Origin of the sequence: Psychrobacter sp. 1Y10 (genome assembly GCF_052259005.1) — a bacterium.
Taxonomy (GTDB): domain Bacteria; phylum Pseudomonadota; class Gammaproteobacteria; order Pseudomonadales; family Moraxellaceae; genus Psychrobacter; species Psychrobacter saeujeotis.
On the sequence record NZ_JBQQES010000005.1, the window covers coordinates 1 to 115,343 of the forward strand.

Consider the following 115,343-nt stretch of genomic DNA (forward strand, 5'->3'; position numbering starts at 1 on the left):
ATTATGATAATTTAATCCTGTCAGGCATTGCTGCCTGACTAAAGTAAATCAGCCTCCGATAAAGTCGGGGCGGTTCAGTACAAGGAAAGGCAGTCATACCTTCCAAGTGTCACCGACTGCAACCAAGAGATTTCGATAAAGAGGTTTACAAAGCATGGCATTTTATCGAGAACTTCTTTGCCAAAATTAAGTAATACCGTGCGATTGCCACTCGTTATGATAAGTTAGCCAGTCATTTCCTCAGTGCGGTTCATCTGGTTTCTTGCGTTGTTTGGCTTAATTGATGACATGCCCTAGTAGGTTATAAAGTTCTAACGTAACTATTTATTAAAAACCAACTATAAAAAAAGGTAGTCGTTTAAAGGCTACCTTTTATCACTTGACCTATATTATTTTTGCTATGAATTAATTTATTTGGGACAGAAGGGACGAACGGGACAGCTCTTGTTACTAAAGGCTTTGAGCTATTCCAGTCTGTTTTTTAATTTCGAGACGAACGGGACAGGACTAACAAATTACTGTTTTCTGCACCGTTTGTCCCAGTCGTTTTAGTAGGGTTCACATGAAAGTATGTTAGCTTTGATCGCATAGACAGATGGGCGTTGCTTGCCATTAAATAAAGTATCAGGCATTTTGTAGATTTTACGGTCACTTTGGTTAAGTAGTAATAAGTCAGCTTCCTCTAATACTTGTAAGACTTTCTTTTTGCTAAAAGGTTCACATACCTTGTCAAAAGTCTCTTTAGAAAAATAATAGTCCCCCGTGTCCATATTGCGATAGCCTACACGGTTGGGAATTCTCTCCTCAAAGTTTGAGCGCATGTTTTTATAGCAAGGTTGAAAGCGACTTGATCCATGTTGTTCAATAAACGCCTTGATATGCTCTATAATTTGGCGTTGTTCGTGCTCACCATCGCGCCCATAGTTATCAAGCCAATTATCTAAGCATGTCATCACGGCTTTAGTTGCTTGTCCTGCTTGCCAGCCTGTAATGCCTGCACCTGTCGCTATCTCACCAGCTGCGGCAACAATAGCGAACCTTCTGGCCACTCTATGCGCCTGAGGTGCAAGGTAGCTATACTGGTTCATAAATTTACTTACAAGATGCTTAGCCTTGGCTGTGGTCGCTGCTTTGTCGGCGGTGATATATTCCAGCCATGCTATGCCAGCTACACCATAGTAAGTATGTGATAACTCCTTGATCTTATCAGCTTGTGCTGCGCCTGTGTCTGCCAATACTAAACTATCAAAAATTTTTAGACCTTTACCAGCATCAGCATCTATATGCGCTACTCGAACCTCAATACCTGCATTAGTTTTTTGCCCTGCTTGCGCCATAAGGTTTTGTATTGACTCTTCACCATTAGATAAAAAGATAATGCGCCATGTTTTGGCTATGCGATTGTGTCCCGTGGTGGTGCTGCGCCCTTTACCTTGACCATTAGCCAGCATGTAACTACTTTTACTAAGGATGTTGGGATCACATTCGCTGATTTCATCTAGGGGCAAAAAGCTGTCGTTATGCTCACTTGCTGTGCCTTCTAAGGCATTATCAGTGCTGCGCCATGTTTTAGTGTATTTGTCAGGTTTGCCCCATACGCTAGACGCTGCTTTAAGTGATAATGACTTACCCATACTTGATGAGCCTAAAAAGTGAAAGCCACCGCCGCCATCATCCAATATTTCAAGTAACTGACCAGAAAAAGCACATGAGATAGAGAAAGCAATACGGCTTTGTTCTGCCATTGGCTTGCATAATTTTTCATTCCATTGGTTTAATGTTCCTTGCTGGGCTAGGGTGCTATTGATTCTATGGGCATATTCATAGACGACTAACTGCTTGCCATCGCCGCCTATTGCGCCATCAGGTAGTATGTATTGGTCGCCATGCCAGCCCAGTTTATCCACGCATGATGCCCGTTTCTGAATAGGATAGTCTTGAATATAAGCGTCTAGGTAGCTGCGCTGTTTTATGTTTGTGGTAATGTTTAAGCCTTGGCTAGCTAGCTCTCTACGATATTCATGTGAATCACCTTGTAATAAAGATAACTGCATCGACCACTGATGCAAGACGTCATCATCATCCCGCCATTGTAGTAAGCGCCCCCATTTTGTATTATTAGTATCGCTAGTCTTAGCGATGATCTCAATTGGAGAACATACAAACAGGCTTATCTTGTGTATTATATTTGCTGGGTCGACAAGATTGTATTTCACAAAATAAAGCCCATCATGATATAGCTCAAAACGTCCATCATCATAAATCATAGGTTCATTAAGCTGTGGATCATCACGCCATTTAGGATAGCAAGCACTATCTTTCAGATTAATGATCTGGCTTTCATTAGCTGCCAATATTGCTTCATAGCTATTATTAGCAAGTAGCATCGTGACAATATCAGCCACAGTAACCAATGCCCTAGCATTTACGCCTGCAAATAGATTTATTAAGACTTTATTATCAAGTGTCATTGGTACGGTTACCTGTGATCCGCTGCCCCAATGCTGCACCATTTTTTTGAAGTTTTGCTTTGTTCTTTGAGGGCTAACAACAATAGTTTTATCACTATCCATCAGGCATGTATAAGCATCTATACCGTTCTCTAGGTCATCAAACGCTAGCACCTCATTAGCATTATTTATGTCACCAATGATGATAGCGCCATAACCTGTAGGGTCAATTACAATGGGTTTAATTGTGCTGTTTGGTTTGTAGAATACCGCGCCTACATTCTTGCCTTGCGCGTCAGTGAGGGAAATGGCAATTGTACCGGCGGTGAGTTTTGTTTTGCCAATCTCTTTGCCATGATATATAGTAGTATTACCTGTAACGGATAGTAGCCGTTTAGGTTCTAGTAGGTCATATATCTTTTTTAGAAAAACATCGCCTGCCAGCTCTTTTAATTTTGCTGGCTTGCAATTTAGTAATAGAGTATCAGCGCCCATGTTGTCTACATGGGCTTCTTTGTTTTTAGATTTCATTTTCACTCTCCACATCTTCATTATGAGAGAGCGAGCTTTTATAATTTTCCAGCCAATTGATTACATCTATGTTGCGCCACGCAACCATATTTGATGATAATTTGATGCTTGCAGGAAACTTGCCATTATTACTCCACTCATGGAGTGTCGTTCTGGAAAATGGCAGAAAATGAAGAATGTCTTTTGCTCTAGACATTCCCTGAGGCGGAAGGATATTACTAACTTCACTTACTTTAGATTCAACATTGTTTGTTAAGTCTTTCACTCTAGCGTCTCCGTATAATACGTTGATTATCCACCGCGGTGAACAATTACGGTGTAGCTAGAATGATAAAACATATGATGAAAGAGTTACCCTAACTAGAATTTCGGAAGTCCTAGTTAGGATTTAATTAATACTATTTGATCTGTTCATAAGCAATTTTCAGCCAGCTTGCTACTGCCTCTTCGCTTAAATTATTTCCCTGAAGCTCAATAGCTTTTCTTATAGCTCCGTTACTTTTTTCTGAGTATGGTTTAGTAATATTCAGTTCTAAAAGCTCGCTCGCTAAAGCGGAAATTATTTTTCCAGCATTATTAGCTGATCTTATATGTAATTCTTTAGTAGGTTTCTCAGAACTTAGTTTGTTATTCAGATTTTCTATTTGTGCAAGTTGTTGACTTATAAGTCTATTAGCTTTTTTTAATTTTTTAGCTAATTTTGGAGCTAAATCAATATTTTCAATCCTACGAAGGATGAAGCTCACATCTTGACTTGAAAATATTAATTTGCATTGTTTTTCAGGTTTTATCGCTTTATGATAATCGCTATCAGGCATGTGTAATACCCAGCCAAAAACCTCATCCTCTCTTAATAAAGCCGCGTAATCGTCTTCACCCATATTGCCAAAAGGATTTTTTGAGATAAATTTTATGTGGTGAGAAATAGGCTCATAATCACCAATAATAACTTTTAAACCTAAATTAGTATGCATTACATTGTTAGAAGAGATACTAAATATACCTTCAACATAAGGAGCGAAACCATCGTTACCCATAGCATACTCATCTTTAAAAGTAGTAAGCAGCTTTTTGGTCTGATATATTATTGCGTCTATGTCTAAAGAAGCATCATATCTCTGTGGATCTACTAGTTCCTTTAACTCCAAAATATTAATATCTTCATTTATAGTTGCAGATAGCTCTTTTATAATATCTTCACGACTCTTCGAATAGACAGATCTAACACTATTAATAAGACCTTTGTAATGAACATAAGGTGTCAGTAGATGGGTGTCTATAAAACGTTTTATTGTTAGATCACTACTAAGCTGAGGATCAGTTGATGCAGCTAATTTATTTTTGACTTCTTCAAGAGTATAAAAGTTCTTTAAATGGTCAGACATCGTTATTATCCTTAAGATGAAGTTTACTTAAGTAGTCAGCCCACTTATTCATCATATCCTTACGATAATCTAAGTGCTGAGCACCGTTATAAGCTCTACTGATTTTGCTCTCTTGTTCATGTGCTAGTTGTAACTCAATAGCTTCATGCATAAACCCTTGCTCATGCAGAGTAGTACTCGCTAGTCCCCGAAAGCCATGCCCTGTCATCTTGTATTTATAACCCATTTGATAAAGTGCGTTAATAAAAGCGTTCTGACTGTACGGCCTACGAGTTGAAGGGTTATAGAATACATACTGCTCTGAAAAATTTAGTTCTTTGATTTGCTCTAATATCTTTATAACCTGTGGTGCAAGAGGTACAATATGAGGTCTATCCATTTTCATTTTATTTGCAGGTATGCGCCAAGTTTTATCATTCCAGTCAATTTCTGACCACTCCATAAATCGAATTTCATTAGTTCTTACAAAGGTATAGCATAAGAACCATAGACCTAGTTTGACAGTTATATGTCCAGTGTATGCATCGATATCTTGTAAAAGCTTAGGTAGTTCTTTTGAAGTAATACGACTGTGATTTTTTGTTCTGTGCGGTTTGATCGCTGCTGATAAGTCTGCTGCAGGATTTGACGTCGCTACGCCTATGCGAATAGCGTGCTTAAATATCTGTCCTACTTCTGCCATTATGCGTCGTGCCATTTCATTAGCACCACGTGCCTCGATACTTTTACCAATCGCTAAAATATCAGGTGATGTAATGTCGTCGATTAGCTTATGCCCTATAACTGGTTTAACGTCACGCATATAGGCTGAGTAGTTACGACTAAACGTACTTGAGGCTAAAAAGGTTTTACGATCTGTATACCAAGCCTGTGCAATAGTATCAAAAAGTCTTGAGCCATCTTGCTCAGCGAGTTTTTCTTTTTTCTTACCTTTTGGGTTAATACCTTCGTTAATCTGTTGCTTTATTTCTAGGTTACGCTGGCGTGCCTGCTGCAGTGTAATTACTGGGTACTTGCCCAAGGTCAGTGATTGCTGTTTACCTTGCCAGCGGTAAGCACTGATCCAGACTTTGTTTCCGGTGTGTCTTACCCACAGTTGAAGGCCGTCGCCATCACTATGCTTGTCAGGGCGGCTAGGGGTGCATTTGTCACTTGGGGTTAGTTTGTTGATAATCGTATGAGTTAATGGCATGTTGGTATATCCCCGTGTTGATATAATCTATACCAACAAATATACCAATATTCTATATAGTTCGCCATATACCAAGGTATTCGGAAATTACGTAAAATCCCATAAAAAAAGGCTTGCCGCATCGCTGCGAACAAGCCTGATTTGATATATGGTGGGCCCAGTAGGACTTGAACCTACGACCAAAGGATTATGAGTCCTCTGCTCTAACCAACTGAGCTATGGGCCCTAACGTTAGACGCACAATGATACCTGATTTTTTTAAATTTTCAAGTAAAAGATAGCAACTAAACGATATTATTCAGCTCTTTTTGCTTACTTACTAAATATTACCACCAGCTAAGGTCAAACCACGACCGCCATCGACATTAATAACCTCTCCTGTGACATAGCTTGCCTTTGCTAAATATAATACGCTTTGTGCAATATCATCTGGTGTACCGATTCGCTGCATAGGAATAGAGTCGATGATATTTTGTTGCTGTATGTCCTCGAGTGCTTGGTCGCTATCGGCATCAGGCAATACGTTTACCCCAGGTGCAACGCCATTAACGCGAACATAAGGCGCCATATCTAACGCGAGAGACTGTACCATCATCCGGTGCGCTGCCTTTGCCATATTATAGATAGTGTAGTGCTTAAACGGTTTATTATGAGCGTGAATATCAAGTAGGCTAATGATGCATCCATACTGCGTTTGTAAGTAAGGCAAAAAAGCTTGGCTAAGTAATAATGGTGCTTTGGCATTGCTCAAAAACAGATCATCCCATTGGTCATTATCTATACTATTGAGCGGAGTCGGGTAAAATCGTGATGCGTTATGTACTAGCACATCAAGCTGTCCAAATCTATCTATAACGGATTGAACAAACTGAGTTAATAAATGGCTATCGGTGACAACTGCTAAATCCGCAACGACAACTGCCGCACTATTATCACGGATTTCGTTAAGCTGGTTTGCTAGCGCTATTGCTTGTTGCTCGCTACGATGACAATGGATAATGACACGGTAGCCTTGATGATGCGCTGCTCGAATGATGGCTGCGCCAATACGCTTAGCGCTACCAGTGACGAGTATGACGGGACTATCACTGTATGAGTGGTCATTGTTCACGTCAATAGATGGGTTTGTGTCGCTCTTCACTGTGGATTCGATTGGCATAAAAATACAGTTTCCATCGTCTAATCGTATTTTGTTTAATAAAAAAGGTTGTTAGCTTTGCTTACAGATAAAATATATGACACTGTTAGTCAGTACTGGCTATAGATTGTTCCATAGAGAACAGATGCGCAGCACGCGCCTCATTTAATGCTTTACCGATGGCAGCGCCCTTAATGTCTGCATCTATACTTTTTATACCAATAGCATGAAAGCTATTTAATGCAAGCATCATTTGACGATGTTGTTTTGCCAGCTGTAATACATGACTGGTTACCAATAGCTGCGACAACTTATTAGGCTCTTTATGAGCGCTACAGGCTTGGATAAGATCAATCTTTTGAGTAGCGTTTAGTTCATTGACTGCGCTTAATTTCCCAGCTTGGGTAACGAATAAGCTTGCAAACTGAATGGGTACTTTAGGTACTTTGGCGCTATTGCTTATAGAGGTGATGGCTTTTAGAGCGGCTTTTTTCTCCTCAGCCGCAACACTTGTATGTGAACCGCTTGATAGTATGTCAGGGTTAGGTTGCGAGACGAATATGGATTGATCAAGACTAGCCATCAATAACGCCCAACGCTGAGACAAATTTAAGTGCATTTGACCAGCAAAGTATAGTGCTGTCTGTACCGTTTCCCGTACACGAGTATCACTCCAAGCGTGATGCAATGGCGCAAAGTACTCAGTTAAAGCGCCGATCGCATACAACTGCTCCCAATAAACCTGAGGAGAGTCTTGCATCATTGCGCGGCTTGATTCTTGCCAAATACGCTCAGCACTCAAATGGGTAAGCTCACCTGAATCGACCAGTTGGCACATGAGCGTGATGGTTTCCTCAGCGATGTGAAAACCTAAGTCATAATAACGTCCATAAAAGCGTGCGACTCGCAGTACCCGTAGCGGATCTTCGCTAAAAGCCTCCGATATATGACGTAAGGTCTTGCTCTGAATATCATCGAGTCCACCATAATAATCAATTACTTCACCCGTAAGAGGCGTGTCATCAGTGAGGCCAGTTACTTCAATCGCCATCGCATTGATGGTTAAGTCACGGCGCTGTAAGTCATCTTGCAACGTTACATCAGGGCTAGCATGTACGCTAAAGCCTTGATAACCACGACCAAGTTTGCGCTCAGTACGTGCGAGTGCATATTCTTCTTGAGTAGTCGGGTGCAAAAATACGGGAAAGTCTGCACCGACTTGAATAAAGCCTGCTGCTAGCATCTCATCGACGGTTGCACCTACCACCACAAAGTCTTTATCTGTAATAGGGCGATCTAACAGCTGATCACGAACTGCACCACCAACGAGATAAACTTGCATGGAAACCTCTTTTATTCGTCAAACAAATTTTAATCAGATGAATATTATTATCATTTTATTGAAGCAAAAAAAACCAGTCTATACCATTTATGACGATGATATAGACTGGTCTTAGTATAGCAAACTACTACTATTAATCATGAACAGTAGCAGCTCATCGATAAATATAATGCGGCAATTACTTCTCGTTTTCTAAGTCTTGCGCTTCAGTGACAGCAAGCGCCGTCATATTGACCACGCGACGAGCTGTCGCTGATGGCGTCAAGATATGAACAGGCTTATTGGCTCCCAGTAAGATTGGACCAATAGAGGCGCTGTTTGTTGCTGTTTTAAGCAAATTAAAGGCAATGTTTGCAGCATCAAGCGTTGGCAAAATAAGCAAATTGGCCGCACCTTTTAGGTGACTTGATGGCATATCTTCTAAACGAATATACTCATTAAGCGCAGCATCACCTTGCATCTCACCATCAAAATCGAAATCCACATTCATCTCATTTAGTAGCTTATAGACTTTGCGCATTTTGACAGCACTAACGCGATCAGAGGTACCAAAGTTTGAATGTGATACCAAAGCGACGCGCGGCGTGATGCCGAAGCGGTGCAATTGATCCGCAGCCAATACGGTCATTTCAGCCAATTGTTCAGCAGTAGGGTCTTCATGAATATAGGTATCAGCAATAAAGATATTGCGATCTTGCATGAGTACCGCATTCATCGCATAAAAGTCACTTACACCGTCTTTTTTACCAATGACTTTTTGGACATAATCAAGATGTAATTGATAATGGCTAAACGTACCGCAGATCATGCCCTCAGCGTCACCATTTTCGACCAGAAGCGCACCAATAAGGCTGGTCTTGCGACGGACATCACGACGAGCAAGCTCAATACTGACACCGCGGCGTTTATTTTTTTCGTAATAACCTTGCCAGTAATCTTTATAACGAGGATCATCATCTTGGTTGATAATGGTAATGTTCTCACCGTCTTTTAGACGTAAGCCAAGCTTCTCAATATTGTTTTCAATGACTGATGGACGTCCAACCAAGATAGGTTTTGCCAGCTTTTCATCAACGACGACTTGTACGGCAAGAAGGACATTGTTATCTTCACCTTCACAGTAAACGATACGCTTTGGATCTGACTTCGCACGAGAGAAGATAGGCTTCATCACAAACGCTGAGTTATACACAAACTCTGATAAGCGCTGACGATAAGTATCTAAGTTATCAATCGGTAAGGTTGCAACACCTGAGTCCATCGCCGCTTTTGCAACTGCAGAGGCAATCTCGATGATTAAGTTTGGCTCTAGCGGTCCTGGAATCAGATAATCAGGGCCAAAGCTTCTCATTTTGTCGATATTTCTGACGTTCGTGGTCGGCGTCGCTTCAACGTGCGCCATCGCTGCAATCGCACGTACGCAAGCAATTTTCATCTCTTCGTTAACAGTCGTTGCACCTACATCTAATGCCCCACGGAAGATATAAGGAAAGCATAATGCGTTGTTAACTTGGTTTGGATAATCTGAGCGTCCGGTCGCCATAATGACGTCTGGACGTACTGAATGCGCCAATTCTGGCATGATTTCAGGCGTTGGATTGGCGAGAGCAAAGATGATAGGGTTTTTTGCCATACGGCGTACCATATCGGGGCTTAAAATGCCAGGCATTGATAGGCCGATAAACATGTCCACATCGTCCATCACATCATCAATGGTACTAGCATCGGTGTCGCGAGCATAACGTTGTTTTGACTCGTCTAGATTCTCACGACTGGTGGTAATAATACCGCGTGAATCAGAAACAAAAATATTGTTCTGATCAACACCAAGAGCACAGATGATGTCTAGGCAAGAAATGGCGGCAGCACCAGCACCTGAACAGACGATTTTGATCTCTTCAATCTTTTTGCTAGTCAGAATGAGGGCGTTTAGCATGGCGGCAGCAACGATAATAGAGGTACCATGCTGATCGTCATGAAAAACTGGAATGTTCATACGTTTACGCAGCTCGCGCTCGATTTTAAAACATTCGGGTGCTTTGATGTCTTCTAAGTTAATACCACCAAACGTTGGCTCCAGTGATGCAACCGCTTCAATAAATTTGTCAGGATCATTTTGTTGAATTTCAATATCAAAAACATCGATACCAGCGAATTTTTTGAATAATACCCCTTTACCTTCCATCACTGGTTTTGACGCCAGCGGACCGATATCACCCAAACCCAATACGGCAGTACCGTTAGTAATAACACCAACCAAATTACTACGTGCTGTATATTTAGCGGCTGTCGTTGGGTCTTTTTGAATCTCAAGACAAGGTACTGCGACACCTGGCGAATAGGCTAAAGCCAAATCACGCTGGTTAGCCAGTTGTTTAATAGGTGTTACCGAGATTTTACCTGGTCTTGGAAACTCATGATAATGTAGAGCAGCCTGTTCGAACTGTTCTTTATCTGTATTAGGATTATCCATATTCAAATTGGTATCGTCATTCATAATAATGGCCATTGTTGGAATAAATTGAAATAAAACAAAGTGTGATAAACAAAATAAAGTAACGCTCGACCCCAAAAAATCGTCGAATATAAGCTCCAGCAAATAACAGATTAAGGAGCTACTAAGCGACTATTAAAAGGCGATGCACAGTCAAAAAAGCGTTAGGCTATGATCAGATGATAACGTAAAGCGAAAAGCTAATAAACTTAGCTATTTTAGTCTAGCATTATTGATAATTAGCTGCCGAGTCAATCATAACGAAGTGCATAACTTATATAATAAATTGATAACGAACATTTAGCCAGTTGATAGTAACAAATAAAGTGAAATTTACAATATATATTCAATATTGTGACTATTGTTTTAAATTTAGTCTAAATTTTACTGTCAGTTATTAGGTTAGTGGTTTCATCTCAAGATTTTTTAGAAGTGACATAATGATTAACAACTAAACAGAGAATAATAAAAAACGTTTATTAACCTCTGTTAGGGTTTAATAGTAGTAATCAAAAAGAGATTCTGTAGTATTTATGAAGAACAACTGATCGGCATCTGCGGTGCATTAGGAGCTGGAGGGGTACTATCAAGCGCTGTTGCGATATCTTGTACCGTATATGGGCTGGCAAGCAATTCATATAAGCGTGACACCTCTTCAAACTGCCCTTGTTCAGCAGCAGTGATAGCGCGCTGAGCCATGCTATTACGGAGTACATAGACAGGATTAGTCGTTTGCATGTCGGTGACGACTTGTTCAATAGATAGCGCTTGCACATGCGCTAAATAACGCGCTGACCAATCTTGCCATACTTGTAATGCCTCACCTTGCAATTCATGAGTCAAGGTGGCTAATAATTGCTTCTCATAAGGGTAATTCTCTGGAGATACTAAACCTAAGAGGGCACGAAAGCTATTGGTATAATCAAGCAAGTTGTCTTCTAGTAAGGTCAGCCACTCAAAAGCTAAGCTTAAGCTCTCTTTTTGATGCGGCAATCCTAACTTACGACACAGTCCTTGTTGATAATGTTGCATAAAGGTTGGTTCATAAGGGGCTAAGCAATCTGATAACGCTTCACGCGTCACGCCCTCTAAGCGCATAAAGTGTGGCAACCAGATATTGAGATTCCAGTGTCCAATAGCAGGCTGGTTTTGATAGGTGTAGCGTCCAGTATGGTCAGAGTGATTGTTGATCCAAGCAGGATTAAAACGTTCCATAAAGCCAAATGGCCCAAAGTCTAAAGTACTACCAGTGATAGATAAGTTATCGGTATTCATCACTCCGTGTGCAAAACCAATCAGTTGCCAGTCAGCTATCATACGTGCAGTACGCTCAACGACTGCTTGCAAAAATGCTAGCACTGGCGTTTCGCTATCACGACATTCTGGATAGTAGGTGTCAATCATATAATTAGTAAATTCACCAAGCAAATCAGGAGCAAAGCTTGCAATCCACTCTATGTGACCTAAGCGAATATGACTATCTGCTACGCGCATCAAAGCAGCACCTGCTTCCATACGTTCGCGGCGTACAGGCGTATCTGATACGACAAAGCCAAGCGCATTAGAGGAGGGGATACTGAGCTGATTGAGAGCATGCCCACATAGATACTCACGAATAGTACTGCGTAATACCGCCCGCCCATCACCCATCCGCGAGTACGGTGTCAGACCAGAGCCTTTAAGGTGCAAATCTTGCAATTGGTTGTCATTGTCTAGTACTTGCGCCACGAGCAAGCCACGTCCATCACCCAATTGTCCTGCCCATTGTCCGAACTGGTGACCTGCATAGGCCATCGCCAAAGGCTCAAATTGAGTAGGCACATAATGACCACCGAGAATCTCAACCCAGCGTGCCATTAAGTCTTCATCATCTGCCCAACCTAGCTGCTCTGCTACTTGAGTATTAAAATGCCCAGCACGCGGATTTTTTAGCGCGGTTGGTGGCTGCTTGTGATATAAACGTGGGTCTAAATTGACATAGGTATTTTGATAGCGCATACGTGCTTTTCCTATTGATACTCACTAAATATGAATAATAACGATGATATAAAAAACAATAAATATACTATAACATAGCCCTAGTGCTACACCTGTGCACTCTGTCCATGTCTTGTAATTTATCTTAAATTAATCACTGTTATAAGATGATAAATTTACGATGGCAAACTAATTTGATGAGTGTTAGTTGTCGCTTTACTCAACAGACCCTAAGTAATGGTAAACATTCCATAAAAAAATCTCCCTATCTACTATAGATAGGGAGATTTTGTATTATAAACAATGAACTCGTTTAACTAGTCAGGATGCTTTAAGCAGCTTTTTTATTGTAGCCAATCGAGCGAAATGCGATCTTCAAGTTGTCGTTATGCTCATGAATCTTTTGTTCGATCTTAGCATACTCAAGCTTGAGCTTGTCATCGACTTCATGCAAGCGATCTGCAAATTCATTCTTTTTCATCTCAACAGCTTTGGCTTTTAGTGCTTGCCATTCTTCTACTGTCTGCGTAAAAGCTTCGTACTCAAACTTGATGCGATCTTGGAAGCTTTGCATAACATGCGGAATATCGATGCCACTTGCACTTACCGTATCGATCTGCTGTTGAGCTTGTTTGAACTGCATTTGGACTTCAGCGTGCTTAATAGTTGTATCATCAACTGTACGAAGCTCACTCGTTAGACCAATTTTAGACAAACCAGCAATCAACCATTTAGTAGGATCGTACTGCCACCATTTTACACCGTTACGATAATCGTATTGGAAGAAGTGATGGTAGTTATGATAACCCTCACCCCATGTGAAGATAGCTAACATGAAGTTGTCACGTGCAGTGTTGGTATCAGTATAAGGACGCGAACCAAACATATGGCATAGCGAGTTGATAAAGAAAGTAAAATGGTGAGTCAATACCAAACGTAGCAAACCTGCTAGTACTAAGGTACCCCAAACATCACCAAGTAACCAACCAACAGCTGCTACTAAACCGACGTTCGTTGCTAATACCCAAAGACCATAATACTTATGCTGGATTTGGAGGACTTTATCTTTCGTCAAGTCTGGAATGTTTTTGTAGTCAAACTTACCACTTGGATAATTGCGCAGCATCCAACCGACATGACTAAACCAAAAACCACGCTTAGCTGAGTACGGATCTTCTATACGATCATCAACATGACGATGATGAGTACGGTGACCTGAGACCCAATCAAACGCAGAACCCTGTACTGCTAACGTTGAACCCAGTAATAAAAAGTTTCTCACTGCTGGATGCGCTTTATAGGCACGATGCGATAGCAAACGGTGATAGCCTGCGGTGATACTGATACCCGTCCATACCATAAAAGCACCAAATACGCCCCAAACAGGTGCGCTCACTTGGTGGGTAAATAAGTACCATGGAGTAATGATAGCAGCAGCAATAGGCGTCGCTACCAAAATAGTAGCAGGTATCCAATTGATTGGCGCTTTTTTAAATTCAAGCTCTTGTAAATCAAGAGTATGGTTACTTGTAGTGACGTCATTTTGCTTAGCAGTTTTTGTATAGTTACGTTTTGCGGTAGGCTGCTCATCAAGCGCAGCTTTCGCTTTGTTATTATCAAACCACGTTTTAAAACGTCCAACCTGAGTGGTTGCGTTATCCAAAATGCTGTCACCAGATTTGATAGCGAAACGTAAGCCTTTAAGCGGTAAGCCCATTGCTTTTTTTGCAATCATATAATTTTCCTAGCGGTATTAGTTTCAGGCTCTATATTACCCTAAAAGAAGCAGAAAGTGAACGTTTATACACTAGAAAAATATTAATAAATAACAATAACTTGTATGAGTTATTCGATATTTTATTGTAAATACCCTGTTAGCTATCAGGTATTGTGTGAAAGTGTAAGTTCTACTAAAGCTATGTTAAGAAACCATTGATTAATAAATAGCTAAAGCCGTCTTATCATAAGCGCTAAAAAGTATCATAAGCGCTAAAAACCTTAGCAAATCAAGCTAAATATATGACGCAAATAGTAATATAAGCCACTAGCTTACGACAATTGTCAAAAAAAATTTATAATAATTGACTTGGAATGTCAGTAATAATGACGTCTACTTGCCACTCGACAAGTTTTTTTGCAATTTCTATATCGTTTACTGTCCACGCACTGACTGGTAAACCGTAACGATGCGCGTTTTGAATAATAGACTGGGTAATGAGGGGATAATGTATGCCAAGCTGGGTACAGCCCAGTTGTAAGGCGGTATTAGGTGCTGAGATTATCGAGTGCGGTGTTCGTACCAGTAAGCCACGCGGAATATTTGCAAGCAGTTTATTGCATTGCAATTGGGCCAAAAGTTGCACATCAAAAGTAGTAAGAACGATAGGCAAGCTGGCAAGGGGCGTACCTACCAGATAGCGTATTAACGCTTGTATCAGTTTAGAGTAATTTGTTCGGTTATGAGTCTTAATCTCCAGCTCAATATGAGTGAACTGAGTCAAAGCAGGTAGCGTGATTTTGTGGTTTTGAGTCTTAGCTATTTTAGTTGTTTCAGTTACTTGAGTGACTAGGTCTTTAGGGACCTGTGATTGAGAAAAAATAGTAGAAGAGTAGGTCATAGACTGCGCCAACATGTCCAAGGTCATTATTTTATGACCTAATTGTAGTTGGCGCTGAATTTCAATCAAGCTTAGCTGATCCACTCGTGACTGTAAGCCGCAAAGTCGTTGTAGCGTCTCGTCATGAAATATTACCAGATGACCATCGGCAGTAAGTTGTACGTCAAACTCTACGCCTGACAAGCCCTGTGCCTGTAGCTTATAAGCATGTTCAAAACCAAATAGCGTGTTTTCCAATGCTTCACTACGCGCACCTCGATGACCTAGGAGCAAAGTATTATCAAGTTTTATCATAACTACCTATCATCAATTATTCGTCGAGCAATTATCTGTTGATCAATAATATGATGCCTCATAAATTTTTGCGTAAAAGAGCAGAGAAGTATAGTAGAGTTTGGTTTTGTACAGCTAAAACAAAGCAATAACAACGATCAACCAACTTAAACAAGCAACCAGACTGTTTTATATATAGACAGCTTAATAAGTGTTTGTTGCGTTTTTGCAACTGAAAAGGGTTTTTATAGTCTTTGATGGGTTTTATTTGTATATCAATGGTCTACATTACTGACCATCTGCGACAAACCTCGTATAATGAGCTGATTTTAATATTGGTCGTATAAAGCTGTTACAGCGTTATGGCAACATAGATAGCTATACTGTCTACCGTTGACGGTGCAAATGAGTAAATCGGGAGCAAAACAAATATGAGCGTAGCAAATAAAAAGTGGTCAAAATGGCAGCAAATTGCTGGTATTAGTGTGGTATGTGGTTTAGCGATTGCTGGTTGTGAACGTTCGGATAAAGATGATACTACTGAGACAGCTGAGGTTACTACTGAGCAACCAGCAGCCAATGATGGTACGGTTGTTCCTGCTATAAGCTGTGATAATCCAATGGTACAAGATCGTTTGAAATCTGCTTTAAGAAACACACTTAATCAGCAAGCACAGTCAACGGCTGCCAACTATGCGAACATTGCAGAAGTCAGCGTAGACAACAGTGTCTTAATTGATAAAGTAGATGGGGTAATGATTGATGTGCAAAATGCTGCCATCTTACAAGAAGCCAATGCAAATGGTATGACAACTTGTCAGGCAAGCGTTAGTATGACACTGCCAAGCGAAGATTTGTACCAAGCCAGTCAGATGAGTGCAGCGAACAATCAGCCAAGTCTGCAAACGCGACTCGCTCAAAACAACATCCGTATCAACAATAATATGTTAGTCGATGATGCATTCACTTATGTTGCTGGTGCGCAAAGTGGGCAAATACAAGCCCGTATTGCAGGTCAGCCAGCTCTTATCGCTATTGTGTCTGATGTGATGGCAAGCTCTGTGACACAGTCAGTTGTAGAAGAACAACGAGCGGAGCGTCAAAAGCAAGAAGCAGCACGTCGCCGTGAAGCAGCTCGCAAGAATAGTGAGAATCAGATAAAGCGTCAACCAAAGCCTGTCACGCCAGTCGAGCCTGCACGCCCAGCTGAGCCTGCTACGCCGCCTACTATCAATAAAAGTAATAATGACAATAGTGCCGAAGAAACAGCTGCACTACCTAGTGTCGATGCCAAGCCACCAGTGACGCCTGAAGCACCAAAAGTTGTCCCAAAGGATGACAGCATCGATATGATTATTGTGGAAGATGAAAGCGCAACCTATTGATTACTAGGTTCTGTGCTCTAAATCTAAATAGCGCCTGCAACTAGCATAAGTTGCAGGCGTTTTGCATATAGCATGCGCTCATTGACTGTCAGGTTAACTGTTGTTTTTATTATCGTTAATGGCAACGTTCTCTAAGACTTGACTGTCCCACAGTATCTCAGATGTCTGCTTTGGGTCCGTGCAAAAACGTGCAGCGACAAACAACCAATCAGACAAACGATTGATAAAGCTAAGCGCAGTACTGCGAATGGCTTGTGGATGCTCTTGCTGTAATAGCACAGCTTGGCGCTCAGCACGGCGACACACACTACGTGCTACATGCAATTGACTGACCAATAATGAACCTGTAGGCAGGATAAAGTCCTTTAGCGGCGGCAGGCTAGTATTCATCGCATCAATTTGTTGTTCTAACCAGTCTATATGAGCAGGATTAACACCTTCATATTCTGGCATAGCAAGCTCGCCACCGATGTTGAATAATAGATGCTGAAGCACCACTAGCGCTTGAGTGACATCTGACGCTTTTTGTTGCAAGCGTTCAGGTAACTGTTGCGCGCTTGGGTTTTTACTATCAGTTATAGCTTGTGTCAGATGCGCTCGTACCAAACCGATGTGTGAATTGAGCTCGTCGATATCACCCATAACGCTAAATAGATTATCCGCTTTACTCACGCGGCTACCATCTGCCATACCAGTACTACCATCATCACCGGTACGTGTATATATTTTGCTCAAACGATTGCCCATCTCTTATCCTTAATAGTTTTTAAATGTGTGCAAGTTTTAGTTATCTGGCTATTGTAGTATTTTCCTGCCGTTTTCGCTAAGATAATAGGTTACGTTTTATTTTCTTTATTTTTATCAAAAGGCTTTTTTATTATGACCACACCACTTGCCGATGCGATGTCTCAGCTTGTCATTTATGATTCACTCACTGGCGGCAAACGTCAGTTTGAACCGCTTAAAGCAGGGCAGGTAGGCATGTATGTATGCGGTATGACTGTCTATGACTATTGTCACATTGGTCATGCTCGCGTTATGGTTGGGTTTGATATGGTAGTGCGCTGGCTGGCACGACTAGGCTATGATGTTGATTATGTGCGCAATATTACCGATATCGACGACAAAATAATTGCTCGTGCTAATGAGAACGGCGAAGATATTAGTGCGTTGACGCAGCGTTTTATCGAAGCGATGCACGAAGATGCGGCCGCACTCGGCTGCGAGATGCCAGATGCTGAGCCTCGGGCGACTGAACATATTGATGAGATGCAACAAATGATTGAGACGCTGGTTACGGGTGACTATGCGTATGCTGGTGACAATGGTGATGTCTATTATGCAGTAGACAGCTTCTCTGACTATGGCAAATTATCTAAGCGTAACCTTGATGATATGCAAGCAGGGTCACGTGTCGATGTCGAAAACGACAAGCGTAACCCGTTTGACTTTGTACTCTGGAAAGCGACAAAGCCTGATGAGCCGCAATGGGCGTCACCTTGGGGCCAAGGGCGTCCAGGTTGGCATATTGAATGCTCAGCGATGTCAACTAAGTGCCTTGGTAATACCTTTGATATACATGGCGGTGGTCATGATCTGCAGTTTCCGCATCACGAAAATGAGATAGCGCAGTCTGAAGCAGCGACAGGTTGCGAATACGCGCGCAACTGGATGCACATCGGTTTTATTAATGTCGATGGCGAAAAAATGTCTAAGTCATTAGGTAACTTTTTTACCATACGTGATGTAACCGCCAAATATTTGCCTGAGACGGTACGTTTTTTCTTATTATCAAGCCATTATCGTAGCCAAGTAAACTTCTCTGATAGTGCTTTAGATGAAGCACATAATAGCCTAAGCAGACTATATAACGTCTTAAAACTGGCTGAACAGCAAAAAGGACAATCGCTAACAGTCACTGACGAATTGATAAACAACGCTTATAATAGCGCGGCTGGACAAGATTTTATCAAAGCCATGAATGATGACTTTAATAGCTCGACAGCGATTAGTGTATTATTTGGGCTGGCACGTGATGTCAACAAAGCCATCAAAGCTGAAGATTTAGACACAGCATGGCGCTTGGCGCAGCATCTAAAAGCGTTGGCACAAGTACTCAATATTTTGCAGCAGCCAGTCCAACAGTTTCTGCAAGCAGTGATTGGTGATCAAGCAGATGATGGGTTAACCGATGCTGACATTGATGGATTAATCATTGAGCGTGCAAAGGCCAAAACCGATAAAAAATTTGCGCGTGCTGATGAAATACGCGAGCAACTAAAAGAGGCAGGTATTGAGCTTGAAGACAGCCGTACTGGTACAACATGGCGCCGTGCTTAAGCCGATTGCTGGTGACATTAAATACGTATATTAACAAATTAAGTCAGCTCTACGCTGGCTTTTTTTTGCGCGCTGTTTTAGTTTGATTTTATTTTTAAGATATCTTTTTATATGACATTCACAGATGTATAGGCGCTAATTTTATGACTAGCTTTACCAAAAATGATTTTGAAATGAAATCTTCTAAAGCTTATCTCATGATTGGTTTGCTAATTATCATAGCTGGCATCATTTATATGCCAGCTAAAGCTGCCTCAAGTGATACTGAGATACTCACTAACAAAGACAATGCACCTGCTACTAGAGCAGAGCAGTCAATAAACAGTCCAAATGGTTTTATAGAATATGCTGAACAAAAAGTTGAAACCCTTGAACAAGGTGGTTTTGAGCTGTCCGATACTATCAATGAGGCTTTATATAATGACGAGCGAGCAGCGATGCAGCAAACGGATAAGCTGCAAGGATATACCGGACTTACAGGTGGGCAAGACGCAAACTACTTTGTTTTAACGCGGCTAAATAACGGTCTATCACCGTTGTCACCACCGCCAAACCTATCCACACCGTTTGCGACGTTGGAGTTTTTTCAAACAGCTGCAGTCACAAAACGTTTTGACTTGGCAGCTTATGCGCTTAATTTAAATTTGCTTGATCCAAGCGTGCAACCAAGCCGTAGTATGGAGTTGTCTAAACGTCTTGATTTTTTGCTACATAGAAAGGATCTTTATGTTTTTAATAAATTGCCAGATCGTCCTGATGGTTTGATTGAATCCTCTATTGGTAGCAGTGATCCCCTGCATGGTGTTTCGCGCCGTGCCATTCAACTTGGTCATATTGATTATCGTGAGCATCGAATACCTATATTTGTCGAACGAGTAAAAGTCGAAGATAACGCTCCTGTTTGGGTGTTTTCTGCCCAAACCGTCAGTCATATTGACAAGCTTTATGACCAGTACAAACCTGCAAAGTTCGAAAGCTATTTGCCATCAATGCTTAAGCTGCGAGTCCTTGGCATTGCTGTTTGGGAGTTTTTGGCTTTATTTATTTTCTTTATCATGACGCTAGGACTGGGTTGGGTGGTTAGTAAATTTACTGGCCGTTTGATAGACCATTATACCAGTGATGAAAATGGCTCTTACATCGGTCGCAAAAAAAGTATCACAGACTTGGTCAATAAATTTACCGTGCCGCTGACCTTTACTATTAGTTTGTCTTTAGTATTTACCTTGGTTTCAGGTGGCTTTCCTTTTATAGACGCTATTGCAACAGCGACGCGTCCTATAGTATGGATAGCTTTAGTACTGAGCGCTATTTGGCTTGGTATTCGCGTCATTAACTTCTTTGCCAATCGTTACGAGGACATTCAAATCGACAGCTTAGGGGACGAAGAGTATGACGAGTACCGTAAGCGTACGACGTATCTGTCAGTATTTCGACGTGTTTTTATCTTTGTTATGGTCATTGGTAGTGTTTGGATTGGGATGAGCGAATTTGTCAATCTTGAGGGCCTTGGCAAAACCTTATTGACCTCTGCTGGTATTTTAAGTGTAGTGATCGGTATTGCTGCGCAGCCAACGCTTGGCAACATTGTTGCGGGCTTACAAATAGCCATGACTCAGCCCATACGTATCGGCGACACAATTATGTATGATGGCAATTGGAGTACTATTGAGGATTTGGGTTACACCTACGCTACCATCAAGACCTGGGATGAGCGCCGCTTGTTTGTACCGATGCGCTACTTTGTGACAGAGACCGTTGAGAATTGGTCACATCCTGATCCGCATCAAACGTTTACAGTATCTGTACTGGTGGACTATGGTATCAATGTCGATGACGTTCGTGATAAGTACGCTGAAGTAGTGCAAGCTAGCGAGTACTGGGATGGCGAGACTGAACCCATGCTGTACGTATTGTCCGTAGATAGAGACACCATAGAGCTGTATGGCACTTTGGCGGCTGACAATCCTGATGATGGCTGGATGCTGCAATGTGAGATTCGTGAACAGCTGCTGGACTATCTTTACGATGAGCAAAAACCCTATCTACCTGCCGAGCGTATTACTTTTAAAAACAGCTAATATAATTTTTAAAAAGGCTAACGTGATTGTGCGGACAATAAATACGTATACTAACAAATTAAGTCAGCTTTACGCTGGCTTTTTTTTGCTGACTACATTAGCTTATCATCATACTACAGCCAAGATTTTTTATATGAAAACGCCTTGTCATTCAAAAATGCATAAAAATATGAATACTTTAAGAAGTGTTATTGGTAAAGACAATAAGCAAGTCAGCCATTCTATACAAGATAGTCACGCGATGCATTATGAGAGGCGCTATAAAGCGCTGCAAATACTATTAAGCTTTTTTATCATTGCACTGAGCGCTCTTTGTATTCCTACTTATGCCGCAACTAGTAATAATGAACTCAGCACTAGTGAACAAAGTGTCAGTGAGTCAAATCCTAACGCTCAAGATGATCCAAAAACTCAGGTAGCTGCTAAAGCAGAAAATTTGATCGACTATACGGCTCAAAAAATTAACACAATCAAAAAAGAAGGCGTGAGTGTCTCTGGAGTGACAGAAGAGATATTCGATCCTACAGAACTCAATGCTGTACAGCAGTCTGGAAATTTACAAGGTGATGCAGGATTAAAAGGGGAGTATAACGAAGGCTATTATATTTTAGATAAGCTCAATACAGGTTTGCCGCCCTTATCTGAGCTGCCAAACCTGTCAACGCCACTGGCCACTTTGGAGTTCTTTCAATCAGCGGTGATGAAGCAGCAGTTTGATTTGGCTGCTTATGCGCTCAATATGAACCTGATTGACAGTGAAGTTCAGCGCAGTCGCGCCCTTGAATTAGCCAAGCGACTTGATTTTTTGTTATCTGAAAAAGAGCTTTATGTATTCGATGACCTACCAGACCGTCCTGATGGTTTAATCAAGCCGCCACTTGGTAATGCCAGTAGCGTCATGGGCATTCCTAGACGCTCTATTCAACTGGGTTACATTGATTACCGCGAACGCCGAGTGCCCATTTATATAGAACGTGTACAAGTTAACGACGATGCACCGATTTGGGTTTTTTCAGCGCAGACCGTTGGCAATATTGATAATCTTTATGAGCAGTATCATCCCGCCGAGTTCGAACGTCATTTACCCATGTGGATGAAGCTACAGTTTTTTAGCATCGCATTATGGGAGTTTTTGGCTTTATTTTCATTTTTCTTATTTACCATGGCGATGGGTTGGCTACTAAGTAAAGGCACTGAAAAAATCATTAGCCACTATATTGATGACGATCAAAGGTATAGCACCTATGTAGGCAGTACTAATGGTGTGGCGGATTTGGTAAGTAAGCTGACGGTACCATTAACTTTTAGCATCAGCTTTTCGTTAGTTTTTACTTTAGTATCAGGCGGTTTTCCATATCTAGACGCGGTAGCGTCATCGACCCGTCCAGTTATTTGGATTGGGTTGGTATTTAGTACGATGTGGCTTGGTATACGCGTTATTAACTTTTTTGCCAATCGCTATCAAGACATGCAGATTGAAAACCTATCTGAAGAACACCTGGATAAGGAGCGACGTCGTCGTACCTATGTGTCGATATTTCGTCGTGTCTTTATTTTTGCCATGATTCTCGGCAGTATTTGGATCGGTCTTAGTGAATTTACTAATATGGAAGGCCTCGGTACGACCTTATTGACCTCGGCTGGTATCGCTGGTGTGGTCATTGGTATAGCCGCACAGCCCATATTGGGTAACATCATTGCTGGTGTACAGGTAGCGGTAACCCAGCCGGTCCGTATCGGCGACACCGTGATGATGGAGGGCGATTGGACTACTATTGAAGATCTGCGTTATACCTACGCGGTGCTAAAGACATGGGATGAGCGCCGCTTAATCGTACCAATGCGTCATCTCATTACTGAAGTGGTAGAAAACTGGTCACATACTGAAGCGCATCAGACTTGTGTGGTCTATCTATACGTTGATTATGGAGCAGATATCGATGCTGTTCGAAACAAGTTTAGTGAGCTGGTTAAAGAGAACGAATTTTGGGATGGTGAGACAGATCCTCAAATGCTAACAGTGTCACTAAGTGAAAACACGATTAAATTACGCGGTAGTCTGGCGTCTGATAGTCCTATGAATGCTTTTTATTTAGAATGTGAAGTGCGTGAGCAGATGCTCAGCTATCTATATCAGGAACAAAAAGAGTATCTACCAGCCGAGCGTTTAATATTTAAAGATAGGGACGAATAACGAATGATTGGTTGATACTTTCTATTAGCAAAATAAGCGAGTAAATATAACATGCGATTTACGCGCTTATTTGTTATAATATGGCGTTATTTTTAAGGGATAATTAAGACAGCAAAAGTAAGGCGACGCTATATTTGCGCTAACCAACAAATGGTAAATGAATGGCAATCTTCTAGTGTTTTATTTAACTGGTACATTGTTTACTGTTCAAAGCCTTATAAACCAAAGTATTGTGAGATAAAGTCTTTAGCTAAAGATTAGATATCATAAAGTTGCATTGGTACTCTTGATAGACCGTCTTAATACGAGTATCCCGCCCATCAAAATAACCACCACTAGAGGTCTGTATGTTGCGAATTGTCGATGAAGCCTTAACCTTTGATGACGTTTTATTGTTACCAGCCTATTCTGAAGTCCTGCCAAAAACTGCCAACTTGTCTACGCGTTTGACCAAAAACATCACCCTTAATTTACCGCTAGTATCTGCTGCTATGGACACGGTAACTGAGTCTGAGATGGCAATCACTATGGCACAGTTAGGCGGGATGGGTATCTTGCATAAAAGTATGGATATCGTCAAACAAGCCACGCAAGTACGCCGTGTCAAAAAGTTTGAAGCAGGTACAGTGGTTGACCCTATTACGGTACATCCTGAGATGACCATCGGTGACTTATTAAAGTTGACCCAAGATAACAACATCTCTGGTGTGCCTGTGGTAGAGAAGGGCACAGATAAAGTCGTTGGTATCGTGACTCATCGTGATTGGCGCTTTGAAACTAATTTGTCGTTGCCTGTTAGCCATATCATGACGCCAAAAGAGCAATTGGTCACCGTTCATGAAGGCGAAAGTAATGAAAATATCAAAAAACTACTTCATGAGCATCGTATCGAAAAAGTCATCGTTATTGATGATGAATTTCGCTTGCGTGGTCTAATCACGGTCAATGACTTTGCCAAAGCCGAAAATAATCCCAATGCTTGTAAAGATGATCAAGGTCGCTTACGTGTTGGTGCCGCTGTCGGTACAGGCGCAGATACGCAAGCGCGCGTTGAGGCATTAATCGACGCTGACGTAGATGTTATCGTGGTAGATACAGCTCATGGTCACTCAAAAGGAGTGGTGGATAAGGTTTCTTGGATCAAGAAAAACTATCCGAATGTGCAGGTTATCGGTGGTAATATCGCAACGGGTGATGCGGCCAAAGCATTGCGTGATGCAGGTGCTGATGCAGTTAAAGTAGGTATTGGTCCTGGCTCTATCTGTACGACGCGTATTATCGCTGGTATCGGTGTGCCACAAATCTCAGCGATTGACAACGTTGCTAGTGCCTTACAAGATAGTATTCCATTGATTGCTGATGGGGGTATTCGCTACTCAGGCGATATGGCAAAAGCCATCGCTGCTGGTGCGTCTTGTATTATGGTAGGCTCGCTTATGGCTGGTACTGAAGAAGCGCCGGGCGAAGTGGAGCTATTTCAAGGCCGTTATTATAAAGCGTACCGCGGCATGGGCAGTCTTGGCGCGATGTCAGGATCAAACGGTTCGTCAGATCGTTATTTCCAAGATGCCAAAGATGGTGTAGAGAAGCTTGTGCCAGAAGGTATCGAGGGCCGTGTTCCTTATAAAGGTCCAGTCGCTGGTATTGTCAATCAATTGGTCGGTGGTCTGCGCTCATCAATGGGTTATACAGGCTCAGCAACCATCGAAGATATGCGTACCAAACCGCAATTTATCAAAGTCACTTCAGCGGGTATGAAAGAGTCGCACGTCCATGATGTACAGATTACTAAAGAAGCACCAAACTATCGTGTGGACTAAACTGACGTATTAACCAAATTAGCGCTTTAAATATTCATTCTTTGATATATAATGTCTTAGAATACAACAGTCAACAATGCTCGTGTATTGTTGGCTTTTTTTATAAAATAAATTTAGTGGACAGACTATCATGCCTAAAGGCGTTTGGATTCTGTTATCTCTAACAGCTATCACAAGGATATAATCATAATGAGCTATTTTGGCACCGATGGTATACGTGGAAAATTTGGACAACTACCTATTACACCAGATTTTATTTTAAAATTGGGCTATGTAACAGGACGGGTGCTTATAGAGAATAATGATAATCCTAATCGTAAACCTAGTGTGGTCATCGGTAAAGACACCCGTCTTTCAGGTTATGTGATTGAGGGAGCACTGCAAGCAGGCTTTAACGCAGCAGGCGTCGATGTACATATGCTAGGTCCGCTACCCACACCAGCTATTGCGCATATTACTCGTAGCTTTCATGCTGATGCTGGTGTTGTTATTTCAGCCTCGCATAACCCTTACTATGATAACGGTATCAAGCTGTTTTCAGGCGATGGCAAAAAGCTAACTGATGAGATGCAAGATGCTATCAACGATAAATTGCAAGCGATGATGAATCCTACTAACGACGACTTACTGATGCCTATCATAGATCCATCGCAGTTGGGTAAGCATACTCGTATCAATGATGCTACAGGTCGCTACATCGAATTTTGTAAAGGAACTTTTCCTTATCAATATGATTTGAGTCATTTGACTGTTGTCGTAGATTGCGCCAATGGTGCAGGCTATAGCGTCGCCCCAAGAGTCATGCGTGAGCTTGGCGCTACTGTAATACCTATTAATAATAAGCCTGATGGTATCAATATTAATGCCGACTGTGGCTCAACACATCCTGAAGGTCTGCAAAAAGCGGTATTAGAATATGATGCAGACGTTGGCATTGCACTAGATGGAGATGGAGACCGTATCGTCATGGTAGACGAAACGGGTAAGCTGGTTGATGGTGATGGCATCCTATATGTGCTTGCTACTCAAGGACAGTCACGTGTTAAAGGCGTTGTTGGAACCTTGATGAGTAATATGGGCCTAGAGCTTGCACTACAAAATGCAGGAATTGAGTTTACTCGTGCGAAAGTCGGTGATCGCTATGTTATGCAAGAGCTTGCCGCCAATGATTGGTTATTAGGCGGCGAGCCATCAGGGCATATATTATGTTTGGATAAAAGCCGTACCGGTGACGCCATTATTGCAAGCCTGCAAGTACTTGCCGTTATGCAATCAGAGGGCAAAGCATTAAGTGAGCTAACAGAAGGGTTTGAAATCTTACCGCAAAAGCTTGTCAATGTCCGCTTGAATCAAATGCAAGATCCTTATGAGCAAGAAGAGTTGGTGCAAGCTTTTGATAAAGCACAAGCTACTTTGGAAGGTCGAGGTCGTCTGCTTATTCGTCAATCAGGTACAGAGCCTATGATTCGAGTGATGGTTGAGTCAGATGATGAGATTGAATGTGATGTCATGGCTAACGACTTAGCAGATAAAATCAAAGCAGTACTAGGTTAACCGTTTAATATAATGATCTTAAGATAAGGGAATAGAGTGAGCATGGACTTTACTGACCAGCGTTTGTCATACGAAAAAGGCAGTCTTGATCAGCAATCAATACCAGCATCACCGTTTGAGCTGCTAAAAACTTGGATGGATGAGGCGATAGCGCAGCAAGTACAAGAGCCATACGCTATGAGCCTAGCAACTTGCGGTACAGACCAAAAACCGAGCGTTCGTATCGTCCTTATGCGCGAGATTACCGATACTGGTATTGTGTTTTATACCAATTACGAAAGCGCTAAAGGTCAAGATATCAGCGAGAACCCTAATGCTGAGGTACTGTTCTTTTGGCATGAGCTTGAGCGTCAAATTCGCATTAGTGGTAGTGTTGCTAAAATAGATACCGATAAATCTGCCGCTTATTTTCAAAAGCGTCCGCATGATAGCCAAGTAGGCGCGTGGGTCAGCCAACCACAAAGCGGTGAAGTGGCTAATCGTGAAGTGATGGAACAAACGTTTGAGACGCTGCAAAACGACTATCCAGAAAACAGCCAAGTACCAACGCCAGAATTTTGGGGTGGTTACGAGATTACTATTCATGAGATAGAGTTTTGGCAGGGACGTGCCAGCCGCATGCATGATCGCATTGTCTATACTCGTGATAGTAATAGCAATAATATGAATAAAAACGATGCTAGCTGGTCTACCAAGCGATTATTACCATAATCTGATACTCTGATATATCGTTAATAATAAAAATGTAGCCATAAAAGGCCATGCTATAGCTTGTGTTAACACAAGCTATAGCATGGCCTTTTATGGCTACATCGTACACTGTATAGCGCTATTCTTTGGTATCAACACTTGCTGACACTGACATGCCAGGACGTAACTGTGCCAGCGCTGCTTGGTCTTGATCTAAGTCAATACGTACCGGAATGCGCTGAGCAATCTTAATGTAGTTACCAGTAGCAGGATTAGATGCACCCGCGCTAAATTCGCTTCCTGTTGCTGGCGAGATGTTACTGACATGACCGTAAAATTCGGTACCGCCTAAAGCATCGACATGAACAGTAGCAGGCTCACCGACAGTCATATTTGCAACTTGAGTTTCTTTAAAATTGGCAATAACCCAGACGCCTTTTGGAACAATATACATCAGCTGTGTACCAGCACTAACGTATTGTCCAGTCTTGACGCTAACTTGGCTCAGTTGACCTGATTCAGGCGCGGTAATAATCGTATTTTCTAGATTGATCTGCGCTTGCTTGGCACCAGCTGCCGCGTTTTTGATATTGGCATCAAGTGAGGAGCGACTATTACTGGTTTTTTTACTGGCCTCAATTGCTACTTGTAAATTGGCCTCAGCTTGCTGTACGCTCGCCTGTGCTTGAGCCAGCTGAGCTTTTGTATGGGCAACATCCGCCTTAGACACAGCGCCAATCGCATCAAGTCCTTCATAGCGTTTGACATCTTCACGTGCGCTATTAACACTGACTTTAGCACTATATAAGTCAGCCTCGCGTGCTTCGATTTGCGCCTGACTTGACTGCGTATCTTGCACGTTGCTTAAGCGATCGGTGTCTGCTATTTCGATGTTCGCCTGCGCTTGTTCCAGCTGCTGCTGAAAGGCACGATCATCGATCTTGACGAGCAGATCGCCTGCTTGCACATTTTCAAAATCTTGTACGGCAACTTCTGTCACGTAGCCTGAGACTTGTGGGCTAATAATAGTGGTTTGGCCCTTAACAAAGGCGTTGTCGGTCTGCTGCAGCGTTGGTGTGAAAGGTGGCAGTTTCCACGCATATAGGATCAACGCTATACCAATAACAATCAACCCAACAAGCAAAACCAAATTAAATAGTGATTTCTTTTTTGGTGACCAGCCTGTAGGTGCAGGAATAGGTTCAGTGGGCGGCATCGGTGTGTCATTTCCCGTTTCAACGGTTACGCCATCTGTATTTATCTTATCATTGGAGTCTTCAGGTTTATTTAAGACAGCGGTTGTTTGGTGCTCAGATGTCTCAAGCTTGGTAGTTGCAGGCTCAGGTATGTTGCGGGTCTCGGCTGACGAGTCCACAGGCGTAGCGATTTGTTGTTCAGACGCTTTGTTAGGCATGTGTGCATCATTAGAGCCATAAGAAGGTTTTTTGTCATTCATGATGCACTCCCAAGGAATTTATTAAACATAGTAAGTAACTTTAAAAAATAATCGTAAGGTAATAGTAGAGGTAGAACACCCAATAAAATTCACACTATCCGCTATTTCTTGCCCATCATCTCTGCTAATGCGGCCAGCTCCTTGCCAAGCGGATTGCGCTTATGATAACGATAATAAAAATAAACTATCAATAAGTATAGGGTCGCGATAGTGGCGCTCACTGCCATCAAAAAGAACAAATCATCATAGGCGGCGACCGCTGCTTGACGCTGAATGCCTTGTAGTATTTGTGGCAGCGCAGCAGTATTAACTTCATTCATTGAGCTGACCATATCAGCATAGTGCATTTGGGTGCGAATGGTCGTAAAGGCTTGAATGCCTGCCGCGCCTGCTAAGCCTCCCACGGTTTGGGAAATTCCAAAGATGACTGAAAAGCTGATAATGTAAGCTGGACCGTTGGCAATCGCACGAAACATACCTTCAAATACCATAGGCCCCATAAAATATACCGCAGCAAAAGCGATCATAAACTGACTAAGATAAAACATATATGGCGCAGAGTTTAGAGATACGCCTGTATCTAGCCAAGCACCAACAGCAATCAGGCCAACAGAAAAAATAACTGGACGACGTAAATCCATTGCATTGGTCTTAAAAATACTCAGCACTAATGCTAGTGCGCTAGCGACCAATATCACTGCATAAAAAACAACCAGCTGATCATTGCCATAACCTAAATTGGCCAGTAGTCCTGCTGCACCAACGTTTTGTTCTGATAGCAAAATACGCATCACAGCGCCTGTTATCATAAATGCGATGATAGTACGGCTACGCATCCAGCGCACTTGTAGCATAGGACTCTTGCGATGCGTTTCAATCCATAAAGCAATAGCTATCGTGGCTACTGAAATGATTAGTGGATAACTTAACCAAGGTGTCGTCCACCATAAAATCCGTCCTTGCACCAAGAACACAGATAATGCGGCAAGACCTGTGGCAAAAAAGGCAAAGCTCAGGATATCAAGCTTTTCAAATACCTTTTCGGTATTACCAGGTGGCAGCTCAAGAATATTAATAAGCCCAAAACATATCAGTGCAAGGCCAAACTCAAACAAAAACAAATTTTCAAGTTGACCATCAATCGCTAAATAAGGTGAGATAATACGTGATAGCGGAATACCAAACTGCACCAGACCAAATCCTAAAATCAGTCCACTAATGCGCCGCGCAGTAGGCATGCCTTGTAGACAATAAAAAATAGACAATACTGTCATCGCACTAGCTACCACCCCACTAAAGCCACGCGCGATAAGTTCTAAATAGTAAGGCTCAATACTAATGCCAGTCGCACCAGATAATAGGTTGCTACTAACCAACCACTGCATACTAGTCGCTGATAACAAAAAGAATAAGGTAATTTTGCTAAACAACGACATACCAAACTGCTGACGTATTTTATAAAGCAAGACAGTAATGCAAACATTGGTCATGTTATAAGCGACAGATATCCAGCCGCCTTCAACAGGGGTTAAGCCCATGTCACCTTGAATTTGAGTAAGGTTAGCGACCAATAAGCCGTTTTGAAAACTGGCGGTTAGACCGATAAAGATACCGATGAGTAAGTAGAGTACCTTGCGACGTGTAGGATGATCAGGGGTAGCAGGAGAGCCCAACATAAACGGCTGTTCATGGGGCTTAAATTGGTATTCAGCACTCATATTCAGTACTCAAGGATAGAGGTAATAGGCATGGATGAATAAATAAAGTCTTATCAGAGCTTGTAAGCCGTTTATAAACTACGGCCTTGCAAGTATTGACTGACGATGATCAATAATAGGACAAAAAAATAGCTCAAGATACACTTGAGCTATTTTATCATATTCGGCATATGGTATTTAAGGCGCTGTCGAGATGATTAAGTAGTAATCTATATAGAATCATCAGAATAACTGTCAGTTTCAAGAATTACTTAAATGATTCTATACTGAGCTTGATTGGTCATGCTCGGCTTCAAGACGCATTGCGCTTTGATAGCTATCAATATTAGCAAGCTGTAATGCATATTGCTTGATATGAGGATAATCCTCTAGCTGTTTACGCTTAGCCAGCATAATCAAATCAAACGATAGCATGAAGTCCGCACCACTTAACTTGTTGCCAACGATAAAGGATTTATCCTTTACTTCATCATTTAGATAGTTAAGCAGCTTGTGTTTTTCTGCACCGATATAGCCATTCAAAAACTCATTATTGTTGATGCCGGCTTTATTAATAAACAATTCAAGCAATAAAGGCACCATGAGCGAGCTTTCAGCAAAATCTATCCATTGTAGATAATGTCCATAGTCGCTGCTATCTGTAGCAGGACGCAAACTCTCAGGTGCAAAGCGCTCAATTAATATTTGGGTGATCGCTCCTGATTCTGCATACATCACCCCATCTATTTCGATAACGGGCGATTTACCAAGTGGGTGTACTGCTTTAAGACTGTCCGGTGCCAAGTTGGTGTTGGCATCACGTTGATAACTGACAATCTCATAGGGTTCGCCAAGCTCTTCTAAGAGCCAAAGCGTACGTAGCGAGCGCGATTGATTAAGATGATGTAAACGAATCATAATATTGGCCTTTTTTGCTTAGTATGTGGTATTAATCATCGAATGCTATTAGCCTTTAAGCTTAGCAATCAAACGTTTGGCGGCTTCTTCTGATGAGGCTGGATTCTGACCTGTGATGAGCAGACCATCTTCGACCACAAACGATTCCCAATCAGCGGTTTTTTCATAGTTGCCACCATTGGCTATCAGTGCATCTTCTACTAGGAATGGCACCACATCGGTAAGGCCAACCGCTTCTTCTTCAGTGTTGGTAAAGCCAGTAACTGTCTTGCCTTTTACCAAGTACTCACCGTCAACCTTGACGTTTTTGAGTGCGGCAGGAGAGTGACAAACAAAGGCAACAGGCTTATCTTGCTTCACAAAAGTCTCAATCAAATTGATAGAGTCTTTGTCGACTGCCAAATCCCATAATGGGCCATGACCACCAGGATAGAATACTGAGTCGAAGTCTTCTGCTTTCATGTCAGCAAGTTTTTTGGTGTTGGCAAGATGTTTTTGCGCATCGGTGTCTTCTTTAAAACGCTTGGTATCTTTCGTTTGCGCATCTTCAGTATCGCTACTAGGATCAAGTGGTGGCTGACCACCAGCAGGAGAGGCAAGGGTTACATTGACCCCAGCATCAAGAAAAGCATAGTAAGGGGCTGCAAATTCTTCTAGCCAAAAGCCAGTTTTTTTACCGGTATCACCCAATTCATCGTGTGAAGTTAGTACCATTAAAATATTCATAGTTGTCCTTTTCTATTAAAGTGATTTTTAAATTATTGATGGTTAGCAGTCACGTTAAATAATTATACTTAATCAGTAGTTGTATTAACGGTGACTGCTAGCCGTATCCATGTAACAGTATTCATGGTAAAGATGTCATTTTCAGTAGTTGTCTTAACAAGTTGTGTTGTTAAGTCGTTATTTACCACTGACTTAAATTTCGTTAACAAATCTTGATTATTTAACGTCAGCTACTTTGACTACTGTTTTACCGAAGTTATCGCCATTTAGCATACGAACAAAGGCATTTGGTGCATCGTCTAAGCCTTCAGCGATGGATTCTTTGGTTTTAACATCACCTGACTCTACCCATTTGCTCATGGTTTTGAGGAACTCTGGGAAGTGATCGCCATACTCTTCAAAGATGATAAAGCCTTTAATAGTGAGACGACGGCTCAACACATTGCCCATTAATACACTCAAACGATCCTTGCCATCAGGTAGTTCAGTCGCGTTGTATTGTGAGACCAGACCACATACTGGGATACGTGCATGAGCGTTTAGTAATGGCATGACCGCGTCAAATACTTTACCGCCGACATTTTCGTAATAGATATCGATACCATTTGGGCAAGCAGCTTTTAATTGCTCAGCGAAGTCGTCCGCTTTATGGTCAATACAGACATCAAAGCCTAGCTCATTGACAGCGAAGTCGCATTTTTCTTTACCGCCTGCGATACCAACGGTGCGTGTGCCATATTGATTACCAACTTGACCAACCGTTGCGCCAACGGGACCTGTTGCGGCAGCGACGACCAGCGTCTCACCTTTTTGTGGTTTACCGATATCCGTCAAACCCATATAACCAGTAAAGCCGGGCATACCCAATACGCCTAAACCATAAGAAGGGTTTGGCATATCTTTATCTAATTTCAGCACGCCTTCGCCATTACTGACGCTATAGTCTTGCCAGCCTGAATTTGATACAACCAAATCACCGACGGCAAATTTATCAAGGTTAGATTCAACGACTTGAGCAACCGTTGCGCCCATCATCACATCACCCACTTCTAGAGGATCTGCATAGCTTTTAGCATCGCTCATACGTCCACGCATATACGGGTCTAATGACAAATAGACAGTACGTAGCAGCATCTCACTGTCATTTGGGGTTGGGATATCGCTGGTTGTCATGTCAAAGTTTTCAGCTTTTGGCGCGCCATGAGGGCGACTCGCCAATTTAATTTGGCGGTTTATTTTTTGATTTTGTTGTTTATCAAAGCTCATTTTAATAATCCTTTTTATTTATTGGTTTGAGGTTTTAAAGTATAGTTTTGGTTTTAGAGTATAGATTTTAAAGTTAGCGGCCACTCAAAAGTGAATGGCTACTAATAATGAAAACAATATGCAAAGCTGCTGTTTTATATAAAGTTGTTGTTGTTATTTGCTTATATTCTCAGCTTACAGCGTCTAAAAGACTTTACGACTATTAAGCGGCGCTGGTTAATGAACGCTCTAAGATACGACGTGATACTTCTAAGTCATTGTTACCATGTTCGCCCAGTTTTACCATGTTGTGCGCTTCAAGCTGCTTGATAATCGGGTCAATCGCTGACTCATCTAATTCAGCATCTGCTAAGCTAACTGGTAGGCCGAGGCTACGGAAGAAGTTCTCAGTCTTAACGATAGCAGTCTCGATGATGCTGTCGTCGTCTTGTTTTGTATCAGTATTGCTATCAATAGCCCAAACGTTACGGGCATATTGAAGTAACTTGTCTTTTTTGCTTTCTTTCAGCTCACGCAGGACTGATGGCAATAGAATGGTAAGGGTGCGGGCATGGTCAATGCTATGTAATGACGTTAATTCGTGACCAATCATGTGTGTCGTCCAATCTTGTGGTACACCCGTACCAATGAGGCCGTTAAGCGCCATGGTTGCCGTCCACATAATATTCTTACGTGTTTCTAGGTTTTCTGAATCTGCTTTAACTGCTGCACCTTCCTCAATTAGGATCTTAAGTAAGCTCTCAGCGAAGGCATCTTGCACTTTCGCATTGACTGGATACGTAAGATATTGTTCCATTACATGGACAAAGGCATCAGCAACCCCATTCATTACCTGACGTTCAGGCAAGGTTAGCGTCTTAGTAGGATCTAAAATTGAGAACTTAGGGAAGACTAGTGGACTACGGAAAGGTAGTTTTGCTTGACGTTTACTATGGTTGACAACGCCGCCATTATTCATCTCAGAACCAGTCGCTGGAATAGTCAATACGGCACCCAAATCGATAGCAGTATCAATATTTGAACAACCACTGAGCAGTGCATCCCATGCTTTTTCACGTGAGACAGTGCTGTCGTCCTCGGTAAGTGAGGACACGAGCGCGACAAATTTACTGCCATCAATGACTGAACCACCGCCAACCGCTAATAAGAAATCAATGTTATGCTCATTAACCATATCAGCAGCTTTAAGCAAAGTATTGAACTCTGGGTTTGGCTCAATACCGCCAAACTCAAATACTTCGCGGCTACCACTTGCTGCTAGTGCAGTTCTGACTTCATCTAAAGTACCTGTACGTTCAGCTGAGCCGCCACCATAAGTAATAAGTACTTTTGCATCATTAGGTACTAAATCTGATAGCTGTGCGATTTGACCTTCACCGAAGACGATACGTACTGGGTTGTAATATTGAAAGTTTTTCATAAAATTCCTAAAATCTATTGAATGCTGACTGAGTATATGAGTTGTAAAACGGACTGGAAAATTATCCAGTTCGTTTTTGTGTATGTGGGCATTGTACAGTAATTAGACCGGTCGTCTAGTGCTCTTTACAAAACTCTCGTATATTTATAATTTATGAGAAACTGATTATAAAAATTGGAAGGCGAAAATATTCGCGCAGAACTTAGGGTGCGAACCTAGTAGTACATATGCTGTTAAGCGCTACTTAGATTATTTTGAGAGTGGCTTAGTTAGAACTAGAGTTAGGTGACCGGAGACAAACAAATGAGTATATCTAAAAGATAGTAAATCTTAAAAATACTTTTGCAAAATCGAGGTTAAGTATAGAAAAGAGCTAGGTATAGAGAAAAGAGCCGCTATTAGCGACCCATCTCAGTAGTCGTCATCTGCCATACTTCTGCAAGTGGCGTATTGGTTTGACTAATCTTAGCAATCAAACTGGCACCAAGCCATGCAAAGTACCAACGTTTCGCCATGCTCTCAGCTGCGATATTATCAGGTTGCGGTACTGAGTTACCCGACCAGCCAGCTTTGATTTGTTCCGCAAGCCACGTAATGGTTTGTTGATAACCAGCATTTAAAGCGATACGCATCGGCTCTGACATGTCAGCAACTTCAGCACTGAGCTTGACGACTAAGCACTTCTCATGATCACAGCCATTTTGCTGAGTGTCATACCAGCCTTGGAAGTAGTCATACAGCTTTTGCTGAGAACTGACATCTTGTGCGCCAATACTCTCTAGTCGCATTTTATAATTTTCAAAATAATGCGTGATAATGGCTTCCCCAAAGGCTTCTTTTGACGCAAAGTAGTGATAAAAAGAGCCTTTCGGAATACCTGCTGTGTCTAAAATTTGTTTGATGCCAACAGCGGTAAAGCCCTTTTTAGCAATAAGCTGATAGCCTACTTCTAAAAGATGGGTCTTGGTATCAGGTGGAATCGTGGTTGCATTAGCAGACATAATAGTAATGCCCTCCTAGTGTGCTATTGTTTATTAAAATAGGTGATGTATGGTTATGACGTTACGTTTTATCAACAATGTTTAGAGCGGAAGCAGTCTTGTTTTATCTATCTTCTATGTTAACATTAGACCAGTCGTCTAGCAAGCTTAGCTTCTGATCTAATAGCTTTATCGCCTATATAAGGTATATAGATCTACAATCTTGCTAGCGCTTTTTTATGATTTTCGCAGAATGTTTTATAAAGAATAATTTCAATTAACATTACACTAATAATTATCACAACCAATCAAGGATAGTAGTTATGACAACCAATAATACTGATAGCAATAACAACGCCTATAGCGACTTTCATTTGCAGTATATTGCAGGTGAGTGGCAGAGCGGACAAGATGACAGCATCAATACTAATGTCAATCCATATAATGGCGACACGCTGGTCGAGATCAAACAGGCTACGAAAGATCAGCTTGATGAAGCCTATCAAGCGGCAACTACTGCACAAAAAGAATGGGCGCAAAAGACGCCAGCTGAGCGTGCCAGTTTAATGTACAACGTCGTCAATGTCTTAGATCAGCGTCAAGACGAAATTGTCGATTGGCTTATCAAAGAGTCGGGCAGTACGCGTATCAAAGCAATGGTGGAGTTCGGTAGTGCGCGTGCGATTACACTTGAAGCCGCAAGCTTTCCTAACCGCGTCCATGGTGAGATTCGTGCATCAAATACGCCTGGTAAAGAAAACTTCGTCTACCGTGAGCCAATCGGTGTCGTAGCCGTCATTAGCCCATGGAACTTTCCGCTACATCTTACGCAGCGTTCTATCGCACCTGCACTAGCCCTTGGTAACGCGGTCGTACTTAAGCCTGCAAGCGACACACCTATTACCGGCGGTTTATTGTTAGCAAAAGTATTTGAAGAAGCGGGTCTGCCAAAAGGATTACTCAACGTCGTCGTCGGTGCGGGCAGTGAGATAGGGGATGCCATCGTCACTCATGACATTCCAAGCTTTGTATCATTTACTGGTTCAACCTCAGTCGGCAAACATATTGGTGAGCTGGCCAATGGGGGCGAATACATCAAGCAAGTCGCGCTTGAGCTAGGTGGTAACAGTCCATTTGTGGTATTAAAAGATGCCGATATTGAGCAAGCAGTCAAAGCCGCAGCCTTTGGTAAGTTCCTCCATCAAGGTCAAATCTGTATCGCTATCAATCGTATTATCGTTGAAGACGAGATTTATGATGACTTCGTAGAGCGCTTCTTGGCGCATGTTAAAACCTTAAACGTCGGTGATCCGAATAAGCAAGATACGGCAGTCGGCCCAATCATTAATGAAAAACAAGTCAAATCACTGAAAGAAAAAATCGTTAAAGCACAGAAAGAAGGTGCCAAAATGATTTTGAGTGGTGAGATTAAAGGTCAAGTAGTACCGCCGCATATCTTTACCGAAGTGTCTCGCGAGATGGACTTATCGTGTAATGAGGTATTTGGACCAGTGGTCGGTATCATCCGTGCTAAAGATGAAGACGATGCATTGTCGATCGCCAACGCTTCTATGTATGGGTTGTCTAGTGCTGTATTTACATCGGACATGCAAAAAGGTCTGTGTTTTGCACGTGGTATCAGAGCTGGCATGACCCATATTAATGATATCTCAGTCAACGATGAGAGCAATGTACCGTTTGGCGGTGAGAAAAACTCAGGTATTGGTCGCTTTAATGGTGAGTGGATACTTGAAGAGTTTACCAGAACGCATTGGATATCAATGCAAAACGAACCGCGTCAATATCCGTTTTAATTTAGCCATTTTAATTCAGCCGTTTTAATAGTGCTTTCTAGTTGAATTAGAGTGAAACTATTAATAATAAAAAAGACCGCTTTTATAGCGGTCTTTTTTTATGAGCGTCACGTGTCATTGTGAATTGCTTTATCTAAAAATATGCTATCGAGAATGAAAACCTAGCAAAGCTTCAATTTCTTCAATAGTCATATTTCTAACGAGCGCTTGCTCTTCTACCGACAAACGATTGGTATGTTCTTTTATCATCGTATGGATGCTACGAGAGATCTCAGAGGTCGTTGCATAATACATTTGCGGCTGTTCTTTAGTAAGCGTCATCAAAAACTTATTGACGATTTTGCGCTTTTCTTCCGGTGCATTTTCTTCAGTCATAGTATTCTCCTAGAAGTGAACCATTTAAGCAGCGAAGGTCATAACAGTCAATGAGACGTGTGTAATGTCAGTGATAAGATAGCATTAATATTTATAGTCATTCGTTGTATAATTTATAAGATTCATATAAAATGAATTTTATAAATATCTCCTTATATGATTGAGAAAGCAGTCATGCAATCCATCAATTTACCTAGCAAGCCACCAAGCTCTCCGCATCCTATTCTTAATTTAAGCTTTCGCATTTTTTTTAGTGCTGCGGCAGTATTTGCGATAGTGATGATGGTGCTGTGGTCATTTGTATTTACTGGACATACTGATATTGATGCGCAGGTTTTAAATCCGTTGTACTGGCACGGCCATGAGATGATTTATGGTTATGCTTTGGCGGTGGTCGCAGGGTTTTTGCTGACAGCGGTAAAGACTTGGACAGGGGTGATGATGCCGCATGGTTACAAGTTGCTAAGCATTTTTAGCTGCTGGTTGCTGGCACGTCTTAGCTGGTTGGCTTTTGGGCTGGGTATAACGATTGCGGGTAGCAGTATATCGTTGTTATATGCTGCCGCAGTGTTTGATTTACTGTTTATCGGTTCGATGGCTTTTGTGATAATTCGAGCAGTATTGCAAGTAAAGCAATATAAGCAGATGGGTATTTTAGCCAAGCTAGCACTATTAACGTTGGGCAATGGCTTGTGTTACTGGGGTATTGTCAACGCAGACATGAGTACGACCAGAGTAGGTATCTACTTGGGTTTTTACTTAATTATCGGTTTGGTATTGACGATTGGTAGGCGGGTTGTACCATTCTTTATTGAACGTGGTCTTAGTCTGCCTAATGCGGCAGGTGTCAAAGAAACCGTCAGTCTACGCAATAGTAAAGTGCAAGATATTGCCAGCCTATTGTTCTTTTTGGCGTTTTTTATTGTTGATGTGTTTTATCCTAATCCGTACTTGCTTAGTGTTACCGCGTTTGGGGTAGCAGTGGTCAACATCGTACGCCTAGTTGGTTGGTATCACCGCGGTATTTGGCAAAAGCCCTTGTTATGGTCGTTATATATCGCATTTATGGGTATGTGCTTAAGTTTTTTGCTCTATGCACTGCAGCCATGGTTAGGTTACGCTCACAGTATTGCTATGCATGGGTTAGCGATTGCAGGTGTTGGCATGATGACAGTTACAATGATGACGCGAGTATCGCTTGGACATACAGGACGCAGTATTCATCAGCCACCTAAGACTGTAAATATCATGTATATCTTGATGGTACTGGTATTTATGAGCCGTGTGCTACTACCGCTCGCTGATATGAGTCATTATCTGTTATGGATTATGATCGCTCAAGGCGCATGGATTGCCTGCTTTGTGCTATTTTGCATCAGCTATCTGCCGATGCTTGCACGTCCTAGACCCGACGGTTTATTTGGATAATAAAGGTCGAGTGATAAGATATGGCAATTAGGTTTGAATGGATAAATTTTTAAGCAATTTTAATTAAATAGGAGCGCAAATACATGCGACTGACCAACTATAGTGATTATGCACTGCGCTCGTTAATTTACTTAGCAGTGAGACCAGAACCTGAGACGCTAGCAAATATTAGCGATATTGCCAGCAGCTATCATATTTCTAAAAGCCATTTGACCAAGATCATTCATCAATTGGGTCAGCTAGGTTATATAGAAAGTGTGCGCGGCAAAAATGGTGGTATTCGGTTGGCTTATGCGCCAAAAGACATCAATTTGGGTGTATTGATCAAACAAATAGAGCCTGACTTTGATTTGGTTGAGTGCTTTGCTACAACCGGAGATAGTGATAAACAAAAGCCTCGTGCAGAAGGATTACCGATTACTTTTATCAGCGAAGAAGGCAGCAAACCCATCGGTTGTGTGATTACGCCAGCGTGTCAGCTTAAAGGCGTGTTTTTTGAGGCACTAACGGCATTTATTACCGTTCTCGAAAAATACACCTTGGCAGATGTTATTGATAATAAGGATGAGTTGAAGCAATTTTTATTTTCATAAAATCAATAAAAAAGCTCAAAACCAGCGATTTAGTGTTACTGATTTTGAGCCTAAATCTTAAACATTCGAACGTATCACTGTTCCAAACAGTAAATGATTTAATTTGCAATTAGTGATTAAAATTAATGAGTGAGCTGCTCTATCTTACGCGAGCCTTGTGGCTGAATAGGGCGGTTATTACCTTCGTATAGATCAGACATAATCGCAAACTGATCACTAGCAAGGGTTAAAGGCTTTTTACTAACATACCATTGTACTTCTTCTGAACATGGCGGCGTCGTCAGTGAACCACTATAATGATAGAAGGTAGGCATGACAGGTGCTAAAGCAGATAAGTCTACGCCGTTAGCCGTGTATTCATCGTCGTTTTGAGTTGTCAGCTCAGTGCCGTTTAGTAACACCCGTAGCGCGTCATTGGCCTCACCAATTTGCAACATGATACCCACTACAGCAAGATTGCCTTCGCTATTGGCATGCACAAAATGGATCTCGCCTGGGTAGTTCTGACTACCAAATTGATGCTCGCTTGGGGTATGGTAATGAAACTGCTTGAGAACATAGCGTTCATTGTCTAATACAATAGCATTGTCTTCAGTCGTTGGCGTATAGACGACTGTATGTCCATTGTCATGAATGCGAATGTTGGTCGATTGAGCATAGTTAATGACAGGCGCAGCTGAGCTACTGGCGGTAACGTTTGTAATGTTGATGGGCGATTGCTGTTTCCCAATCTTGCAGGCATCAGCGCCTTTAACATCACCCCAATACTCGGGACCTGTATTACCTTCGTATGACCACTTATGATGATGGACACCACCATTGCCTTGCGGTGTAACTACGGTCACATTGGCATCAGTCGGCTGATCTGTCAAAGCCTGCTGATTAGAGGTACAAGCAGAAAAACCTAAAGCGCTTACTGCCAGCACAGCAGTCGCTAAATAATGACGATTCATATTACAGTCCTTTTTATAGTCAAAATGTCCATGTTACCGTTAATTCAAAAGTGAATGAACGATAAGGTATGTCTGTTAAAGCTTAAAAAATTAAGACTTCTCAAGCTTAGGGCGTGCTTTTTCAATCGCTTTTAATAATGCCTTTTCAAACCCACCAACTTCAAATGTGATCAAGCTTGAGTGGGCAGCACAGAAATTATGAGCATCGCGCCATTGATGAGCAAGCTCGGTCGCCCAGTCGCAATATTGTTTGCCAGCGTCTGGCTCATCTTTAAGCGCTTGCTTGGTTGTAGGATGTAAGAGGAGCTCAGGTAATACCGCCTCAAGCACCTTTGCTGGTGGGCTCATAAAAGTATCATCTACATGCAAACTTCTGCTGGCAGGATGGTAAGCCAATAACGAGCCTGCATGGATTTTTTCGTTAGGGGAGATATAGTAGATACCTTGAGATAAAGAAAATTTGAGCTCCGGATAACGTTCGGCTACTGCATCACTCTCTACTAAATCGTCAGCCCATGGTATTTGGGGTACTTGTTTGTGGTGGCGACGACTACCATAAAATTCGGCTTGCGGAAAATCTTTTGCCATCTGCTCACAATGTACGGTATGAAAAGGATGAAGATTCAACACAGCTTCGACATCTTGGCCATCGTTGGTCAAGGCCATGACTTGATCTCGCACATCACCAGTCAGCTCGTAGCTGTCCAAAAAGACAAACTTGCCTGACTCCAACTTTACGAGCGAGCACTGGGTACCTATGTCAAGCACACCGCCTAAACGAAAAGATCCGCGTATGTTCCAAAATCCTGCACCTAGATTATAAATTTTATCTGCCATCTTTATTGCCTCTTATTGTTTAAAGATTGATGTAATGGTTTATCAAAACAGCTGCTAGCTTAACTGTCGCTACATTATTTTTAGAGATTATGAACTCAAGGGTTGCTAAAGTCTGTTATAGAAGGGATGTGGAATGTATAGATAGTTTAAATTAAAGCCAGTTAAGCAACTAAAGTAGAACAAGGTATAGTTATAACAATGAGCGAATGGTTTTAGAGCATTTAAAAAGTATGTATCGAAACATTTGGTTAGCAGTGCTTGACAGTATGTACCAGCAATTGGTATAAAGCATCTACCTAAACGAATATAGACAGACAAATGCCTACATCATCAGACTCGACCCTTAAAAAGATATATGTTAAAGATTATCGCTCCCCGCAAGCGGCGATAGACCACGCTAAGTCTATCGGCGGTGCTCGGATTATATTCCCCAATGGCGACTATCCTTGTAGTTTGGTAATTGATAGTCCGAATATTGAGCTATTTAGTGAGGGTAATACCATTTTACGGGCAAAAACACCTTCTACTGTCGTTGACGTACAGGCAGGCGGAGTAAACTTCGTCCTAGATGGATTTGATATACGTGGTCAAACCTTACGAGATGAGCTTACCTCTAACAGAAATGGCACGCACAAAAACACCAAAGCTCTGCACTGTATTCGCATTCAAGAGCGCGGCGCTCGTCTCAGAAACTTTAAGACAAGTGGCGCACGTTATGATGGTATCTACCTTAAATATAATGGACAGATTGACTTTGAGGCTCAGGACTTCTTAATTGGATCAACTGCACGAAATCCCGTAACTATCGTTGCAGGACAAGGGAGTAGGTTTACACGTGGTAAAGTTAGTATTGATAATAGGTTTACATCGAAACAAGGCAAATTGATAAGCGGTCTTTATTTATTTGACTGTGAACCCAATAATATTAATGATAAATATCGCGACATTAAGTTTACAGACGTGGTCTTTGAAAATGCTGGCACGCGTTACGGTAACAATCAAGTTATCTTTCAAGACACTAATATAGGCAATTCAAATGATTTGGGTGTGTACTTTGAAGACTGTGATTTTATTAAGTCTGGTACAGCTACTGGATCTGCTTATGTACGCCTCAAAGCTAATGGAAAATTAAAGGAATTTAGTAATATTCATTTTAAAAATACGCGCCATCAGTTTAGAGCCATGGCAATTGCTAGCGGTCGCGAGCTATTACTTAGAAATTCGTCTTTCAACGATGTTGTTATTGATGATCGAAACCTAACGTTTGCTATTAAATTATCATCTGGCACGGTTGTTAATAATGTGCGCACAACAGCTGATAAATCATCGGCTAAATCTAAAGCCCCAGCTGTCCGGACATCGTTAAATAAGCCTGTCAACTTGCTCTTAGATAAAAAAAGCAATGTCAAGGTTACAGATGTTCCAGGGTACTAAAGTCAAAGTGCTGAGCAATGTAAGTCGCCTTGAGCGGCTTTTTTTGTGTTTTAAGAGTGGATAGAATCATTCGTAGTGTATTAAATGGTTCATCAATGCGATAGATAGTGAATAGTGGTATATTTAGAATACAAGATTGCTCCTGTTTAAGGACCAAAATTACATAACATTTTGCATCTTAAGCTTAACTGCCAGTGTGATACCATGATGCGCTTGTCATAATGACTATAAGTTTAGGCTTTTGTATATTTATAGCCTGTTCCTACCACCCACGCCGATATCATGCGCGTATAACATAGTCAGTAACTTTGTGAATCACATACCAGATAACGCCTCAACGAATAACACGTCACATGACAGCGCAAATCAAACTGTCTCAGCGCCCTCATCAGTCATGCCACCTACTTCGCAGCCCAGTCCGCCGTCTTGGGTGTTGAAGCTAACTGTTGGTTTGATTGGGATGTTTGCTTTTTTGCAAGTATATTCTATTCAAGCAGTCTTACCTGTACTGATGGTGGACCTCGCTGCCACCGAAGTACAAGCAGGTATGGTCGTTGGCGCGACAGTGATGGCGATTGCTATTATGTCGCCATTTTTGGGAATGCTGTCTGATGCTGTAGGGCGCAAGTCTTTTATCGTCGGAGCTTTGTTGTTTTTGGCGATACCGACAGCGCTTATAGCCCAAAGCCCAGATATTGGCTGGATGGGTCTGTGGCGGTTTATTCAAGGCTTGTCAGTACCTGGTATTACGGTAGTGACGATTGCCTATATTGGTGAGGAGTTTGAAGGACGAGCAGTCACCGAGCTGATGTCATTTTATGTCTCAGGTTCAGTGCTTGGCGGTTTTTTGGGACGGTTCTTGCTTGGGCATTTGCATGAGCTTATAGGCTGGCGTCATGGCTATTATGTGATGGCCGCGATGACATTGGTCGGTGCATTATGGGTAGGTAAAATGTTGCCTTCATCACGCCAGTTTGAGGCCAATCCAAACTTCCGCTCAGCCATGCAAACATTAGGTGAGCATCTGACCAATCGCTACGTAGTGACAGCTTGCTTACTTGGCGCGTGTGTGTTGTTCTCTTTGGTAGGCTGCTTTACCTTTATCAATTTGCATTTGGCCAAGACTCCATATGAGCTAAGTACTGGACAGCTTGCCAATATCTTTGCTGTGTACCTAATAGGCGTGGTCATTACCCCATTATCGACTACTTTATTACGCCGGTTTGGCGCAGCACGAACGGTGCGAGTTGCTGTGATAGTGTCTATGATAGGGGTGCTATTGACCTTAGTATCACCGCTGTGGGGTATTGTTATTGGACTTGCTGTTATGTCGTCCGGAGTCTTTATCACCCAAGCTGCGACCATCAGTTACATCGCAGTCAATGTCAAAAAAGGGCGCAGCTTGGCTTCTGGTCTATATTATATGAGCTATTATGCAGGTGGTACGATAGGAGCTTGGCTATGCGGTATTGTTTATGCGCGTGGTGAATGGCCAATGACAGTATGGCTGTTATTGGCCTTGCAGATTCTTGCATTACTCATAGCAAGCTTTGGTATGGTTAAAACCAAGTTTCGTACTGCATGAGCCTCGTACTGTTTAAAACAAGTCTTGGCTAACATATTGTGGTAGGCAGTGGAATTACTATTCTCGAATGCTGAGTATCGTCATGCTTACGTGTGCACGCTTTACATAGTATGGGTTTTTTCTTACTATCAATAAGTAATCGGCTAAAAAGCAGATTTTTAAAAAGTAGATACCTCAAATAAAGTAAGCTTTTATCCAGATAGTAGTCTGCTTCTAAAAAGTATAAACACGACCGCACTCAATTATTTATAGTAATAAAACGTTCACGATAACGACAAACAAGGAAGTCTCATCTATGTCAAATATCTATGATAGCGCACCATCAGCCTATGAATTTCCGTTACTTATTAAACAACTACTAAACCGTGCCAAGACCGTCTCATTGGATCAAGAGATTATATATGCGGACAAAAAGCGCTTAACTTATAAGGATTTATTTACCCGCATTAACCGTTTAGCCAATGTCTTAGCAGATTTAAATCTCGATGCAGGTGATGTGGTAGCGGTTATGGACTGGGATAGTCATCGCTATCTTGAGTCTTATTTTGCAGTACCTATGTCGCAATATATTTTGCAGACGGTCAATATCCGTCTGTCCCCAGAAAAAATTCTTTATACCATTAATCATGCCAAGCCTAAAGTATTGATGCTCAATTCTGAATTTGCGCCTTTGGTTAAAGATTATCAGTTTGAAAACTCAAGTATTGAGCATATTATTTGGTTAGATGACAATGGTGTGTCGCATGAAGGTGTCTTTGGTGGTAATCAAAGTCGCGTGACAGGTGAGTATGAAGCGTTATTAGCAGCGGCTGACACTACCTTTGACTTTCCGGATTTTGATGAAAATACTATTGCCACAACCTTCTATACTTCAGGAACGACAGGTGATCCAAAAGGCGTGTTCTTTAGTCATCGCCAATTGGTATTACATAGCCTAGCGGAAGCTGCGTCACTTGGTATGCTGCCCAATAAGCAAGGCGTCAGCTACGGTGATGTCTATATGCCGATGACACCGATGTTCCATGTCCATGCCTGGGGCTTTCCGTTTACGGCCACGATGATTGGTTTAAAGCAAGTTTATCCAGGACGTTATGCGCCCGATACTTTGTTAGATCTAATCATTAATGAAGAGGTCAGTATTACCCACTGCGTACCAACGATATTACAAATGGTACTCAAAGAGGCGCAAGATCGAGATGTTAGCTTTAATGGGCTAAAAATGATCATTGGTGGTTCAAGGTTAACAGAAGGCTTGGCTAAGTCGGCATTGGCACAAGATATTGAAGTATATACAGGTTACGGAATGTCAGAGACCGCACCACTTATTAGCTTAACTGACTTTAGCCTCAATGAACCTGATATGACTGAGGAAGAAGACATTAATCGCCGCTGCATGACGGGTAAGCCAGTATTGATGGTCGATGCACAAGTCTGGAGCACAGATAATAAGCCAGTAGGTGTCGGTACAGAAAATACTGGTGAGCTGGTATTACGGGCACCTTGGTTGACTCAAAGCTATCTTAAAAACAATGACGCAGGCAAGGAGCTGTGGGAAAATGGCTACATGCATACCCAAGACATCGCTTACGTCAAACCTGATGGTTATATCAAAATAACTGATCGTCTCAAAGATGTCATCAAATCTGGTGGGGAGTGGATCTCATCATTGGAGATTGAAACCATTTTATCATTGCATCCAGCAGTAGCCGACGTGTCAGTCATCGGTGTCCGTGATAAGCAGTGGGGAGAGCGCCCATTGGCGTTAGTAGTCTTAAAACCTAATAAGCAAGACACTAGTGCTGATGATATTATTGCAGTTGCAGAACAAGCGGTCAGTAAAGGTATTATTCCTAAATATGGTGTACCAAGCGAGTTTAAGTTCGTTGATGAGCTGCCTAAAACCTCTGTTGGTAAGCATGATAAAAAAGTGATGCGAGAGATGTATGCCAATCAGACACAAGTTTAATTGATATTAACTGTAATCACATCGCAGTTTATGCGCTAAACAGTTGACCTTTATTACTAGCTCTGCTACATTTTAAACCGATACTTATCAAACCGATACACTATGTATTGTTTTTATAGGTATCGGTTTTTTGTTTCTGGCAGGGAAAGCCAGGGCAACCATACTTAAGCAGTCATATAAATTTGCTATATTATACTTATAATATATACAGCGACTCTTCCAACTTCATCAGCTATTTCATATAGCATATATAGTCGTGTTGCATCACATTTCGTTTACGCTAAGGATAGCCATTATGAGCGAGCAAGCTACCAATATAGATTCTAACCAAGCCTCTAATAATACCGATATCTCTGTGCAAGATTCTACTTTTGCTGATATTTATAGTGACTCGATCAATGATCGAGAGCAGTTTTGGGCAGAGCAAGCAAAGCGTATCTACTGGCATAAAGAGCCTGAGCAAATTCTTGATGACAGTAATCTACCGTTTGCTAAGTGGTATGTCGGCGGCGAGACCAATCTTTGCTATAACTGCGTAGATCGTCATATCCCCGAACGAGCCGAGCAAGATGCTTTCATTTGGCTCTCATCCGAGATCAATCAAGAATTGATAGAGACTTATCCAGCAGTCGTTGATGCCTTTAAGGACTTAGGAAATAACGTTGAGTTTTATACGGACTATACCAAGCGTCGCTTAACCTATAACGATCTTTATAAAGAAGTCAATTACTTCGCGGACGTGCTACAGCGTCATGGTATCGAGAAGGGCGACCGCGTCGTTATTTATATGCCGATGATTTTGGAGGCAGCCTATGCCATGCTTGCTTGTGCTCGTATCGGTGCGGTGCATTCGGTGGTGTTTGGTGGCTTTGCGGCGCATAACCTCGCCATTCGTATGGATGATGCTGAGGCCAAAATGGTCATCACTGTCGATGCTGGCCTACGCGGTGGTAAAGTAGTCAATTATAAAAATCTTGTCAATCAGGGGGTTGAACAAGCAAGCATAAAACCTGAGCATGTACTGGTAGTCAACCGCGGAGTGTTGCCGTTTAAACCACAAGACATCGATGTAGATTATGCAACCGAGCGCCGCATCAGCTGTGAAGCCGGTGCTGTGGTGGAGCCGGTGTGGCTTGAGTCAAATACGCCCTCTTATCTGCTTTATACCTCTGGGACGACCGGTACGCCAAAAGGCGTGCAACGTGATACGGGCGGTCATGCAGTTGCCCTGACTACCTCAATGGACTATATCTACGATGGTAAGGCGGGCGAGACCTTTTGGGCGATCTCGGACATTGGCTGGGCAGTTGGGCATTCTTATACTATCTATGCGCCATTGCTGGCTGGCATGACCAGTGTGATGTATGAAGGCTTACCGCATCGTCCAAACCCCGGTATCTGGTGGCGAATTGTAGAGGCCAATAAAGTCAATATCTTATTTACCGCACCGACGGGTGTGCGTATGCTCAAAAAGCAGGACGAGACTTGGATGACCCGCTATGATGTCTCAAGCGTTAAGTCTTTCTTTTTAGCAGGTGAGCCCCTTGACGAATCAACGGCCAATTGGCTGACCAAGCATTTAGGTGTGCCAATTTTAGATCATTATTGGCAAACAGAGTCTGGCTGGCCAATTTTGAGCAATACGCCCAAGTTTGATCACAAACCACATAAACAAGGCTCACCTGGCTATCCCATGTATGGCTATGATGCCCGCGTCCTCAACGAAGAGACAGGCGAGCCGTGCGGTGCAGGTGAGAAAGGATTGCTAGCGATTAGCGCGCCATTGCCACCGGGTTGTCTCACCACTGTATGGCGCAATGATGAGCGCTTTATGAGTAGCTACTTTGGTCTATTCGATGGCAAGCAGTACTCAACCTCAGACTATGCGGTAACTGACGAAGATGGCTATTTTTATATCTTAGGACGCACCGATGATGTCATCAATGTCGCCGGTCACCGTATCGGTACCCAAGAGATTGAAGAGGCGATCAGCACCCATCCAGAGATGGCTGAGTGTGCGGTCGTGGGCATACAAGATGAGCTAAAAGGGGAGTTGCCAATTGCCTTTTGTGTGCTAAAAGATCATGAGCAAGTCGCAACGACCGAAAACCGTTTCCGCATTGAGCAGCAGGTCATCGGTGCAGTAGTAAAATCCCTTGGTGGCATCGCAAGGCCTGCCGCGATTTATTTCCCGCAAGCCCTACCAAAGACTCGTTCTGGCAAAATCCTACGCCGCGCTATTCGTGCACTGGCAGAGAATAAGCCTACTGGCGATATGTCAACGCTTGACAATCCAACCGCGATCGATGCCATTAAACAGTCTATGAAAGGCTATTGATTGAAATGAAAGGATAATTTGTATTCGCTAGTTATAAATAACTATTTTAAAATCATATAAAAGCTCATGAGTCGTCATGGGCTTTTTTTATTGACTCAACTAATTTATCAACGAAAAGAGTTAACGTTACCAAAATTTCAACAAAGCACTTGACCCCAAAATTGATTTGTTGTTATAGTCAATAACGATACAAAATAAATCATTTTAAAATAAAACGACGTTAATAGTAAACTATTGCGCCTAATACTTTTAAGCTTAGTACTTTTAATAATCCCAGACGCGTCTAGCAGCAGTCTTAAAAACAAGATAAGGATATCTTATGCATCATGTTCAGCAACTCATTAATGGACAATTTCTCAAATCAACAACCAATGAATGGCTTGATATTACTGATCCAGCCACACAAGAAGTCATTGCCAAAGTCCCACAAACCACTGACGATGAGATTAATCAAGCAGTTGCAGCCGCCCAGACGGCTTTTCAAACATGGCGCAAAACGCCAATTACCACGCGTGCGCGTATTTTTCTAAAGTATCAACAGCTGATACGTGAGCATATGGATGAGCTGGCAGAAACCTTAACTGCTGAACAAGGCAAAACCATTGCTGATGCCCGCGGAGATGTGTTTCGTGGTTTAGAAGTGGTCGAGCATGCAGCAGGCATTGCTAACTTGCAGATTGGTGATTTTGTTGAAAACGTTGCCTCAGGCGTTGACACTTATAGTGTTTGGCAGCCACTAGGCGTTTGCGCTGGTATTACACCGTTTAACTTTCCAGCGATGATTCCGCTATGGATGTTCCCAATGGCGATTGCTACGGGTAATACTTTTATCTTAAAGCCGTCCGAGCAAGACCCGATGGTGACCATGCGTTTGGTAGAGCTGGCTGTCGAAGCTGGCGTACCTGAAGGGGTACTAAATGTGGTACACGGCGGCAAAGCGACGGTTGATGCCATTTGTGATCATCCAGATATCAAAGCGGTTTCATTTGTCGGCTCGACCGCCGTTGGTAAGCATGTCTACGAGCGCGCCAGCAAATCTGGTAAACGTGCCCAGTGTATGATGGGTGCCAAAAACCATGGCGTTATCCTACCTGACGCCAATAAAGAACAAACCCTCAATCAGCTAGCGGGTGCTGCATTTGGTGCGGCTGGTCAACGCTGTATGGCACTGTCTGTTGTGGTATTGGTTGGTGCAGCTGGTGAGTGGATTGACGATATTAAAGCCAAGGCTGAGGGTCTTGTAGTATCAGCAGGTAAGCATGATAAAGACTTGGGTCCACTGATTTCTCCAGCTGCAAAAGCCCGCGTCGAGCATTTGATTGATACAGGGGTAGAAGAAGGCGCGAGCTTATTACTTGATGGCCGCGGTATTACTGTCGAGGGCTATGAGAAAGGCAACTTTGTAGGGCCTACTATCTTTGATAACGTCACAAGTGATATGCAAATCTACAAAGAAGAAATCTTTGGTCCTGTACTTTGTATCATGCGTGCAGCGAGCCTTGATGAGGCTATAGAGATGCTTAATGCCAATCCGCATGGTAACGGTACGGCTATCTTTACCCAATCAGGCGCAGCGGCGCATAAATTCCAGCAAGATATTCAGGTCGGGCAAATTGGTATTAACTTACCGATTCCTGTGCCACTACCGATGTTCTCATTCTCAGGCTCACGTGCCAGTAAGCTTGGCGATCTTGGTCCTTATGGTAAGCAAGCGGTACAGTTCTATACTCAAACCAAAACCGTTACGGCGCGCTGGTTTGACGATGAAGCAAGCCGCGGGGTGAATACTACTATTTCAATTTAATCGTTTATTCCTTGTATTTGCGGTGTCGTGTTAATCTTGTTTGGTATGTTTCTTACTATTTAAGCATAGTTTAAGCACAGTTTTACGATTGTCACGATGTCGCTGTTATACTGTATGAATGACAACGATATAAAACCTAATTCACCATATTTGCAATGCATGCACAAGGATGACCCTATGGACTTTTCATTAACGGATGATCAAATCGCCTTTCGCCAAACCGCTCGGCAGTTTGCGCAAAAAGAGCTCAAGTCGAATGCCGCTGAATGGGACCGTACCTCGCATTTCCCAGTTGATGTGATTAAAAAGTCAGGAGAGCTTGGTTTTTTAGGACTCTATACCAATCCAGATTATGATGGCTTAGGGCTACCGCGCTTAGACTCTGCGATGGTATTTGAAGAGTTGGCATGGGGCGATACTTCAGTGGCTGCCTATATGAGTATTCATAATATGGCAGGTTGGATGATCGGCGAGTATGGCAGCGATGTACTATGTAAAAAGTATTTGCCAAAAATGGTCAGCGGTGAGTGGCTTGGCAGCTACTGCTTAACAGAACCCAATGCTGGTTCTGATGCAGCGTCATTACGTACCAAAGCCGATAAGCAAGGCGACTATTATGTGCTGAATGGCGAAAAAACTTTTATCTCAGGTGCAGGCTCGACCGATGTATTAGTAGTTATGGCGCGTACAGGTGATGCTGGGCCAAAAGGGGTTTCAGCTTTTGTTGTAGACGCGGACAGTGCTGGTATTGAATACGGCAAAAACGAGCATAAAATGGGCTGGAAAGCGCAGCCGACTCGTGCTATTAGCTTTAAAGACGTCAAAGTGCCAGCAGAGAATTTAATCGGCGAGGAAGGCCAAGGCTTTCGTATTGCGATGAAAGGCTTAGATGGCGGCCGTATCAATATCGGTATTTGTGCCGTTGGTACCGCGCAATCAGCGCTAGAGACCGCGACCAATTACGTACAAGAGCGTAGTCAGTTTGGTAGCCCAATCGCCAGCTTACAGTCAGTACAGTTTAAACTTGCTGACATGCTCACCCAAACGATTACTGCGCGGCAAATGCTTTATCTAGCGGCTAACAAAGTCGATAACAATGATGGTCAAGCTTCTACCTACTGTGCGATGGCAAAACGCCTCTCCACTGATCTTTGTTTTGAAGTTGCCAATCAAGCCTTACAGCTACATGGTGGCTATGGCTATTTGAATGAGTACCCGCTTGAGCGCCATGTACGGGACTTGCGTGTCCATCAGATTTTGGAAGGCACCAATGAGATCATGCGGGTGATTGTCTCGCGTCAGCTTATGCAAGATGATGCATTGAGTCAGTTGCGTTAATCGTAGTACGCAACTTTTTTATGGCAATATTTTTATCACGGTATTTTAAGTTCGCTATGGTTTTCTATATCTATTTTACCTAGCGCTTAACCAATAAATCGTACCAAATTCAGATAAAATAAAGGATTATTTATGACGGATTATACCAATCTCAAGTTATCAATTGACGGTCACATTGCTACCGTAACACTGAATAACCCGCCAGCCCATACGTGGACGATGGACAGTCTGCCAGCGTTCAAACAGCTGGTCACTGACCTCAATGCCAATGATGATGTTTATGCCTTAATTATCCATGGCGATGGTGAGAAATTCTTTTCAGCAGGTGCGGACTTAAATAATTTCTCAGACGGTGATAAAGGTCGTGCGATTAGCATGGCCATCGCTTTTGGTGAAGCGTTTGAAGCGCTATCAGCGTATCGTGGTGTGAGTATCGCAGTTATCAACGGCTATGCAATGGGCGGTGGACTTGAGTGCGCGCTGGCCTGTGATATCCGTATCGCAGAATCGCATGCACAAATGGCCTTACCAGAGACCGGCGTGGGACTTTTGCCATGCGCGGGCGGTACGCAGAATCTGCCTTTACTGGTTGGTGAAGGCTGGGCGAAGCGTATGATATTGTGCGGTGAGCGTATCGATGCCGATACTGCATTACGCATTGGCTTAGTCGAAGAAGTCACGGCAAAAGGTGGAGGTTTATTAGCGGCACAAGCATTAGCGCAAAAAGTCGCTAAGCAATCACCCGTTGCCGTCACTTATTCTAAACAGCTTATCCAAGCCGCAAGAAATACCCCGCCTGCACAAAACCTTATCCATGAGCGCGAAGCTTTTGTTAAGTTGTTCGATACCAAAGATCAGCGCGAAGGCGTGCAAGCGTTCTTAGAAAAGCGCAAGCCTACTTGGCAGAATAAATAAACACAATAAATCCATTTTTATTCTAATATTCTTGTTTTCAAACTTGATAGGTCGATTTTATGACAGCGACGGATAATATTAACAATCAAAAAGCCGTAGAGACAAGTACTCAAGACGCGCCCGTATTATTTGAGACCGAGTCGACAGACTGTGGTCATCTGATTGGCATCATGACACTCAACGCACCCAAATCTCTTAATGCGCTTAGCGTTGAGATGTGTCAGTTACTAGCCCACCAGCTGGAGCAGTGGGAAAGTGACGATCAGGTAGTGGCACTCATCTTAAAAGGAGCGGGCGATAAGGCGTTCTGCGCTGGCGGTGATATTCGTAAGCTGTATGACAGTATGTCTACCAGCGCGCCCTTACCCAATCCTTATGCAACTGAGTTTTTTAGCCATGAATATCGCTTATATCGGCAGATGCATTTTTATTCTAAGCCATTAATACTCTGGGGTGACGGTATTATTATGGGCGGTGGTATGGGGCTGATGGCTGGTTGTAGTCATCGAATGGTGACTGAGCGCACCCGATTTGCAATGCCAGAAGTCACCATTGGACTGTTCCCTGATGCTTCTGGCAGTTGGTTTTTGCAACGTATGCCAGCGAAGACAGGGTTGTTCTTAGGATTGACAGGTGCGATGTGTAATGGCAACGACGCACTATTAGCCAATCTTGCAGAGTATGCCGTTGCCAGTAGTGATTATGACGCCATCATACAAAGTTTAAAACAGAGTGATTGGCAAGCAGCAGCTGATAACACTGATAAATGTCATCAGCACAGCGCTCATAGTATTGCTAACCGTGCATTAGCTGCGCAATCAGGTGCTAAATTACCTGCTAGTAAACTGGCGACGTACTGGCAACCTATCCAGCAGTTGATGAACAGTGGCGGACTGGGGGATATCGATGCGCTCCTACAAAGCGATGAAGCACTCGCAAAATTAGATGAAGACTTTGCTAGTGACAGCTGGACGCAGCGCGCAGTGACTACTTATCGTCAAGGCTGTCCTGTGACCGTCGCTTTGACTTATGCGCTTTATCATAAAGTTACGGACTTATCGATAGAACAAGTTTTGTATTTAGAGACCAATGTGGCAGTACACTGTGCGGCCAATCCTGACTTTAAAGAGGGCGTACGCGCATTATTGATTGATAAAGACCGCACGCCTCACTGGTCGCGCTCATTAGCAGACTGTCTCAGCACAGAAGGACAAGAATACATACATCAGCATTTTGTAAATCCTTATGCTAAAGGTGAGCATCCTTTGGGCGATTGGTTGGGTGATAAGGCCTTGGCTAGCCAGCTTGTGCGATGAGAGCTTGTAGACTCATTATAAGAATCAGGTATAAATTGAAAAACGCAAAACTATGTATAGCACTGTCTGCATATATATGTAAATAATAAGCAATCATCAAGGAGCGATGAGATGGGTACAAAGGATACAGAGTTGAATAATAAAGAATCAAACAAGGCTACTACGTCTGACAATAACACTGATAAGCCAAATATTGCCTTTATTGGACTTGGAAATATGGGCGCCCCAATGGCAGAAAACTTGTTAAAAGCTGGTTATACGCTATCAGTCTATGATTTGTCAGCAGACGCCACTCAGCGTCTAGAGCAAGCAGGTGCTAGCATCGCAGATAGCCCTAAGAGCGCTGCGAGCAATGCACAAGTTGTCATCAGCATGCTACCCGCTGGTAAGCACGTGCATTCTGTCTATCTAGGCGAAGATGGAACCAACGGTTTGCTTGCAGAGTTACCCAAAGGTACGTTGGTCATCGATAGCAGTACCATCGCTGCGGCTGACGCAAGATTGGTGGCAGAGGCAGCAAGTAAGCTTGGGGTAGACTTTTTGGATGCCCCGGTCTCTGGCGGTACGGGCGGCGCCATCGCTGGTAGTTTGACTTTTATCGTTGGCGGCAGCGTTGAAGGATTTGCTAAAGCTGAGCCGATACTTGCCGTCATGGGCAAAAATATTTTTCATGCAGGCGAGCATGGCGCTGGACAAGTTGCCAAAATTTGCAACAATATGCTACTAGGGATACTAATGGCAGGGACGGCAGAAGCGATCAATTTAGGGGTCAAAAATGGCTTAGATCCCAAAGTATTATCAGATATCATGCTGCAAAGCTCAGGGCGCAACTGGACGCTCGAAGTCTATAACCCTTATCCAAAAGTGCTAGAAAATGTTCCTTCTAGCAATGGCTATAAAGGAGGATTTATGAGCAAGCTTATGCAAAAAGATCTTAATCTTGCCATGCAAACTGCAAAGGATACTGAGGTTGAGACGCCGATGGGCGCTAAGGCCACAGAGCTTTACGAAGCGCATGCACGCGATAATGGCGATAGAGACTTTTCTAGTATTATGGCCTATCATGATCATTCAGTATTGTCTTAAGTCTATCTAGGCGTTTTAAGACAATATATCGCTTATCGATATATTAGCGCACAAAAAAGGTCTTCATTATCATTATAGTGAAGACCTTTTTTATGCAAGACATAAAAGCTAACTTTGTAATTCATAAACCAAGGCTTGTATATCCTGCGCTGCTGTCTGTAAGCGCGGTACATGTTCGAGTAGCTCATCGAGAGACACTCGTACAGTAGGCGCATGCACATACAAGGAGGCCAAATACCGCGATTTTTTGTCTAGGATGGGTACTGAGACTGCCACCATCTCTGAGATAAATTCTTCGTTATCTACGCCGACTCCCATTTTAGCGATACGATCAAGCTCAGTGTTTAAAGCATCGATATCTATGATGGTGTTCTTAGTGAATTTATTTAACGTCAGATTACTCAGCATTTTACGACGGCTTGAAGCCGACAGCTGGCTTAAATAAAGTTTGCCAGTAGCCGTACACCACATAGGAGACTTGGCGCCAACGGGCAAGTATATTTGTAGGGGCAGTGTGGTTGTCACGCGATTGGTGTAGACCATGTTCATATGATAAGGGATACCGATACCGCAAGTTTCTTGAATATCCTCGACCAGTTTTTGCAAAATAACTTCACGCTCATTGAAGAACTGACGCTGTTGCCATAATGCCACGCTTAAGTTGCGCACTCGCTTACCAGGAATGATACCGCCGCCAATATCAACAGCCACAAACCCTTCATCAACCAAATTTTGAATCAAACGATGAATCGTCGGTTTCGGTATATCAAGCTCTTGAGAAAGCTCAAGCGGAGAGATAGGTTTGGGTGCATAGGATATCTTTTCTATGATCTCTAATACACGCGTAATTGAAGACACTTTAGGCATATAGGTAGCTTAATAATAAGTGGTAAATAACATGATGTATCGCACGATTAGACACACTAACGACTTATGGCGAATATCATAGAACAAACGCTATGATTTATATTATAAAAGAAAATAGGCTATAAATGTCACAGGTATCACAAACTTTTTTTGAGAGCAACTATTGATACATCATCTGACAAATCACAACAAACAGAAGTAATAAACTATATAACCATTATTGTATTAATTAATCGAGTAAGACATTATGTTTACATACTTTGCAGCACTGTTGCACAAGCTTTTAGTATTTAGAGAGTATGTATACATACTTATAATTACTTTGAGCGTATCTTGTAACGGTAAAGCGATTTTTTACAGGTTAGTGTAGCAATTATTACAATTTCTATGCAATCTTTACATAATGGCAAATAAAATGCCTCTATTCAGGGGTGACTTTTAAAGCCAAAATTGTTTTAATCTGCTCAACAAAAACGGTTGTTTAAAATACAAAAGAAATAATCGTTTTTTTGGGGCTAGTTATTTCATATCTTTAGGAGAACAAACATGAAACTTATTAAACTAACTGCAATTTCTGCCGCTGTTCTAGCGTCATCTGCTGCTTTAGCCGCTGAGCCTGTAATCGTTGTAGATGATACTCAAGCTGCAACTGCAGATGCTGTAGTATATGAAGCTGAGCCAGTAGCTGTTGCTTATGAAGCTGAGCCAGTTGCTTATGAAGCTGAACCAGCTCCTGCCGCTTATAACAACGACGCGGGTATCATCCGTAACACTACTGGTGCTATCTTCGGTGGTACTAAGACTCTATTTAACACAGCTATCAACCCAGCTGCAGTTAGCGCAGAAGTTGGTACTTTAGGTTATGGTGCTAACGTAGCATGGAGCATCAACGACAAGACTGAACTACAAGCTGGTTGGGCAGGTGGCGATGTTGCTGACCTTTTTGGCGGTGATTTCGATGCTGATGATGTCAACTATGATGTGGATGCTGACTTTAGCAACCCATACCTAGGCGTACAACTACGTCCTGCTGGTAACTGGTTCACGATGGGTGCTGGTGTTATTGTCCCTGATAACGATATTGATGTAACTGCTAATGCTGAAGGTGATTTCTTCGAACTTGATGGCATTCAGTATAATGCTGCTCAAACTGGTAACTTAGAAGGTAGTTTAGAGCATCGTAACAAATTAGCGCCATATGGTACTATTGGTTTCCGTCCAAATATCGGTAATAACTGGGGTGTATTTGGTGAAGTTGGTGCAGCATATATGGGTAAAACGGACGCTACTGTTCGTTCAACTAACCCAGATGCCGATGTTAATTACACAGACGCACAAGGCGAAACTCAGTCTATTAAAGGTAGTGAAGTTGCTAGCATCGCTGAACGTGAGCTAGAAGATAAAGATTGGTTAGAATGGTTCCCAATCGTTAAAGTTGGTGCAACTTACCGCTTCTAATCTGATGACAGTCTCAGTACTGTTGTGAGAAGAAAAGTAAGTGTATAAAAAACGACCCTAAAAAGGGTCGTTTTTTTGTCTGTAATAAAGTAATTGGATTAATATAATGTGAAAATCTTAATAGCTTATCAATGTTTAGAACCTTAAAATATTATTACCGTTTGATAAGAAAACAAGATAATGATCTGATAGGGAAGTGGCTGATTGTCGGTCAAGGTAACAAGCGTCTTATTTTGTTCAAGGTTAGTGACGATGTCAGAGATGAGATGTTGGTAGTTCATTCCAAGCCCTTGTGCAAGGGTATGATGGTTGATCTTGATAAAGCTCTCTTTTACTTGCCAAAGTAATTTGACCACGGTATCACGCTGATCTAATGGTAACGCTTGTAGTAGGGTGATTTCGTTAGGATGATAAAAACGCTGGGCTACGTGCCAAGCAACTTGATTGGTCTCTATGTCAATACCGACCATACGTTGATGGCTAATGACCACTGCAACGCTAGCATTTGGATTGTCATTACTATTATTGGCACTGCCAGTACTTGAATGGCTAAAGCACACATAGTAATTACTACTATTAAGACGATAAGGAAACTGGGCTTCGTTTAACGTATCATCGATTTCTAATTTGGCGAGAAGCTCTTGCAGTAATCGTCGTACGCCCATGCGTTGCTGTCGACGTTGTCTTTGGGCGTTTTTTTGTACGGATGAACCATGAGTAGGTAGACGGTATTGCCATTCAAGAGTGGAGAAGTTGATAGAAGAGGCATGTAAAGTATCGGCTATTGACAACCAAGGTAGCTCATTCCACAAGCGTAGACTGATAGGGGCGCTCACATAAGCGGTTGCGCACCACGTCGTGGGACTGAGCTGCGTATATTGAGTGTCATAAAGATGCGGAATGTGCATAATTTATAGATCAGGTATTTAAGAAACAAAGCGTTTGGCAAAATTAATATAAAAGCCCAACAATGTCACTCTTGTTGAGCTTTTGATATTAGAATATTTTTAGTAAAAATATAATAATTGTGTCTACTAAATCTTAGTAAGAAAGCTCAGCACGGCGGTTCTGTGCATAGGCTTGTTCGGTAGTACCAGCAGCAGCAGGACGCTCTTCGCCATAGCTAATGACGCGAATGTTGTTAACGCTAATGCCTTGAGCTGCAAGGTAGTTACGAGCTGCTTGCGCGCGGCGCTCACCGAGTGCCATATTGTACTCACGGCTACCACGCTCATCAGTATGACCTGCAATCACAACACCAGCGGCAGGATTTGAGCTAAGCAAACTTGCATGTTGGTTTAGTACACTGGCAGCTTGTGGAGTGATCTCGCTGCTATCAAAATCGAAATATACCACCGCTTGTAAGTTTTCTGCGCCAGTTACGATAGCACTTGAATTGTCTACGACCACAGCGCCAGTATAACCAGCTTGACCACCTGGGATACCTAAAGGAGCCACAACGACTTCTGAAGTAGCGCGCTTGGTTGCACAGCCAGTTGTTAGGGCAACAGCGCCTGACAATAGAGCAAGGGTAGCGATTTTTGCAAAACGGCTGCTGGATACTGAGCTAAAATAAACTGACATAATAAACTCCTAAAATTTTGATAGAATTGTTTTTTTTGGAATACTTACCATAAAGCTTAGGCATAAATGCCCATAGGAAAGTCAATGTTACGTTATGTAAATAACATTACCGTAAATCATGTCAAAATTTGTCAACTATTACAATACGCTTTTGGCAACTTTTGGTGAGAATCAGTAATTTGACAATTTATGCTACTACAACGCTATTACCAGCGATGCTTACCCCAGTTATCAGGGTTGGCCCAATAGTCTGCATTCAACCAATTTGGCAGCTTTTTATAATCATACAAATTAAATTGCCATAGCGTTAACGATGCTGGTAAGTTTGAAGATGAGTTAGGCAAGCGAGTGTCACCTAAAAGGTTAAGGGGCGTAAATCCGTAAGCTCGTAGATCTAAAGTACTATCAAGGACGATAAGTAGGTGAGCAGCGTAGAGGTCGCGGTAGCGCATGAGCAAAGGAATAGAGGCTTGCAATATGTCTGATGATAGATTGGGTAGCCAAAAGCAGGCCAGCTGATAGCGCTGTGATAGCTGCTTCGTATTTAGTGCTGGCAATGTAGTTAAATGAACTAAAGTGTCGGTCTCATCGTCGTTCAGACTCAACTGCGTCCTCAACTCAGCTATCATTTTTTGATCTTCAGCTATCCATAACAACTGAGACGTCTTTTGTCTGTCTTCATCTGTTTTTTTATCACTCGAATCTGCAAGAGTGGGTAACAGTACCTCGATATATTCGCGCAATATTGTAAGAGCCGTCATATCAAGTTCAGGTGTGTTTGCCGAGAGGTCAGTCATAGAGTAGTGCCAGCTGATAGATAGATGAGTTTTATTATAAGGGATAAACGTAAAGTTTGGCGACTGATCTTAAAACCGTTTTACGCTTGAAATTTCGTAGATTAAGCCAATCTAGCAGTATAATTAACCACTATACAATGTTTATGCAATTACAATACTTTGTAAATATAGGATGCAATTTATCCTATAGTTTTATTCGATAGCCATACTCACTATACTGACAACCATTACCTAAAATGTAACCATCTTAAATAATAGGAATCTTTATGTCTGTCTCTGAAACCGATGCGCAAATCATCAATCCTGATATGCCTGATGTACCACCACATGCCCCTAGAAAAATCCACCTGACAGACTATCAATTGCCAAGTTTTGATGTGGATACTGTAGATTTAGATATAAAGATATTTGACGATCATGCAACGGTCGATAGTAGGCTGGTCATGAACCGTCAAGCGGCAGGTGATTTAGTGCTGTACGGTGAAGACGTTGAGCTTGTTACTATTGTGGTTGACGGTGAGCCGCTAAGCTCTGAGCAGTATAGCCAAGCAGATGGCAAACTTACGATTAGCGATGCGCCTGATAACTTAACATTAGAGTTGCAGGTTCGTATTCATCCGCAAACCAATACGGCACTCGAAGGTTTGTATATGGCAGGCACTGGCAGTGATACCATGTTTGTCACTCAGTGTGAGCCAGAAGGCTTTCGCAAGATTACTTTTTATCCAGATCGTCCCGATGTGTTGGCGATATTTACCACGCGCGTTGAAGCGGATAAACGCTATCCGACACTGCTTGCCAATGGTAATTTGGTTGAGCAAGGGGACGTTGTAGAGGCGCCAGACCGTCACTATGCTATTTGGCATGATCCGACCAATAAGCCAAGTTATCTGTTTGCCTGTGTTGCCGCCGATTTAGATGTGCTTACCGATCATTATACGACCAGTGAAGGCCGTGAAGTCCTGCTTGAAGTGTACGCTAAGTCTACCGATATTGATAAATGTCATGTCGGTATGCAAGCATTAAAAGACGCCATGGCATGGGATGAGGTCAATTATGGCCGTGCCTATGATTTGGATCGTTATATGATAGTCGCGGTCAGTCAGTTTAATATGGGTGCAATGGAGAATAAGGGTCTGAACATCTTTAATACCGCTTGTGTATTATCTAGCCCTGAGACCACGACCGACGCGCGTAGCTTCAATGTCAAAGCCGTCATCGCTCATGAATACTTTCACAATTGGACAGGCAACCGTATTACCTGCCGTGACTGGTTTCAATTGTGCCTAAAAGAAGGCTTTACCGTCTACCGTGATCAATCGTTTTCGGCAGATCAGCAGTCAAGTGCAGTACAGCGTATCGATGACGTAGCGACATTGCGGGCGCATCAGTTCACGGAAGATGCAGGACCATTGGCGCATCCCGTACGTCCTGAAAGCTTCGTTGAGATCAATAACTTTTATACCACGACTGTCTATGAAAAAGGCGCTGAAATTGTACGCATGCTGGCTAATACATTGGGGTCAGACAATTTTCGTAAAGGCACTGACGAATATTTCCGTCGTTACGATGGTCAGGCCGTCACAGTTGAGGACTTTTTATCAGCCTTAAGTATCACTGACGATAAAATTGAGAACTTTATTGATTGGTACCGTCAACCAGGTACACCAATGCTGTCTGGTCATCAAGCCTATGATCGCGAAACGCAAACGCTGACCATTATTTTAAGTCAGAACACGCGCCACGTGAACGGATTTGAAGCGCCTAAGCCTTTACCAATTCCAGTCGCGACAGCGTTATTCGATAAAGCGTCTGGTGACATAGTTGGCGAGCGTATGTTGCTATTAGATCAGGCTGAGCAAACTTTTAGCTTCGATAATATTACTAGCGAGCCTGTGGTGTCATTGCTCCGTGATTTTAGTGCCCCAGTACAGCTCAATTATGATTATCAAGATGAGGACTTGGCATTTTTGCTCAAGCATGAGACCAACGGTTTCAACCGCTGGCAAGTGACGCAAATGCTCGTCAATCGTATTTTACTGCAAGGTCAGGGCACTAAAAGCAGTCCTGAGATATATCTGCAGGCATTGGCACAGACATTGCCAACGTTGGCGACCGATGATGCCATGTTGGCTGCGCGCTTGCTTGATATTCCATCCGCGCAAGAGCTGGCCTCTGCTATCCACAAAGACTATGATCCAGTATTGATTAAAGAGCAGCGTGAAGGCTTGTATCGCCAAGTAGCAGAGTCGCTATCGCAGCAGTGGACAGCGCTATATGAACAACTACCATTACAGTCTTATGAAGATAGCTCTGAGGCTCGTGGAAAGCGTGCATTGCGTAACGTAGTATTGGATATGGCATTGACTGCCAAAGTTGCAGGCGCAGCTGAGTGGGCACAGCAGCAGTATGATAATGCCAGCTGCATGACCGAACGCTTTGGCGCTTTAAAGGCGATGGTCAACCATCAGGTCGCAAAGGCTGATGAGTATTTGGCAGATTTTTATAATCGTTTTCAAGCAGACGATTTAGTTATTGACTTGTGGTTCAGTGTGCAAGCCGCTGCTGACAATGTAAGTACGGATAAGATTAACGATCTGCTGAATCATGCAGATTTTGATTGGAATACGCCTAATCGTGTGCGCTCAGTCATTAGTGCTTTTGCTTCTCAGCCGACCGTACTTTGGACATCAGAGGGCCTCAGGATTTATACTAATGTTATTCAAAGACTGGATGAGTCTAATCCTGTCTTGGCCTCGCGCTTATTGCAAGTGCTCGCACGTTGGTATACATTGGTTGAACCGCGTCGTCAAATGGCGCATGAGCAGCTTATCAGCTTGCAGAAAAAGGTATCTTCTAAGCATGTACTTGAGAGCTTAGATAGCGTGCTTGGTGCGACTAAGTGTTAGGTTGTTTAATAGTCTTTATTATCTAAACATAGAAATCTTATCTATTAAGCTAGACCCCATTAGTTGGATGCAACTTATGGGGTTTTTTTTCGTTACGATATATATTTTAGGTATAAACCCTCATAAGCTAACAGCTTTGAGAGATGGTTGCATAAATAGTAATCAATTAGTCTGTAATGTATTTGCATTCTTTGTTAGGCTAAATTAATAAATAAGGATTTAAAAAACAAGCGTTTAAGTCGTGTTAAGGGTTGATTTATAAGAAAAAATCAGGTCTGTATTAATAAGATTATTTGGATATCTTACGTTATTCTCGGAATAATAAGTTCCACTGTAAGACCGCAATGAATGTAGCGGAAATACGTTAGAGCCAGTTATCCTAAATCAGGAAGAGGGCATATGAGAATAAAGGGACAACAAATTGACAGCTCAGCGATCGTAGCGCGGCTGCTACTATTCTCAATAATCTGGTGGGCTCTCTCCGATGGTTCAGCTGCTTCATGGTTAATTGGCGCGCCAGCGGTGCTCTGCGCGTTGGTAGTCAGCATTACATTGTTACCTCCGGTAAGGCTGGTATGGTGGCGGCTGGCAGCTTTTATACCCTTTTTCTTTTGGCAGTCACTAAAGGGCGGTGTGAAGGTGGCACAGCTAGCATTTCAACCGAGTATGCCTTTATCTCCAAAGCTTGTTGAATACCACCTGCACCTGTCCTCAGGCCTAGCACGAGTAGCTATGATTAATATAATAAGCCTCTTGCCTGGTACTTTAAGCACCAAAATAAACGGAGATACATTAACCATACATGTGCTGGACAGCCAAGGGGATTTTCTAGTCGCTCTACAAGATTTAGAACGGGGTTTGGCGCAAATATTTCCAAACTCTGTTGAACCTGCTTTGATGGAGGATGAATGATTATGCAAAGCCTATACCTTGCACTAGCGTTGTTCTTGCTGCTCAATCTGAGTGCTGGTATATGGCGTGTACTGCGCGGACCCACGGCTGCTGACCGTATGTTAGCGGTGCAGCTATTTGGTACTACCGCTGTCGCTGTTTTATTGCTGCTGGCCGAAGCATCAAGTAGTGCAGCCCTGCGTGATGTGGCGCTGGTGTTTGCGTTGTTGGCTGCGGTGACTGCAGTAGCCTTTGTACGCCGTGCTTGGGACTTTGTGGAGGATAACGATGACCGCAAGTGATTATTTCTCTGCCTTAATGTTGTTCACTGGTAGCGTGTTCTTTCTGGCAGGTACGCTAGGTTTGCTACGCTTCCCAGATGTTTTTACTCGGCTACACGCGCTTACCAAAGCCGATAACTTGGGACTGGGTTTTATAGTGGTTGGCCTAGCGGTACAAGCGGAATCTTGGGCTGTGGTGGTTAAATTAATATTTATATGGCTGCTGGTGTTGCTTGCTAGCGCGAACGTGTCTTATCTGGTCGCACGCGGAGCACTGCAACGGGGGATTCGGCCATGGAGACGCTGATTGGTTCTGTTATTGATTTAGTCATTGTACTGCTGGCGTTAGGGTTGGCTTGGGGTGCACTTGCTAGTGCTAAGCTGTTTAGAGCTATTGTGCGATTTATTGCCTTTGGCTTAGTGATGGCGCTGGCTTGGGTGCGCCTGAATGCACCAGATGTTGCACTGGCAGAAGCCGCTATTGGAGCAGGTTTGACCGGTGCGTTATTCCTGGCAGCCTACGCCAAGCTGCGAGGAAGTACATCGATTATCGATATAGAGCTTGCCAGCCGCTTTAGCGGTATTCGTGTGGTCACGGGTCTGGTGCTTATGCTGTTTGTAGCGGCAGCACTGGGATATGCTGTATGGATGTTACCACCAGAGGCTGCTGGACTCAGCGCTATTGTCGCCGCCGATCTTGATAACAGCGGTGTCAGTAACCCAGTGACGGCGGTACTACTGAATTTCCGTGGTTATGACACCTTGCTTGAGTTATTTGTACTGTTGCTCGCGCTACTGAGCGTATGTTCGCTGGGTTTGCCAACACCACAACGAGAGGCAGCGCCGGGATTGGTTCTGGATACTCTGTCGGGGCTGCTTGCGCCCTTACTGATTCTGGTAGCGGCGTATTTACTATGGGTGGGCGCTTATGCGCCTGGCGGTGCTTTTCAAGCTGGCACTGTACTGGCAGCTGCAGGAGTACTAATGCTCTTGTCGGGTGCGCAGTTACCGGCTGCGCTGGCCAGTTGGCCTCTGCGTTTTGTGCTGGTGCTCGGGCCGACGATATTTTTGCTGCTTGGCATTATCATGGGACTTTTAGAAGGCAAACTTTTACAGTTTCCACCGGAGTGGGCTGGAGCACTTATCCTGGTTATTGAAACCACCGCTACTATCTCAATCGGGACTACACTTATTGCGCTATTTTTGGGCATACGCCGACAGGAGAAGCTGTAATGAGTACAGTGCTTATATATGGGCTAGCGGGTATAGGGCTTTTTGCAATTGGCTTGCATGGTTTGCTGAGCTATCGCCATCTACTACGCAAGATTTTGGCGTTAAACATAATGGGTAGTGGCGTATTTCTGGTGCTTGCAGCGTTGGCGACGCGCACTATTACAACCATACCAGACCCAGTGCCTCATGCCATGATCATCACTGGTATTGTGGTGGCAGTGGCCGCTACTGCGCTGGCACTAGTACTCATGCTCAAGTTGACAGCAGTGACCGGTCAGCCGGTACTACCAGACAAGCACAAGGAAACAAACACCTAATGGTTGATGTTTTGTTGAATGTTCCATGGGCGGTTACCCTGATTGTTTTACCGTTTATGACTGCGATGATAGTTTTTATGTGGCCCCGCGCTGCGCGATCACTGGTGCTGCTGTGTAGCTGTTTGATGGTGGTGGCCGTGTCGGGTTTGGCCTTGCAGGTCTGGAATCAAGGCGTGTTTCAGCACTCGATTGGGGGGTGGGGAGCGCCGCTGGGCATCGAATGGTACGCCGATGGCTTTAGTCTTGTGCTACTGGCTGCGACGGCTCTAGTAGGAGCTGGATGCAGTTTTTATGCCTCGGTGTATTTCAGTGCAGAACAGGCGCAACGGTTTTGGCCTATATGGCTGCTTTTGCTAGCCGCTTTAAATGCGTTATTTTTATCAGCCGATTTGTTTAATCTGTACGTTACGCTAGAGTTGATGGGACTTGCCGCTGTGGCCTTAACAGCGTTGTCTGGCAGTCGTGACGCTCTTAGTGGTGCTATGCGTTATCTGTTAGCGACGATGGCAGGGTCTATCACTTATCTGCTGGGCGTGGTGCTACTGTATCACACCTTTGGCAGCGTCGATATTTTCATCTTGGCAGAGCGTATAACCCCAGAGCCCGCAGCTTGGGCGGCATTGGTTTTGATGATCGTTGGGCTTGTGCTTAAAACCGCACTGTTTCCGCTGCATTTTTGGTTGCCACCTGCTCACGCCAGTGCTCCATCTCCGGTCAGTGCTGTGCTCTCATCGTTGCTGGTAAAGGCTTCGTTCTATATTTTAGTGCGTTTATGGGTGTCAATTTTTGACCCTATGTCCGGCGATGTTGTGGCAGAGCTTCTTGGCATGATGGGGGCAGTAGCCATTCTATGGGGGTCTGTTCAGGCCTTGCGCCAAACTCATTTAAAACTGCTGGTCGCTTATTCTACAGTGGCACAGATCGGCTATCTGTTTTTGGTATTTCCACTAGCAGCGTCGCCACGCGCTTGGAGTGCGGTGGCGATACTAATACTATCCCATGCGTTGGCGAAGTCGGCGATGTTTTTGGCAGCGGGTAACCTGTTCCGCTTTGGCGGTCACGATCGCATCTTAGATCTTGATCGTGTTGTGCAGCGCTTGCCTATCAGTGTCTTTGCCTTTGCTTTAGCTGGAGTTGCTATTATGGGTTTGCCGCCAAGTGGTGGGTTTATTAGTAAGTGGTTATTGTTAGAGGTAGCATTGGTACAAGGACGTTGGGATTTGGCGTTAGTGATACTGCTTGGCGGGCTGATTGCCGCACTTTATGTTTTTAAAGTGCTAGGACGCTGCTTTACACAAGCTAAGGTCACCCACGAGCCCAGGGCAGTTCCTGCACGTATGGAATGGGCAGCATTCTTATTGGCATGCGGCGCCATTATTCTGGGCTTTGCGGCAGTACCTTTCATCTCTTTATTGCAGATTGGTACACCTTTTAGCGGGAGCGGATTATGAATTCCAGTGCTCTATTGCCTTGTTTGGTTGTGCTAGGCTCGCTACTACCAGCACTTATCATATTCAAACTATCTGAGAAAAGTGTGACAGTTCGTACTGTGCTCAATTTGGCTGGTGCTATCTTCAAGCTGGGGCTTGTAGGATGGATGCTATGGGGCGTTACTCAGGGTTATAGCTATGAGGTGCAGTTCGTCTTGCTACCAGGTATTGAGCTGGAATTGAAAGCTGATCCACTGGCCTTATTTTTTATGAGCTTATCGGCATTTTTGTGGCTACTCACCACAATCTACGCAGTGGGTTATTTAGAAACTGAGCCCCACCGAAGTCGCTTTTTTGGTTTCTTCAGCCTATGTGTTACCGCAACCACTGGTGTGGCTTTGGCTGGTAATCTGCTAACCTTCCTGATTTTTTATGAACTACTAACGCTCACAACATATCCGCTGGTAGTGCATCGCGGTAGTGAAGCGGCGCGTAAAGCTGGGCAAACTTATCTGCTGTATACTCTTGGCGGTGGCAGCCTGATGCTGCTGGGGACGGTGTGGCTTTATACTCTGACTGGCAATCTGGAATTTATCGAGGGTGGTTTTCTTAGTAGTTTGAGCGCGCAGCATCATACTTCGTTGGTGGTTGTTTTTATTTTGTTGATGATTGGACTGGGTGTAAAAGCCGCGTTAGTACCGTTACATGGTTGGCTGCCAAAAGCTATGATAGCGCCTGCGCCCGTCAGTGCTTTGTTACATGCTGTTGCAGTGGTGAAAGCCGGCGCTTTCGGTATCGTGCGTGTGGTCTATGAAGTGTTTGGTATAGAGTTTGCGCAGCAGCTTAATCTTTTGAGGCCACTGGCTATTGCAGCGGCTGTGACCATTATATGGGGCAGCCTGCGTGCACTGTTTCAAAACGATCTAAAAAAACGGCTGGCCTATTCTACCGTCAGTCAAGTCTCCTATATTGTTCTAGGCGTTGCCTTATTTGGCCCTATGGGCACTATTGGGGGGCTTGTACATTTAGTGCATCAGGGCATTATGAAGGTTACCCTGTTTTTTTGTGCAGGCAACTACGCTGAGACTCTAGGTGTTCACAAGATTAGCGAGATGAATGGAATTGGACGACGTATGCCGCTCACCACAGTGTCATTTAGCATTGCCGCTCTAGGCATGATGGGCGCGCCCTTAACGGCAGGGGCTGTTAGCAAAGCTTGGCTCATGGAAGGTGCTGCAGCCGCACAAATGCATTGGGTGGTCTGGCTATTATGGACATCAAGCTTGCTGAACGCGACATATTTTCTCCCTATCTTATGGCGCGCATGGTTTCGCCCAGCACCTTCTGCATGGCCGAATAAATCCTTGGCCGCGCAGCCTTGGCCAACCACTTCTTGGCTACTGCTGCTACCACCAGCGATAACCGCCGCGACAGTGATTGCCGCTAGCATATTGGCAATGTATGATATTGGACCAATCGCTTGGGCACAGCTTATTGCTGATCGTGAGTATTTTAACACTAAGCTATGACAATAAGACTGCTTCGTAACGGTGTGGCTATTTGCTGACTGCTCCAAATAGTAATACAAGCTTCGGACATAAAAGACCCTATGATCCAAAGCAAAGCATATCGACAAATGGCTCATAATAAACTGACAGTCTGGCAGTGGCATGCTTCATTGAATTTAGAAAAAGACATATATACAGTCAAAGTCAAATCAATATTATACTGTCATTAAATGAGCTGTAACTATTATAATTGTCAAAAAACCTAGGCTGCAATCGATGATACTTAGAGAGTATAATAGCAGTACCTTGCACCGTTTTAATAACCGCAATGACAGAGGCATCAGCATCATAAGCTTTATTGGCAAGCCAAGTTTGGCTCATACTACATCCAAAGCTTAATGCTTGATAAGCAAAAAAACGCTGATGCTATTGCTGTTCGCCAAACCAAAGAACAAGGGGTTATAAATCATGAAAGCTAAAAAAATAATAAAAATGGTAGACGAATATATGGAGGTTGAAAACGTAAAGAGAAGATAAAATACTTAAAGCAAGCCCTCAAAAAGCTGAGCAAGCCTGAAAAAAAGCTGGAACTAAAATTTGTAGAAGAAGATGGCAGTAAAGAGAAAATATCTAATGAGCTTGCCTTGATTCATGCCCATAGAAAAAAGGACTACGCCTATTAAAACAACTTGAAGAGGAGCGTAGAGAAGCAAAAAAGGCGAAAGAAGCCAAAAAACAAGCGAAACCAAAAGGATAAAGAAACATAACCACGAACTAATACAAACCAATATGAAATATGACAACCAAAAAGCCCATCTAGCACTTTATTGATAGCACAAGATGGGCCTGATGTTTTTTATAAACGGTTATTAATTAGCGATTGGGCAAAATGTCTTTAACCATATCGCGTAGATTATGTATAGCAGTGACGGTACTATCCCAATCGAGACAACCATCGGTGATAGATTTACCATACTCAAGCTGACTTAAGTCCGCTGTCAGTTTTTGGTTGCCGCCTTTGAGATGGCTTTCAATCATCATGCCAATGATAGACTTGTTGCCTTTTTGAATTTGCTCTGCGACATTTTGAATGACCATAGGCTGTAAATATGGGTCTTTGCCTGAATTTGCATGACTTGAGTCAATCATAATTTTGCTGTTGGTTTTACCTTTTGCTAGCTCGTTTTCAGCTTGAGCAACTGCCGTCTCATCGTAGTTGGGCTTGCCATTACCGCCACGCAGTACGACGTGTGCATAAGAGTTGCCTTTAGACTTAATGATAGAGACCTGTCCATCTGATGATAAGCCTAGGAAGCTATGACCTTCTTTTACTGCTTGCATAGCATTCACAGCGACTGTCATGCCGCCATCAGTACCGTTTTTGAAGCCTACTGGGCATGATAAGCCTGAGCTCATCTCGCGATGTGTTTGACTCTCTGTCGTACGTGCGCCAATCGCTGACCAGCTGATCAAATCTTGCATGTACTGCGGCGTATTTGGATCCAAAGCTTCAGTGGCACAAGGTAAGCCCTTCTCATTTAAATCAAGCAAGAGTTTACGAGCAGTACGCAGGCCTTTTTCGATATCGAAACTGTCGTTCATATCAGGATCATTAATCATGCCTTTCCAGCCGACAGTGGTACGCGGCTTTTCAAAATAGACACGCATCACGACAAAGATAGTATCTTCGACTTCTTTTGCTAATACGGCTAGACGATCAGCGTATTCGTGTGCCGCTTTAATATCGTGAATAGAGCAAGGTCCGATAACCACAAATAAGCGCTTATCTTTGCCATCTAAGATGTCTTGAATAGTATGACGACCCTTTGAAACAGTTTCATAAGCTTCGTTTGAAAGAGGTAGCTCAGCTTTTAACTCAGCGGGAGTAATCAAGGGGATGAGTTGTTCAATATTCACGTCATCAATATCTGCGTTGTGGGTAGCTGTTGTTGTCATAATTCTACTTCATATAGCTAATATATAGGGATATTCATTATGCGGTCAAAATAGCGGGTTGGCAAGGGCAGTCGGCGAGTTAATTGACTGATAACTGGAATGTTAAAACCAAAATTTTGTTATACTTGCCTATTATTATAGGATGTAGGGCATATTTTTGATCTGTATAGCGCAGTTATAGGCTATGTTTTTATGCACTCTATATATAAACGTGCTTAGTAGGTCGATTAACATACATCATGTCTGTCGGATTTTAAGCGTATGATTATTATATGTTTAGCCTAAGCGTCGATATATTTTAAATGGTTCGTCATTTGTCTTTGCGTTGTTAATATTGAGAGTTTGTCATGATTGATTCTGCCTCACCTTTTCAAGGTACCCAAGCGTCTGCCGACCCGTTTGGTATGGTAAAGGATGAACAACATTTACCCCATAAACCGTTGGTGATTGGTATTGTAGCAGGTGAAGTATCTGGCGATAGTTTGGGCGCAGACTTTATGCAGCAAATGAATAATCTGCGTGATGATATCGTATGGGTCGGGGTTGGCGGTGCAAAAATGCAAGCGCAAGGGCTACATAGTATTTTTCCATTAGCGCGTCTAGCAGTGATGGGATTGGTAGAGGTTTTGTCGCAATTATCTGACTTGCTTAAAGCCCGCCGTGAGTTGCTATCTGCCTTTCAAACTGCGCATATAGACTGGTTTGTCGGTATTGATGCGCCTGATTTTAATCTAAGGGTTGCAAAGAAGCTCAAACCAAAAGGGGTGTTCTGCGTGCAGTATGTCAGCCCATCAATTTGGGCATGGCGTGAGTCGCGTATACATGGCATCAAGGCGGCGACCGACTTGGTACTGTGCTTGTTTCCATTTGAGCTGACAGTGTATGAGCGCCACAATCATCCTGCCGTATGCGTCGGTCATCCGCTACTACGAACCTTAAACCAAGACTTGGTAAATACTCCAACCAATCAGCTGCGTAGTGAGCTGGTTTGGCAAAATGATGGTTTACAGCAGTTCTTCGTTGAACGTTTTGATGAGGTAAGTCAGCTGATTTGTGTGATGCCAGGGTCGAGACGCGGCGAGATAACAGCGATTTTGCCACTGATGTTAGAGGGTATTCAAAAGTTATTATTGGTCGATCCTAAGTTGTGTTTTATCATACCGACTGTTGATCAAAACCATCAATATATCGTGCAAGATGTGATTGATCAACGCTCAGAGCAGTTGCGTGCAGCCATCGTCGTAGTCTATGACCAAAGTCAGCCAACCTTTAGTCAACAAGCCATGGCGGCCTCTGATATTATTATGCTAGCGTCAGGTACAGCGACACTTGAAGCCATGCTCCTTGAGCGTCCTATGGTCGTTATCTACCAATTAAACCAGCTGACTTATCAAATTGCCAAACGTTTGGTAAAAGTGCCTTATGTCGCATTGCCCAATATATTGGCAGCAAAAGCCATCGTGCCTGAGCTGATACAAGAGCAAGCAAACGGAGAAAACATTTGCCGAACAGTCACAAAACTATTGCAGCCTCGCGCCTATGCCGAGCAGCTACAGGCTTTGGTCGATACCAAGCGAACATTACAGCAGCAAAGCAACCATGAACCGGCCAATAGTGTCATTATGCAATGGTTTGCTCAAGATAGTCAAAAGCAGCAAAGAGATAGCTATTAATAGCAATCAATAAAAATATATACAAGAAGTAGGCTGTTTATGAGTCACAAAACCAGTTTAGATAATCATATTATCCATATCAAAAGCGATATTGTGCTTATAGATATCAAAGGACAATTTATAGACTTAGTCGCTCCAGTTCGTTTGCATGGTCACGTAAAGCTTACTGACGATTTATGTCAGATGTTTGCAACTACAGGTCATGAAACAGAAATAATGCCGCTACAGATTGGTGTTGATGAAGCAGGGCGGGGGCCTTTGCTTGGTAGTGTGAATGTTGCTGGCGCAATTTTGCCGCGCATATGGTCAGATCTGATAGAAAATCAGCCATTGCTAAATACCCCTCTATCGATATTGACGGACTCCAAAAAGTTAAGCGAAAAAAAGCGCGATAAGCTCTATCCTTTGGTGCAGCAACATGCTTTGGGTTATGTTATCGCTGAGATCCCAGCTGCGGTCATTGATCAGCTCAATATACTGCGAGCGACTATGCTTGGTATGCGTTTGTGTACAGAAGCCTTACTGATGGCAGTGGCAGCGCATCATGCAGATACTGTCGATAGCACATCTTGTAAGCTGCAAGCCCGAGTATTATTCGATGGAAACCGCTGTCCAGATCTGGATTATCTGACACTTGCAACGCTTGGTATATCTGAGTCCAGTATTGATTGCCAAGCTTGGGTAAAGGGAGATGCACGGCACACTAGTATTGCAGCTGCCAGTATCTTAGCAAAGGTGAGCCGCGATCAAGCTATGTATCAGCTAGATTCATTGTATCCACAATACGGTATTGCCAAACATAAAGGTTATCCTACTCGCGCTCATATGGAAGCTGTGGACCTTTATGGCCCATTGCCAGAGCATCGTCGTAGCTTTGCGCCGATAAGAAAAGCATTAAATAACGAAAGATAGAGTAACCATAAAAGGGCTATTTACTTCATTGATTCCTGTGAGTCTTAATTAAGCTAGGCAGAAGAAAATAGCCTAAGCAAAGAATTATACTATTCCTAAAATGTCCCTTAAAACCATCCTTCAAGTTGTGTCTTTAAGCACTTACAAAATTCACGTTTTATCAAACCGTCTACTACAGACGGTTTTTTTATGGTCATAAACGGTTCTATTTATCTTCAATTGGCATACTTATTGCTCATTCTGATTATGGTCACCCAATATGCTCATTTTACGATATAGGATAAACGATGAATTTTATTACCTCAAAGAAAAGCCTTGTCATGGCTCTCTCCTCAGCGCTTCTTTTAACGGCTTGTGGCGGTGGTGGCGGTAGTGACGGTGGCAGTGACAAGAGCGCTGATACAGGTTCGAGTAGTAGTCCAGACACTTCTAACTCGTCTGAAACTGTAAGCCCAACAGTACCTAACGACACTTATACACCCTCAAAGCCTACCATCTCTCCTGAAACATCAGAACCTACTACTCCAACGCCATCAGATACTAATACGACAAATACAAAGCCTGTATTGAAGACTGAAGTTGATATGAGAGGCGTTGAAAGCAAGAGCCATAAAGGGGCTGCGCAAGTAGGATCAAATCTACTAAGCTCACAAAGACAGGCGTGTGCGCTTGGCGGAATGGCAGATAACGATGAGCTAACCAAAATAGCCACGCAGCATGCACAGTATATCCAGCATGTGTTTTCAAATAGCAGTCCGACGATTTTTAATGCTCATGGCGAAGAAGAGATTTCAGACATAAGGAATTGGTCAGGAAAAAATAATCCGTTCTTTACAGGTACTAGCTTTAAAGATCGTCTGCTTAAAGCGAGGTATTCAAATTTGGCTTATGGCGTCGTGGAAAATATCTCGAGAGTTACCTACTACAGCTCAGCTGGTAAAGTTGCCTCACCAGATTATGCAGCACACTCAATGACAAAATCTTTATTGGCGGCCCCTTATCATATGCGTCTACTGGTAACGCCTAACCTTAGCCAAACAGGCTCAGGTATGATAGCTTACAAACCTTATGGCAAAGCTGCTGACAAAAGCCAAGGTTATGTCCTTGTCAACGCATCATCAGCCGATAAAAAAACAGAAAATCGTACGGTTAGTGGACTGTTTACTTATCCTTGTACTGACGTAGTAGATACTAATACAGCGCTTTACAATGAATTTCCAAGCCCAGTCGCAGGGACAGGCCGTAACCTAGGTACTGACCCTATTGGCCAGCCTATCTATATCAATATGCCATCAGCAAAGAGCATTAAAGTGAGCAACATTAAGTTTCGCGACGTCAAACGTAATATAGATGTGCCAGTTGATTTATTGGACTATAGTAACGACCCTCATAAGAGAACCGCTTATGAGTTACCGAAAAATGAAGCCTTTATTTTACCCCTTACCGATAGTTTACAAAGTTGTGAAAAAGGGCGGAGGAAAGGTAAGAACTGCGGGCTTTATGGTGATAGTGAATATCAAGTTAGTTTTGATGTCTTAGTGGACAACAAGACCCAAGAGACTAAGAAAATCACCTTTACTACAGGTGAGGTTAACTACTAGCTAAATAGTTCATATAAGTATTATATATACCTCACAAAAGAAGGGCTGAATCGCATTACTGATTCAGCCCTTCTTTTATAAGGCGAAAAGCTTTAAAACGACGAGTTCGGCTGTTTTAAAAACTCTTCTTCAGCATCAGTGGACTCTCGATCTAATACCCCGTTACGATGGGGAAAACGACCAAACTGGTCGATAATGTCTTTATGACGATGCTCAAAATCCAATGTTTCAGAGTCGTCTAATTGCTCAAACAGTGGCAGATAGCGTTCATGAATCATTGCCGATTCAGAATGCATAAACGGCATGATGATAAATTTGCGCCATGACGTTGGTAGTGTGTCAAAATGTGGTTGTTTAATAGCTTCTTGAGCCAACACCAGCGCCATTCCATCTTGTGCAAAAGCGTCTGCTTGCTTGCGACACAGATTGCGCGAAAACTGATCTAACACGATAATCTCTGCCAATCGTCCTGCCAAAGCAGTGATTGAGCTATTACTGTCTGCTGGCGCGTCTGCAATACGCCATGTTACGCATTCGCCTTGCTGGGCTGCTTGCCAAATATCACCAAACTTCTCTTTTATTTGATTATCAAAGTTATTGTTTTGTTCGAACCAATACTGCTCGTTATCTTTATCGAACCAAAAATTTAAGACCGCACGTGCATCAGCGTCAAGATATTCTAAATTAATATGTTCTAGATCAAGTTGCGATAAATTAGCTGAGCTGGTAGAGGTGGAATAATCAGTTGATAGTGACATAAGATATTCTAATTGTGATGGATTTAGTCTACTATAACGCAAATCTTTATATCTGTCATGATGCCGACAGCCGCTATTAGGTAACCTCTTATGCATTCTAACAATCCCATAAAAACCAGCCATTCGTTAACACCGTCAACGCCTTATTATTTGCTCGATGAAGCGGCAATCGTTACCAATATGCAGATTATTGCACGGCTATGTGAGTTATCAGGGGCAAAGGCATTGCTTGCGCTAAAGTGTTTTGCCACGTGGGGCGTGTTCGATGTGATGACTCCCTTTTTGCATGGCACAACCTCGTCTTCGCTCAATGAAGTACGGTTAGGCTATGAGACTTTTGGTGATAACGCGCCTGATAGTGAGAATAAAAAAGAAACCCATGCCTATAGCGTTGCCTATAGTGCGGATGAAATCGATGAGGTATTAAACTACGCCGATAAGATTATTTTTAATTCCATCTCCCAGCTAAACGCTTTTAAGGGTCAAGCAGTGGCAAAAAATGTCCCAGTTGGGCTACGATTAAACCCCAAGACCAGCAATTCGTCGTTTATTATTGCAGATCCGGCACGCCCTTTTAGCCGTTTAGGCGAGCATGATAAGGATAAAATCAAAGCTGTGCTCGCTGATATTACAGGCGTCATGATTCATAACAACTGCGAAAACGACAGCTTTGACGCTTTTAGTGAGAGTTTGGCTGATATTGAAGCCAGGTTTGGTGATATTTTAGCGCAGCTTGAGTGGGTAAGCCTCGGCGGCGGTATTCATTTTATCGCCCCCGACTATCCACTAGAAAAACTGGCGGCGCGTCTAAAAGGCTTTAGTGAAAAATATGGCGTACAGATTTATCTTGAGCCAGGTGAGGCCAGTATTCATGGCGCAGGTACGCTTGTCACAACTGTCTTGGATACCATGCACAATGAAAAAAACCTCGCTGTCGTCGATGCCTCTATTGAAGCGCACATGCTAGATTTGCTGATTTATCGTGAGTCTGCGCCTATTACAGCGCTCAATGCAGAGTCAGTAGAGGTGATGCCTATCAGACAAGAACAACAAGACGCTGCGGACAATACTATTATCTATGGACGCTCTTGCTTGGCAGGAGATATTTTTGGTGAATATCAATTGGCAAAACCGTTAAAAATTGGCGATACCATAAGCTTTGGTAATGCGGCAGGCTATACCATGGTGAAGAAAAACTGGTTCAATGGGGTCAACATGCCAGCGATTATCATTCGTCGTCTAGATGGCAGTATCGATGTGCAGCGCGAATTTGATTATCAAGATTACAAAGCCAGCTTGTCTTAAATTAACCATTCTCTTAACTTATTTAAACTTTTAGAAACAAAGGTTTAGGTCAAGTTGTTGAGATTTTTAAGCAGTCTATTTTTTAAACATTATTTTTACCGTTAACTGAATAAAAATTGTTATAATCGCCTCGGGCAAATCACCATTAGCAAAATGGTGCTTGCTCGACGGGTGCGTGGGTTTTCCTCGGTCTTCCTTTTTAATTCACGCATATCATTCACTCGTTTCTGTTTTGCATAGCCAATATCAATGGTATCGACAGGGATACAAAGGAGGATTGTTCATTGAACACAAACCAACAAGTTAAGCCCAGCAAAAAAGACGTACTCATCATCGGTGCAGGCGGTGTCGCTCAAGTGGTCGCGCATAAGTGTGCGATGCATAATGATGTGCTCGGCGAGATTCATATCGCTTCACGTACTAAAGACAAATGTGATGCCATCGTTCAAAGCGTAAAGGATAAAGGTAGCTTTAAGCAAGCTGCCGTCTTGCATACGCACCAAGTCGATGCTATGGACAGCCAAGCTGTCGTTGATCTTATCAATGATACCGGTATTCAAATCCTAATCAACGTCGGCTCGGCATTTATCAATATGACGGTATTGGAAGCTTGCATTGAGACAGGTGTGGCTTATATCGATACCGCCATTCATGAAGATCCGCGCAAGATTTGTGAGACGCCGCCATGGTATGAAAACTACGAATGGAAACGTAAGCAGCGCTGTGCGGACAATAATGTCACGGCAATCTTGGGTGCAGGCTTTGATCCCGGTATGGTCAACGCTTATGCGCGTCTGGGCTATGACATGATGGATGCCGGTTCAGTGACTGATATTGATATTATCGATATCAATGCGGGTAGCCACGGCAAATATTTTGCCACTAATTTCGATCCTGAGATTAATTTCCGTGAATTCACTGGTACGGTTTATTCTTGGCAGGACAGCCGCTGGCAGTCAAACAAGATGTTTGAAGTCAAGCGTACCGACGATCTGCCTGTGGTCGGCGTGCAAAACAGCTACTTAAGTGGTCATGACGAGATTCATTCACTATCGGCCAATTTGGACGTGCCAAACATTCGCTTTTGGATGGGCTTTGGTGAGCACTATATCAATGTCTTCACCGTGCTACAAAGTTTAGGTTTACTCTCCGAGCAGCCGGTGATGACTGCGGAAGGGCAAGAAGTAATACCATTAAAAGTGGTCAAAGCGGTACTGCCAGATCCAAGCTCGCTTGCACCAAATTATACAGGCAAGACCTGTATCGGTGACAAGGTTAAAGGACAAATAAACGGCGTTGAGACTGAAGTGTTTATCTACAACGTCTCAGATCATAAAGATGCTTACAACGAGGTCGGTAGCCAAGGTATCTCGTATACTGCAGGCGTGCCACCCGTCGCTGCTGCGATGCTGGTTGCGACTGGCGAGTGGGATGCAGGCAAGATGGTCAACGTCGAAGAATTGGATGCCAAGCCATTTATTAATCTATTGAATAAGATTGGTTTGCCAACGCGTATCAAAGATAGCAAAGGTGATAGGGCGCTAGAGTTCGATATTTAAAATTGAATTATTTATGAGCACTGACACCATATCAAGTTAGCGTTTGATATGGTGTTTTTTAGTTTTAATAACTTTAATAGCTCTGCCAATATAATAAAGAGGATTGGTAATGTCCCTTACTCAATACGAAGTTGGTGATTTAATTATCAATGCTGAAAAATTAAAGGTCTTGATGGTTTTAGAGTCGCCATATGTCAATGAAATTATCCATAATCATCCAGCGGCAGGCGAGTCGGCGCTTGATCTGACGCGCTTGTTAACCCGCCAAGGCTACGTACCATCCTTTAACCCAGATGTGCCTGTAGGCTGCAATATCCAAGCCTTAAACTACGCGCCGCTGGGTATTTTAAACTGCTCACACCTGCCCATGAACGCTGATGCTTATCCATGTGGTCTGCCCAATAACGCGCAATCACAAGTCGATAATCTTGCCACTCTCAAGCAGCGTTTGGCACCGCATCATCAACCAGACGTCTCAATAATATTGGCAAATACCGCCGTTTTTACAGACTTTTCGCGGCGTCTCACGTCGGTACTGAGGCAAAACCCTAACGTGGCCATTGTTCCTTGCGGTCAGACGGCATCAGGCTTTATCGATAGCTTTGTCGCTACCACGGATCAGTCACCAAACATCATCGCACGCCTGCCGCATCCCACAGAAGACGCGTGGCAAAATGTAGCCAACACAGATTTGCATGCCATTATTGGCCCTGCGATGTTGCCCTAAGCTTGTCAAAATACACTATGATTGCTTTGACAACCAAACATAGCAGTCAAGGACGATAGCCATGAGCGATAACGCGCCGCCTGTCACACCCATATGCTTAGACTCAATCCGCACCTGGCTGATTGCCACCACGCGCCTGTTTGCTAGGTTTTCGGTCATATTGATCGTGCTGGCTGGCGCTTTGATTGCCAGCTTTTTGCTGCACTTGCCGCTCATCATGTCTTATGGGCTAATTCTTAGCATATCAGCTGTCCTCTTTATCATGCTGATTATGATGTCCATTAAAAACATCGTTTATCTGTATCTAAAGTCCAGCGTTTGGGGGCAAATCGTTTTGTATTTGCTCGTCGCGCTCATCAGCGCGCGCTCGTATTTGTGGGCGATTGGGGCCATCAATCGTATATTTTTGGTCGATCCGAGCAACCTTGCGCTGACCACGACGGTATTGACCGCCATTGTCTTTTTTAGATACGCCATTATGATTTTGCTTGCAACTTATCTGTTGGCCCTCAGCCTGTATTTTTATGTGAGGCAAAAGGATGGGGTTCAAAACAACGACCGGCAAAAACTGGCCAAAAAACTATACGCGGGCGCCGCTTTTGTGGTCATCGTCGGCTTGAGTGTCATCGCTGCTGGCAATATCTCAAAATACAGCGATCAGATGATTCAAGCGTTTGCGATCCATATTGATTTTTATACCCATCATGCTTGTATCAATGATGATAAGAGCATGAAGGACAGTGATGGGATTTTGTTTTTATCAGCGCGTGATATTTTAGTGGCCAAAAAGGCGGGGCCCATGCAATGGCAATACCAACACGTCCGCTGTCAGACGCTCCAAAACCCGCTACGCTAACAAATCGCCCACCAGCCAACCCATAGTGAAACCGTGAGGCTGTGCTAAAATTTTCGCCTTTGGCACATTAATATAAACCATCCTAATGAGACCGTTATTATGAGTTCGCATCCTACAGACGACAAGCCTACCCAGGATTCGTCGACGCCCGCCCCATCCGATACAGGTGACAAAACAGCGCAAACCCCCTTTGAGCGCAAGCAATTTGGCGGCTCAGAGCGTCGATCTAAGCCTCATTTGGATGAGGATATGCCCATATCGCGTAGCGATCTAAAAAAGGGCGCCCAAGCGTTGTCACAAGACACCGAAGCGCATGTGAATTGGAGCGTGCTCATCATCTCATCAGTTGTGATTGCAGCTTTCTCCATTTGGGCCATTATCATGCCGATGGCTGCCAGTACCACGATGAAGACCGTCGTCGATTGGATCGCCACCAATCTTGGGTGGTATTACGTGATTACGATGGTGATAGTGATCGGTTTTGTTTTGTGGGTGGCGTTGTCCAAGGCGGGCAGTGTGCGGCTTGGGCCGGATGACTCACGGCCGCAGTATAAGCTGGGTACGTGGGCGGCGATGCTGTTTGCCGCAGGTGTCGGTATTGACCTCTTGTTCTTCTCAGTGACTGGGCCTGTGGTGCAGTACCTAACCCCGCCATCCGGTAGCGGCGCGACTGCCGATTCGATGCAAAACGCGGTCGTCTGGACGATGTTTCATTATGGTATTGCTGGCTGGTCCGTTTATGCGCTGCTTGGTATGGCGATGGGCTACTTTGCCTATCGCTGGGGCATGCCACTATCGATTAGGGCGGCGCTATACCCCTTATTCGGCAAGCGTGTCAACGGCCCTATCGGTCATGGTATCAGTATTTTGGCACTGGTAGGTACTGTGTTTGGCGTGGCAACCACGATGGGCATCGGGGTGGTGCTATTAAACGTCGGATTCTCGAAGATTTTTGGCTTAAATGAAGGCTTGAGCTTGCAGATTGCGCTGGTGATCGGCGCGGTTGTCTTAACCATTTTGGCGACCACCTCAGGGGTTGATCGCGGTATCCGCTGGATATCAGAATTAAACCTGTGGAGCGCGGTGGCGATGATGGCGTTTATCTTAATCGCAGGTCAGACGGCGTTTTTGTTAAATGCACTGGTCGAAAACTTAGGACAGTTCTTTGTCACTTTGCCTGCGCGCATGTTCAAAACCCTAGCTTACGTGCCGGGCAGTAGCGAGTGGATGGGCAGCTGGACGCTGTTTTTTTGGGCGTTTTGGCTGGCGTGGGGGCCCTTTGTTGGGGTGTTTTTGGCACGAATATCACGCGGCCGCACGCTACGAGAGTTTGTGATTGCTGCCATCACCGTACCTGTGCTGTGTGACTTTATCATCGTCTCATTCTTTGGTAATTCAGCACTTTATGAGGTATTACAAGGCAATACAGCCTTCGCCCAGCTGGCGATTGAGAGTCCCGAGCGCGGCTGGTATGCCTTGCTTGATATGTTCCCTGGGGCGACCTTTTTAGTGATACTAGCGACGCTCTCAGGCTTGCTGTTTTATATCACCAGTGCCAACTCAGGGGCGATGGTGATGTCCAACTTCTCCGCCTCCATCCCTGATCCTAGCGAGGATGGCCCTAAGTGGCTGCGTATCTTTTGGGCAGTACTGACGGCTATTTTGACCATCTCTATGCTGATCGCAGGCGGCGTGATCACCATGGAATACGCAACGCTCATATTTGCGCTACCTGTGACCGTTATCGTCTATTTGGTGATGTTTTCGTTTTTTAAAGCGCTTAAGATAGAGCAGGCTGAGCGCGAAGGCACCGTACTGCGTCGCCCCTCTATCGCGCCTAGTGGCGGTCACGTTCCGGAGCGCTCATGGACGCAGCGTTTAGGGCAGATGCTTACTTATCCTTCTAGGCGTGAAGCTATCAGGTTCCTTGAGCGTACCGTCCGCCCGGCACTAGATGACGTCGCTGATGAGTTTCGTCGCCAAGGCTATGTCGCTGAGCGCATCAACGCCGACCACAGCCTAACCGCACCTCTTGACGCGATGAGCGGACCCTTGCTGCGCTTATCGACCGCTGCCACCGACGATTTTTATTATCAAGTGTTTATGGTTGAGACCCCAGCGCCCACCTTTAGCGGTAAGCTGGCCTCTGACAGCGACATCTATTATCGGCTTGAGGTGAGCACCCAAACCGGCTCCGGCGGTTATGACCTTATGGGGCTCACTCGCCAGCAAGTCATCGATGATGTACTCGAGCAGTATCAAGCATATCTGACATTTTTGAGCATGCCTGTCTCAAAATAAAAGCCGAGGTTAAACGCTTATTTTGTAGGTTGGGTGTTGCAAGCGCCACCCAACCTACGAGATATTGGTGCACCAAATGTGCTTTATAACCTTATTGTTTTACATGGGTAGGTTGGAGCCGAGGCACAAGACCTAACATTTTGTTGATTTTAATTAACGGTTTAATGTCGTAAGCCACCTAATATAAAGACTAAAAATTCCAACGTACGCTTTTAAACACGCCTTCTGCATTTGCGCCAGTATTTTATTCTTCTTCTGTACAGACCTCTATGAGCAAAAAGGCACCATCAACATTCGATAAGCACTCTAATCACCTAAACTGTAACCCGCCTTTTATCACTCAAATAAATCAAGTACAGCGCCCCTGCCAGCAATCCTAACGCCGCTGTGCGTTTGATATCAAGTGGCAACTGACCATTGCCAAACCAGCCAAAGTGATCAATGATTAGCCCCATCATGACTTGTCCTGCGATGATGCCCACAATCGTCGCTGCCGTACCGATGCGCGGCACGCCAATCACGATCGCCACCATACAAAAATTACCAAACAGCGCGCCGGTATATTGCCAGATAGGCACGCTAAGTATTTTCTGTATATCTAGTGGCTCAAATAGCAGTATAAGCATTAGTAAGATAACAGAGGCTACCACATTAGTCAGCCACGCTGTCGTAACCACATCGGTATGTAGGCTTAGTGACCCATTGATAGTTGACTGCACAGCGATCGCCATACCGCCTAAGAGCAACAATGGAAAAGCAAAGGTGAGTAACATCATCGCCCCTTAATAGATTAGCACCAGTGCTATAAGTATCAATACCAGCGCACCGATACGATAGCCATCAATTTGACGGCGCACGCTACCCAATATGCCAAAATGATCAATAGCAAGACTTGCGGTAATCTGCCCGCATAAGATACCTACCATCGTTGTACCGACGCCCACCAATGGCGTGGTGATGGTCAATACAATAGTATAAATAAAACCGATAACGCCGCCTGTGAGTAACCATAATGGCTGACGCGTTAGTGCCATAATACGACTACGCTTGCGAATAAGCATGACAAGACTAAACACGATGACGCCGATGATAAATATCGATAGCGATGCGGATAATCGCCCAATCTGCTTACCTAATGGTCCTAATATCGCCGCTTCAATCGCAAGCGACATTCCGCCTAATGCGACGAATAACAACATCAACATTTGTCTCATAGTTTATCTACTTGGTCTTATTTAGCTTTATTAGCTATTGTTTAACGACACAAAAGCGCCTATTGTATGAACAAATAATTGTAATCACAACCAAGTACATTTTGATGGGTATTATTTAATCTCTAATGCTTGTTTACTGTCTAAAAAGTTATGTTTTAAGGAGACACTGTTGTCAAGTAACCTAACCGACATTACCAACTATCTATTAGAGCTTGACGCGCTAAAGCTTATCAATCGGCGCACCTATCTTGATGGCGGCTTGCGCGTTGAAAACTCCGCTGAGCACTCATGGCATTTGGCAATGGCATGCTGGACGATTGCTAGAAGCTTTAAGCTTGATGTATCAGAAGAAAAACTGCTAAAGCTGGCTTTAATCCATGATTTGGGCGAAATTGACGCCGGCGACACCTTTTTATATGACACCAAAAGAGGGGACGCGCACAACGCTGAGCGCGAGGGGGTCAAGCGGTTGGAGGCGCATAATGGCAATGCGGTGACTGAATTGTCCACGCTTTGGGAGGAGCAAGAAACAGGCACAAGCCCTGAGACCAAGCTATTAAAAGTGGTCGATAGACTGCTGCCGTTTTTACACAACATCAATAGCGAGGGCAAAACGTGGCGCGAGTCTGATGTCAAGCGCTCACAAGTGGCTGGTGCACATGCTTTTATTGCCACTGATTTTCCTAAAATTCATGCATGGATGACGCAGGAATTAAGTCTAGCAGTACAAAAGGGTTGGCTAATTGATGCTTGATGTGCTGGTGTCCAAGCGGTTTATTGAGGGGTGATAATGAAATTTTTAGAGCTAAAAATACCTCCAGTCGCACAAGTGCTTGCAACAGGGGCGGCAATGTACGGCGTGTCGAAAACGCTGCCAATGCTACAAACCGTTATACCAGGCGCAAAGTGGTTGGCAGGCGGGTTGACGCTCACTGGTATCGGCATTGGCATTGTGGGTGTGAACGAGTTTAAAAAGGCACAAACCACGGTCAATCCGCATAAACCAAATAATGCCACAAACCTTGTTGCCGGTAGCATTTATCAGTATACACGCAATCCGATGTACTTAGGGTTGACGCTGGTGCTATTAGCTTGGGCGCTGTATTTGGCACATCTTTTGGCTTTTTTTGTCATTCTTATTTTTTTGCTGTATATGACGCGCTTTCAGATTATTCCAGAAGAGCGCGTGATGCAGCAAAAATTTGGCAAAGCATATCAAGCGTATCTAAAGAAGGTACGGCGTTGGATATGAGATATGGTAAGTAGAATGTTTCATTATTAACGAATGGACAAACAAATCAGGGAGACGATGTCATGGAAATGAAGAGCATACCGTTTGGGGTTACTGACTGGACAGAAATAGAAGCAGTAGAAGTTAAAGGCGAGACTGGTACAGGATACTGGAAAACATGTGAATTTAACAATATCAATGTACATATGGTTGAGTATTCTGCAGGCTATCTTGCTGATCATTGGTGCTATAAAGGGCATATTTTATTCTGTATTGAAGGAGAGCTAAATACCGAACTAAAGGATGGTCGTACTTTTACCTTAACATCAGGAATGACTTATCAAGTGGCGGATGATACGATTGCCCACCGCTCGTCAACGCAGACAGGCGCTAAGCTATTCATCGTCGATTAAACCTACTGTGCATTGTTTAATGGGATTTATCACAGTCGAGGAGTAATAGTTTTGTCTGAATTAAAGACTGTTGGTCTTTTCTTTTTAACCGCACTTGCAGAGATTGTCGGCTGTTATCTGCCTTATTTGTGGTTACGAGAAGGTAGATCGGTTTGGCTTCTTGTCCCTGGGATACTTAGTTTGGCAGCCTTTGTGTGGTTGCTGACGTTGCACCCAACTGCGGTAGGCCGTGTTTATGCCGCTTACGGTGGGGTGTATGTTTCAGTGGCAATTTTATGGTTGTGGACTGTCAACGGTATTCGTCCAACTACATGGGATATAATAGGCTCTGCGGTTGCATTACTAGGGATGGCGATTATTATTTTCGCCCCGCGTCAGTAGGTGAGGGGTTTTATGAGTAAAGACGTTAATAAGTGCTTACTTACGGATACATATTGATTTGCTATAATAAGCAATAAGCCAACGATTAAGTCAGGCAAACTTCTATATTGTTAATATTTAGCACAACAGTGCCTATTGTTTTGGTCAAAATTATTATGCGTATACGTAAACTATTCAAATTCGAAAACGCTCATATTGTGCGTAACTGTAGCTCTGAGCGCTGCAAGCACTCTATTCATGGTCACAGTTATCAGATTGAGCTCATTCTTGAAGCCAAACGTTTGGATCATGGGCAGATGGTCTACGATTTTGGACTGCTAAAATCTTCCATCAAAGACATTATTGATAGTTTTGATCATGCCATTTGTTTTTGGAGTAAAGACGATCCTGAATATATCGCTGCTTGCAAAAAATTCAGCGCGCGCTGGATAAGTTTGCCAGTATCACCATCTGCAGAGCAGTTTTCGCGCGTTATCTTTTTTTGGGCTGATGAGATTTTAAAACAAACCCAAATGCAAAACGGTGAGGCGGACGTTAAAGTTTACTCAGTTATAGCCCATGAGACTGCTACAGGCTATGCGCAATGCTTTGCTGATGATGTAAACAATGAGCAAATGGGCAAGCTTAAGCTAGAAGATTTCGAGTTTAGCGAGCAAGTAAGCGCTGAGTGGCACGATCCTGAGTTGTATGCCAAATTGATTCGCGGCGAGCGTTTTGTCAATCCGTCGGTCACTATGCAGGTTCACGAACAACAAGCGGGTACAGTCTGATGTCTAACCATAATGATACCTCTTTTACTGATAAACAATTGCGAATACTAACCCTATATTCAGAAGCCGATACTGAGCGTTTGGCTGAGCAGCTTGCAGCTTTGCTACCCTCAGGTAGTATCTGGTTGGCAGGCGATTTGGGCGCAGGCAAGACCACATTGACACGCTATTGGTTGCAAGCATTAGGACATAAGGGCGCAGTAAAAAGCCCGACGTATACTTTGGTTGAGCCTTATAGTATTGAGCAGGGTGACGGTACGACTAAGCCGGTCTACCATACTGATTTATACCGTATACAAGATCCTGAAGAGTTGTCTCTTATTGGTTTTGATGAGTATCTTGAGGACGAAAATGCGCTAGTAATCATCGAATGGCCAAGTCGCGCTGATAATTATTTACCACCGCCTACGTTGTTTATTGATATTACTCAAAGCGTTGATGAGACACGTCAAGTTGAGATACGATTATCAAAGGTAGGGCAAGCGCAAGGGCTAGATTTGTCATTACTAAAAGTTTAGTTTGATAAAGTATGTTTGCGATCCACAAAATATGATATTCATCAATGCCAGATAATTATCCTAATACACGTATCAAAAAACTATCGCCATTGCTCATCAATCAATTAGCAGCGGGTGAGGTCGTAACACGTCCAGCAGCAGTGGTCAAAGAATTACTAGAAAACGCAATTGATGCTGGTGCCTACCATATTGAAGTACATATTACTCAAGGTGGTATGGGTATGATAGAGGTGATGGATGATGGCGTCGGCATTCATCCTGATGATATGGTCATGGCAATTACCCGTCATGCGACCAGTAAAGTTGCGGATGTGGCTAATTTGCATGGTATTACGACGTTAGGCTTTCGCGGGGAGGCGTTGGCTGCGACAGCAGCTGTTTCTCGTCTGACTTTAACCAGCAGTCATGATAATAGCGGTATTGGTCGACAGCTACAGGTTGCAGGCGTATTAGAAGACATTCCAAAACTGATACCAATCGTACATAAACGCGGGACGACAGTCACTGTCAAAGACATATACTTTAATGTACCAGCACGCCGTGGCAGTCTGAAGTCTATTGCAACTGAGTTTGGTCATATTGAGACGATTGTACGTGAAGTCGCTTTGGCACGTGCTGATGTAGCGCTCACATTATTTCATGATAATAAGAAGCGACTGTCGCTGTCTGCAAAGTCTATTAATAGCAGTAATGAGAATCCTAATCGTCTGCCATTATCACGCCTTGAACAAGCAACAGGGGCGTTATTAACGCCTAATGCGCTAGAAGTAGTGGTCGATTTATCCAGTCTAGTGCAGCAGCCTATGGGGTCTATTGATAACAATTACTCAGGTCAGCAGGCAAGTATTAGTGGTTGGTTATGGCCTAGTACTAATTCGCAGGATACCTTGCCAAAACTACTATATGTAAATGGACGTTTGGTAAAAGAGCCAATCGTTAATAATCAGTTACGCCAACTTGCGCACAAAGCGGGCGCTATTAGTATCGGTTACGCGCTTTATTTTGATTTGCCAATTCAGTGGCTCAATGTCAATGTCCATCCATCTAAACAGCGTATCAAAATCAGTCCACTTAATAATATTATGGCACATTTAAGCCATGCAGTTCGTTTGAAGCTAAAAACTGTTATCACAACGCAAACAATGGTGCCAGCTGACAGTCATAAGAAGCGAGCGCCAGAGACGAAAACTGCGATAACTAAATCATTTGATGATTTGTCATTTAACACCTCTACTACCAACGATTTAGGACAAGGCAGGCAAGTACAAGCGCCTAAACAACCGTATCAGACATCAAAAAGCAAGCCGTTTTCTATTCGTAAACCGGATTCTCATACAAAAAAGCCTTACATTGATGAGCTTTCAGAGTCGCGTGTCAATGTTTTGAATATGTCTTTAGATGATAGCGTTAAGCACTTAACTAGCTCAAATATAGCAACCAAATCTCTACCAGTTTGCTTAGACATTATTCATAGTATGGATAGCGGGATAAGTAAGTTTTCAAACACTGAAGCCATTAATAATAAGTCGCTGCCTTGGCTATTATTTTATAATCAAAGCCAGTGTCTGTTAATCAGTGCAGAGGGTTGGCAGTCAAAGATGCGAGTATTGTTTGAGTCACATATACTGGATAATGAGGCCTTTAAAAGAAGGCAGTTGCCGGATAGTCCAATATATATTAACCAACAGCTTGCAACTATAAGCACTCAGATGTCTGCGCAAGACTTGGTGGTTTTTATAGCAGATATGGAAGAAATACTGTTTGATGAGGCAATCATAAATATTGACCGCAATCAGTTGGTTTCGTTCATGTTGTCATCTACATCTGAATAAACCACGCTTCAGTTTAATCATAGCTCCACTCTAATTATAAAAGATAGATAACAGGCTTCTAAACAGCTAGTCTCTAGTTCGACTATTTAAATTATTACTCATAAAGGCAATTTTATGCAGCTTACGTCTAATAGTATCACTCCTAAATTGGCGGATAACAGCGTGGTTTGCCTAATGGCGCCGACCGCCAGTGGCAAGACCGCCTTAGCCTATGAGTTATACGATACTGGTCGTTATGAGCTAATCTCAGTAGATTCAGCACTTATATACCGTGATATGAATATAGGTACGGCCAAACCTACGACTACTGAGCTTACGCGTTACCCGCATCATCTAGTCAATATTATCGATCCTATGCAAAGCTATAGCATGGCTGAATTCGTCAGTGATGTCATTCGTTTAATTGATGACTGTCATAATAATGGCAAAATCCCGCTGTTGGTAGGCGGCACTATGATGTATTACATGGCGCTACTCGACGGGCTATCTCCAGTACCAGATAGTGAGGACAGCGTTCGCGCTCATGTAGAGCAGTGGCGACAGACAGAAGGCTTACAAGCGTTGTTTGACTATCTTAGTAAAGTCGATCCTATTAGTCATCAGCGTCTTCATGCAACTGATACCCAGCGTATTACGCGAGCCATAGAAGTATATCTACAAACCAACATTGCTATAAGCGACTGGCAGCGTAAACCTAAGCAAGCAATAGCAAACAATCCACATCAGCAGTGGCATGCACTTACAGTAATGCCAGATCGTCCCTGGCTGCATACGCGTATCGAGCAGCGTTTAGATATCATGTGGCGTGAAGGACTAGTAGATGAAGTACTTGGTTTGCTTGAACAATATCCGCTGACACCTAATTTGCCATCTATGCGCTGCGTTGGCTATCGGCAAGTTTTAGAGTACCTGACACATATTAATCATTCAGTATTTGAGCAGCCACATCTTGATAAGACCCAGTTTGAAGATGTTTTTGGTAGATTTGAAGACCCAAGCAAACATAAAATAAAACCACAAAGGGCGCTGCAATCACAGTCGTCAACCCTTGATAGTCAAACCGAGGCGCTTGCTTGTTATCAAATGCAAAATAAGGCATTATATGCTACAAGACAACTGGCTAAACGCCAATATACTTGGCTACGTAAGTTGGCTCAATTATCGAACGTAAATAACGATTTGCATAATAACAACGAAGTTGTCATATCATCCTACGAATCTATGACGCAAGCTAGAGAATATCTGATCTGAACAATCATTTGTCATCTATTAATAATGATAGACAAGAAGCTTATGGTATTACGTTCTAATAGATTTTAATAATAGTAAAAACAAGTTATAAATATTTGCAGATTATGAGAACCAATCACAATAAGTTTCAAAATTTGGCTGAGACAGCTGTTATAATTTGTTAATCTAACAGTTACAGTATGCTTTGCCAACTATGATTGTTACTATTGTTATAAAAGCAAATAATCATTTATTTACAATAATATAGTAGTTAAACAAAGTAGAATTAACAAAGAAAAATTGGTGCTCATTTAGATACGTTTTATTAGTAAAACTTACTACTGTATCTTTTTCTAACGATTATAATTAAACAAGCACTTATAATATAATTATATAATATTCGGGAGAGTTTTTATGTCAAAAGGACAAACATTACAAGATCCGTTCCTAAACTCATTACGTAAAGATCGTATTCCAGTGTCTATTTTTTTGGTAAATGGTATTAAATTACAAGGCCAAATTGAATCATTTGACCAATATGTCGTTTTATTAAAGAATACAGTTAGTCAAATGGTTTATAAGCATGCCATCTCAACTGTAGTTCCAGCACGTAATCCACGAGGCGCTAGTACTACTGCATCATCGAGTAGTGGTATGCAGACTCAAGGTACTAACGGCTACCAAGGCGGCAGTAATAACAGCGGGTTTGAAAGAGGTAGTAATACAGGCGCAGGTGGCGGCTTTGAAGAACGTGGCTTTGCCTCTAATCGTAGTGGTTTTAATCGTGGCGGCTTTGGTCAGGGACAAGATCGCGGGTTTGAACGTGGTGGTCTAGGTCAAAGTCAAGATCGTAGTTTTGAGCGCGGTGGTTTTGGTCAAGACCGCGGATTTGAGACACCAGCAGAAAACACGGGATTCAATGAAAAGCCCAGCAATGACTTTGATGACGATAACAACAATAACTAATTGATGCTATTTACGAAGGTATATTGTTGAAGTCTATTTTAATAAAAAGATCTGCTATTGAGTGGGTCTTTTTTTTATCAACAACTTCACTATTGTAAGACTATCAAGCATTTGAACGGGGCAGCTAATAAGATGTCTGAATATTCTTTAAACAATATAGTTGATATGTTTTTTTAATCAAGATTACATTGTACAGTTCTAAGTCATATTATTAAAATGGCTCTTAATATAGTAAAATATATTATTAATGATAATTACCGAGTCAAACCATGAGTAACTGTACAAACAATCTTACTGACGACCAATTTATGACCACTGCCATTGACGCTATTCAAACTGAGATAGCCGCGTTGGCGTTATTAACTGAACAGATAGACGATAGGTTTGTGCAAGCTTGCAAAATCATTTTGGCTTGTAAAGGTCGGGTAGTCGTGACTGGTATGGGTAAGTCAGGTCTGATCGGGCGCAAGATAGCAGCGACGTTTGCTTCTACTGGTACGCCAGCATTTTTTATGCATCCTGGTGAGGCAGGTCATGGCGACTTAGGAATGCTTGTAAAGGGTGATGTGTTACTGGCTATCTCCAACTCTGGAGAGTCGGATGAAATCAAGACCCTATTGCCAGTGGTTAAGCGTTTAGGCATTCCGCTGATAAGTATTAGCCGAGACAAGCGCGGTATGTTGCCACGCGCAGCCGATATTATATTGACCCTTGGCAAGTCACAAGAAGCTTGCCCGCTTAATCTGGCACCTACTTCTAGTACGACGGCAACTTTAGCGTTAGGAGATGCTTTAGCAGTGGCTTTGGTACATGCGCGTAATTTTACTTCAGAAGATTTTGCCTTATCGCATCCAGCAGGTGCGCTTGGTCGACAGCTATTAACACGAGTAGAGGATTTGATGCATAGTAATGTAGATAATTTGCCGCTTGTTAATCAAAAAGCGCCATTACAAGATGCATTATTTACAATGTCTGCAGGCCGTTTGGGCATGACTGTTGTAATCGACGATGAGCAAAAAGTCGTCGGTGTGTTCACAGATGGGGATTTGCGCCGTGGTTTGGAAAAACGCATTGATCTTGCAACACCCATACAAGACGTAATGAGTACTAATCCACGCCAAGTAAGTAAGTCAATGCGTGCATCTGATGCCTTAAGTGTCATGAATGAAAATGCAATCAGTCAACTACTAGTGATAGATGAAAAAGAGCATTTAGAAGCCATCATTACTGTGCATGATTTGCTACAAGCAGGTGTGAAATAAGCGCTTAGACTAAATAGGTTTCACATTTAAATAATAAGACTTTATAAGAGATAAATTATGCAAGACTTAATCGAAAGAGCAGGACAGGTTAAAATGTTGGTCTTGGACGTTGATGGTATCTTGTCAAACGGTCAGATTATCTATGATGCTAATGGTATTGAGACTAAAGCGTTTTCGGTACAAGATGGGGTCGGTATTAAGTCTTTGGCACGCTATGGTATTTTAACTGCTATTATTACTGGCCGTAGTAGCCCTATGGTCAATAAGCGTGCAGCAGAGACTGGCATCGATTATGTGGTGCAAGGTCGTGATGATAAGCTTATCGCTTTAAAAGAGCTACTCTCTACCTTAGATCCAGCGCTTAATATTACGGCTGCCGACTGCGCTTATATGGGTGATGATTTGCCTGATATTAAAGCCATGCAAACCGTCGGCTTTGCAGCGACAGTACCTAATGCGCATGCTGAGGTTGTCAATCGCAGCGATATGGTAACGACGTGCACTGGCGGGATGGGGGCAGTACGTGAAGTGTGTGACCTGATCTTAAAAGGTCATGGACAGTATCAAGACTTTATTTCACACTATACGCTTGATAAAGTGCCAGCGCAGGATGATTTATCGTGAATACTCGTGTCCTAGTTGTTTTGGCCTTAATTATTGCCGGTATTGCTGGTTGGTTTTTTCAACAACAAGGTAAGATCACACCGCCAGTAAACATAGAAGCTTCTGAGGTGGATTATGAAGCGACTGATATAAAAGCGGTACAAACCAATGAAGAGGGTGAGACCGAATACGAGTTAAATGCCGATTCACTTACGCATAATCCAGTGACCAATCAAGATGAGATGTCGGGTATTACCATGAACTGGGAGCCATCTGATGAACAGCGTTATCAAATTCAAGCAGGTAGTGCTACGATCAACCAACAAACAGGGGAGCTGCTTTTGTCTGGTGGTTTTACCTTAGTTAGCGAAGACAAAGCGAGTGGATCATCAGATATTGAACCTATTGAAGTCACAGGTCAAACGCTTAAAGGCAATACCAAGTCTCGTCAAGTCTATAGTGATGAGTCCGTCAAAGTTGTGCAGGGTATGAATCGCTTTGAGGCTTCTAGTATGCAGGCCAATCTTGAAACTGGCGAGTATGAGTTTGGACAAGTGGCTGTGACTTTCACACCTGCTGAGCGTCAGGATCAGGCTTTATTTTAATGTCTTGTATATTACGTATTATTGTCTTAGATAGTTTAAAATAGTTGGTAAAGGTAATAGCAGCAATTGGCTCGCTTATTGCTACTTATCCATTAAATCAATCTAGGTTGCTCGTACTACTTAATAGCTTTTGCTTTTCTACTACTTATTACCTTCTTATCATAAAAGAGTAACTGCTTATGAAATCTAACTTTTTGCCTGCCACTAGTCAAAATTATATGTCGCAAATTTTACGCGTATTGCCAATGGCTATGCTAATAGCATTACCACTATATAGTCATGCATTGCCATCAGATGCCAACCAGCCCATTAAGTTATTAGCAGATAAAGCGACCTATAGCGAGCGTACAGGTATTACCAGTTACTCCGGTAATGTCATTATTACCCAAGGCACATTAAAGCTTACCGCTAATGATATTACGGTAAATCTCTCGCAGCAGCGCAGCATTAATTCAGCAGTGGCAACCGGACGGCCAGCGACCATGCAACAAGTTATCACTCAAGAAAAAGGCCTAGCAAAAGGTCAAGCAAACAAGATTGATTACAATGCAGTGAGCGGTATTATTACTTTAACGGGTAATGCAAAACTGGTGCAAAACGGTGCTAGTTTTGCTGGTAATGTCATCCGTTATAGTCTCAAGGCTGGCGATGTTGAAGCGACAGCTGGTGGTAGCCAGCGTGTTGAGTTGGTATTGCCGCCAAATAATAGTACCAACCAAAATAGTATACGCTAAAATAATATACCAAATAAGCGCTTAAATTTGCCTTAGTACGAGTAACATATGAGTGATAATAGTAGTTTGAATAGCGACTTTGATAATCAAAACATATCTGTGATAAACAGTACGCCTACGCCCAGTGTTGAACGTCTAACAATGCAAAATCTAGGCAAACGTTACGGTAAGCGCTGGGTAGTCAAGGATGTCTCTTTTTCAGTCGAGCAAGGGCAAGTTGTTGGGTTATTAGGGCCCAACGGCGCAGGTAAGACAACCAGTTTTTATATGGTAGTCGGTTTGGTCAATATGGATAAAGGCCGTGTGACCTTAGGTAAAATGGATTTGTCTAAATATGCCATGCATGAGCGTGCTCGAGCTGGCATTGGTTATCTGCCACAAGAAGCTTCTATCTTTCGTAAGCTATCTATCGAAGAAAATATTTTAGCTATTTTACAAACTCGTAAAGAGCTATCAGCTACTCAGCAGAGGCAAGAGCTTGAAAAGCTCATCGGAGAGTTTCATTTAGAGCACGTGCGTCAATCACTAGGCATGAGTGTCTCAGGCGGTGAGCGTCGCCGCTGTGAGATTGCGCGCGCTTTGGCCGCTGATCCCAAGTTTATCTTGTTAGATGAGCCTTTTGCTGGGGTTGATCCTATTTCAGTTGGTGATATCAAGGAAGTTATTTTAACGTTGAAAAACCGAGGCATCGGCGTGCTCATCACCGATCACAATGTACGTGAAACACTCGCCATCTGCGAAAAAGCTTACATTGTCTCAGAGGGAGCCATCATTGCCGAAGGTACAGCATGTGAAGTTTTAGATAACGAGCTGGTAAAATCAGTTTACTTAGGTAAGGATTTTCAAGTATAGATAACGGTTTGCGTTATCTTTTTATTGCTTAAAAAACTCTAGAACATATGATTAAGCGTACATCTATAAAGGTCTTATTAACCTTGATTTTTTACCTATCAGTACCATTTAATCAAAGTAATTCAACTATTTACTAATGATCTTGGTCAATGCTCATTGGTAAATATTCAACATACCCAACCTCATTCTTTCTTCTCAAAACTATTATTAATTTATTATAAATTATAATGTCTCTTTTTCTATAAAGAACAGTATTTTGACCTTTTCTTATCTCGCAACTTAAACAGGGTGCATATACGATGGCAAAAAATAAAAGTAGCTACGTCTGTCAGCACTGCGGTGCGCATTTTGGTAAATGGTCAGGACAGTGCTCTGATTGTGGCGAATGGAACAGTTTGGTTGAAGCACCAAATGTCAGCATGCCACATCATAATAAAAATACAGCCAAACCCGCTGCGAATCGAGGAGCACCGCGCGGTGCAAATGGTGGTACTCCAGCAGGAAACTATTCAGGAACGCAAAGTGCGGTGATGCCGCTTAATGCCGTTAGCGTGACTTTAGATACACGATTACCAACAGGTATTAGTGAGTTTGATCGAGTATTAGGCGGCGGTTTGGTAGCGGGTTCTGTGGTATTGATAGGCGGTGATCCAGGCATTGGTAAATCTACTATTTTGCTTCAAACAGCGACCAATATGGCACGTGCCGATTCATTGGCAGGCAGTGCTCTGTATGTCACAGGGGAGGAGTCACTGGCGCAGGTTGCAATGCGAGCCAAACGCCTAGACCTACCAGCCGATCGCTTGCGAGTGTTGGCTGAGACTAACGTAGAAACCATTTGTGCTGCCTTGACCCAAGAGCAGCCTGCGATTGCTATCATTGATTCGATTCAGACCATTTATACCGATGCGATCAATTCAGCGCCCGGCGGCGTCAGTCAAATTAGGGAGTCTGCGGCTATCTTAACGCGCTATGCTAAGCAAACGGGTACGGCTTTATTTTTGGTGGGACATGTGACCAAAGAAGGCACGCTTGCAGGACCACGTGTACTTGAGCATATGGTTGATACGGTTTTGTACTTTGAAGGCCAGTCTGATTCACGATTTAGAATGATACGTGCGGTCAAAAACCGCTTTGGCGCGGTCAATGAGTTGGGCATCTTTGGGATGACAGATATGGGTCTTAAAGAGGTTGCCAATCCATCTGCTATATTTCTAAGCCGCTATGATAAGCCTGTTGCAGGATCAGTGGTAATGGTCAGCCGCGAAGGTACACGTCCATTATTGGTTGAGGTACAGGCGTTAGTCGATGACTCACAAGGACAGCCAAGACGTATGGCTTTAGGGCTTGATTTTCAGCGTTTATCGATGCTGCTTGCTGTGATGCACCGTCATGGCGGTATCCATACTAGTGGACAAGACGTTTATGTCAATGTAGTTGGCGGCGTCAAAGTAATAGAAACGGGCTCTGATTTGGCAGTACTATTGGCTTGTGCATCCAGTATTAGAGAAAAACCATTACCCTCATCATTGGCGGTGTTTGGTGAGGTAGGTTTGTCAGGCGAGATTCGTCCTGTACCAAACGGACAAGAGCGCTTAAAAGAAGCTATGAAGCATGGTTTTACTCATGCCATTATTCCAAAATCAAATGCACCTGCTAGTGATTCACCGCAGTTTAAAGGTATTGTCGTACATGCTGTAGAGCGCCTAGATGATGCAATAGAAAGGGCGTTTGAAATTTATTAACTACGTCAATAAGACAATGTGTCAATAACATAACTGCTAAAAAAGCAGTCATAAAAAAAGTGTCAAACTTATACAAGCTTGACACTTTTTTGTATTTTAATCACTTTTCACACTGCTAATTTCGATACATCTAAATTCTAAAATCGTTTACAGACCTAATACAATCTTATAGGTATCGATCTTAAACTATGGACCTGAAACACGTTCAATTGATACATTACCAACACCTTTATTGGTAATACCTAAACGTTTGGCTGCACCATAAGACAAATCTAAAACGCGATTACCGTGGAATGGACCGCGATCATTTACTTTTACAACCACACTTTTGCCATTGGTTTTGTTTGTCACTTTTACATAGCAATTCAAAGGTAGGGAGCGGTGAGCGGCAGTCAAACCGTTCATATCAAAAGTATCACCGCTGGCTGTTTTGCGACCATGAAACTTACGTCCATACCAAGAAGCAAGACCAGTCTGTTTGAATTTACTGACAGAATTAGAAGCGACAGCAGTCAATCGCTCTAATACATCCTCATCATCAGTAACTTGGCTAGTATCATCGGCGAGCAAAGAGCTGTTAATAGCCAATGACACTGGTTGACGCGCAGATTTAACTAAGCTTGAAGCGTTATCATGTTGACGAGTAAGCTCGCCAAGGACACGATCAATATGAGAGGTGTTGTCTTGAGATAAAGTAGAGAGAGACGTTTTTGCTTCAATCGCATTAGTATTAGAGGCTGCTGCAGAGCCAGCAAACAAACATACCGATATTGTAAGTAAACCAGATAGACGCTTATTCATAGGTACCTCTATAGCTTATATATTAAGACCTGATATCTAAAACCTTGTATTGTGCGCAAAAAATTCAGCAAATTTATAAATGCGTCAATTTTTTTATCCTTTCCTACAACGTAAAAGCTAATACGTAGGAACAGTAATTAAACAGGCTTTAGGATAGGGATAATTTTTATGTTGGAAGTTTTTAATATAAAACCAATTATTAATCATATAAAAATGCAATTACTTGGATTTGTTATGAGTACGTTAACTTAGGTAGTAGCTTTGAAAGATAATTGCTGACTATACGTAATAGCTACGACTAGAATATAATTAATTGCAATCTTTCTTATTAGAACTGTATTGGTTATGTATCAAGTATTATAAAAAAGAGAGTAACGCAATTTTTTGTAAATCGCAAGTGTTAATACTGACTTACAAATGTTAGTTATTTAAGTAAATACTATAGTGCACTTGAATAATAAAATAAATATTTAGGCAATAATAACAATGTCTTATATATTATAAGCGATGAATTTTTGTCTATCTTTTACTTTAATCGCTTTTATGTTGCACAAAGATACTTTAGAACCTTTACAAAATTCGTTTGTATTCATTTATACGAATTTTATTATTTATAATATGTTTTTCTATATGCTATATATTGAATATATAATTAATCATTTATAAAATTTTTATTATGTATGCCAGGGCTTATTATTTTTTATAGACTTTTTTTGATTTTAAGTTGTACCTTCCCAACAGTTATTTAAAATTGCAGCCGACAACGTATCTTTTTACCTATAATATTTAGGATAAGCTGTATGTACTAGTTGGTTTAAGCAATAAAAATCTGCTACATGATTTTATGAGCAGATTTTGTATCGTATTATAGGATGATGAACTTTGTTTGAGTGTTTATTCAGCTTTGTGGGTATGGATGGACATTAAAAGACCAAATCCTCCCATTAATGTTACGATTGCAGTACCACCATAACTGATAAAGGGTAGAGGGACGCCCACTACCGGCAGAATACCTCCTACCATACCGACGTTGACGAATACATACACGAAAAATGACATGGCGATAGCGCCAGCCAATAGGCGACTATAAATATCAGGTTGCGTAAGAGCAATATAGAGTGCACGTATCAATAAGCACGCATATATTAGCATCAGTAATATGACGCCAAATAGACCAAATTCTTCTGAAAAGGCTGCAATAATAAAATCAGTATGACCTTCAGGCAAGAAATGGAGTTGTGATTGTGTACCTTCTAAGTAGCCTTTACCTGATAACCCGCCAGAACCTATGGCCGTCTTTGACTGAATGATATTCCAGCCGGCTCCTTGAACATCGGCTTCAGGGTTTAGCAATGTTAATACGCGTGTACGCTGATAGTCATGTAATAAAAAATTCCAAGCGATAGCGATGAGAGGTACGGCTAGGATGGCTGCAGCTGAAATCAGTCGCCAAGATAGACCTGCCAAAAATAAAACAAAGAGCCCGCTCGCGGCAACCAGCAAAGAGGTACCAAGGTCTGGCTCTTTTGCAATGAGTATGACTGGCACAATAATAATGCCCAAGGTAATTAAAATACTGGAAAATGATGGTGGCAAATCTCGTTTGGACAAAAACCATGCACACATCATTGGCATACCAAGCTTCATAAACTCTGATGGCTGAACGCTACCAAATCCTGGTAAATTGATCCAGCGCTGTGCTCCCATTCGTACTTCACCAATAATCTCAACCAATACCAGTAGTATCAGTCCCATGACATAAAATACAGGCGTCAATGTACGATAGAGGCTAGGCGGTACTTGAGCCATAATGAACATAACTGTAAAAGCCACGCCATAGCTGACCGTCTGCCTCAAAACCATACCAACGTCTTGAGTTGAAGCACTATATAAGATAGTTAACCCAATACAGCAGATAAGTAGTAACAGTATCGTTAGCCATGGGTCTATATGAATATGTTGCCACAGCGTTCGTTCATGACGTTGACCGAAATGATGGCTTTGGCGAGAAAAGCGGTACTGTGGGTTAAATGACATAGGCGAAAATGACTGTAATCATGGAAGGTGTATGGAAAGGACTGGTTTGTAAGTGCTTATTATATAGCGGTAAAAGAGTAATCTAATCATCAAACATGACAATGGCAGCGGTAAATAGCCAAATTATTCACTATTATTAGGAGCGATAGTTTAGCTTGCTTGCGTAAAATTTGATAGTATCGATAAAATATTTGTTGATGATAACGACCTACATGACTCACGTAAATAATAAGCTTGATAATTTTGTCCATAAATCTGTATGTAAACAGACCGAAATTTTTACTTCTCAAAAAGCCATCCCTCCTACAATACTAAAACCCTATATGACATCAATTATAAAACCCTTAGTTATATTTATTTTTTGTAGTAGCAGTGTTGTTGGCCATGCTGCGATTTTGAATGATAGCGAACGACGTATTCAAGTACGTCATAGCAGCAGTAATGCTTATATTGCACCTTCTGCCAGTACCAGTAGTCGAGCGACTGTACTGGGTGGCGATAGTATGCAGGGTTTAATCGAACAAAAACAACGCGAATATGAGCTTGATACCAAGCTATCGATCGAAGAGAACAAACGGATGAATGTTAATACTCGTCGTCCAAATTATAATACATCAAACATTAGAAAAGTGACTTATAGTCCTAAATACAATACAGCCAGTAATACTTATAATAGTATGATCAATATGGACTTTGATAGCTGGTTAAATAGCAATAGTTTTCGCGCGCAAGAGGTTGCCAATTATCATCGTTACCTGAGCGCACAGATTGGTGCTCAAAACGTACCGCCACTTAAAGAGCTGCTCACTACTGCTCGTAGTTGGGATAAATGTGGCTATGAACCTTATCAGCTACCGCCGCAAGAGCTGTGGTCAAATATCGTTCCTACTTTGAGACTTTATGCCAATCTAAAGAATCAGGGTATCTTACCTGCAAGTAGTAAAATACGCTCGGTATATCGTAGTCCAGGACTTAATGGTTGTGCAGGTGGTGCAAACAGTAGTAAACATATGACCGCAGGTGCTATAGATATTTGGGTGCCTGAATACGAGAATGATCTTTGGCAGTTAAGTAGTTTACAAGACAATTTATGCCAGTATTGGCAATATCAAGGTCAATCACACAACTTTGGACTGGGGTTATATTCAACCGGTGCAATTCATTTAGATACGCAAGGTTATCGAAAGTGGGGCTTTAATCATACTAGTAGTAGCTCATCATGTCGCTATTAAACACAAACAATATTGTGACTTAAAGGATAAAATACGGTAAAACTTACAATCTTAAATGTTTTAAGTATGATGACCCTGTCAAACAGGATTCGAGCGCGAGATAAGTGTCATATTATCGTGTGATTGAACCTTTAATCACTAAAAGCTGGTAACTTAGTCTCAAATAATGCTTTAATATTGATAAATAATTGTCCATATTTTATACAGTTTCTTGTTAAAAGACAGAAAACTCAGGTTTGACACAAGCAGGTTTTATGAAGTGTTTCCGGTCTATAATATCAAATGCCTACCGTACTCAATCAAATATGTCATATCTAGCCCTGATTGTTGTTACAGTATCAATTGTACTCTTTAGTTATTCTTGTAGTCCAAAACTATCTGTCGATAGTCAAGCTAATACTGCAACAAACACGCAAAAACAGCTTGAAGCAGCAAACATCGAAGATAACATTACCAACTCTTATGCAAGGCTGGCGGCTCAGCGTGCAGATATCTGCCCCAAACTGCTACAAAAAGACATGAATAGTAATGATATCGAGCGCGTAGCCGAAGTGATGGTCAATGATTACTGCGACTATTTTTTATATCTAAATACGGGGCAGCGTCTCGATGTCAATGTCGACAATAGACAAATAGAGGCACTACTGATTGTACCTACTTTACATAATTTTGCTAATGGGGAGTATGAAGTGGCATCTTATGATAAGCATGTGATTCGGTTAGCTTATAATGGCGCTACCTATAAGCCTAAACACTTGAGCTATGATGTGGCGATAACGGTTACGGACTAAATATCCGTAACACGGTTTCTGATCTTCTATTAATAATTTTTGCTAAAAACGCTACTCAGCATGCATTTCTTTGTTCTTCCAAGGATCATCCTGCCCAACTGTCACGATTAAGAATTTGTCTGGTTCAAGAGTATTGCGCAAAGTCTGGTTAACCCCTGATAGCTTTACATTGTCAATACGCGTTATATAGTCTGTCAGATAGTTATCTGGCAGTTGATAAAAATTCATCATTCCTAGCAAGCCATTAATCCCCGCATTACTTGCAAAGCCCATTGGGAAGCTATTCTTCATATTGTCCGTGGTCAGACGCATCTCATTACTAGTAATCCCACTATCTAACGTATCATCAATGACTGCTAGGCTTGCATCAATGGCGTCACGAGCCTTGTCATTGCGTGTTGAAAAACCTATCTGATAAGGACCACGAGCCAGCATTGGATTCATAGAGCCAGATATACCATAGGTATAACCGAGGTTTTGACGAATCTCTGTCATTAAGCGCGCATTAAAATTACCACCTGCTAATACTTCGTTGCCTACTGCAAAGTTGGTTTGTTGTTGCTGCGCTTGTGAATCGGTAGCGCGCTTATTACCTAATTGGCCCATCAATACTGTGGTTTGGGTGCTAGGAAAAGGGATATGGATATGCTGTGCTTGGGTGAGGGGTTTTGGCTCGGCTAAAGTGTCCGCTGCCACACCTTTAGGTAAATTAGCAGTAATGTCTTCAGCGAGTTTTTTAGCTTGAGCAAGCGTCAAGTTACCAGTCATTGCTAAGGATGCATTGGCAGCGACAAGGTAGCGGTTTTGAAAATCAGTCAGATCTTTTTTCTCGATGTTGGGCACAGTCTCAAGTGTACCCGATGAAGGATGGGCATACGGATGGCTGCCATATAAAGCTTCATCAAAAGCAAGACTGGCAAGGCTATTAGGATCTTGTTTTTGCTGTTGCAGGCCGACTAGTAGACGTGCTTTGTTACGCGCTAAAATTGATTGTTTAAAATTTGGCTTGGTTAGTATTTGCGTCATCAGATTAACGGCTGGTAAAAGATGCTCGTCATCAGAGAGGCTACGTAATGAGACGATAAACATATCTTTATAAGCACTACTATTTAACTGAATCCCTAATGTCTCAACCGCTCGTGTAAAGTCATCTTCATTCAAGCTCTCAGTGCCTTGTGTGAGCATCGTAGCGGTCATATTGGCAATGCCAAAACCGTTCGAGCGTATATTAGCATCGCGTGCGCTACCTGCGTTAAAACGCAAATCAATATCAACGATAGGTAGCGTGGTTGCGCGTACAAATGATACGGGTACGCCAGCTGTCGTTTTAAAATGTTCGATAGTGGGTACAGTCACTTGTAACGGTTTGACGTTGTTAAGACTAGTCAGCTTAGACAGAGCAGCAATGGGCGCGTTTGCATCGACTGCAGCAGCAGGCTCACGATATTCTTCGGCGCTGACTGAGTCTGCATAAGCTGGAGTGATAAACGCAGTTAATCCTACTACGATGCTGGCACTAAGATAAGACTTACGAGTAGGTTTAGACTTTTTTATATCTTTATGTTGAGGCGTTTTTTTTATAATGGGTATCGAGGTTTTCTGAGTCATATTTGTCTTCTTATAATGTTCTTAAATAACGAGTTTCTTAAAAATGGAGTGAAGTACAATCTTGTTCCCCGCACTGAGTTTTGATTATTGATGATCAATTATTTGCTTGAGCCTTGCTTATCTTAGCTTTATCCATTTTTTCTTTAGGTGGCACGATATGCATGACAGTTAGGTTATCCTTTACAAGATACTTTTTACTAGCAGCTTGAATATCAGCGACGCTCACACCATCGAGCTTGGCAGGTAAGCTTGCCAGCAATCTGTCATCAAGCCCGATAGATTGCAGCGAACCTATCATGCGTGCTTGGCCTTGCATACTGTCTTGCGCATAGACTAAGCCCGTAACGGTGTTGGTTTTGGCACGACTGATTTCATCGGCATTGATAGGATCAGTGGCGAGTTTATTAATTTCAGCCGTAATAGCATCCTGTGCTTGCGTTAAGGTCACGCCCTCACGCGGAGTCGCCTGTATTAAAAACAGTCCATCACCGCGATCAAGCAGATCATAAGAAGTTCCGACACTAGTGAGTAAACCCTGCTCGCGTATGAGTCGGCTTTCTAAACGCGCCGATAGACCACCATCTAAGACATCTTGGGCAAGTGATAGCGCATAAGCTTGCTTTTCATTATCCGCGCCAACGGTTGTTAGGCTAGGGACGTTGTAACCCATTAATAATACGGGCACTTGTACTGCCTGCTCAGAGTCAACCTTTTTATAACCACGGAAGCCTTGCTGCTTTACCTCAGGACGTGTTGGTAATTTGCTGGCAGGTAAGTCACCGAAGTAGCGTTTGACTTGTGCCAACACCTCCTTTGGTTTAACGTCACCCACGATAACTAAGGTTGCATTATTAGGTGCATACCAAGTTTTATACCAATCTTTCAATTCTGCTAGTTCAATCGATTTAAGCTCGCTCATCGGTCCGATAACAGACGCACCTTTAGGACTATCAGGTAAGGCTAATAGGCGAAATGATTCGTAAGCTTTGGCAAGTGGATTGTCGTCAGTACGCTGGCGGCGCTCTTCCATAACTACTTGATGCTCTTTAGCAAAAGCTTGGTCGTCAAAGACCAAGTTGGTCATCCGATCTGCTTCTAATTCTAAGGCTAAAGGCATTCTATTGGCTGGGAATAGCTCATAGTAGCCAGTGTAATCGTAGCTGGTAAAAGCGTTATTAACGCCGCCAAACTTAGCAATCAAGCGTTCATAGTCATCACTTGATACATTCGCTGTCCCTTTAAACATCATGTGTTCAAGCAGATGTGAGATGCCGCCTTTGTTTAACGGCTCATCTGCCGAGCCAACTCGATACCAGATCTGCGTCATCACCACTGGCGCACGATGATCTTCTTTAACGATGATTTTTAGCCCATTTTCTAACTGATATTCATGCCGACCTGACATATCGATAGCCAAATCTGAGCTCGCGGCTGGCTTAGCAATTACTGTGTCAGACGTAGCTGTTTGCTGGAAGTTACTGGTTTGACATGCAGTCAAGGTAGTAGCAAGCGCTAAGGAACAGGCAATACGCAACGAGATAGCAGATAACGATGAAGACAAGGACATAGGGTTTTCTACTTATAAAACAGTGAATGATAGATTTGGAATAAAAATGAAGAAAAAGTATAAACGATCAAAAGCCAAGCATTAGGTACTGTGTACTATAGTGTTTTGTGTCCACCAACGATAACGCTGGCGGTTGGTTTAAATGCTTGCGTCGTACTACAACCTACGGCTGATAACAGTAGTATAGAGATAATTAATGCATATCCCATGTTGACAATAAGTGCCAAATGAAAAGGTTTTTTAGCAGAATTATTTTTAGTTTTATGAGTTGGTATGAATGTTACTGTTGATGACATAAGTATTCCTAATATTCTAAAACCCAGTTTGTATAAAGAATGCTCTTGTAAATTTATCTTTAATCTTAGTATAGCGTTACAAATTTACAAAATCTTCTTTAGATCATTAATCAAGTCAGCCGTTGGCTCTAATGCTTGCAAAGATGCGCAGCCGACTGTTGAGAAAGATAGTATTGCGACCAAAGATAGAGCTGGCCAATTGGCTTTTTTATTGTCGAAAGCATGTTTAGAGTCAGACTCTAATAAATATTTGCGCTGCGGCAAAGATGCATATTGTGAGATGCCAGTTTGCTTTAAAGGTGGCATAGCAGCTCCTATTCAATAAATAAAAAGATTGGATGAGTAAAAAATAGCTCAAAACAGATAAGTATAAGCTTGACTGTAGCGAAACCTACGTTTGGTAAAGTCAGATTTATGTGTCTAAACCTTAACCAAATTTTATAATAACTCTACTATTACTGTATCATTCGCTATCATGCTCCGCGCTAAGCGCTACTTGAATTATGCTAAACTAGCACAAGAATGAAGCTTTCGTTTTGATGATATTAGATATACTGATGTCAATTTACACCATTATTCATTACAAAATAAATATATTACTGACATTATTAACCTTTAGGGCAAGCTTATGAATAATCCAAATAATGCCAATCGCGTGGTCATCAACCTTGATGGTAGCCTTGATGATTTAGATGACGATGATATTACCTTACCAAGTCTGCCGACGCAATCAGTCCCCATTATTGATGAGCCTGACGGCGTTATTGAAGCTGATAGTCAAAACCACAAAGGCAGTCAGACGTCAAGTGCAGACACAGTAGGTGTAGAGGCAGCAGAACAAATAGCGTTAGGTGCACCGATTATAATGCCTGAGGCGCAGCATACGGGTGATGATGCATTAGTTAGCAATGACCAAATCGAAAACAAGATTAATCCTACTGCTATACCAAAGATGCCGCTACAAGAGCAGTGGACGGATACTGCTAGCCAGCATCTACCAGCTGACACTAAACAAACCAACACTGACGATGCTGTAAGACAAGCTGCACCAAGTACTTCTCAGGCACTGGCTGACGATGATGCAAACCAAATGGATCAGCTACAAGAAGACGAGACGCAAGGTCGCCAAAAAGGAAGCTGGTTTAACCGCATGAAGTCGGGACTTAGTAAATCACGTAAAAACCTTGCAGAAGGTATGGTGAGCATACTTATTGGTGGCAAAGAGATCGATGATGAGCTGTTGGAAGAGGTAGAGGACCAGCTATTAGTCGCCGATATTGGTGTCAATGCGACTAACCGTATTATCAAGAGTTTAACTGAGCAAACAACGCGTGGCGATTTGATTTATGCGCATTCATTATATAAAGCACTGCAAAGTGAGCTCGTTGATATCTTAACGCCAAAAGTTGCGCCATTGGTTGTCGATACGAGCAAAAAACCATTTGTTATTTTGGTTGTGGGTGTTAATGGTGTGGGGAAAACAACCACTATTGGTAAGCTTGCCAAGCGCTTACAAGGCGAGGGTAAGTCAGTTATGTTGGCGGCTGGTGACACTTTCCGCGCTGCCGCCACTGAACAGCTACAAATCTGGGGTGAGCGTAACAGCATTCCGGTTGTGGCTCAAGGCCATGGTTCTGACAGCGCTTCTGTTATCTTTGATGCCATGCAATCTGCAAAAGCCAAAAACATTGATGTATTGATAGCTGACACTGCCGGACGTTTGCAAAACAAAACGCATCTGATGGCAGAGCTTGAAAAAGTAGTACGTGTCATGCGTAAAGCGGATCCAAGTGCGCCCCATGAGGGAATGATCGTTCTTGATGCGGGTACAGGTCAAAACGCCATTAACCAAGTGGAGCTGTTTAATAAGGTAGTGCCGCTGACAGGCATCACTATTACTAAGTTAGATGGTACTGCTAAAGGTGGCGTGGTGTTTAACATTGCCGAAACCACTGATGTACCGATTCGTTATATTGGGGTTGGCGAATCAATCGATGATTTGCGTGCCTTTAGTCCAAAGCAGTTTGTCGCAGCACTTTTTGATACAAATGACAGCTAAGCCTTTTTGCAGTTTTGGTATTATTTTACTGGCACTAAGCTGGAGACAGTTATGATAGTCACTACAGCACGACTTGATCAATATCAACTCATTCTAATGGCTGGTGCCAGTAAAGATAATACGCCCAAGCTTACTGAAGTTAATTGGCTTATGGAGGGTCAATCGTGGCGTCACTCCAAATCATCTGCCAAGCTTAAAAAACATTACCAGCTTAACGATGATGACTTTATATTTATAGACAAAAATGACTTGAGCAGTAGTGATGCTACTCAAGCTTTATTACTAGCAGCTATCGACCAGCTTTATGAGTATGCCAATGGCAAACGCCACACTTTTGACTTGCCATTAGACATCTCTTTGGGTACTCAGTTTCAGCAAAAAGTATGGCATGCATTACAAGGTATCAATCATGGCGAAACCATCAGCTATGCCGCACTGGCAAAGCGCGTTGGTAATCCTAAGGGCTTTCGTGCGGTCGCTAATGCTAATGGTAAAAACCCTTTTAGTATTATTGTTCCTTGTCACCGAGTGATTGCTAGTGATGGCAAGTTAGGTGGGTATACTGGTGGAGTAGATAAGAAGCGATATCTACTTGAGCTTGAAGAATTGACAGGTAAAGTTTAGTTTTGACACTCATGATAGAAGGTGGCTAAATGCAAAGAAGCCAAACGTTCTACAACGTTTGGCTTCTTTGTGTTAGATATGCCGTCCTAAAGGTAGGTTTAGATGACGAATAAAAACTATTGCTCTAGCTGAGCCATGACATCAGCAGAGAAGTTTACGTTGCTATAAACCTCTTGTACATCATCTATATCTTCTAACATATCAATCATTTTCATGACTTTTTCGGCATCATCGACATTGTCTATTTCAGCAATGGTGGATGGCGACATGGTCACCTCAGCATTGTCAGAGACCAATCCAGCTGCATTAAGGGCATCTTTGACTTGGCCGAAATTGTCTACATCGGTAATAACGAGTAGTGATGTTCCGTCATTTTCAATATCAAGAGCGCCTGCATCTAGTGCAGTGAGCATGACTTCATCTTCTAAGCTTACGTCATTAAAAGTGATTTCACCGCGCTTAGTAAATAAATAAGCAACTGAACCTGAAGTACCCAAATTACCATCGAATTTGGTAAAGGCATGACGTACTTCACTGACGGTACGATTGACATTGTCAGTCATCGTCTCGACCAATACAGCGACACCGCCCACACCATAGCCTTCATAGCTAATCTCATCCATATTTTCGGTATCGCCGCCACCTGTGCCGCGATCAACCGCGCGATTAATGGTATCGCGGGTCATATTGACCGATAAGCCTTTTTCTATAGCGGCGCGAAGACGTGGGTTTTTGTCAGGATCAGGATCTCCTTGCTTAGCGGCGGAAACGATTTCACGAATAACTTTGGTAAATACTTTACCTCTTACTGCATCCTGACGGGCCTTGCGATGTTTGATGTTTGCCCATTTTGAATGACCTGCCATAGTATGTCCTTAAGTGCTATATGCTTTTTAGTATGATATCAATGTGAGTCATACCTATTATATATACTGCGTTATAACCAAGTTTACATGTTTTAGTACATACCAATCTCAGCATAACTAAGCGCTGCATTTACTGTTGTGATGTTATAAGCTTACGCTGACATTAGCAATTTGTATGTTGTTGAGCGCTATTTTTTGCTACACTGTGGCATCTTACACGTTGCAACAATGGCTATAAGCGATCAATATTATAGACCAATTTTGCGTATTTTGACTAATTTGCGCTTATTCATCACACTTTAAATCATGAAGTGCTACCCAGCCATTGATTTTATGAAGCCACTGACTCTATGAAGCAACCAACCGCTGAAGCTATTACTCATTTGCGTAACCGCATTCACATTATTATTGAAGGCACAGATACTCGTTTGGGTAAGCTCTTTGATATTGTATTGTTGATTGCAATTTTGGCCAGTGTCGCCGTAGTAATGCTTGATAGTGTGTTATATATGCGCTTGCAGTATGGCACACTGTTTTTTTATGCAGAATGGTTTTTTACCATTTTATTTACGATTGAGTATAGTCTCAGGCTATTTTCGGCCCCCAATCGACTTCGGTATGTTTTTAGTTTCTTTGGTATAGTAGATTTATTGTCTGTACTGCCAAGCTATCTAAGTTTAATTTTTGTAGGGGTACAATACCTGCTGGTAATACGCATCTTACGTATTTTGCGTATTTTTCGTGTGCTTAAGCTCAAAGCCTACATGCAGCAGGCAGGTTTTTTGGCCTCTGCACTCAAAACCAGCCAGCAAAAAATCACCGTGTTTTTCTTGTCACTTGTCCTGCTAGTGACCATCTTTGGTTCGGTTATTTATGTGGTAGAAGGACCGGAGAATGGCTTTACAAGCATTCCATTATCTATCTATTGGGCAGTTGTTACCATGACCACAGTAGGTTACGGGGACATCTCGCCAAAGACACCGCTGGGTCAAGCAATTGCGACCATGGTCATGATTACAGGTTATTCGATCATCGCAGTACCAACGGGTATCTTTACATCAGAGCTGGCACGTAACATGCGACCACAGCTTAATCCTATTACTTGCCCTAATTGTGGAAAGTTTGGTCATGCCGTTGGCGCCACATTTTGCGATCGTTGTGGGCATGCGCTGCATGTCTAAACGTCTTTGATGCTACTATTGTATTTTTTATAGTTCAATGTATTCATCAACCAAAGATGAGAGATCGATTTCAACACCAAGGTTCACCAAATTCCAATATTGTCCTGACACAGTACGATCAAGCATCATTGTCGTTGCAGAAGGCTGAAACTGACCAAAGTATTTTAGGGACGTGCGCATTTGAGTGATGGCTTCATGATGCACCTGACTACTAGAAAAATCAAAAGCGTCTTGTTGATAAGGCAAAATAGATAAAGGTTTAAGACCAATAGCAAGCCACTCTTGGTAGAATTCGCCAGGAATGTCCGTATCATCAGTCCGGCGTATTCCTAGCGCAACCAAGTCCTGTTCAAGAGCAGTCACATCGGCTTTTATAGCATGCTTAGCAAACCGTCGAAATAACTGTACTTCGTTATCGCTATAGCTGCGAATACCACCAAAATCATAAGCGACTACGCTACCATCAGTCCGAAAAGCAAAATTACCTGGATGAGGATCACAGTGCATTCGGTATAAACCAAATAGCTGACCTGCGGTAAAATGAAACAATCTTTCTGCTATTTTTTGCTTGATATCATTGTCCCAGGTCGCAGCTACCGTCAAATTTTCTCCCATCTCTTCTGTCAAGGTCAAAATTCGTTTGGAAGAATGGCTGCCTATGACTTTGGGTATTATAAGACCTTTATCTTCGGCGTGAAATGCACCAAATACCCGTAAGTTATGCGCCTCTTTAGTATAATCAAGCTCATCATATAGGCTTTGCCGTATCTCACTAAATAGCTTATCTTGTAGCTCGCGGCTCATATTAAGCACACCAGCAATTTTTAGCGCCACACGTACTTGTTTTAGGTCACTGTCACAATTTTCATCCACATCGGGATATTGAACTTTTACCACGACCTTTTGGCCAGAGGGTAGAATGGCTTTATGTACTTGACCGATAGAAGCAGCTGCAAAAGGGGTTTCTTCAAATTCATCAAACAGCTCATCAATGGGCGCTTTAAGCTCGCGCTCTACTTGTGCGCGTATCTGTGCATACTGCATGGGTGGAGCATCTTTTTGTAGTTTTTCAAGCGCAGTTGCCACTTCTGGTGGAAATACATCTTTGTATTGCGAAGCGATTTGTCCCACTTTCATGACAGCGCCTTTCATCTCGCCAAGGGTCTCAGCGATTTGAACACCCACATCTTGCATCAGTGCCGAGCGTGCCTCCAAACGTTTTTCTTCGTCACTAGAGAGATGCTTTAGTGAGTTTTTAGCGGCCTTTCCCGCAATACTTGCAGTCATACCAGCAAGTTTCATAAAGCGTTTTCCGGACGATTTTGCCATTCATATCACCGTATATTATTTTTTTGGTTTTTGTCCAAAAATTAAGAGTTGTTCTAAGAACAAGCCATGTTTGATGCAATTTTCCTACCAATAAAACATTTCATACCAAAACCAAGTTGGCGTTTTTTGACAATGTGTCTCACTAAGACTCATTTGCAGTAGGTAATAGTGCAGTATTATTCAGATCAATACCGTATAAATTTATCAACCAGTAATCGAGTGCCATCTGATAACCTAAGTGACCTAAACCACATATTACTCCCATTGCCACATCGCTCAAGTAAGAATGATGCCGAAAAGATTCACGAGTATGAACGTTTGAAAGATGCACTTCTATGAACGGCTTTTGGGTAGCCAGTAAGGCGTCGCGGATAGCAACTGATGTATGAGTGAATGCAGCTGGATTAATAATAATAGCATCTACTTGTAAGCTTACATCTGTCAATAATCCGTGTTGTTGAATAGCATCAACGAGCTGACCCTCATGATTGGACTGAACGCAAATAAGTTCAACGTCATGACATGCTGCTCGCGCCGCCAGACATTTTTCGATATCGATAAGTGTGGTATGGCCATAAATTTCAGGTTCACGTTTACCTAGTAGATTTAGGTTCACCCCATTGAGAAGTAGTATTCTACGTGTTTGTAAACTGTCCGTTTTTGCGCTCGTAGCTGATAAAGAGGGGGCACTCATAAGTTTCTCTGTGGATTAAAATGAATGTAGTGTTGGGCACTTGTAGTACAAATAAAAAAACTGCTATGTTAGATATGGGACTTTATCACAATAGCTCAATCATAAGTTTATAAAAAATTACATAGAAAGCTTACCTAAATAGCAAAAACCATGTTAAATGACTTTGTGTTGCTAAAAACACATGCTATGATATTTTTAAGTAGTAAGTCTTACAACTTTGTTGCTCTCGTCTTTAAAGCAGTTCTAAAGATCAATTATCTATAGACGATGACGCAGTATCGTTACTAGGCATATTAGGATATAACAATTTCATCTGAGAAAACGTTTTTATTATTTAATAAAAATAAGTGTCCTGATATATTTTAAGTGTAATTTTTGAATAACCTTATTTAAATTGTTGTTAGTTAAATAAGTGATTTCATAATCTTAGACCCCGTTTACATGCAATGCTGCAAAGGAAGTTGGGGCTAGGTGTAATTTTAGGAAGCAATATTATGTCAGATCGTGAGCAAGGTGTCGTTAAGTGGTTTAATGATTCAAAAGGCTTTGGTTTTATTCAACGCAATAGTGGTGAAGATATTTTTGTTCATTTTCGAGCGATTCAAGGTGATGGTTATCGCTCTTTAAAAGATGGCGAAAAAGTCGAATTCAATGTGGTTGAAGGCCAAAAAGGTCTACAAGCTGAAGAAGTTAGAAAAGTGGAAGACTGATCCGTCTATTATATCAGTTTAGGTTTAATAGTTTTATTGACTACTGATATACTACTGAGTCAAGCCTGTCTAAATTATCGATATTGCAATATTGATATGTGGACCTTGGGCTTGGCTTTTTTACGTTAAAGCTTTACCAAAGTTTATGGTAGGCTTGTTATCATGCGAGTCTGTCATTACTACTATATAAGGATAATTTTTTGAGTCACTTTACAACATTTACTGATCTACCACTTTTGGCGCCAACATTGCGGGCAATCAGTGATTTGGGCTTTACTGAATTAACGCCTATCCAAGCTCAAATATTACCCCATACTTTGGCACATCAAGATGCAATTGGACAAGCGCAAACGGGAACAGGAAAGACGGCAACTTTTTTGATTACCATCATGGAGGCCTTGCTTAAGCGTCCTTTTCAGGAAGAAGAAGAGCGTCATTTGGGAGAGCCACGCGCAGTAATAATGGCACCGACACGTGAGCTTGCCCAGCAAATTTTTGACGATTGTATTGCTTTGACCAAATATACAGAATTGCACAGCGTATGTATTATGGGTGGCACCAATTATGAGACTCAGCAGTACGATCTTGAACGTCAGTATGTCGATATCTTGGTTGCGACACCGGGGCGTTTGATAGATCTTATGCATAAAGGTATGCTCTATTTGGATCGAGTAGAGGTGCTGGTATTAGATGAAGCGGATCGTATGCTTGATATGGGTTTTATCCCTGATATCAAGCGCTTAGTAGGTCGAATGCCAGCCAATACGGATCGTCAAAGCTTACTATTCTCAGCTACATTTAACCAAGATGTTATGAATCTTGCTTATCGCTGGTTGCATGAGCCAGAGTTTGTCGAAATCGAGCCTGAGCACAAGACCAGTGAGCTAGTAGACCAACACTTTTACTTATTAACAGAAGATCAAAAGCTAGAAGCGTTGCAGCGTATTATTACCGATAAGTCAGTAGAAAAAGTCATTGTCTTTGCCAATCGAAAGGATCAAGTAAAACGTTTGTATCATAAACTGCGTCAGTCTCATAAAATCGTTATGTTATCAGGCGATGTGATTCAGCAAAAGCGTGAAAAATATTTGCAGCGTTTTAAAGATGGTAATGCCTCAATCTTAGTTGCAACCGATGTGGCAGGGCGCGGCATTCATGTTGATGATATTAGCCATGTGATTAACTATACTTTGCCAGATCAGCCCGATGATTATGTACATCGTATTGGCCGTACTGGGCGCGCTGGCCAGACAGGTATTAGCATCAGCTTTGTAAGTGAAGACGATGCTTTTAATTTGCCAGCATTAGAGAAGCATTTGGATACCAAGTTTAGTCTTGAGCAATGGCAGTAATAATTTTATCAATATCAAAGAGTTGATACTGTCAGAAAGAAGCCCGCAGCGATATTAACGTTGCGGGCTTTTTTTCGACAGGCTTATAAGAGATTGGTTTTTCATGAGCTTAACTATTGAGAGTGGTTCATAGTGTCTGCGTCAGCATCCATATTGTGCATGCTATGGTCCATCTGACTCATGTCATGATAATTAGAGTCGCCTGCTTCAGATGTTATAGCAGCAGGGTTGCCATGACTCATGTGTGTATCGCCACCATGTCCGCCGTGCATATTAGCCATGATAATGGGCACAAACATAACAGCCATTCCCGATAGTACCATCACTACACCGTTTAGTTGGCGTAAGCGAAAGCGACCAATTTTATCACGCATCCAACCAACCGTTTCATGAGTGGCAACTAGCATCGGTACTGTACCTAGACCGAATACAAACATCAGCGCTGCGCCTCCTAAAGGGTTATGAGCGACGACTGCGATGAGTAGGGCACCATACACGAGTCCGCAAGGTAAAAATCCCCATAACAGACCAGCGGCCAATGCGCGTGGAAAAGTAGTGAGTGGAAATACCTTTTGGCGTAGCGGCCCAAGGAATTGCCAAAAGCGCATACCAAAACGCTCAAGCTTGGTTAAAAACGGAGCGCCCAGCATAGTAATTCCAACAAGTACGAGCACCAAGCCTAAAAGAATGCGCGGCATACTATTGCCTTTCATCAATGGCTCTAATACTGTTGTACCAATAACTCCTGCAGTCAAACCCAAAAACGAGTAGCTAAGTAGACGTCCAAGGTGATAAGTGGCGACCAAACCTCGGCGCTTGGCCGGGCTTACGTCCTTCATCGACAATCCAAACGCACTTACCAGTCCGCCACACATACCTAAACAGTGCGGTGAACCAAAAAAACCCATCAATAATGCTGCAACTAATAATGCTGTGGTCATAAGCAGCACCTCTTAAAATATGTAGTAAACGGAGATAGTATTTTATTAAAAGTCAAAATAATAACGCACTTATAAAAATCAAAGATTTTTAAAAATCTAATGCTATTCTTTAGTATTGCTATCAGTATTTAGTGGTTTACGAGCGTCCAGATTCAAGCTTTCGTCATCAGCGGTAGTGATTATAGTATCCGTTTTCTCAGCAGAATTAGCTGGTTTATGCGACTGGATAACTTGACGACGCTCTTGACGATCATCCAAGATAATGCG

The 115,343-nt window shown here is 42.7% G+C and carries 98 protein-coding genes, 1 tRNA gene and 2 pseudogenes (1 of these 101 running past the window's edge); 59 read left to right on the top strand and 42 right to left on the bottom strand.

What is annotated here, in order from left to right; genetic code table 11:
* Positions 1-92 precede the first annotated feature (92 nt).
* Positions 93-284: pseudogene (locus ACTXGH_RS07845) on the top strand (transposase); the annotation flags it as partial.
* 264 nt (positions 285-548) lie between these two features.
* Here the strand turns inward: ACTXGH_RS07845 and ACTXGH_RS07850 are convergent.
* The 11 genes from ACTXGH_RS07850 to ACTXGH_RS07900 all read right to left on the bottom strand — a co-directional run bounded on the left by ACTXGH_RS07850 (position 549) and on the right by ACTXGH_RS07900 (position 15,421).
* Positions 549-2,981 carry a DUF927 domain-containing protein gene (locus ACTXGH_RS07850; protein ID WP_439296332.1) on the bottom strand — a complete coding sequence of 811 codons (2,433 nt, stop codon included), beginning with the start codon at positions 2,979-2,981 and terminating at the stop codon, positions 549-551.
* Positions 2,971-3,246, bottom strand: a complete 276-nt coding sequence (locus tag ACTXGH_RS07855; protein WP_439296331.1) for a helix-turn-helix transcriptional regulator — start codon at positions 3,244-3,246, stop codon at positions 2,971-2,973. The genes ACTXGH_RS07850 and ACTXGH_RS07855 overlap by 11 nt, the downstream gene beginning before the upstream one ends.
* Before the next feature lie 133 nt (positions 3,247-3,379).
* A complete protein-coding gene (locus ACTXGH_RS07860; RefSeq protein WP_439296330.1) occupies positions 3,380-4,366 on the bottom strand; it encodes a hypothetical protein in 987 nt (328 codons plus the stop codon).
* Positions 4,359-5,558 (bottom strand): tyrosine-type recombinase/integrase, encoded by a 1,200-nt coding sequence (locus ACTXGH_RS07865; protein ID WP_439296329.1) that lies wholly within the window; start codon positions 5,556-5,558, stop codon positions 4,359-4,361. The genes ACTXGH_RS07860 and ACTXGH_RS07865 overlap by 8 nt, the downstream gene beginning before the upstream one ends.
* Positions 5,559-5,707: 149 nt before the next feature.
* A tRNA-Ile gene (locus ACTXGH_RS07870) sits at positions 5,708-5,784 on the bottom strand.
* A 93-nt stretch (positions 5,785-5,877) separates the two neighbouring features.
* Entirely contained in the window at positions 5,878-6,717 is an 840-nt protein-coding gene (locus ACTXGH_RS07875) for a pteridine reductase (protein WP_439296328.1), read from the bottom strand.
* An 85-nt stretch (positions 6,718-6,802) separates the two neighbouring features.
* Positions 6,803-8,038, bottom strand: a complete 1,236-nt coding sequence (locus ACTXGH_RS07880) for a tRNA nucleotidyltransferase (protein ID WP_439296327.1) — start codon at positions 8,036-8,038, stop codon at positions 6,803-6,805.
* A gap of 178 nt (positions 8,039-8,216) precedes the next feature.
* Positions 8,217-10,535 (bottom strand): NADP-dependent malic enzyme, encoded by a 2,319-nt coding sequence (locus ACTXGH_RS07885; protein WP_439296326.1) that lies wholly within the window; start codon positions 10,533-10,535, stop codon positions 8,217-8,219.
* Between the two features lie 528 nt (positions 10,536-11,063).
* Complete coding sequence (locus ACTXGH_RS07890; protein ID WP_439296325.1) at positions 11,064-12,530, bottom strand: protein adenylyltransferase SelO; 1,467 nt, start codon at positions 12,528-12,530, stop codon at positions 11,064-11,066.
* A gap of 310 nt (positions 12,531-12,840) precedes the next feature.
* Entirely contained in the window at positions 12,841-14,244 is a 1,404-nt protein-coding gene (locus ACTXGH_RS07895) for an acyl-CoA desaturase (RefSeq protein WP_439296324.1), read from the bottom strand.
* Between the two features lie 337 nt (positions 14,245-14,581).
* Complete coding sequence (locus ACTXGH_RS07900; RefSeq protein ID WP_439296323.1) at positions 14,582-15,421, bottom strand: glycerophosphodiester phosphodiesterase; 840 nt, start codon at positions 15,419-15,421, stop codon at positions 14,582-14,584.
* Positions 15,422-15,831: 410 nt separating this feature from the next.
* Between ACTXGH_RS07900 and ACTXGH_RS07905 the strand changes: the two genes are divergently transcribed.
* Positions 15,832-16,785, top strand: a complete 954-nt coding sequence (locus ACTXGH_RS07905; RefSeq protein ID WP_439296322.1) for a hypothetical protein — start codon at positions 15,832-15,834, stop codon at positions 16,783-16,785.
* 93 nt (positions 16,786-16,878) lie between these two features.
* On the opposite strand, the gene ACTXGH_RS07910 is transcribed toward ACTXGH_RS07905, so the two are convergent.
* A complete protein-coding gene (locus ACTXGH_RS07910; protein ID WP_439296321.1) occupies positions 16,879-17,532 on the bottom strand; it encodes a cob(I)yrinic acid a,c-diamide adenosyltransferase in 654 nt (217 codons plus the stop codon).
* Positions 17,533-17,664: 132 nt separating this feature from the next.
* Between ACTXGH_RS07910 and cysS the strand changes: the two genes are divergently transcribed.
* The 6 genes from cysS (at position 17,665) to pdxH (ending at position 27,485) form a co-directional block, all read left to right on the top strand.
* A complete protein-coding gene (gene cysS, locus ACTXGH_RS07915) occupies positions 17,665-19,125 on the top strand; it encodes a cysteine--tRNA ligase (RefSeq protein ID WP_439296320.1) in 1,461 nt (486 codons plus the stop codon).
* A gap of 143 nt (positions 19,126-19,268) precedes the next feature.
* Positions 19,269-21,206 carry a mechanosensitive ion channel family protein gene (locus ACTXGH_RS07920; RefSeq protein WP_439296319.1) on the top strand — a complete coding sequence of 646 codons (1,938 nt, stop codon included), beginning with the start codon at positions 19,269-19,271 and terminating at the stop codon, positions 21,204-21,206.
* 169 nt (positions 21,207-21,375) lie between these two features.
* Entirely contained in the window at positions 21,376-23,400 is a 2,025-nt protein-coding gene (locus tag ACTXGH_RS07925) for a mechanosensitive ion channel family protein (RefSeq protein ID WP_439296318.1), read from the top strand.
* A 347-nt stretch (positions 23,401-23,747) separates the two neighbouring features.
* Positions 23,748-25,220 carry an IMP dehydrogenase gene (gene guaB, locus ACTXGH_RS07930; protein WP_058368540.1) on the top strand — a complete coding sequence of 491 codons (1,473 nt, stop codon included), beginning with the start codon at positions 23,748-23,750 and terminating at the stop codon, positions 25,218-25,220.
* Between the two features lie 189 nt (positions 25,221-25,409).
* Positions 25,410-26,774: a phosphoglucosamine mutase gene (glmM, locus tag ACTXGH_RS07935; protein WP_058368541.1), complete on the top strand. Its 1,365-nt coding sequence runs from the start codon at positions 25,410-25,412 to the stop codon at positions 26,772-26,774.
* 42 nt (positions 26,775-26,816) lie between these two features.
* Positions 26,817-27,485 (top strand): pyridoxamine 5'-phosphate oxidase, encoded by a 669-nt coding sequence (gene pdxH / locus ACTXGH_RS07940; RefSeq protein WP_439261604.1) that lies wholly within the window; start codon positions 26,817-26,819, stop codon positions 27,483-27,485.
* Positions 27,486-27,603: 118 nt separating this feature from the next.
* Here the strand turns inward: pdxH and ACTXGH_RS07945 are convergent, their stop codons facing one another.
* From ACTXGH_RS07945 to ACTXGH_RS07975, 7 genes are all read right to left on the bottom strand, one after another.
* Positions 27,604-28,920, bottom strand: coding sequence for an HlyD family secretion protein (locus ACTXGH_RS07945; RefSeq protein WP_439296317.1), 1,317 nt, complete (start codon positions 28,918-28,920; stop codon positions 27,604-27,606).
* A gap of 101 nt (positions 28,921-29,021) precedes the next feature.
* Positions 29,022-30,638: an efflux MFS transporter permease gene (locus ACTXGH_RS07950; RefSeq protein ID WP_439296316.1), complete on the bottom strand. Its 1,617-nt coding sequence runs from the start codon at positions 30,636-30,638 to the stop codon at positions 29,022-29,024.
* 261 nt (positions 30,639-30,899) lie between these two features.
* Positions 30,900-31,535, bottom strand: a complete 636-nt coding sequence (locus ACTXGH_RS07955) for a glutathione S-transferase family protein (protein ID WP_439261601.1) — start codon at positions 31,533-31,535, stop codon at positions 30,900-30,902.
* Positions 31,536-31,583: 48 nt separating this feature from the next.
* Positions 31,584-32,261 (bottom strand): type 1 glutamine amidotransferase domain-containing protein, encoded by a 678-nt coding sequence (locus tag ACTXGH_RS07960; protein WP_439261600.1) that lies wholly within the window; start codon positions 32,259-32,261, stop codon positions 31,584-31,586.
* Between the two features lie 216 nt (positions 32,262-32,477).
* Positions 32,478-33,527: an NADP-dependent oxidoreductase gene (locus ACTXGH_RS07965; protein WP_439296315.1), complete on the bottom strand. Its 1,050-nt coding sequence runs from the start codon at positions 33,525-33,527 to the stop codon at positions 32,478-32,480.
* Between the two features lie 202 nt (positions 33,528-33,729).
* Positions 33,730-34,947, bottom strand: coding sequence for an iron-containing alcohol dehydrogenase (locus ACTXGH_RS07970; protein WP_439296314.1), 1,218 nt, complete (start codon positions 34,945-34,947; stop codon positions 33,730-33,732).
* 398 nt (positions 34,948-35,345) lie between these two features.
* A complete protein-coding gene (locus ACTXGH_RS07975) occupies positions 35,346-35,948 on the bottom strand; it encodes a TetR/AcrR family transcriptional regulator (RefSeq protein WP_439296313.1) in 603 nt (200 codons plus the stop codon).
* Positions 35,949-36,250: 302 nt separating this feature from the next.
* Between ACTXGH_RS07975 and ACTXGH_RS07980 the strand changes: the two genes are divergently transcribed.
* Complete coding sequence (locus tag ACTXGH_RS07980; protein ID WP_439296312.1) at positions 36,251-37,741, top strand: aldehyde dehydrogenase family protein; 1,491 nt, start codon at positions 36,251-36,253, stop codon at positions 37,739-37,741.
* Between the two features lie 144 nt (positions 37,742-37,885).
* Here the strand turns inward: ACTXGH_RS07980 and ACTXGH_RS07985 are convergent, their stop codons facing one another.
* Positions 37,886-38,116 carry a hypothetical protein gene (locus ACTXGH_RS07985; protein ID WP_068327145.1) on the bottom strand — a complete coding sequence of 77 codons (231 nt, stop codon included), beginning with the start codon at positions 38,114-38,116 and terminating at the stop codon, positions 37,886-37,888.
* Between the two features lie 156 nt (positions 38,117-38,272).
* Here ACTXGH_RS07985 and ACTXGH_RS07990 point away from each other — a divergent pair, with 156 nt between their 5' ends.
* Together ACTXGH_RS07990 and ACTXGH_RS07995 are read left to right on the top strand one after the other, a co-directional pair.
* Positions 38,273-39,544 (top strand): NnrS family protein, encoded by a 1,272-nt coding sequence (locus tag ACTXGH_RS07990; RefSeq protein ID WP_439296311.1) that lies wholly within the window; start codon positions 38,273-38,275, stop codon positions 39,542-39,544.
* Between the two features lie 83 nt (positions 39,545-39,627).
* Positions 39,628-40,137 carry an Rrf2 family transcriptional regulator gene (locus tag ACTXGH_RS07995; protein ID WP_439296310.1) on the top strand — a complete coding sequence of 170 codons (510 nt, stop codon included), beginning with the start codon at positions 39,628-39,630 and terminating at the stop codon, positions 40,135-40,137.
* A gap of 122 nt (positions 40,138-40,259) precedes the next feature.
* On the opposite strand, the gene ACTXGH_RS08000 is transcribed toward ACTXGH_RS07995, so the two are convergent.
* Together ACTXGH_RS08000 and ACTXGH_RS08005 are read right to left on the bottom strand one after the other, a co-directional pair.
* On the bottom strand, positions 40,260-41,090 hold the full coding sequence (locus ACTXGH_RS08000; RefSeq protein WP_439296309.1) for a carbonic anhydrase: 831 nt from the start codon (positions 41,088-41,090) through the stop codon (positions 40,260-40,262).
* Between the two features lie 90 nt (positions 41,091-41,180).
* Positions 41,181-41,927 (bottom strand): hypothetical protein, encoded by a 747-nt coding sequence (locus ACTXGH_RS08005; protein WP_439296308.1) that lies wholly within the window; start codon positions 41,925-41,927, stop codon positions 41,181-41,183.
* A gap of 318 nt (positions 41,928-42,245) precedes the next feature.
* Between ACTXGH_RS08005 and ACTXGH_RS08010 the strand changes: the two genes are divergently transcribed.
* The 9 genes from ACTXGH_RS08010 to mmsB all read left to right on the top strand — a co-directional run bounded on the left by ACTXGH_RS08010 (position 42,246) and on the right by mmsB (position 55,709).
* Positions 42,246-43,361 (top strand): hypothetical protein, encoded by a 1,116-nt coding sequence (locus tag ACTXGH_RS08010; protein ID WP_439296307.1) that lies wholly within the window; start codon positions 42,246-42,248, stop codon positions 43,359-43,361.
* 394 nt (positions 43,362-43,755) lie between these two features.
* On the top strand, positions 43,756-44,946 hold the full coding sequence (locus tag ACTXGH_RS08015) for an MFS transporter (protein ID WP_439296339.1): 1,191 nt from the start codon (positions 43,756-43,758) through the stop codon (positions 44,944-44,946).
* Positions 44,947-45,241: 295 nt separating this feature from the next.
* Positions 45,242-46,912 carry a fatty acid--CoA ligase gene (locus tag ACTXGH_RS08020; protein ID WP_439296306.1) on the top strand — a complete coding sequence of 557 codons (1,671 nt, stop codon included), beginning with the start codon at positions 45,242-45,244 and terminating at the stop codon, positions 46,910-46,912.
* A 295-nt stretch (positions 46,913-47,207) separates the two neighbouring features.
* Positions 47,208-49,250: a propionate--CoA ligase gene (locus ACTXGH_RS08025; RefSeq protein WP_439296305.1), complete on the top strand. Its 2,043-nt coding sequence runs from the start codon at positions 47,208-47,210 to the stop codon at positions 49,248-49,250.
* Positions 49,251-49,569: 319 nt separating this feature from the next.
* Positions 49,570-51,054 carry a CoA-acylating methylmalonate-semialdehyde dehydrogenase gene (locus tag ACTXGH_RS08030; RefSeq protein WP_439296304.1) on the top strand — a complete coding sequence of 495 codons (1,485 nt, stop codon included), beginning with the start codon at positions 49,570-49,572 and terminating at the stop codon, positions 51,052-51,054.
* Positions 51,055-51,231: 177 nt separating this feature from the next.
* Positions 51,232-52,392: an acyl-CoA dehydrogenase family protein gene (locus tag ACTXGH_RS08035; protein WP_439296303.1), complete on the top strand. Its 1,161-nt coding sequence runs from the start codon at positions 51,232-51,234 to the stop codon at positions 52,390-52,392.
* 132 nt (positions 52,393-52,524) lie between these two features.
* The gene (locus ACTXGH_RS08040) at positions 52,525-53,307 is read left to right on the top strand and encodes an enoyl-CoA hydratase (protein ID WP_439296302.1); all 783 of its coding nucleotides are present in this window, start codon (positions 52,525-52,527) and stop codon (positions 53,305-53,307) included.
* Between the two features lie 59 nt (positions 53,308-53,366).
* Positions 53,367-54,623 (top strand): enoyl-CoA hydratase/isomerase family protein, encoded by a 1,257-nt coding sequence (locus tag ACTXGH_RS08045; protein WP_439296301.1) that lies wholly within the window; start codon positions 53,367-53,369, stop codon positions 54,621-54,623.
* Positions 54,624-54,734: 111 nt separating this feature from the next.
* Entirely contained in the window at positions 54,735-55,709 is a 975-nt protein-coding gene (mmsB, locus tag ACTXGH_RS08050; protein ID WP_439261583.1) for a 3-hydroxyisobutyrate dehydrogenase, read from the top strand.
* Between the two features lie 108 nt (positions 55,710-55,817).
* On the opposite strand, the gene ACTXGH_RS08055 is transcribed toward mmsB, so the two are convergent.
* Positions 55,818-56,576 carry an IclR family transcriptional regulator gene (locus tag ACTXGH_RS08055; RefSeq protein WP_299220082.1) on the bottom strand — a complete coding sequence of 253 codons (759 nt, stop codon included), beginning with the start codon at positions 56,574-56,576 and terminating at the stop codon, positions 55,818-55,820.
* Between the two features lie 546 nt (positions 56,577-57,122).
* On the opposite strand from ACTXGH_RS08055, the gene ACTXGH_RS08060 reads away from it, so the two are divergent.
* Positions 57,123-58,034: a hypothetical protein gene (locus ACTXGH_RS08060; protein WP_439296300.1), complete on the top strand. Its 912-nt coding sequence runs from the start codon at positions 57,123-57,125 to the stop codon at positions 58,032-58,034.
* A gap of 143 nt (positions 58,035-58,177) precedes the next feature.
* Here the strand turns inward: ACTXGH_RS08060 and ACTXGH_RS08065 are convergent, their stop codons facing one another.
* From ACTXGH_RS08065 to ACTXGH_RS08075, 3 genes are all read right to left on the bottom strand, one after another.
* Positions 58,178-58,942, bottom strand: coding sequence for a 4'-phosphopantetheinyl transferase family protein (locus tag ACTXGH_RS08065; RefSeq protein WP_439296299.1), 765 nt, complete (start codon positions 58,940-58,942; stop codon positions 58,178-58,180).
* 133 nt (positions 58,943-59,075) lie between these two features.
* Positions 59,076-59,618, bottom strand: a complete 543-nt coding sequence (gene pal / locus ACTXGH_RS08070) for a peptidoglycan-associated lipoprotein Pal (protein WP_439296298.1) — start codon at positions 59,616-59,618, stop codon at positions 59,076-59,078.
* A gap of 206 nt (positions 59,619-59,824) precedes the next feature.
* Complete coding sequence (locus ACTXGH_RS08075) at positions 59,825-60,415, bottom strand: DUF6231 family protein (RefSeq protein WP_439296297.1); 591 nt, start codon at positions 60,413-60,415, stop codon at positions 59,825-59,827.
* Positions 60,416-60,723: 308 nt separating this feature from the next.
* On the opposite strand from ACTXGH_RS08075, the gene pepN reads away from it, so the two are divergent.
* The 8 genes from pepN to ACTXGH_RS08115 all read left to right on the top strand — a co-directional run bounded on the left by pepN (position 60,724) and on the right by ACTXGH_RS08115 (position 69,005).
* Positions 60,724-63,324 (top strand): aminopeptidase N, encoded by a 2,601-nt coding sequence (gene pepN / locus ACTXGH_RS08080; protein WP_439296338.1) that lies wholly within the window; start codon positions 60,724-60,726, stop codon positions 63,322-63,324.
* Between the two features lie 399 nt (positions 63,325-63,723).
* Positions 63,724-64,236 (top strand): Na+/H+ antiporter subunit E, encoded by a 513-nt coding sequence (locus ACTXGH_RS08085; protein ID WP_439296296.1) that lies wholly within the window; start codon positions 63,724-63,726, stop codon positions 64,234-64,236.
* The gene (locus ACTXGH_RS08090) at positions 64,233-64,517 is read left to right on the top strand and encodes a monovalent cation/H+ antiporter complex subunit F (protein WP_439296295.1); all 285 of its coding nucleotides are present in this window, start codon (positions 64,233-64,235) and stop codon (positions 64,515-64,517) included. Before ACTXGH_RS08085 ends, ACTXGH_RS08090 begins: the two co-directional genes overlap by 4 nt.
* Positions 64,504-64,803, top strand: coding sequence for a monovalent cation/H(+) antiporter subunit G (mnhG, locus tag ACTXGH_RS08095; RefSeq protein WP_439296294.1), 300 nt, complete (start codon positions 64,504-64,506; stop codon positions 64,801-64,803). Before ACTXGH_RS08090 ends, mnhG begins: the two co-directional genes overlap by 14 nt.
* Positions 64,791-65,729 (top strand): hydrogenase subunit MbhD domain-containing protein, encoded by a 939-nt coding sequence (locus ACTXGH_RS08100; RefSeq protein WP_439261575.1) that lies wholly within the window; start codon positions 64,791-64,793, stop codon positions 65,727-65,729. The genes mnhG and ACTXGH_RS08100 overlap by 13 nt, the downstream gene beginning before the upstream one ends.
* On the top strand, positions 65,729-66,046 hold the full coding sequence (locus ACTXGH_RS08105; protein ID WP_439296293.1) for an NADH-quinone oxidoreductase subunit K: 318 nt from the start codon (positions 65,729-65,731) through the stop codon (positions 66,044-66,046). Before ACTXGH_RS08100 ends, ACTXGH_RS08105 begins: the two co-directional genes overlap by 1 nt.
* Entirely contained in the window at positions 66,046-67,497 is a 1,452-nt protein-coding gene (locus ACTXGH_RS08110; protein WP_439296292.1) for a complex I subunit 5 family protein, read from the top strand. The genes ACTXGH_RS08105 and ACTXGH_RS08110 overlap by 1 nt, the downstream gene beginning before the upstream one ends.
* Complete coding sequence (locus ACTXGH_RS08115) at positions 67,494-69,005, top strand: complex I subunit 5 family protein (protein WP_439296291.1); 1,512 nt, start codon at positions 67,494-67,496, stop codon at positions 69,003-69,005. Before ACTXGH_RS08110 ends, ACTXGH_RS08115 begins: the two co-directional genes overlap by 4 nt.
* Positions 69,006-69,188: 183 nt before the next feature.
* Here the strand turns inward: ACTXGH_RS08115 and ACTXGH_RS08120 are convergent, their stop codons facing one another.
* Positions 69,189-69,365: a hypothetical protein gene (locus ACTXGH_RS08120; RefSeq protein ID WP_439261571.1), complete on the bottom strand. Its 177-nt coding sequence runs from the start codon at positions 69,363-69,365 to the stop codon at positions 69,189-69,191.
* Positions 69,366-69,857: 492 nt separating this feature from the next.
* A complete protein-coding gene (locus ACTXGH_RS08125) occupies positions 69,858-70,940 on the bottom strand; it encodes a 3-deoxy-7-phosphoheptulonate synthase (RefSeq protein WP_299220098.1) in 1,083 nt (360 codons plus the stop codon).
* Positions 70,941-71,344: 404 nt separating this feature from the next.
* Here ACTXGH_RS08125 and lpxB point away from each other — a divergent pair, with 404 nt between their 5' ends.
* From lpxB to ACTXGH_RS08140, 3 genes are all read left to right on the top strand, one after another.
* On the top strand, positions 71,345-72,613 hold the full coding sequence (gene lpxB / locus ACTXGH_RS08130) for a lipid-A-disaccharide synthase (RefSeq protein WP_439261643.1): 1,269 nt from the start codon (positions 71,345-71,347) through the stop codon (positions 72,611-72,613).
* Positions 72,614-72,652: 39 nt separating this feature from the next.
* Positions 72,653-73,525: a ribonuclease HII gene (locus tag ACTXGH_RS08135; RefSeq protein WP_439296290.1), complete on the top strand. Its 873-nt coding sequence runs from the start codon at positions 72,653-72,655 to the stop codon at positions 73,523-73,525.
* 287 nt (positions 73,526-73,812) lie between these two features.
* On the top strand, positions 73,813-75,126 hold the full coding sequence (locus ACTXGH_RS08140; protein WP_439296289.1) for a CAP domain-containing protein: 1,314 nt from the start codon (positions 73,813-73,815) through the stop codon (positions 75,124-75,126).
* 92 nt (positions 75,127-75,218) lie between these two features.
* Here the strand turns inward: ACTXGH_RS08140 and ACTXGH_RS08145 are convergent, their stop codons facing one another.
* Positions 75,219-75,884 carry a DUF924 family protein gene (locus ACTXGH_RS08145; RefSeq protein ID WP_439296288.1) on the bottom strand — a complete coding sequence of 222 codons (666 nt, stop codon included), beginning with the start codon at positions 75,882-75,884 and terminating at the stop codon, positions 75,219-75,221.
* Positions 75,885-75,974: 90 nt separating this feature from the next.
* On the opposite strand from ACTXGH_RS08145, the gene ACTXGH_RS08150 reads away from it, so the two are divergent.
* From ACTXGH_RS08150 to betT, 5 genes are all read left to right on the top strand, one after another.
* A complete protein-coding gene (locus ACTXGH_RS08150; protein WP_439296287.1) occupies positions 75,975-77,189 on the top strand; it encodes a carboxynorspermidine decarboxylase in 1,215 nt (404 codons plus the stop codon).
* 284 nt (positions 77,190-77,473) lie between these two features.
* Positions 77,474-78,748 (top strand): saccharopine dehydrogenase family protein, encoded by a 1,275-nt coding sequence (locus ACTXGH_RS08155; protein WP_439261565.1) that lies wholly within the window; start codon positions 77,474-77,476, stop codon positions 78,746-78,748.
* A 109-nt stretch (positions 78,749-78,857) separates the two neighbouring features.
* On the top strand, positions 78,858-79,475 hold the full coding sequence (locus ACTXGH_RS08160; protein WP_439296286.1) for a hypothetical protein: 618 nt from the start codon (positions 78,858-78,860) through the stop codon (positions 79,473-79,475).
* Positions 79,476-79,536: 61 nt separating this feature from the next.
* The gene (locus ACTXGH_RS08165) at positions 79,537-80,331 is read left to right on the top strand and encodes a hypothetical protein (protein ID WP_439296285.1); all 795 of its coding nucleotides are present in this window, start codon (positions 79,537-79,539) and stop codon (positions 80,329-80,331) included.
* Positions 80,332-80,430: 99 nt separating this feature from the next.
* Complete coding sequence (betT, locus tag ACTXGH_RS08170) at positions 80,431-82,632, top strand: choline BCCT transporter BetT (protein ID WP_439261562.1); 2,202 nt, start codon at positions 80,431-80,433, stop codon at positions 82,630-82,632.
* A 314-nt stretch (positions 82,633-82,946) separates the two neighbouring features.
* Here betT and ACTXGH_RS08175 read toward each other — a convergent pair whose 3' ends face one another.
* Both ACTXGH_RS08175 and ACTXGH_RS08180 read right to left on the bottom strand, forming a co-directional pair.
* Positions 82,947-83,408 carry a DMT family transporter gene (locus tag ACTXGH_RS08175; RefSeq protein ID WP_439296284.1) on the bottom strand — a complete coding sequence of 154 codons (462 nt, stop codon included), beginning with the start codon at positions 83,406-83,408 and terminating at the stop codon, positions 82,947-82,949.
* A gap of 6 nt (positions 83,409-83,414) precedes the next feature.
* A complete protein-coding gene (locus ACTXGH_RS08180) occupies positions 83,415-83,846 on the bottom strand; it encodes a DMT family transporter (protein WP_439261560.1) in 432 nt (143 codons plus the stop codon).
* 169 nt (positions 83,847-84,015) lie between these two features.
* Here ACTXGH_RS08180 and ACTXGH_RS08185 point away from each other — a divergent pair, with 169 nt between their 5' ends.
* The 15 genes from ACTXGH_RS08185 (at position 84,016) to radA (ending at position 96,988) form a co-directional block, all read left to right on the top strand.
* Positions 84,016-84,600 (top strand): HD domain-containing protein, encoded by a 585-nt coding sequence (locus ACTXGH_RS08185; protein WP_439296283.1) that lies wholly within the window; start codon positions 84,016-84,018, stop codon positions 84,598-84,600.
* Between the two features lie 36 nt (positions 84,601-84,636).
* On the top strand, positions 84,637-85,098 hold the full coding sequence (locus tag ACTXGH_RS08190) for a methyltransferase family protein (RefSeq protein WP_439296282.1): 462 nt from the start codon (positions 84,637-84,639) through the stop codon (positions 85,096-85,098).
* Positions 85,099-85,160: 62 nt separating this feature from the next.
* Positions 85,161-85,490, top strand: a complete 330-nt coding sequence (locus tag ACTXGH_RS08195; RefSeq protein ID WP_299220130.1) for a DHCW motif cupin fold protein — start codon at positions 85,161-85,163, stop codon at positions 85,488-85,490.
* A gap of 51 nt (positions 85,491-85,541) precedes the next feature.
* Entirely contained in the window at positions 85,542-85,871 is a 330-nt protein-coding gene (locus tag ACTXGH_RS08200) for a YnfA family protein (protein ID WP_439296281.1), read from the top strand.
* A gap of 155 nt (positions 85,872-86,026) precedes the next feature.
* Positions 86,027-86,641: a 6-pyruvoyl trahydropterin synthase family protein gene (locus ACTXGH_RS08205; RefSeq protein WP_439296280.1), complete on the top strand. Its 615-nt coding sequence runs from the start codon at positions 86,027-86,029 to the stop codon at positions 86,639-86,641.
* The gene (gene tsaE / locus ACTXGH_RS08210) at positions 86,641-87,159 is read left to right on the top strand and encodes a tRNA (adenosine(37)-N6)-threonylcarbamoyltransferase complex ATPase subunit type 1 TsaE (protein ID WP_439261555.1); all 519 of its coding nucleotides are present in this window, start codon (positions 86,641-86,643) and stop codon (positions 87,157-87,159) included. The genes ACTXGH_RS08205 and tsaE overlap by 1 nt, the downstream gene beginning before the upstream one ends.
* A 44-nt stretch (positions 87,160-87,203) precedes the next feature.
* Positions 87,204-88,991, top strand: coding sequence for a DNA mismatch repair endonuclease MutL (gene mutL, locus ACTXGH_RS08215; protein WP_439296279.1), 1,788 nt, complete (start codon positions 87,204-87,206; stop codon positions 88,989-88,991).
* Between the two features lie 114 nt (positions 88,992-89,105).
* Complete coding sequence (gene miaA, locus ACTXGH_RS08220) at positions 89,106-90,242, top strand: tRNA (adenosine(37)-N6)-dimethylallyltransferase MiaA (RefSeq protein WP_439296278.1); 1,137 nt, start codon at positions 89,106-89,108, stop codon at positions 90,240-90,242.
* A gap of 393 nt (positions 90,243-90,635) precedes the next feature.
* Positions 90,636-91,187 (top strand): RNA chaperone Hfq, encoded by a 552-nt coding sequence (gene hfq / locus ACTXGH_RS08225; RefSeq protein WP_439261552.1) that lies wholly within the window; start codon positions 90,636-90,638, stop codon positions 91,185-91,187.
* A gap of 269 nt (positions 91,188-91,456) precedes the next feature.
* Positions 91,457-92,449 carry a KpsF/GutQ family sugar-phosphate isomerase gene (locus ACTXGH_RS08230; protein ID WP_299220151.1) on the top strand — a complete coding sequence of 331 codons (993 nt, stop codon included), beginning with the start codon at positions 91,457-91,459 and terminating at the stop codon, positions 92,447-92,449.
* Between the two features lie 57 nt (positions 92,450-92,506).
* On the top strand, positions 92,507-93,073 hold the full coding sequence (locus ACTXGH_RS08235; RefSeq protein WP_439261551.1) for a KdsC family phosphatase: 567 nt from the start codon (positions 92,507-92,509) through the stop codon (positions 93,071-93,073).
* Entirely contained in the window at positions 93,070-93,657 is a 588-nt protein-coding gene (lptC, locus tag ACTXGH_RS08240; RefSeq protein ID WP_439261550.1) for an LPS export ABC transporter periplasmic protein LptC, read from the top strand. The genes ACTXGH_RS08235 and lptC overlap by 4 nt, the downstream gene beginning before the upstream one ends.
* A 218-nt stretch (positions 93,658-93,875) precedes the next feature.
* A complete protein-coding gene (gene lptA / locus ACTXGH_RS08245) occupies positions 93,876-94,391 on the top strand; it encodes a lipopolysaccharide transport periplasmic protein LptA (RefSeq protein WP_420884190.1) in 516 nt (171 codons plus the stop codon).
* 141 nt (positions 94,392-94,532) lie between these two features.
* Entirely contained in the window at positions 94,533-95,243 is a 711-nt protein-coding gene (gene lptB, locus ACTXGH_RS08250; RefSeq protein ID WP_439296337.1) for an LPS export ABC transporter ATP-binding protein, read from the top strand.
* 299 nt (positions 95,244-95,542) lie between these two features.
* Positions 95,543-96,988 (top strand): DNA repair protein RadA, encoded by a 1,446-nt coding sequence (gene radA / locus ACTXGH_RS08255; protein ID WP_439261549.1) that lies wholly within the window; start codon positions 95,543-95,545, stop codon positions 96,986-96,988.
* A gap of 186 nt (positions 96,989-97,174) precedes the next feature.
* Here radA and ACTXGH_RS08260 read toward each other — a convergent pair.
* Positions 97,175-97,516, bottom strand: a pseudogene (locus ACTXGH_RS08260) (septal ring lytic transglycosylase RlpA family protein); the annotation flags it as partial.
* Between the two features lie 1,167 nt (positions 97,517-98,683).
* The gene (gene rodA, locus ACTXGH_RS08265; RefSeq protein WP_439261547.1) at positions 98,684-99,826 is read right to left on the bottom strand and encodes a rod shape-determining protein RodA; all 1,143 of its coding nucleotides are present in this window, start codon (positions 99,824-99,826) and stop codon (positions 98,684-98,686) included.
* A 323-nt stretch (positions 99,827-100,149) separates the two neighbouring features.
* On the opposite strand from rodA, the gene ACTXGH_RS08270 reads away from it, so the two are divergent.
* Positions 100,150-101,058, top strand: coding sequence for a D-Ala-D-Ala carboxypeptidase family metallohydrolase (locus ACTXGH_RS08270; RefSeq protein WP_443561730.1), 909 nt, complete (start codon positions 100,150-100,152; stop codon positions 101,056-101,058).
* 305 nt (positions 101,059-101,363) lie between these two features.
* On the top strand, positions 101,364-101,849 hold the full coding sequence (locus ACTXGH_RS08275; protein ID WP_439261545.1) for a hypothetical protein: 486 nt from the start codon (positions 101,364-101,366) through the stop codon (positions 101,847-101,849).
* A 51-nt stretch (positions 101,850-101,900) separates the two neighbouring features.
* Here the strand turns inward: ACTXGH_RS08275 and ACTXGH_RS08280 are convergent, their stop codons facing one another.
* From ACTXGH_RS08280 to ACTXGH_RS08295, 4 genes are all read right to left on the bottom strand, one after another.
* Complete coding sequence (locus ACTXGH_RS08280; RefSeq protein WP_439296277.1) at positions 101,901-103,457, bottom strand: M16 family metallopeptidase; 1,557 nt, start codon at positions 103,455-103,457, stop codon at positions 101,901-101,903.
* Between the two features lie 94 nt (positions 103,458-103,551).
* Complete coding sequence (locus tag ACTXGH_RS08285; protein WP_439296276.1) at positions 103,552-105,024, bottom strand: M16 family metallopeptidase; 1,473 nt, start codon at positions 105,022-105,024, stop codon at positions 103,552-103,554.
* A 95-nt stretch (positions 105,025-105,119) separates the two neighbouring features.
* Positions 105,120-105,320 carry a hypothetical protein gene (locus ACTXGH_RS08290; protein WP_439261542.1) on the bottom strand — a complete coding sequence of 67 codons (201 nt, stop codon included), beginning with the start codon at positions 105,318-105,320 and terminating at the stop codon, positions 105,120-105,122.
* A gap of 84 nt (positions 105,321-105,404) precedes the next feature.
* Positions 105,405-105,626: a hypothetical protein gene (locus ACTXGH_RS08295; RefSeq protein ID WP_439261541.1), complete on the bottom strand. Its 222-nt coding sequence runs from the start codon at positions 105,624-105,626 to the stop codon at positions 105,405-105,407.
* 784 nt (positions 105,627-106,410) lie between these two features.
* On the opposite strand from ACTXGH_RS08295, the gene ftsY reads away from it, so the two are divergent.
* Together ftsY and ACTXGH_RS08305 are read left to right on the top strand one after the other, a co-directional pair.
* On the top strand, positions 106,411-107,379 hold the full coding sequence (gene ftsY / locus ACTXGH_RS08300) for a signal recognition particle-docking protein FtsY (RefSeq protein ID WP_439261641.1): 969 nt from the start codon (positions 106,411-106,413) through the stop codon (positions 107,377-107,379).
* Positions 107,380-107,430: 51 nt separating this feature from the next.
* Positions 107,431-108,003 (top strand): methylated-DNA--[protein]-cysteine S-methyltransferase, encoded by a 573-nt coding sequence (locus tag ACTXGH_RS08305; protein WP_439296275.1) that lies wholly within the window; start codon positions 107,431-107,433, stop codon positions 108,001-108,003.
* A gap of 116 nt (positions 108,004-108,119) precedes the next feature.
* Here the strand turns inward: ACTXGH_RS08305 and ACTXGH_RS08310 are convergent, their stop codons facing one another.
* Positions 108,120-108,869 (bottom strand): YebC/PmpR family DNA-binding transcriptional regulator, encoded by a 750-nt coding sequence (locus tag ACTXGH_RS08310; protein ID WP_439261539.1) that lies wholly within the window; start codon positions 108,867-108,869, stop codon positions 108,120-108,122.
* A 350-nt stretch (positions 108,870-109,219) separates the two neighbouring features.
* Here ACTXGH_RS08310 and ACTXGH_RS08315 point away from each other — a divergent pair, with 350 nt between their 5' ends.
* Positions 109,220-110,050 (top strand): ion transporter, encoded by an 831-nt coding sequence (locus ACTXGH_RS08315; protein ID WP_299220185.1) that lies wholly within the window; start codon positions 109,220-109,222, stop codon positions 110,048-110,050.
* 27 nt (positions 110,051-110,077) lie between these two features.
* Here ACTXGH_RS08315 and ACTXGH_RS08320 read toward each other — a convergent pair whose 3' ends face one another.
* Together ACTXGH_RS08320 and aroQ are read right to left on the bottom strand one after the other, a co-directional pair.
* Positions 110,078-111,379, bottom strand: a complete 1,302-nt coding sequence (locus tag ACTXGH_RS08320) for an ABC1 kinase family protein (RefSeq protein WP_439296274.1) — start codon at positions 111,377-111,379, stop codon at positions 110,078-110,080.
* A 142-nt stretch (positions 111,380-111,521) separates the two neighbouring features.
* Positions 111,522-112,073, bottom strand: a complete 552-nt coding sequence (gene aroQ / locus ACTXGH_RS08325; RefSeq protein WP_439296273.1) for a type II 3-dehydroquinate dehydratase — start codon at positions 112,071-112,073, stop codon at positions 111,522-111,524.
* 494 nt (positions 112,074-112,567) lie between these two features.
* On the opposite strand from aroQ, the gene ACTXGH_RS08330 reads away from it, so the two are divergent.
* Both ACTXGH_RS08330 and ACTXGH_RS08335 read left to right on the top strand, forming a co-directional pair.
* The gene (locus tag ACTXGH_RS08330; protein WP_058368907.1) at positions 112,568-112,783 is read left to right on the top strand and encodes a cold-shock protein; all 216 of its coding nucleotides are present in this window, start codon (positions 112,568-112,570) and stop codon (positions 112,781-112,783) included.
* A 200-nt stretch (positions 112,784-112,983) separates the two neighbouring features.
* A complete protein-coding gene (locus ACTXGH_RS08335) occupies positions 112,984-114,135 on the top strand; it encodes a DEAD/DEAH box helicase (RefSeq protein WP_439296272.1) in 1,152 nt (383 codons plus the stop codon).
* 113 nt (positions 114,136-114,248) lie between these two features.
* Here ACTXGH_RS08335 and ACTXGH_RS08340 read toward each other — a convergent pair whose 3' ends face one another.
* A complete protein-coding gene (locus ACTXGH_RS08340) occupies positions 114,249-115,076 on the bottom strand; it encodes a sulfite exporter TauE/SafE family protein (RefSeq protein WP_439296271.1) in 828 nt (275 codons plus the stop codon).
* A gap of 102 nt (positions 115,077-115,178) precedes the next feature.
* A protein-coding gene (gene ccoS / locus ACTXGH_RS08345; RefSeq protein ID WP_439296270.1) for a cbb3-type cytochrome oxidase assembly protein CcoS crosses the window boundary here: on the bottom strand, positions 115,179-115,343 show its 3' portion. 117 nt of this gene lie beyond the right edge of the window; only the last 165 of its 282 coding nucleotides appear in the window; the start codon falls outside the window, past its right edge — the gene reads right to left on this strand; its stop codon occupies positions 115,179-115,181.

Bases quoted from the DNA above. Each gene is read 5' to 3' on its own strand.
- ACTXGH_RS08180 (WP_439261560.1), bottom strand. From the start codon at position 83,846: ATGAGACAAATGTTGATGTTGTTATTCGTCGCATTAGGCGGAATGTCG.
- pal (WP_439296298.1), bottom strand. From the start codon at position 59,618: ATGTCAGTTTATTTTAGCTCAGTATCCAGCAGCCGTTTTGCAAAAATC.
- cysS (WP_439296320.1), top strand. From the start codon at position 17,665: ATGACCACACCACTTGCCGATGCGATGTCTCAGCTTGTCATTTATGAT.
- miaA (WP_439296278.1), top strand. From the start codon at position 89,106: ATGCAGCTTACGTCTAATAGTATCACTCCTAAATTGGCGGATAACAGC.
- mnhG (WP_439296294.1), top strand. From the start codon at position 64,504: ATGACCGCAAGTGATTATTTCTCTGCCTTAATGTTGTTCACTGGTAGC.
- ACTXGH_RS08285 (WP_439296276.1), bottom strand. From the start codon at position 105,024: ATGTCCTTGTCTTCATCGTTATCTGCTATCTCGTTGCGTATTGCCTGT.
- ACTXGH_RS07950 (WP_439296316.1), bottom strand. From the start codon at position 30,638: ATGAGTGCTGAATACCAATTTAAGCCCCATGAACAGCCGTTTATGTTG.
- ACTXGH_RS08065 (WP_439296299.1), bottom strand. From the start codon at position 58,942: ATGCACATTCCGCATCTTTATGACACTCAATATACGCAGCTCAGTCCC.
- ACTXGH_RS08025 (WP_439296305.1), top strand. From the start codon at position 47,208: ATGAGCGAGCAAGCTACCAATATAGATTCTAACCAAGCCTCTAATAAT.
- ACTXGH_RS08305 (WP_439296275.1), top strand. From the start codon at position 107,431: ATGATAGTCACTACAGCACGACTTGATCAATATCAACTCATTCTAATG.
- lpxB (WP_439261643.1), top strand. From the start codon at position 71,345: ATGGTAAAGGATGAACAACATTTACCCCATAAACCGTTGGTGATTGGT.
- ftsY (WP_439261641.1), top strand. From the start codon at position 106,411: ATGGATCAGCTACAAGAAGACGAGACGCAAGGTCGCCAAAAAGGAAGC.
- pepN (WP_439296338.1), top strand. From the start codon at position 60,724: ATGCCTGATGTACCACCACATGCCCCTAGAAAAATCCACCTGACAGAC.
- ACTXGH_RS08000 (WP_439296309.1), bottom strand. From the start codon at position 41,090: ATGAATCGTCATTATTTAGCGACTGCTGTGCTGGCAGTAAGCGCTTTA.
- ACTXGH_RS07925 (WP_439296318.1), top strand. From the start codon at position 21,376: ATGAATACTTTAAGAAGTGTTATTGGTAAAGACAATAAGCAAGTCAGC.
- tsaE (WP_439261555.1), top strand. From the start codon at position 86,641: ATGTCTAACCATAATGATACCTCTTTTACTGATAAACAATTGCGAATA.
- ACTXGH_RS08085 (WP_439296296.1), top strand. From the start codon at position 63,724: ATGAGAATAAAGGGACAACAAATTGACAGCTCAGCGATCGTAGCGCGG.
- guaB (WP_058368540.1), top strand. From the start codon at position 23,748: ATGTTGCGAATTGTCGATGAAGCCTTAACCTTTGATGACGTTTTATTG.
- ACTXGH_RS07960 (WP_439261600.1), bottom strand. From the start codon at position 32,261: ATGAATATTTTAATGGTACTAACTTCACACGATGAATTGGGTGATACC.
- ACTXGH_RS08330 (WP_058368907.1), top strand. From the start codon at position 112,568: ATGTCAGATCGTGAGCAAGGTGTCGTTAAGTGGTTTAATGATTCAAAA.
- ACTXGH_RS07990 (WP_439296311.1), top strand. From the start codon at position 38,273: ATGATTGAGAAAGCAGTCATGCAATCCATCAATTTACCTAGCAAGCCA.
- ACTXGH_RS07980 (WP_439296312.1), top strand. From the start codon at position 36,251: ATGACAACCAATAATACTGATAGCAATAACAACGCCTATAGCGACTTT.
- ACTXGH_RS08015 (WP_439296339.1), top strand. From the start codon at position 43,756: ATGCCACCTACTTCGCAGCCCAGTCCGCCGTCTTGGGTGTTGAAGCTA.
- ACTXGH_RS08165 (WP_439296285.1), top strand. From the start codon at position 79,537: ATGAGCGATAACGCGCCGCCTGTCACACCCATATGCTTAGACTCAATC.
- ACTXGH_RS07900 (WP_439296323.1), bottom strand. From the start codon at position 15,421: ATGATAAAACTTGATAATACTTTGCTCCTAGGTCATCGAGGTGCGCGT.
- ACTXGH_RS08140 (WP_439296289.1), top strand. From the start codon at position 73,813: ATGAATTTTATTACCTCAAAGAAAAGCCTTGTCATGGCTCTCTCCTCA.
- ACTXGH_RS07975 (WP_439296313.1), bottom strand. From the start codon at position 35,948: ATGTCTGCTAATGCAACCACGATTCCACCTGATACCAAGACCCATCTT.
- ACTXGH_RS08115 (WP_439296291.1), top strand. From the start codon at position 67,494: ATGAATTCCAGTGCTCTATTGCCTTGTTTGGTTGTGCTAGGCTCGCTA.
- mmsB (WP_439261583.1), top strand. From the start codon at position 54,735: ATGGGTACAAAGGATACAGAGTTGAATAATAAAGAATCAAACAAGGCT.
- ACTXGH_RS08195 (WP_299220130.1), top strand. From the start codon at position 85,161: ATGGAAATGAAGAGCATACCGTTTGGGGTTACTGACTGGACAGAAATA.
- ACTXGH_RS08205 (WP_439296280.1), top strand. From the start codon at position 86,027: ATGCGTATACGTAAACTATTCAAATTCGAAAACGCTCATATTGTGCGT.
- ACTXGH_RS07995 (WP_439296310.1), top strand. From the start codon at position 39,628: ATGCGACTGACCAACTATAGTGATTATGCACTGCGCTCGTTAATTTAC.
- ACTXGH_RS07875 (WP_439296328.1), bottom strand. From the start codon at position 6,717: ATGCCAATCGAATCCACAGTGAAGAGCGACACAAACCCATCTATTGAC.
- ACTXGH_RS08160 (WP_439296286.1), top strand. From the start codon at position 78,858: ATGTCCCTTACTCAATACGAAGTTGGTGATTTAATTATCAATGCTGAA.
- ACTXGH_RS08150 (WP_439296287.1), top strand. From the start codon at position 75,975: ATGCATTCTAACAATCCCATAAAAACCAGCCATTCGTTAACACCGTCA.
- ACTXGH_RS07860 (WP_439296330.1), bottom strand. From the start codon at position 4,366: ATGTCTGACCATTTAAAGAACTTTTATACTCTTGAAGAAGTCAAAAAT.
- ACTXGH_RS07895 (WP_439296324.1), bottom strand. From the start codon at position 14,244: ATGATTGCAAAAAAAGCAATGGGCTTACCGCTTAAAGGCTTACGTTTC.
- ACTXGH_RS08295 (WP_439261541.1), bottom strand. From the start codon at position 105,626: ATGCCACCTTTAAAGCAAACTGGCATCTCACAATATGCATCTTTGCCG.
- ACTXGH_RS08110 (WP_439296292.1), top strand. From the start codon at position 66,046: ATGGTTGATGTTTTGTTGAATGTTCCATGGGCGGTTACCCTGATTGTT.
- ACTXGH_RS07920 (WP_439296319.1), top strand. From the start codon at position 19,269: ATGACTAGCTTTACCAAAAATGATTTTGAAATGAAATCTTCTAAAGCT.
- ACTXGH_RS08235 (WP_439261551.1), top strand. From the start codon at position 92,507: ATGCAAGACTTAATCGAAAGAGCAGGACAGGTTAAAATGTTGGTCTTG.
- ACTXGH_RS08075 (WP_439296297.1), bottom strand. From the start codon at position 60,415: ATGACTGACCTCTCGGCAAACACACCTGAACTTGATATGACGGCTCTT.
- ACTXGH_RS08010 (WP_439296307.1), top strand. From the start codon at position 42,246: ATGCCTACATCATCAGACTCGACCCTTAAAAAGATATATGTTAAAGAT.
- ACTXGH_RS07880 (WP_439296327.1), bottom strand. From the start codon at position 8,038: ATGCAAGTTTATCTCGTTGGTGGTGCAGTTCGTGATCAGCTGTTAGAT.
- pdxH (WP_439261604.1), top strand. From the start codon at position 26,817: ATGGACTTTACTGACCAGCGTTTGTCATACGAAAAAGGCAGTCTTGAT.
- betT (WP_439261562.1), top strand. From the start codon at position 80,431: ATGAGTTCGCATCCTACAGACGACAAGCCTACCCAGGATTCGTCGACG.
- ACTXGH_RS08145 (WP_439296288.1), bottom strand. From the start codon at position 75,884: ATGTCACTATCAACTGATTATTCCACCTCTACCAGCTCAGCTAATTTA.
- ACTXGH_RS08060 (WP_439296300.1), top strand. From the start codon at position 57,123: ATGAAACTTATTAAACTAACTGCAATTTCTGCCGCTGTTCTAGCGTCA.
- mutL (WP_439296279.1), top strand. From the start codon at position 87,204: ATGCCAGATAATTATCCTAATACACGTATCAAAAAACTATCGCCATTG.
- ACTXGH_RS08310 (WP_439261539.1), bottom strand. From the start codon at position 108,869: ATGGCAGGTCATTCAAAATGGGCAAACATCAAACATCGCAAGGCCCGT.
- ACTXGH_RS08105 (WP_439296293.1), top strand. From the start codon at position 65,729: ATGAGTACAGTGCTTATATATGGGCTAGCGGGTATAGGGCTTTTTGCA.
- ACTXGH_RS08175 (WP_439296284.1), bottom strand. From the start codon at position 83,408: ATGATGTTACTCACCTTTGCTTTTCCATTGTTGCTCTTAGGCGGTATG.
- ACTXGH_RS07955 (WP_439261601.1), bottom strand. From the start codon at position 31,535: ATGATTCGTTTACATCATCTTAATCAATCGCGCTCGCTACGTACGCTT.
- ACTXGH_RS07945 (WP_439296317.1), bottom strand. From the start codon at position 28,920: ATGAATGACAAAAAACCTTCTTATGGCTCTAATGATGCACACATGCCT.
- ACTXGH_RS08005 (WP_439296308.1), bottom strand. From the start codon at position 41,927: ATGGCAGATAAAATTTATAATCTAGGTGCAGGATTTTGGAACATACGC.
- ACTXGH_RS07865 (WP_439296329.1), bottom strand. From the start codon at position 5,558: ATGCCATTAACTCATACGATTATCAACAAACTAACCCCAAGTGACAAA.
- ACTXGH_RS08045 (WP_439296301.1), top strand. From the start codon at position 53,367: ATGACAGCGACGGATAATATTAACAATCAAAAAGCCGTAGAGACAAGT.
- ACTXGH_RS08040 (WP_439296302.1), top strand. From the start codon at position 52,525: ATGACGGATTATACCAATCTCAAGTTATCAATTGACGGTCACATTGCT.
- ACTXGH_RS08315 (WP_299220185.1), top strand. From the start codon at position 109,220: ATGAAGCAACCAACCGCTGAAGCTATTACTCATTTGCGTAACCGCATT.
- lptB (WP_439296337.1), top strand. From the start codon at position 94,533: ATGCAAAATCTAGGCAAACGTTACGGTAAGCGCTGGGTAGTCAAGGAT.
- ACTXGH_RS08030 (WP_439296304.1), top strand. From the start codon at position 49,570: ATGCATCATGTTCAGCAACTCATTAATGGACAATTTCTCAAATCAACA.
- ACTXGH_RS08055 (WP_299220082.1), bottom strand. From the start codon at position 56,576: ATGCCTAAAGTGTCTTCAATTACGCGTGTATTAGAGATCATAGAAAAG.
- ACTXGH_RS07885 (WP_439296326.1), bottom strand. From the start codon at position 10,535: ATGAATGACGATACCAATTTGAATATGGATAATCCTAATACAGATAAA.
- ACTXGH_RS07890 (WP_439296325.1), bottom strand. From the start codon at position 12,530: ATGCGCTATCAAAATACCTATGTCAATTTAGACCCACGTTTATATCAC.
- glmM (WP_058368541.1), top strand. From the start codon at position 25,410: ATGAGCTATTTTGGCACCGATGGTATACGTGGAAAATTTGGACAACTA.
- ACTXGH_RS08035 (WP_439296303.1), top strand. From the start codon at position 51,232: ATGGACTTTTCATTAACGGATGATCAAATCGCCTTTCGCCAAACCGCT.
- ACTXGH_RS08230 (WP_299220151.1), top strand. From the start codon at position 91,457: ATGAGTAACTGTACAAACAATCTTACTGACGACCAATTTATGACCACT.
- ACTXGH_RS07905 (WP_439296322.1), top strand. From the start codon at position 15,832: ATGAGCGTAGCAAATAAAAAGTGGTCAAAATGGCAGCAAATTGCTGGT.
- ACTXGH_RS08280 (WP_439296277.1), bottom strand. From the start codon at position 103,457: ATGACTCAGAAAACCTCGATACCCATTATAAAAAAAACGCCTCAACAT.
- ACTXGH_RS08190 (WP_439296282.1), top strand. From the start codon at position 84,637: ATGAAATTTTTAGAGCTAAAAATACCTCCAGTCGCACAAGTGCTTGCA.
- ACTXGH_RS07965 (WP_439296315.1), bottom strand. From the start codon at position 33,527: ATGAGCTTTGATAAACAACAAAATCAAAAAATAAACCGCCAAATTAAA.
- ACTXGH_RS08020 (WP_439296306.1), top strand. From the start codon at position 45,242: ATGTCAAATATCTATGATAGCGCACCATCAGCCTATGAATTTCCGTTA.
- ACTXGH_RS07850 (WP_439296332.1), bottom strand. From the start codon at position 2,981: ATGAAATCTAAAAACAAAGAAGCCCATGTAGACAACATGGGCGCTGAT.
- lptA (WP_420884190.1), top strand. From the start codon at position 93,876: ATGTCGCAAATTTTACGCGTATTGCCAATGGCTATGCTAATAGCATTA.
- ACTXGH_RS08320 (WP_439296274.1), bottom strand. From the start codon at position 111,379: ATGGCAAAATCGTCCGGAAAACGCTTTATGAAACTTGCTGGTATGACT.
- aroQ (WP_439296273.1), bottom strand. From the start codon at position 112,073: ATGAGTGCCCCCTCTTTATCAGCTACGAGCGCAAAAACGGACAGTTTA.
- ACTXGH_RS08135 (WP_439296290.1), top strand. From the start codon at position 72,653: ATGAGTCACAAAACCAGTTTAGATAATCATATTATCCATATCAAAAGC.
- ACTXGH_RS08090 (WP_439296295.1), top strand. From the start codon at position 64,233: ATGATTATGCAAAGCCTATACCTTGCACTAGCGTTGTTCTTGCTGCTC.
- ACTXGH_RS07970 (WP_439296314.1), bottom strand. From the start codon at position 34,947: ATGAAAAACTTTCAATATTACAACCCAGTACGTATCGTCTTCGGTGAA.
- ACTXGH_RS08100 (WP_439261575.1), top strand. From the start codon at position 64,791: ATGGAGACGCTGATTGGTTCTGTTATTGATTTAGTCATTGTACTGCTG.
- ACTXGH_RS08125 (WP_299220098.1), bottom strand. From the start codon at position 70,940: ATGACAACAACAGCTACCCACAACGCAGATATTGATGACGTGAATATT.
- ACTXGH_RS08290 (WP_439261542.1), bottom strand. From the start codon at position 105,320: ATGTCATCAACAGTAACATTCATACCAACTCATAAAACTAAAAATAAT.
- ACTXGH_RS08120 (WP_439261571.1), bottom strand. From the start codon at position 69,365: ATGAGCCAAACTTGGCTTGCCAATAAAGCTTATGATGCTGATGCCTCT.
- hfq (WP_439261552.1), top strand. From the start codon at position 90,636: ATGTCAAAAGGACAAACATTACAAGATCCGTTCCTAAACTCATTACGT.
- ACTXGH_RS08340 (WP_439296271.1), bottom strand. From the start codon at position 115,076: ATGACCACAGCATTATTAGTTGCAGCATTATTGATGGGTTTTTTTGGT.
- radA (WP_439261549.1), top strand. From the start codon at position 95,543: ATGGCAAAAAATAAAAGTAGCTACGTCTGTCAGCACTGCGGTGCGCAT.
- rodA (WP_439261547.1), bottom strand. From the start codon at position 99,826: ATGTCATTTAACCCACAGTACCGCTTTTCTCGCCAAAGCCATCATTTC.
- ACTXGH_RS07985 (WP_068327145.1), bottom strand. From the start codon at position 38,116: ATGACTGAAGAAAATGCACCGGAAGAAAAGCGCAAAATCGTCAATAAG.
- ACTXGH_RS08275 (WP_439261545.1), top strand. From the start codon at position 101,364: ATGTCATATCTAGCCCTGATTGTTGTTACAGTATCAATTGTACTCTTT.
- ACTXGH_RS07910 (WP_439296321.1), bottom strand. From the start codon at position 17,532: ATGGGCAATCGTTTGAGCAAAATATATACACGTACCGGTGATGATGGT.
- ACTXGH_RS08270 (WP_443561730.1), top strand. From the start codon at position 100,150: ATGACATCAATTATAAAACCCTTAGTTATATTTATTTTTTGTAGTAGC.